The 115,343-nt window shown below is 52.3% G+C and carries 87 protein-coding genes, 1 rRNA gene and 1 pseudogene (1 of these 89 running past the window's edge); 82 read left to right on the top strand and 7 right to left on the bottom strand.

The window, feature by feature from the left end; genetic code table 11:
• The 15 genes from NQZ67_RS23025 to NQZ67_RS22955 form a co-directional block, all read left to right on the top strand.
• Window positions 1-392: the 3' end of a DUF5693 family protein gene (locus NQZ67_RS23025; RefSeq protein ID WP_257450610.1), read on the top strand. The gene continues 1,720 nt to the left of window position 1, outside the view; the window shows 392 of its 2,112 coding nt (coding positions 1,721-2,112); the start codon falls outside the window, past its left edge; the stop codon is at window positions 390-392.
• Window positions 356-1,501 (top strand): polysaccharide pyruvyl transferase CsaB, encoded by a 1,146-nt coding sequence (gene csaB / locus NQZ67_RS23020; RefSeq protein WP_257450541.1) that lies wholly within the window; start codon window positions 356-358, stop codon window positions 1,499-1,501. Before NQZ67_RS23025 ends, csaB begins: the two co-directional genes overlap by 37 nt.
• A 7-nt stretch (window positions 1,502-1,508) precedes the next feature.
• Window positions 1,509-2,267 (top strand): WecB/TagA/CpsF family glycosyltransferase, encoded by a 759-nt coding sequence (locus NQZ67_RS23015; protein ID WP_257450539.1) that lies wholly within the window; start codon window positions 1,509-1,511, stop codon window positions 2,265-2,267.
• A 218-nt stretch (window positions 2,268-2,485) separates the two neighbouring features.
• Window positions 2,486-3,637, top strand: a complete 1,152-nt coding sequence (locus NQZ67_RS23010) for a glycosyltransferase family 4 protein (protein ID WP_257450537.1) — start codon at window positions 2,486-2,488, stop codon at window positions 3,635-3,637.
• Between the two features lie 314 nt (window positions 3,638-3,951).
• Window positions 3,952-7,761, top strand: a complete 3,810-nt coding sequence (locus NQZ67_RS23005) for an S-layer homology domain-containing protein (protein ID WP_257450534.1) — start codon at window positions 3,952-3,954, stop codon at window positions 7,759-7,761.
• Between the two features lie 494 nt (window positions 7,762-8,255).
• Entirely contained in the window at window positions 8,256-11,279 is a 3,024-nt protein-coding gene (locus NQZ67_RS23000) for an S-layer homology domain-containing protein (RefSeq protein ID WP_257450532.1), read from the top strand.
• Window positions 11,280-11,475: 196 nt separating this feature from the next.
• A complete protein-coding gene (locus NQZ67_RS22995; RefSeq protein ID WP_257450530.1) occupies window positions 11,476-13,959 on the top strand; it encodes a hypothetical protein in 2,484 nt (827 codons plus the stop codon).
• A 67-nt stretch (window positions 13,960-14,026) separates the two neighbouring features.
• Window positions 14,027-14,548, top strand: a complete 522-nt coding sequence (locus tag NQZ67_RS22990) for a hypothetical protein (protein ID WP_257450527.1) — start codon at window positions 14,027-14,029, stop codon at window positions 14,546-14,548.
• Between the two features lie 198 nt (window positions 14,549-14,746).
• Entirely contained in the window at window positions 14,747-15,028 is a 282-nt protein-coding gene (locus NQZ67_RS22985) for an alpha/beta-type small acid-soluble spore protein (protein ID WP_257450526.1), read from the top strand.
• Between the two features lie 159 nt (window positions 15,029-15,187).
• Complete coding sequence (gene metK, locus NQZ67_RS22980) at window positions 15,188-16,390, top strand: methionine adenosyltransferase (protein WP_257450524.1); 1,203 nt, start codon at window positions 15,188-15,190, stop codon at window positions 16,388-16,390.
• 202 nt (window positions 16,391-16,592) lie between these two features.
• On the top strand, window positions 16,593-21,023 hold the full coding sequence (locus NQZ67_RS22975; RefSeq protein ID WP_257450522.1) for an Ig-like domain-containing protein: 4,431 nt from the start codon (window positions 16,593-16,595) through the stop codon (window positions 21,021-21,023).
• 138 nt (window positions 21,024-21,161) lie between these two features.
• Window positions 21,162-21,539: a YciI family protein gene (locus tag NQZ67_RS22970; protein WP_257450520.1), complete on the top strand. Its 378-nt coding sequence runs from the start codon at window positions 21,162-21,164 to the stop codon at window positions 21,537-21,539.
• A gap of 171 nt (window positions 21,540-21,710) precedes the next feature.
• The gene (locus NQZ67_RS22965; RefSeq protein WP_257450519.1) at window positions 21,711-24,422 is read left to right on the top strand and encodes a stalk domain-containing protein; all 2,712 of its coding nucleotides are present in this window, start codon (window positions 21,711-21,713) and stop codon (window positions 24,420-24,422) included.
• Between the two features lie 73 nt (window positions 24,423-24,495).
• The gene (locus NQZ67_RS22960) at window positions 24,496-25,683 is read left to right on the top strand and encodes a sensor histidine kinase (RefSeq protein WP_257450517.1); all 1,188 of its coding nucleotides are present in this window, start codon (window positions 24,496-24,498) and stop codon (window positions 25,681-25,683) included.
• Window positions 25,664-26,392, top strand: coding sequence for a response regulator (locus NQZ67_RS22955; RefSeq protein ID WP_257450514.1), 729 nt, complete (start codon window positions 25,664-25,666; stop codon window positions 26,390-26,392). The genes NQZ67_RS22960 and NQZ67_RS22955 overlap by 20 nt, the downstream gene beginning before the upstream one ends.
• Before the next feature lie 202 nt (window positions 26,393-26,594).
• Here NQZ67_RS22955 and NQZ67_RS30725 read toward each other — a convergent pair whose 3' ends face one another.
• Both NQZ67_RS30725 and NQZ67_RS22945 read right to left on the bottom strand, forming a co-directional pair.
• Window positions 26,595-26,792, bottom strand: a complete 198-nt coding sequence (locus NQZ67_RS30725; protein ID WP_257450512.1) for an LPXTG cell wall anchor domain-containing protein — start codon at window positions 26,790-26,792, stop codon at window positions 26,595-26,597.
• Between the two features lie 145 nt (window positions 26,793-26,937).
• A complete protein-coding gene (locus NQZ67_RS22945) occupies window positions 26,938-27,162 on the bottom strand; it encodes a hypothetical protein (RefSeq protein ID WP_257450510.1) in 225 nt (74 codons plus the stop codon).
• A gap of 1,073 nt (window positions 27,163-28,235) precedes the next feature.
• On the opposite strand from NQZ67_RS22945, the gene NQZ67_RS22940 reads away from it, so the two are divergent.
• From NQZ67_RS22940 to argH, 46 genes and pseudogenes are all read left to right on the top strand, one after another.
• The gene (locus NQZ67_RS22940) at window positions 28,236-28,697 is read left to right on the top strand and encodes a hypothetical protein (RefSeq protein ID WP_257450508.1); all 462 of its coding nucleotides are present in this window, start codon (window positions 28,236-28,238) and stop codon (window positions 28,695-28,697) included.
• A 128-nt stretch (window positions 28,698-28,825) separates the two neighbouring features.
• Entirely contained in the window at window positions 28,826-30,928 is a 2,103-nt protein-coding gene (locus NQZ67_RS22935; protein WP_257450506.1) for a helicase-related protein, read from the top strand.
• Window positions 30,925-31,854: a ComFC family protein gene (locus NQZ67_RS22930; RefSeq protein ID WP_257450503.1), complete on the top strand. Its 930-nt coding sequence runs from the start codon at window positions 30,925-30,927 to the stop codon at window positions 31,852-31,854. The genes NQZ67_RS22935 and NQZ67_RS22930 overlap by 4 nt, the downstream gene beginning before the upstream one ends.
• Window positions 31,855-31,962: 108 nt before the next feature.
• A complete protein-coding gene (locus tag NQZ67_RS22925; protein WP_257450501.1) occupies window positions 31,963-32,385 on the top strand; it encodes a TIGR03826 family flagellar region protein in 423 nt (140 codons plus the stop codon).
• Window positions 32,386-32,482: 97 nt separating this feature from the next.
• Window positions 32,483-32,749: a flagellar biosynthesis anti-sigma factor FlgM gene (flgM, locus tag NQZ67_RS22920; RefSeq protein WP_257450499.1), complete on the top strand. Its 267-nt coding sequence runs from the start codon at window positions 32,483-32,485 to the stop codon at window positions 32,747-32,749.
• A 4-nt stretch (window positions 32,750-32,753) separates the two neighbouring features.
• Complete coding sequence (locus NQZ67_RS22915; RefSeq protein WP_257450497.1) at window positions 32,754-33,260, top strand: flagellar protein FlgN; 507 nt, start codon at window positions 32,754-32,756, stop codon at window positions 33,258-33,260.
• A gap of 23 nt (window positions 33,261-33,283) precedes the next feature.
• A complete protein-coding gene (gene flgK / locus NQZ67_RS22910) occupies window positions 33,284-34,843 on the top strand; it encodes a flagellar hook-associated protein FlgK (RefSeq protein ID WP_257450495.1) in 1,560 nt (519 codons plus the stop codon).
• 31 nt (window positions 34,844-34,874) lie between these two features.
• Window positions 34,875-35,822 (top strand): flagellar hook-associated protein FlgL, encoded by a 948-nt coding sequence (gene flgL / locus NQZ67_RS22905; RefSeq protein ID WP_257450491.1) that lies wholly within the window; start codon window positions 34,875-34,877, stop codon window positions 35,820-35,822.
• 14 nt (window positions 35,823-35,836) lie between these two features.
• Window positions 35,837-36,403 carry a DUF6470 family protein gene (locus NQZ67_RS22900; protein ID WP_257450488.1) on the top strand — a complete coding sequence of 189 codons (567 nt, stop codon included), beginning with the start codon at window positions 35,837-35,839 and terminating at the stop codon, window positions 36,401-36,403.
• 90 nt (window positions 36,404-36,493) lie between these two features.
• Window positions 36,494-36,907, top strand: coding sequence for a flagellar assembly protein FliW (locus NQZ67_RS22895; protein WP_306813026.1), 414 nt, complete (start codon window positions 36,494-36,496; stop codon window positions 36,905-36,907).
• Between the two features lie 12 nt (window positions 36,908-36,919).
• On the top strand, window positions 36,920-37,147 hold the full coding sequence (csrA, locus tag NQZ67_RS22890) for a carbon storage regulator CsrA (protein WP_257450485.1): 228 nt from the start codon (window positions 36,920-36,922) through the stop codon (window positions 37,145-37,147).
• Window positions 37,148-37,289: 142 nt separating this feature from the next.
• Entirely contained in the window at window positions 37,290-38,144 is an 855-nt protein-coding gene (gene hag / locus NQZ67_RS22885) for a flagellin Hag (protein ID WP_257450483.1), read from the top strand.
• Window positions 38,145-38,239: 95 nt separating this feature from the next.
• A complete protein-coding gene (locus NQZ67_RS22880) occupies window positions 38,240-40,174 on the top strand; it encodes a tetratricopeptide repeat-containing glycosyltransferase family 2 protein (RefSeq protein ID WP_257450482.1) in 1,935 nt (644 codons plus the stop codon).
• A 62-nt stretch (window positions 40,175-40,236) separates the two neighbouring features.
• Window positions 40,237-40,632: a flagellar protein FlaG gene (locus tag NQZ67_RS22875; RefSeq protein ID WP_257450481.1), complete on the top strand. Its 396-nt coding sequence runs from the start codon at window positions 40,237-40,239 to the stop codon at window positions 40,630-40,632.
• A 30-nt stretch (window positions 40,633-40,662) separates the two neighbouring features.
• The gene (gene fliD, locus NQZ67_RS22870; RefSeq protein ID WP_257450480.1) at window positions 40,663-42,219 is read left to right on the top strand and encodes a flagellar filament capping protein FliD; all 1,557 of its coding nucleotides are present in this window, start codon (window positions 40,663-40,665) and stop codon (window positions 42,217-42,219) included.
• A 21-nt stretch (window positions 42,220-42,240) separates the two neighbouring features.
• Window positions 42,241-42,669 (top strand): flagellar export chaperone FliS, encoded by a 429-nt coding sequence (gene fliS / locus NQZ67_RS22865; protein ID WP_257450478.1) that lies wholly within the window; start codon window positions 42,241-42,243, stop codon window positions 42,667-42,669.
• Window positions 42,629-42,970, top strand: a complete 342-nt coding sequence (locus NQZ67_RS22860) for a flagellar protein FliT (RefSeq protein WP_257450615.1) — start codon at window positions 42,629-42,631, stop codon at window positions 42,968-42,970. The genes fliS and NQZ67_RS22860 overlap by 41 nt, the downstream gene beginning before the upstream one ends.
• 328 nt (window positions 42,971-43,298) lie before the next feature.
• A complete protein-coding gene (locus NQZ67_RS22855; protein WP_257450477.1) occupies window positions 43,299-45,896 on the top strand; it encodes a hypothetical protein in 2,598 nt (865 codons plus the stop codon).
• Complete coding sequence (gene glf / locus NQZ67_RS22850; protein ID WP_371825349.1) at window positions 45,893-46,993, top strand: UDP-galactopyranose mutase; 1,101 nt, start codon at window positions 45,893-45,895, stop codon at window positions 46,991-46,993. Before NQZ67_RS22855 ends, glf begins: the two co-directional genes overlap by 4 nt.
• Before the next feature lie 32 nt (window positions 46,994-47,025).
• On the top strand, window positions 47,026-48,339 hold the full coding sequence (locus NQZ67_RS22845; RefSeq protein ID WP_257450476.1) for a metallophosphoesterase family protein: 1,314 nt from the start codon (window positions 47,026-47,028) through the stop codon (window positions 48,337-48,339).
• Entirely contained in the window at window positions 48,339-49,067 is a 729-nt protein-coding gene (locus NQZ67_RS22840; RefSeq protein WP_257450474.1) for a glycerophosphodiester phosphodiesterase, read from the top strand. The genes NQZ67_RS22845 and NQZ67_RS22840 overlap by 1 nt, the downstream gene beginning before the upstream one ends.
• Window positions 49,057-49,905 (top strand): LicD family protein, encoded by an 849-nt coding sequence (locus NQZ67_RS22835; RefSeq protein WP_257450472.1) that lies wholly within the window; start codon window positions 49,057-49,059, stop codon window positions 49,903-49,905. Before NQZ67_RS22840 ends, NQZ67_RS22835 begins: the two co-directional genes overlap by 11 nt.
• 40 nt (window positions 49,906-49,945) lie before the next feature.
• Window positions 49,946-51,499, top strand: coding sequence for a hypothetical protein (locus NQZ67_RS22830; RefSeq protein WP_257450470.1), 1,554 nt, complete (start codon window positions 49,946-49,948; stop codon window positions 51,497-51,499).
• Window positions 51,483-52,649 (top strand): LicD family protein, encoded by a 1,167-nt coding sequence (locus NQZ67_RS22825; RefSeq protein ID WP_371825348.1) that lies wholly within the window; start codon window positions 51,483-51,485, stop codon window positions 52,647-52,649. The genes NQZ67_RS22830 and NQZ67_RS22825 overlap by 17 nt, the downstream gene beginning before the upstream one ends.
• Window positions 52,639-54,012, top strand: a complete 1,374-nt coding sequence (locus NQZ67_RS22820; RefSeq protein ID WP_257450469.1) for a glycosyltransferase family 2 protein — start codon at window positions 52,639-52,641, stop codon at window positions 54,010-54,012. Before NQZ67_RS22825 ends, NQZ67_RS22820 begins: the two co-directional genes overlap by 11 nt.
• A gap of 32 nt (window positions 54,013-54,044) precedes the next feature.
• A complete protein-coding gene (locus tag NQZ67_RS22815) occupies window positions 54,045-54,830 on the top strand; it encodes an adenylyltransferase/cytidyltransferase family protein (protein WP_257450467.1) in 786 nt (261 codons plus the stop codon).
• A pseudogene (locus NQZ67_RS30720) lies at window positions 54,827-55,216 on the top strand (adenylyltransferase/cytidyltransferase family protein); the annotation flags it as partial. The gene NQZ67_RS22815 and the pseudogene NQZ67_RS30720, both read left to right, overlap by 4 nt.
• Window positions 55,199-56,173 (top strand): Gfo/Idh/MocA family protein, encoded by a 975-nt coding sequence (locus tag NQZ67_RS22805; protein WP_442951245.1) that lies wholly within the window; start codon window positions 55,199-55,201, stop codon window positions 56,171-56,173. The pseudogene NQZ67_RS30720 and the gene NQZ67_RS22805, both read left to right, overlap by 18 nt.
• 41 nt (window positions 56,174-56,214) lie before the next feature.
• Complete coding sequence (locus NQZ67_RS22800) at window positions 56,215-57,570, top strand: glycosyltransferase family 2 protein (protein ID WP_257450465.1); 1,356 nt, start codon at window positions 56,215-56,217, stop codon at window positions 57,568-57,570.
• A 28-nt stretch (window positions 57,571-57,598) separates the two neighbouring features.
• Entirely contained in the window at window positions 57,599-58,927 is a 1,329-nt protein-coding gene (locus NQZ67_RS22795; protein ID WP_257450463.1) for a glycosyltransferase family 2 protein, read from the top strand.
• Between the two features lie 86 nt (window positions 58,928-59,013).
• Entirely contained in the window at window positions 59,014-60,369 is a 1,356-nt protein-coding gene (locus NQZ67_RS22790; protein ID WP_257450461.1) for a glycosyltransferase family 2 protein, read from the top strand.
• 30 nt (window positions 60,370-60,399) lie between these two features.
• Window positions 60,400-61,761: a CDP-glycerol glycerophosphotransferase family protein gene (locus tag NQZ67_RS22785; protein WP_257450459.1), complete on the top strand. Its 1,362-nt coding sequence runs from the start codon at window positions 60,400-60,402 to the stop codon at window positions 61,759-61,761.
• Window positions 61,758-62,708 carry a glycosyltransferase family 2 protein gene (locus NQZ67_RS22780; protein ID WP_257450457.1) on the top strand — a complete coding sequence of 317 codons (951 nt, stop codon included), beginning with the start codon at window positions 61,758-61,760 and terminating at the stop codon, window positions 62,706-62,708. The genes NQZ67_RS22785 and NQZ67_RS22780 overlap by 4 nt, the downstream gene beginning before the upstream one ends.
• A gap of 43 nt (window positions 62,709-62,751) precedes the next feature.
• Entirely contained in the window at window positions 62,752-63,837 is a 1,086-nt protein-coding gene (locus NQZ67_RS22775; protein ID WP_257450455.1) for an FkbM family methyltransferase, read from the top strand.
• Window positions 63,838-64,135: 298 nt separating this feature from the next.
• On the top strand, window positions 64,136-64,333 hold the full coding sequence (locus NQZ67_RS22770) for a cold shock domain-containing protein (RefSeq protein WP_087569424.1): 198 nt from the start codon (window positions 64,136-64,138) through the stop codon (window positions 64,331-64,333).
• Window positions 64,334-64,554: 221 nt separating this feature from the next.
• Window positions 64,555-65,100 carry a ribosome hibernation-promoting factor, HPF/YfiA family gene (hpf, locus tag NQZ67_RS22765; RefSeq protein WP_257450446.1) on the top strand — a complete coding sequence of 182 codons (546 nt, stop codon included), beginning with the start codon at window positions 64,555-64,557 and terminating at the stop codon, window positions 65,098-65,100.
• A gap of 164 nt (window positions 65,101-65,264) precedes the next feature.
• Window positions 65,265-67,778 (top strand): preprotein translocase subunit SecA, encoded by a 2,514-nt coding sequence (secA, locus tag NQZ67_RS22760; RefSeq protein WP_257450444.1) that lies wholly within the window; start codon window positions 65,265-65,267, stop codon window positions 67,776-67,778.
• Between the two features lie 29 nt (window positions 67,779-67,807).
• Window positions 67,808-68,915 (top strand): peptide chain release factor 2 gene (prfB, locus tag NQZ67_RS22755; RefSeq protein ID WP_257450442.1). Its coding sequence is split into 2 segments (ribosomal slippage): window positions 67,808-67,879 and window positions 67,881-68,915, totalling 1,107 coding nucleotides; the frame shifts between segments, so codons are not numbered across the junction.
• 103 nt (window positions 68,916-69,018) lie between these two features.
• On the top strand, window positions 69,019-69,903 hold the full coding sequence (locus NQZ67_RS22750; RefSeq protein ID WP_257450440.1) for a YitT family protein: 885 nt from the start codon (window positions 69,019-69,021) through the stop codon (window positions 69,901-69,903).
• 249 nt (window positions 69,904-70,152) lie between these two features.
• Window positions 70,153-71,202, top strand: coding sequence for an N-acetyl-gamma-glutamyl-phosphate reductase (gene argC, locus NQZ67_RS22745; protein WP_257450438.1), 1,050 nt, complete (start codon window positions 70,153-70,155; stop codon window positions 71,200-71,202).
• 34 nt (window positions 71,203-71,236) lie between these two features.
• A complete protein-coding gene (gene argJ / locus NQZ67_RS22740; RefSeq protein ID WP_257450435.1) occupies window positions 71,237-72,478 on the top strand; it encodes a bifunctional ornithine acetyltransferase/N-acetylglutamate synthase in 1,242 nt (413 codons plus the stop codon).
• Window positions 72,479-72,514: 36 nt separating this feature from the next.
• Window positions 72,515-73,306, top strand: coding sequence for an acetylglutamate kinase (gene argB / locus NQZ67_RS22735; protein WP_257450432.1), 792 nt, complete (start codon window positions 72,515-72,517; stop codon window positions 73,304-73,306).
• A 22-nt stretch (window positions 73,307-73,328) separates the two neighbouring features.
• Window positions 73,329-74,525: an acetylornithine transaminase gene (gene argD / locus NQZ67_RS22730; protein WP_257450429.1), complete on the top strand. Its 1,197-nt coding sequence runs from the start codon at window positions 73,329-73,331 to the stop codon at window positions 74,523-74,525.
• Window positions 74,526-74,698: 173 nt separating this feature from the next.
• Entirely contained in the window at window positions 74,699-75,634 is a 936-nt protein-coding gene (gene argF, locus NQZ67_RS22725) for an ornithine carbamoyltransferase (RefSeq protein ID WP_257450601.1), read from the top strand.
• 51 nt (window positions 75,635-75,685) lie between these two features.
• Complete coding sequence (locus tag NQZ67_RS22720; protein ID WP_257450427.1) at window positions 75,686-76,921, top strand: argininosuccinate synthase; 1,236 nt, start codon at window positions 75,686-75,688, stop codon at window positions 76,919-76,921.
• A gap of 83 nt (window positions 76,922-77,004) precedes the next feature.
• Window positions 77,005-78,420, top strand: coding sequence for an argininosuccinate lyase (gene argH, locus NQZ67_RS22715; protein WP_257450423.1), 1,416 nt, complete (start codon window positions 77,005-77,007; stop codon window positions 78,418-78,420).
• Between the two features lie 74 nt (window positions 78,421-78,494).
• Here the strand turns inward: argH and NQZ67_RS22710 are convergent, their stop codons facing one another.
• The gene (locus NQZ67_RS22710) at window positions 78,495-78,935 is read right to left on the bottom strand and encodes a hypothetical protein (RefSeq protein ID WP_257450420.1); all 441 of its coding nucleotides are present in this window, start codon (window positions 78,933-78,935) and stop codon (window positions 78,495-78,497) included.
• 144 nt (window positions 78,936-79,079) lie between these two features.
• Between NQZ67_RS22710 and NQZ67_RS22705 the strand changes: the two genes are divergently transcribed.
• Window positions 79,080-79,493: an Lrp/AsnC family transcriptional regulator gene (locus NQZ67_RS22705; RefSeq protein ID WP_257450417.1), complete on the top strand. Its 414-nt coding sequence runs from the start codon at window positions 79,080-79,082 to the stop codon at window positions 79,491-79,493.
• Window positions 79,494-79,496: 3 nt separating this feature from the next.
• Here the strand turns inward: NQZ67_RS22705 and NQZ67_RS22700 are convergent, their stop codons facing one another.
• A complete protein-coding gene (locus NQZ67_RS22700) occupies window positions 79,497-80,942 on the bottom strand; it encodes a VanW family protein (protein WP_257450414.1) in 1,446 nt (481 codons plus the stop codon).
• 225 nt (window positions 80,943-81,167) lie between these two features.
• Between NQZ67_RS22700 and ftsE the strand changes: the two genes are divergently transcribed.
• The 5 genes from ftsE (at window position 81,168) to NQZ67_RS22675 (ending at window position 87,078) form a co-directional block, all read left to right on the top strand.
• A complete protein-coding gene (ftsE, locus tag NQZ67_RS22695) occupies window positions 81,168-81,854 on the top strand; it encodes a cell division ATP-binding protein FtsE (RefSeq protein WP_257450411.1) in 687 nt (228 codons plus the stop codon).
• Entirely contained in the window at window positions 81,844-82,761 is a 918-nt protein-coding gene (ftsX, locus tag NQZ67_RS22690; protein WP_257450408.1) for a permease-like cell division protein FtsX, read from the top strand. The genes ftsE and ftsX overlap by 11 nt, the downstream gene beginning before the upstream one ends.
• A gap of 21 nt (window positions 82,762-82,782) precedes the next feature.
• On the top strand, window positions 82,783-84,015 hold the full coding sequence (locus NQZ67_RS22685; RefSeq protein WP_442951244.1) for a murein hydrolase activator EnvC family protein: 1,233 nt from the start codon (window positions 82,783-82,785) through the stop codon (window positions 84,013-84,015).
• A gap of 174 nt (window positions 84,016-84,189) precedes the next feature.
• Window positions 84,190-85,650: a S41 family peptidase gene (locus NQZ67_RS22680; RefSeq protein WP_257450404.1), complete on the top strand. Its 1,461-nt coding sequence runs from the start codon at window positions 84,190-84,192 to the stop codon at window positions 85,648-85,650.
• A gap of 114 nt (window positions 85,651-85,764) precedes the next feature.
• Window positions 85,765-87,078, top strand: coding sequence for a PDZ domain-containing protein (locus tag NQZ67_RS22675; RefSeq protein ID WP_257450599.1), 1,314 nt, complete (start codon window positions 85,765-85,767; stop codon window positions 87,076-87,078).
• Between the two features lie 93 nt (window positions 87,079-87,171).
• On the opposite strand, the gene NQZ67_RS22670 is transcribed toward NQZ67_RS22675, so the two are convergent.
• A complete protein-coding gene (locus tag NQZ67_RS22670) occupies window positions 87,172-91,113 on the bottom strand; it encodes a collagen binding domain-containing protein (protein WP_257450402.1) in 3,942 nt (1,313 codons plus the stop codon).
• Between the two features lie 291 nt (window positions 91,114-91,404).
• Here NQZ67_RS22670 and NQZ67_RS22665 point away from each other — a divergent pair, with 291 nt between their 5' ends.
• The 4 genes from NQZ67_RS22665 (at window position 91,405) to NQZ67_RS22650 (ending at window position 98,274) form a co-directional block, all read left to right on the top strand.
• Window positions 91,405-92,562, top strand: coding sequence for a response regulator (locus tag NQZ67_RS22665; protein ID WP_257450400.1), 1,158 nt, complete (start codon window positions 91,405-91,407; stop codon window positions 92,560-92,562).
• Between the two features lie 222 nt (window positions 92,563-92,784).
• Window positions 92,785-94,794, top strand: a complete 2,010-nt coding sequence (gene uvrB, locus NQZ67_RS22660; protein ID WP_371825347.1) for an excinuclease ABC subunit UvrB — start codon at window positions 92,785-92,787, stop codon at window positions 94,792-94,794.
• Window positions 94,795-94,809: 15 nt separating this feature from the next.
• Window positions 94,810-97,695, top strand: a complete 2,886-nt coding sequence (uvrA, locus tag NQZ67_RS22655) for an excinuclease ABC subunit UvrA (RefSeq protein ID WP_257450397.1) — start codon at window positions 94,810-94,812, stop codon at window positions 97,693-97,695.
• 351 nt (window positions 97,696-98,046) lie between these two features.
• A complete protein-coding gene (locus NQZ67_RS22650; protein ID WP_257450395.1) occupies window positions 98,047-98,274 on the top strand; it encodes a hypothetical protein in 228 nt (75 codons plus the stop codon).
• Window positions 98,275-98,332: 58 nt separating this feature from the next.
• Here NQZ67_RS22650 and NQZ67_RS22645 read toward each other — a convergent pair whose 3' ends face one another.
• Window positions 98,333-99,301: a sugar phosphate isomerase/epimerase family protein gene (locus tag NQZ67_RS22645; RefSeq protein WP_257450393.1), complete on the bottom strand. Its 969-nt coding sequence runs from the start codon at window positions 99,299-99,301 to the stop codon at window positions 98,333-98,335.
• A gap of 255 nt (window positions 99,302-99,556) precedes the next feature.
• Here NQZ67_RS22645 and NQZ67_RS22640 point away from each other — a divergent pair, with 255 nt between their 5' ends.
• The 4 genes from NQZ67_RS22640 (at window position 99,557) to NQZ67_RS22625 (ending at window position 104,639) form a co-directional block, all read left to right on the top strand.
• The gene (locus NQZ67_RS22640) at window positions 99,557-102,088 is read left to right on the top strand and encodes a U32 family peptidase (RefSeq protein WP_257450391.1); all 2,532 of its coding nucleotides are present in this window, start codon (window positions 99,557-99,559) and stop codon (window positions 102,086-102,088) included.
• Window positions 102,089-102,245: 157 nt separating this feature from the next.
• Window positions 102,246-102,827 carry an RNA polymerase sigma factor gene (locus tag NQZ67_RS22635; RefSeq protein WP_257450389.1) on the top strand — a complete coding sequence of 194 codons (582 nt, stop codon included), beginning with the start codon at window positions 102,246-102,248 and terminating at the stop codon, window positions 102,825-102,827.
• Window positions 102,802-103,131: a hypothetical protein gene (locus tag NQZ67_RS22630; RefSeq protein WP_257450386.1), complete on the top strand. Its 330-nt coding sequence runs from the start codon at window positions 102,802-102,804 to the stop codon at window positions 103,129-103,131. The genes NQZ67_RS22635 and NQZ67_RS22630 overlap by 26 nt, the downstream gene beginning before the upstream one ends.
• On the top strand, window positions 103,131-104,639 hold the full coding sequence (locus NQZ67_RS22625; protein WP_257450384.1) for a tetratricopeptide repeat protein: 1,509 nt from the start codon (window positions 103,131-103,133) through the stop codon (window positions 104,637-104,639). The genes NQZ67_RS22630 and NQZ67_RS22625 overlap by 1 nt, the downstream gene beginning before the upstream one ends.
• A 52-nt stretch (window positions 104,640-104,691) precedes the next feature.
• On the opposite strand, the gene NQZ67_RS22620 is transcribed toward NQZ67_RS22625, so the two are convergent.
• The gene (locus tag NQZ67_RS22620; protein ID WP_257450383.1) at window positions 104,692-105,495 is read right to left on the bottom strand and encodes an AAC(3) family N-acetyltransferase; all 804 of its coding nucleotides are present in this window, start codon (window positions 105,493-105,495) and stop codon (window positions 104,692-104,694) included.
• A gap of 463 nt (window positions 105,496-105,958) precedes the next feature.
• On the opposite strand from NQZ67_RS22620, the gene NQZ67_RS22615 reads away from it, so the two are divergent.
• The 7 genes from NQZ67_RS22615 to NQZ67_RS22585 all read left to right on the top strand — a co-directional run.
• Window positions 105,959-107,254, top strand: coding sequence for a sugar ABC transporter substrate-binding protein (locus NQZ67_RS22615; protein ID WP_257450381.1), 1,296 nt, complete (start codon window positions 105,959-105,961; stop codon window positions 107,252-107,254).
• Window positions 107,251-108,561: a carbohydrate ABC transporter permease gene (locus tag NQZ67_RS22610; protein WP_257450379.1), complete on the top strand. Its 1,311-nt coding sequence runs from the start codon at window positions 107,251-107,253 to the stop codon at window positions 108,559-108,561. Before NQZ67_RS22615 ends, NQZ67_RS22610 begins: the two co-directional genes overlap by 4 nt.
• Entirely contained in the window at window positions 108,558-109,391 is an 834-nt protein-coding gene (locus tag NQZ67_RS22605) for a sugar ABC transporter permease (protein ID WP_257450376.1), read from the top strand. The genes NQZ67_RS22610 and NQZ67_RS22605 overlap by 4 nt, the downstream gene beginning before the upstream one ends.
• A 120-nt stretch (window positions 109,392-109,511) precedes the next feature.
• The gene (gene pcrB, locus NQZ67_RS22600; protein ID WP_257450373.1) at window positions 109,512-110,222 is read left to right on the top strand and encodes a heptaprenylglyceryl phosphate synthase; all 711 of its coding nucleotides are present in this window, start codon (window positions 109,512-109,514) and stop codon (window positions 110,220-110,222) included.
• A 159-nt stretch (window positions 110,223-110,381) separates the two neighbouring features.
• A complete protein-coding gene (pcrA, locus tag NQZ67_RS22595; RefSeq protein ID WP_257450371.1) occupies window positions 110,382-112,769 on the top strand; it encodes a DNA helicase PcrA in 2,388 nt (795 codons plus the stop codon).
• An 84-nt stretch (window positions 112,770-112,853) separates the two neighbouring features.
• Window positions 112,854-114,854, top strand: a complete 2,001-nt coding sequence (gene ligA, locus NQZ67_RS22590) for an NAD-dependent DNA ligase LigA (protein WP_257450595.1) — start codon at window positions 112,854-112,856, stop codon at window positions 114,852-114,854.
• Between the two features lie 364 nt (window positions 114,855-115,218).
• Window positions 115,219-115,343: ribosomal RNA gene (locus NQZ67_RS22585) — 16S ribosomal RNA — on the top strand; the annotation flags it as partial.

Genomic DNA, 115,343 nt, shown 5'->3' with positions numbered 1-115,343 from the left:
CCGTCGGCTTCTACTATCTGTCCAGAACGGGCAATGCCGGCGAAGTGTCGGGGATCGAGATGCTCGTCCGCGGCTGGCTGGAATCGACGTTCGGCGTTCGTCCACGCTTTAAGGAGTTTATGCTGGGGCATCCGCCTCTGCTGCTCGGCCTGTTCCTCGCGATTCGTTATCGCGCGGCGTGGGTACTTATTATCGTAGGTGCGCTCGGACAGCTGACGATGGTCAGCACGTTCACGCATATTCATACGCCTCTGTACATTTCGATCGTACGCACGCTGCTCGGTCTGGGCGCGGGCATCATCATCGGCGGCATTCTGATTGCCGCATGGCTTGTCGTGGAAGGAGTCTATCGCAAATGGCTGGCACCAACGATTCGCAAATATTCCGCATAGCTATCTCCGGCTTCTACGGCTTCCACAACAGCGGCGATGAAGCGGTGCTCCGCTCCATCCTGCTGGCGCTGGAGGAAGAAGCGGCCGCCGGGGGCATTCGCGTTCAGCCGGTCGTGCTGTCGGCCGATCCGGAGTGGACAAGCCGCATGTACGGCGTGGAAGCGGCCCACCGCATGCGTCCTGGCGATCTGTTGAGAACGCTGCGCTCGTGCGACGGGCTGATCAGCGGCGGCGGAAGCTTGCTGCAGGACGTCACGGGCGCGTTGACGATCCCGTATTACGTCGGCGTGATGAAGCTCGCCCAGTGGCTGGGCAAGCCGACGTTCGCTTACGCGCAAGGCATCGGCCCGGTGAGCCGGCGCGCGATGTTCCCCTTGATCCGGAGCGCGATGCGCCGGAGCAAGTACGTGTCCGTGCGGGACGCCGAGTCCGCTGCCCTGCTGGGGCGGATGGGCGTGCCGCTGGACCGGATCGAGGTCGTGCCCGATCCGGTAATGGGTTTGCCGCTGCCGGCGGGGACTGTTGAGCCGGCGGTAGGTGTTGCGGAGACGCCGCCGGTCATCGGCGTCTCGCTGCGCCGTTGGCGCGAGGACGGCGCCGATATGGCGCGCGCCGCCGAGGCGCTGGTCGCGCTGTCGAAGCGCAGGCCGGTTCGGCTGCGCTTCCTGCCGTTCCACACCCCCGCCGACAAGGTTACGTCGGAGCAGGTGATGGAACGGCTGAGCGGCCTGCTCGGCGATGGAAGCTCCGCCGAGCTGGCCGACCCGGGCGACGACCCCCAGGCGATGCTTCTGGAGGTCAGCAACTGCGACGCGCTGCTGGGCATGCGCCTGCACGCGCTCATCTACGCCGCCAATCAGCAGATTCCGCTGCTTGGCTTGTCGTACGACCCGAAGATCGACCAGTTCCTGGGTCGATTGGGGCTGAAGCCGATCGGCACCACGGATTCGCTGGACGCCGAAGCTTTTGCCGATGCGGCCTGCGCGCTGCTCGATTCCCCGGAGGAATGGCGCGTCCGTTACGGCCCTGCCATTCTGGATCTGAAGAACCAAGCGAAGAAACCCGCGCAACAAATCGTCAGATATTTGCGTCATAATAGATCGAGGTGATTTCCTCATGTCGAAACAATTGCCAACCGTGCCGATATTCGGCATACCGTTCTCGAAACTAAGCATGGACGAGACGGTCAGTTATCTTACACAAGCCATTGAGGAAAAGCGTTTGACGCACGTCATTACGGCTAATCCGATTATGGTGATGGCGGCTCTCGAGAACCCCGCGTTTGCCAGGGTTATGCGCAGAGCCGACATGATCGTACCGGACGGTGCGGGAGTCGTATGGGCGGCGAAGGTAGGCGGCAATCCCGTGACCGAACGCGTGACGGGCTTCGACCTGATGCACCGCCTGCTGGCGGAGGGCGAGAAGCGCCGCTGGACGGCGTATCTGCTCGGCACCACGCAGGAAATTATCGAGGCGGCGGCGGAGAAGCTGCAGCTTCAATACCCTCAGGTGCGGATCGTCGGATACCGCAACGGATTTTTCGGTCCGGCGGACGACGAGGCGATCGTGGAGGAAATCCGCGAATTGAAGCCTCATCTGCTGTTCGTGGCACGGGGCATGGAGAAGGAAGAGTGGAACGCGGATTATAAGGAACGTCTCGGCGTGCCGTTCATCATGGGCGTCGGCGGCAGCTTCGACGTCGTGTCGGGCAAGCTGAAGCGCGCTCCGGTGGCGTTCCAGAAGCTCAAGCTGGAGTGGCTATACCGTCTTCTGCAGGAGCCGGCCCGGTACCGGAGAATGCTCGCGCTGCCGAAATTCGTCGTGAAAGTGCTTCGGAACAAAGAAAACGTAACAAAACCTCGTCCAGAGGCGTAAAAATGTCGCTTTTTACTTGAAAATTGGGTAAAAACGGAGTTGGTATTTCTTTATCGAACGGAGTATAATTCACTTCGGAGCAAACGTTACGCCCATAATGCGTCCGCAAGGCCGCATAAGCTACCGTTTCCCGGTGAAATATAAGCAGAGTATAGCTCTAAAAGGATGTTCAAAAAGGCGTGACCTGCTTATGTTTTCAGAAAAGGAGAGTTGTACGCATGCCTGTAGGCTTCTTGTACGCAACCGGATTTATTATCGCACTTGTTCTTGCCTTACTAATGACACCAGTAGTGAAGGCGTTCGCTTTCAAAATCGGCGCCATCGATAAACCGAACCATCGGAAAGTACATACGCGCATCATGCCGCGTCTTGGCGGTCTTGCCATCTATGTCGCGTTCGTAGGTGCTTTCCTGGCCGTATCGCCATTCATTCCGGACGGCTTGCTCCGCCCGAGAGACGTGAACATGATCAACGCGCTGCTTGTCGGCGGCACGATCATCATTATTCTCGGCGCGCTGGACGACCGGTTCGAGCTATCCGCCAAAGTGAAGCTCGTCGGCCAAATCGCCGCGGCCTGCGTCGTCGTCTTCGGCTTCGACGTCAGCATCGATCTCGTCAACGTGCCGTTCGGCGAAACGATGCAGCCAATCGCCGAGTGGATCGGCAAGCCGCTGACGATTCTGTGGATTGTCGGCGTGACGAACGCCATCAACTTGATCGACGGTCTTGACGGACTCGCCGCCGGCGTATCCGGCATCTCGATCGCCACGATCGTTGTGATGGCATCGCTCATGGGCTTCCAGCCTGTTATTCTTCTGAGTACTCTGCTGCTGGGCGGCATCGTTGGATTCTTAGTGTTCAACTTCCACCCCGCCAAGATATTCATGGGGGATTCCGGCTCGTTGTTCCTTGGGTTCAGCTTGGCCACCCTGTCCATGCTTGGCTTCAAGCAGGTTACGATCGTATCGTTCGTGACGCCGCTGCTCATCATTGGCGTACCGCTCTCGGATACCTTCTTCGCGATCGTTCGCCGCTGGGTGAACAAGCAGCCGATCTTCGCGCCGGACAGAGGCCATCTGCATCACCGCCTGCGCGATCTGGGCTTCAGCCATCGCCGCACGGTCTTGATCATCTGGGGCGTGGCCGCTATCTTCGGCGTGCTGGCCGTTATCCAATCCGCCGTCGTGCAATCGAGTGTAGCGAACTGGATTACGTTCGCCGTTATCTGCTTGCTGATGTTCTTGCTGCAGATCGGCGCCGAGCTCACCGGCATCGTCGACAAGACGCGCCGTCCGCTCATCAACTTCCTGGTCCGCATCGGCGTTCTCCGTCTGGCCAAGGCGGAAGCGCAGCAATCCCGCGGCAAATAACGCACTTATCATACCTTCAAGCCTCGTATCCGGATGCGGATACGAGGCTTTTTCTGTTGCATTTTAACTCGATCTAGGAGATTCAGCCTATTTCAGTCAGCAATCCGTTCAATCGTCTAAACATCTGCCGCCCGTCAGCCGATATTACAAATACGCAAAACTTTTTCCATGCCAGCTCGTCTATTCATGTGGAGAGACAATCTGGTTAACGAGGCAAAGGGAGGATTGTTTATAAGCCAGTTACTTTCAGAAACTGCCACTTGTGACTATAGCCCTATAACGATTTTTAAACTACATGAAGGAGGAACAACATCTTGAGGAAGATTATATCTTTCATCCTGACCCTTGCTTTACTGGTGACGATCGCACCGGTGTATCCTGGCGCTAAGGTTGCGCAGGCCGCATCGCAGTTCTTCACCTTCTCGGATTTCAGTACCGTGGCCACCGAGCCTACGATGGTGAACTCCAACCGTATTAATCTGTCGGGTACGTTCTCCAGCGTATCTTCAACATCCATCACGTACTCCGTACAGCGCATCGTTAACGGCGTGCCTGCGGGCGAGCCTTCGAACGGTTCCGCTACGCCGCTGATTACGGGACAGAACTTCGTCTTCACCCAGATCGAGCTGTTCGAGGGTCTGAATGAGATTACCGTCAGCGGCGTCAGCAATGCCAACAATGGCAACGGCGGCGTCGTAACGGCGAAGAGCTACGTACAGTTCAGCAACGTACCTGTCATTACGGATATCGAAGTAGCAGGCGGCACGAAGCTGGTGGACGGCGTTGACGCCGTCGTATCGACTCCTAACCCGACGATAATGATCAAGGCGACGAACGCTGCCGAAGTCGTTATTAATGGGACCGTTGCCTTCAACGGAGCCGGCGGCACGTACATTCATTCCGGCCTCACCCTGACGCCAGGGCTGAACAAGCTGGAATTCGTCGCGAGAAACGGCAGCAAATCGTTTGCCGTCACTCGTAATGTGGTGTATTTCCCGGCGGGAACCGCTACGATCTTTAATGTAACGGCTACTGAGTCCGGAACGGGCGGAAAAGTGGTACAGCTGGATGGACAAGAGGTCGTGCAGCCATTTACAAACGCAACGATTAAGGGCAGAATCTTGGTGCGAATTCCAACAAGCACGGAAACAGCAACCGCCCCATCCATTACATTAGAGATGAAGAAGGATACAACTACTGTATTCACAGCCGTTATAGATCCGAACGATGTCGACGATGTCAGACAAACGACAACTTACAAAGAATATGAATTTACTGCACCAGCAGCAACTACGGGTGCGATCTCTACAAATGGCAATGGGTTGTATACGTTGCGCGCAACAACAACTTATTTGGGTGCCAATTACAGCCCGGCGATTGCCTTTACCGTCCGGGACAATACATCGCCATATATTAGCGACATCCGTCAATTGTATGGCGTAGTAGGCGGGAATCAGACTGCAGGATCAACGCTAACCTATGCATCGGACACCAAGCTTTCTAATAATACCAGCATTTTTCAAATGCCGGTTTATGTTGCGATCGATGCAAACAACTTTGCGGTTGGAGCAACCAATACGGAGACTGTACTAACCGCCAAAGTGAACGGAAATACGGTAGCTCCGGGGACGACGTTCCGATATTCAGAATACGTTGCGGGATCTAATGCCGCGCCTACGAACGGCGGCACTACACGCCGAGTGTTCCGCATTGAAGCATTGCCTGAGGGCGAAGTCCAATTAGAATTCATTATTAGGACGAAAAATGGTTCCGGAGTCGTCATCAACGAATATACGGAAACGCGCACCATTATTAACTCGCCGATCTCATCCATTCAAATTAAAAACGTGTACGACGGTCAGACCTTCAATAGCGACTCTCCTGACGTATTGACTCAATTGTCAGGAAGGTTAATTAACTTCAACACGGCGAACGCGAGTGATTTAGCCAAAGCTAATTTGAAGTTTACTTTGAATGGTCAAACCCGTGATATCGTTCTTGCACCGGTTACAGGTACTCCAGCAGCTGGCCAAATCAACACGCTTACCGGCGAATTCGTTTACGAGTTCCCTACTAACTGGAGGCTATCGTTCGGCTCGAATGAAATCATGTTGTCGGGTAATGCTAACGGTATTCAAGTTACGACACGTCTGACGGTTTATCTGTTCTCGACGACTCAACCGTCAGTCACGAATGTGCAGCCAGTCCCATTCGTAAGGGATCCGAGAACGGACTCTGCCACAGAACGTCATTTTGATGATTCTTCTACCCAGAAGTTTAACAAGCAAACCAATACGACCTTTACAACAACGGAAAAGAAGTTCGATCTTCTCTTCACCGTTTCTAAGCTTCAGAATTTGGTCATTAAGGTCGATGGCAAGGATTATGCTTATGCTTCTGTAGACTCTAATGGGGCCTTGAATATCGTGGGGGATAGTCAAAACAAGCTGTTCCTTGAGAGAAGCACCCCGGCCACCAAAACGTATGAGCTTCGCCTATTTAACTTAGAGTGGGTAGAACCGAAATCGGGTCCAAAAAGCGTTACGATCACCGCAATGGTGGGCTCGGAAAGCTACTCGCAGACCATTACCGTAACAAGGGAGCTTGCTCCGTTCGAGATCTTGTCTCCGATGCTGCCTCAAGAGAAGGTTGTGAACCAGAACTTCCTTAAGGTAAGTATTCGCGCGGAAGGCGCGGATCGAATCACAATCGGCAAGGAAGATATGACGAAGAAAGCGACGGAGGACCTGTTCCGTCTTGAAGTGAAGAATTTGAAGGCCGGCAATAATACGATCAAATTTACGGTTTACCGCGGCGAAGAAAAGCTTAACGGCCAATTCACCGTAAATTACGCTGCAGATAACACAGTTGGCGCTATGTACAAGACGTCATTGTCTGGCAGCGGCAAAATTTCGGCGTTCAAAGGCGAACTGACGATGACGTTCCCGAAAAATACGTTCCTCCGTCAAGCGAATACAAATCCAGGCTCGCCTATAGAAAGCCCGGATCTGTTCGACTCGCAAGAGATTCTGTTCGGTATCGCCGACCGCAAGGATGGCAGAACCGTTAAGATCTACAACGATGTGAGCGACAACGCTTCGGGTATTGCGCAGGACGGCACATTCAAGACCGTCAGCTACGATGAGATCGGAGCCGCGGTTATAGCGCCTCTGCTTCACTTCGGCTTCGCTTCGAACTTGTTCTGGATTGATCCAGGCTACAAGACTGGGGCCTACACCGACGGCTATCAGTTCGAGCAAGGTACACATCCATACGTAACAGGCAACAGCTTCTTCTCGAGACCTCTCTCCAAGTGGCTGGAGCCATCGAACAAAGGTACGATTACGATCAAATACGACTCTTCGGTCCGCGATGTATTGGCCAACAATCTGAGCATCTGGCGTTATTACAACGGCAGCTGGCAGAATATTGGCGGCGTCGTTAATCCGAAGAATAAAACCGTGACAGCGCCTGTCGACGGATTCGGCTTCTATGCCGTGAAGCTCATGCGTTTCAGCTATCCGGACGTAATCGGCCATGAGTATGCCCGTAACTCCGTGGAATTGATGTACGCCAGAGGTCTGATGTCGAATAAAGACTTTAACGAGTTCGGCGTATATGACAACATTACACGCGGCGAGTTCGCGCAATTGCTTGTGAAGATGTTTCAGATTCCGCTCGACTACGACAGCAATATGACGTTCTCCGACGTACCGGCCATCCCGGGTCTAAGCAACCTGTGGGATTACCGCTATATCGAGACGGCCGCTAGGAAGGGTATTATCCGCGGCAGCGGTGCTCAGGTATTCCAGCCGAACGAGTACCTCTCGCGCGAGGATGCGGCCGTGATGATCGCCCGTGCCGGCAATCTGCTGAAGAATACCGGCGATAACTTCGCGAAGGACCGTCAGAGCCTTCAGAAGCTGTTCACGGACTCGAACCTGATCGAGAACTATTCTTTGGCGTCCGTGCTTGCTATTCAGAAGGCGAAGTTTATTGAAGGATTGCCGAATACATCGGTATCGGGCAAGCCTACCTATCGCTTCGATCCGGATTCCCCGCTGAAGCGATCCGATGCTGCCATTATTGCAGAGCGCGTCATGCGCAAATACAAGTACGTCTAAACAGCTGAAACCCGCATGAATAAAGGGCCGCCGCGCGCGGCCCTTTATCATGCCACTGCATGCCAGTGCAAACTTAACCATGGAAAATAGTTAGTATATACTTCGTGCATGATTCCGCGCTATACTAACAACGTGCTCGAGACGAGGCACACGAAACAAAAGAGAAACGAACGAGGCATGAAAGAGTAACGAAAGAAGCACAAAAGAAAAAAGTGAAAAACTTTTTTCGAAGAAGCGCAACTTTTAAACGCCACTTACGTTTAAGTACATGACGTTATCACAACGGGCGGTAACCTAGTAGCTGGAATGAATTCTCAAGTTCCTCTTTACGGTTGCAAAAGCCCATTGTATAATGTTAAAGTGGTGCGCGAAGTCTAGCATCTCTTGTCGGAAGGTTTACAAGTTTCTACATCATGCTTTCATAGGGTTGAACATGATCGTAGACATCATTTTATAATTTAACTGCTCAACTCTGGGAAGGGGGTGAATCGGCTATGAGAAAGGGCAATATATTTTCCTTAGATGTATCATCCAAACAAAACTCTCAAAAACCGAAAGATATTCGAGGAGGAGAAAAAAAGGTTATGAAAAAAGGTTTATCTCTGTTTGTTGCTAGCTCCATGGTAGTTTCCATGTTCGCAGGTGCTGCTTACGCAGCTGACGAAAAACAATCCGCTGGTGAATACCTTAACGAGCTTGGCGTTATCCAAGGTAACGGTACTGACCTGAAAGAAGATCAAAGCTGGAAGCGTCAAGACGTAGTTGTTCTTCTGTCCCGCCTTCTGGGTGAAGAAGAAGTTGCTGAAGACACTGAGAAGTCCCATGAGTTTACTGACGTAACTAACGCATTCTACGACGGCTTCATCTCCTGGGCAGTTGAAGAAGGTCTGGTTGAAGGTAAAGGCAATGGCAAATTCGGCTTCAACGCTGAACTGAAAAACCAAGAGTTCTTCGCAATCGTTCTTCGCGCATTTGGTCATGACACTACAGGCGAAGGTTATGCAGAAGTTCCTGCACTGGCTGTAGAATATGGCTTCGCAACTGAAGAAACTGATATGACAGCAGTTCCTACACGCGGCGAAACTTACGAAACAATCGTAACTGCTCTGGAAACTGAAGTTCCTGGTACTGGCAAGACTCTGGGCGAGCTTCTTGGTCTGGTAGAAGTTGAAGCTCCTGCAGCAAAAGCTACTGCAGCTGGCGCTAAGAAAATCGAAGTGAAGTTCAACAAAGCTGTTGATGACACTAAGGTTGCTTTCACAGTTAAGAAGGGTACAGTTACTCTGAATGTTTCCGCTAAATCTTTCAGCGAAGACAAGAAAACTGCTACTCTTGAACTGTCCAGCAAAATCAGCGAAGGTGAGTACACTGTATCCGTAACTGGCGTTGAAGAAGAAGCTTTGACTTCCACTTTCACTGCTGAGAACGAAAAAGTTGCTAAAGTCGAGTTCACTTCTGAAAATGCTCCACTGGTAGACGGTGCTGACCTTGATACGGATAAAGACGATCTGTCGATCCCTTACCAAGTTTTGAACCAATACGGTGAGAACATCACAAAGTTCACTACTTTGAGCAATAACATCGGCACGCTGAACCCAACTACTGGTACAATTGAAATCGATGGCACTTACAGAATCAACGATGTAGTTGCTGTGACACTTGTACACGCTGAAACAGCTACATCGGCTGTTAAAACGTTCACAGTTGTAGCAGAAGCTCGTGTAGCTGAAGTGGAAATCGCTGGTCTGTACAACAAAGACAACAAGGCTCTTGATGAAGATACGAACCTTACAACGGATGCATTCTACCTCTTGGTAAATGCAAAAGACCAGTACGGTAATGCTGTAAACAACGCAACAAAGTTGACTAATGATCTGATCATCAATGAAACGAACACAACAATCGTTGACGCTGCAGCTGCTTTCACAACTGTTGACGTAAACGGTACTACTAAAACTGCATTGCGTCTCAACAACCCTGCTGCTCCTGCAACAAATGCAGGTCAAGGTCAATCTGTAATCACATTGATCTCGAACACTTCCGGTAAAAATGCTTCTTTCACTGTAACAGCAGCAGAAGCACTTCGTTCCGACACAATTAACCTGAACAACCCAGGTGTAGTTTATGTTGATGAAGATGCATATGTACCAGTTGAGGTGTTCGACAAAGCTGGAACAGTTATCACAAGCATCAGCTCTTTGAACAGCGCTGATAAAGGTGTTAAAATCACTGTTAACGGTTCTGCAATTAGCAACCCGTTCGTACTGAAAGACGGAGTTGTTCAAATCAAGGTTCCAGCTGGCCAACTTTCTACTACTGGTCTGAAACCGATTATTGCAATGACAGCTACTAACCAAATCAAAACTATGAACCTGAACGTAGCAGCTAAAGCTGTACCTACAGTAGTTCGTGGACTTGATAGCGATTTTGCAACAGCACGTTTAATCAACGCTGCAAATGCAACAATCAACCATACTAATTTGGTGATTGAGGACCAATATGGTCGTGTAATGAGCGATGCAAACGTTGCTGCATGGTTGCTTGCTAACCCAGCTCGTAAAATCACTGTAACAGAAGACCAAGCAAACGCTACGGTTAATATTCCAGACGTTGCCGGACCTCCTGTTGTAGCTGTTGCATCCTTTGAAATTAAGTCTAATGGTGCAGCTACTCCTGCAGTAGTTGGTGGTTCGATCGATTTCGGTGCTGCTAAAGGTTCTGAAAAACTGTCGTTCACAATTGCAACTGAAAATGGGACTCTAGTTTCGAGCACTGGTGAAACTACTATCACTGTAACTGACGGTACTGAGTATGCTTCCTACTCTGTAGATGCAATTGGTACTGTATACGATGAAGTAGCAGCTGGTAAAACGGATGCAGCTGCATACGACAAAGTAGTTAAAGTATTTGGTGTACTTGCAAATGGTTCGAAAGTACAATTGGCAGGCTCTGAATACAAAGTTTCGGCTGACTCGAATGGCGCAGTAAATTCTGACATTGCTGATGGAACGCTTGATGTGTCCGCTGCTCTAACTGCTTACGGCGACAAAACTGAGTTTGTAGTACCGGTAACAGTTCTGATCAACAAAACTGGTCAAAAACTGACTCAAGACGTTACTTTCTCGAAAGTTGCTCCTAAAGTTGCTTCCGTGAAATTTGTAGCTGGATCTGCAACTCCAGATGTAAATGGTGAAGCGAAAACAACTTACGACTTTACTGTTGGCGCAACATTCAATGTAGCTGACCTGATTGATTCCACTGTATACAACGTTGTTGTAACAGATCAATACGGTGCTAAAGTTGTTGCAAGCACTACAGATGCTTCCGTAGCGTTTGCTGATACTACTGCTGTAAACATTGCATCGCTGACTGTAACTCCAGTTGCTGGCACAATCAGCATCACTGGTAACGGTACAGTAGCTGCAACAGTAGCAGACGTTCAAGCTTACGACGAGTTCGACGTTGAAATCCTGTACGTTGGTGGCGCTAAAGCTACTGTACGTGTAAGAGGCGTTTAATTCAAAATTAAGAGCAATCATGTAAAAAGAGAACCCGGGTTTTCCGGGTTCTTTTTTTTATTCATATGGTGTTCATAATGTTGATTTATTATACATATTGAAATCGAACGAAAGAGATCAATAAATTTCTTGCATTTAAGAAACAAAAAGTAGTTTAAAAACGTTTAAGGTTATATATGGTGAAGGGGGTAATGGTGTGAACAGCAAGTTGTGGAAAAAAGTAGCGATAACGGGGATAACATCAGCAATGTTTATTACTGCGGTCCCGATTTCGAATTCTTTAATTATTGAGGCAGCAAGTGTTCAAGAAACATTAGCCAAGCAGCAAGTGAAGCTTGAGCAGAATGTATACTTAACTATTAGAGATGCTCAGATATTAGTTCAAGAAGAAGGAAAGCTTTTGGCCTTTACAGTAGCCATCAAAAACTCGGGAACAAGTCCCATCGATTTGCTCGATTATTGGGTTCGAGTTAAAAATAAATCGGGTAAAAACTACAAGATTAAGTTATTAGAATCGGATAAAAATAAAGGAACGGTAGTACCTGGCTCCACTTCGTATTTAACCTATTATGCTTATGTAGATACACAAACAAAAATAAGTGATATAAAGTATGACATTGTGAAGTGGGATTTTAACGTTGCGAATTATGAGCGTTTATTGGGTTCGATCACAACTCCAGCAACAATGACCGGAGCTACAGATGTAAATAAAGCAGGTTCATTTTTACTAAGCAACTCCATTTTGAGTGGAACATTGAAGTCTTATGTTGCAACTAAGGACCAAGTGAATACGAATGCAACTCTTCGTTTTGAAATCAATAACACAAGTGCAAAAGCCGTTGATCTTAGTAAACTCAGTTTCTATGTCCAGACATCCGATTGGTCTGTTTATAAAGCGTCGGCATCCTCACTACAAACAAACTTAGCTTCAAAAGGTAAAGTGATTATATTCTTAAACGTAACTGTGCCTAACTCAGCGATTACGAAAGGATTGACTTTAGTTCCGGCAGTTGCTGATGAGACAAGTAAATTGGATATTCCACTTGGGGTGTTTACGGTACCGAATTTAACTGCAACAAAACCAACTGCTGTCGATAAGTCTCAAACTGTAGTAATTAATGAACAAAACGTTGAGACTCTTGTAGTTAGTTCTGATTTGACAAGCAGTGATAACCGACAAGAAGCCGTCATTGCTTTTCAACTTAAAAACATAGGTAGTAAGTCCGTAGATACATCAAATTATCAATTTCTTATTGAAACAGCTAATGGAACACAGTATCCATTAGAATACATTAAAGAGGAAACAACTAAGTTGTTACCGAATATCGAATCTGAGCTTCAACTCAAGGGATATGTACCAAATGATTTAGATTTAAATAAAAGTAAGTTGGTTATGAAACAAAGCGACTCGGAAGGAAAGAATAGTAATATTATCGGATTGTATGCGCTTAGTAGTGCTGATCTTCCAGACAATACGGATAATATATATCGTACAAAAGATTATCAAGTAGATCTTATTTCAGTTAACCGGATACCTGATGACACGGATGATATCCTAGTTGCGCAATTATCCATTACCAACAATACCGACAAAGCCATTAAAATCCCATCATTGTCGGGTTATTACCTGGCAGATGGAGTGCAAGTTGAGACAACAACAAGTGAAGTTTCGCTAGACAATTCAATAAATTTAGCTCCTAAGTCGAAGCACCAAATAGCAGTTTATACTAAAATTCCATACACCGCTCAAATTAATGATGTTGCCTTTGTATTAACACAGAAATTAACCGACCAAAGTAAAAAACTGTATCAGTATAAAGGACGGCTCCCTGAAACAGTTGGTCAATCTGTATCATCTCCATATGTGGTTGATAATGTAGGTAGAAGAGCAAGTATACATGTAAAAAAAGCCAGTATCAGTGAGACACAAGGTAATACTTATTTCTACGGTGAATTCGATTTGGTGAATAAAGAAATTCGTACATCAAATGTAACTCAACTCGGTGGGTATTTAGAGGATTCAGAGGGTATCCTGGTTCCTGTTACATTCACTGCTATTGCAGACAAGGTTTTACCGAATGGCAAAGTATTGTACGCGGCATATGGCTTGCTTCCAACGGGATTTAACGCAGCAAATTACAAGATGTATGTAGGTCAGGCCTTACCAATAGGAACTGGAGAACAAACGGATCAGCTGCTGGTGAGTCCTGTAGCGTATAATATGAAAACACAGACACAAGTATTAGACGATAAGATGCAGGGTATAGAATTTGGTGGTTATACATTAGACATAACCGAGATTAATTCTGATATAGAGATAGAAAATGATTTTCTCTATAAAGGAATAAAATTAAACCTTAAGTATAGCTTAGCTAAGGATACTAGTTATCAGTTTGTTCCAAAAGATCAAAAGGTATTAGTGGAATTTGTAGATCAAGGTTCAGCTAAAGCGACATATTCGAAAGAATTTACACTCGGAGCGACAGGAGACGGAAATCTTTCTGAAGGTGCTGACATTAGGTTGCCGATATTCTATGCAGACGATAAGATGATGACAAAGATCAACAGCTTCCAGACTTATAAAGTAAATATATACGTTGCTTTTGGTACTAATAAAATGTTACTTGCTTCAAGAGAAGTGAAATGGTTTTATGCCGATCGCCCATTAGAAGATAAGTAAATGACTACACATCCTCCCTCAAATCTAGTATCCTATCTAATAGGATACTAGAGAGGAGAGCACTGCATTGAAACAAAAAGCACTAAAGGTTCTTGGCGCGGCTGTGATCGTGACGGCTGGCGTGTGGGTGGGCATGACAATGGCGCAGCCGCTTGAGGCAGATTCGGCGATTACGCCTGGTACGATAGAGGATCCTGTTGTGACGAAGAGCTACGTCGATGAGCAGATCGCGAAGCTGAGCGGTGGAGTAACGGCACCTGGCGGCTCGACCGGCGGCAGTACGGGGGGATCGACGGGATCCGGTGGTACCGAGGCTTCGGCGCTGGAGATCGTGGAGCTGCCTGTCGGCAAGACGCTGATGGTGTCGGCCGGCGGAGAGGCAGTCGTGCGAGTGGGCAAGGCGGTCGCGTACAGCTCCGATTCGAACGGCATCTCCGACTTGACGGGTGGTATCGACATCAAGAGCGGCAAGGACGTGCCGACCAACCATTTGATCTGGTTCCCTCGCGACGGTCGCGGCATCAAGGGCCATCCGGACGAAACCGTTCCGCTCACCCTGATGGTGAGAGGCACTTATACCATCAAATAATGATTCTTTTCAAAGCAAGCTGCTGCATGCCTTACCTGGCTGTGGCAGCTTGCTTTGTTTTACCTTAATTGGCAGCGATCTACGGCAGGTGGGAAAGGTGCTACTTTTTGCTCGGAATGACAACAGAAAGCACGCTTGAGCGAGGCGATGAGGATACACAATAGGGATGTAATCATCATATCCCGGAGGTGTCTCAACATGAGTCGTTCGAATAAAGTGGTTGTGCCTACTTGTAAAGCTGCCCTGGATCAAATGAAGTATGAAATTGCGGCGGAATTTGGTTTGATGCAGCCAAGCTTCGCAACCGGATCGGAGGATACGGAATTCGCCGGAGAGCTTGGCGCGGCGCCAAGCGGCGGAGCAGGCCGTGTGCATTGGTCTGAGATTTCGACACGTCAAGCGGGCTCGGTCGGCGGCGAGATTACGAAGCGTCTGATCGCTCAGGCGGAATCCGTGCTGGGTGGGGGTTTCACGCTCTAAACAACCGTGTGGCGTCCATTGACACTATGCGACATTTTCGGTATTATAACTTTTTAGAAGAAGAGTTGTGTGACAACCTTTTCCTTCGCGGAAAAGGTTCGTTTTTTGTGTAGAACCAACGCACTTATTCAATACTAAGGTTGTAGGAGGTTGATACGAATGTCGGTAAAAGGACGCCACTTATTCACATCGGAATCAGTAACGGAAGGACATCCGGATAAGATCTGCGACCAGATCTCGGACGCCGTACTGGACGCATTCCTGGAAGCAGACCCTAATGCGCGCGTAGCGTGCGAAGTTTCGGTAGCAACGGGCCTTGTGCTTGTTATTGGCGAAATCAGCAGCCGCGCGGATTTCATCGATATTTCTTCCATTGCCCGCCGCACGATCAAGGAAATCGGCTACACGCGCGCGAAGTTCGGCTTCGACCACAGCACTTGCGCCGTTCTGACATCCCTGAACGAGCAATCCGCGGATATCGCGCAAGGCGTTAACGCAGCGCTTGAGACGCGCGACGGCAAAGACATGAAGCAAGAGAACGAAGACATCGGCGCAGGCGACCAAGGCCTGATGTTCGGTTTCGCGACGAACGAGACGCCGGAGCTTATGCCTCTGCCAATCGCCCTGTCGCACCGCATCGCTCGCCGCTTGTCCGAAGTGCGTAAGAACGATACGCTCGGTTACCTCCGTCCGGATGGTAAGACGCAAGTAACGATCGAATACGTGGACGGCAAGCCGGTACGCGTCGACACGATCGTCGTTTCCACGCAGCATGCAGAAGAAATTACGCTGGAGCAAATCCAACGCGACGTCATGGAGCATGTAATCAAGCCTGTTGTTCCTGAAGAGTGGCTGGATTCCGAAACCAAATATTTCATCAACCCGACTGGCCGTTTCGTTATCGGTGGTCCTCAAGGCGATGCCGGTCTGACTGGCCGCAAAATCATCGTCGATACTTACGGCGGCTACGCTCGCCATGGCGGCGGCGCGTTCTCCGGCAAGGATCCAACGAAGGTTGACCGTTCCGCGGCTTACGCGGCTCGTTACGTGGCGAAGAACATCGTTGCGGCAGGCCTTGCCGACAAATGCGAAATTCAGCTTGCTTACGCGATCGGCGTAGCGAAGCCAGTTTCCATCAATGTCGACACTTACGGCACGGGCAAAGTATCCGAAGAGAAGCTCGTTGAGCTGATTACGGAGAACTTCGACCTACGCCCTGCGGGCATCATCAAGATGCTGGACCTTCGCCGTCCGATCTACGCGAAGACAGCGGCATACGGCCACTTCGGCCGTACCGACATCGATCTCCCTTGGGAGCGCGTAGACAAAGCCGAGCTGCTGAAAACCGGCGCTGGCCTGTAATCCAATAATTGGCGCTGTACTCAGCGCAACCGCAACGCCGTTTCATCCGTCTTGGTACAAGAGGGTGAAGCGGCGTTTTTTGGCATGTCTTCCATGGGTCTAATGACATAAAACGGATCAATAAACCACTTGCCCTAAATTTTCCTTCACTTTAAGCCGACAAATATGGTACGAGTGTTAAATTTTGAGGAGTGAACATGAAATGAATCGTACCCGCAAGCTGTCCTTGTTACTGGCCGTCGCGATGCTCCTGCAGCTTGGCCTGCCAGGCTGGTCCGCTCCAAAGATCGCGGAAGCGGCTATAGGAGGACCCGTCGCCCAAAGCTTCTATCCAGCCGATAATCTGACGAGCGTGCCGCTCGGGACGGATCTTCGGATCCTGTTCGACGAGAACGTGAAGCTGGGAGCTTCGACGGCATCAATCGACATCTATCGTTCCACGGACAATGTGCTGGTCGAGTCGATCGGCATGGGCTCCGGCAAAGTGACCATCAGCGGTCAACGCGAAGCTATTATCAATCCTGCTCTATCCTTAACCTCCAATAAGTTTGCCCTGAATACGGAGTATTACGTGCTTGTGGATGCGGGAGCTTTCCTGAATGTGTCCAATAACGCGCCATACGCGGGAATTCAGAGCGCCACCAGATGGAATTTCCGAACGGTCGAAGCGGAGGACGCCATTCGGCCAACGCTTGCAAGGCCGAATTCCTACTCCCCGAGCGGGCCAGGTCCGTATTCAATCACGAGCCCGATTACGATTGAATTCAGCGAAGACGTCTATGCGTCGAGCGGATACATAACGCTGGAGTCGACGGACGATACCCGGCACATTCCGGTCACATCGTCCAGTCTGACGGGCAGCGGCTCGGAATGGATTACCATAACGCCTGAGGGCGCTTTATTGCCTCTTACAACCTATACGGTCAGGATCACAGGCAGCAACTTCGAGGATGCGTCCGGCAATGCATTTAATGGCGTATCCTGGACGTTTACGACGGCGGCTGCTCCGGTCAACCTAGCATCGGGTAGTCCGTTCTATCCGGCGGATAACGCGAATCTGGTGCCGATCGAATCAGATCTGCGTATCGTGTTTGACCAGGATGTACAGGCGAACGGAGGCAAGCTGGTCGAAATTCGCCGCGTCAGCGACAATGTCGCCGTGTACTCCGAACAAGCCAACCATGCAACTATTATCGTCAATAATGCGACGGACACCGTTACGATTAATCCGTCCGCGAATTTAACGGCCAATACGGCTTATTATGTGTATATCGAGCCGGGCGCTTTCTCCCAGCTGAACAATGCCAGCCAGTGGTTCTACGGCATAACGGCGGCTACGATCTGGAACTTCACGACGGGCTATGGGGATGATAACTCGCCGCCAAGCGTGACAGGCCATTCGCCGGCTAGATATGGCACTTCGGCCAACGCGAATACGAATCTGGTGTTGACGTTCAACGAACCGGTGTATCCTTACAGCGGGAATATCGAGATTCGGCAATCGGTCGGCAACGGGCTGTTCCGCTCCATCCCGATCACATCGGCCCGGGTGACAGGCGGAGGAACGACCCAGCTAACGATTAACGCGACCGGTCGTATCTCTTCCTCCGATCCCGAGAAGCCGTTCCTGAGCAATACGAAGTATTACGTGACGATGGGGAATCGCGCGATCCATGACGGCAAGGGGAATTTCTTTACAGGCTTAACCGGCACGTCTGATTGGGAGTTTACGATTACGCAAGACGGCGTGCGTCCGATGCTTGTCAGCGTAAGTCCGGCCAGCGGATCCACCGCGGTGGACGTAACGACCAGCACGGAGTTTATCGCGACGTTCGATAAACCGGTTATGAAGGGGACGGATCCTACCAAAAGGATTCTGATCAACCCGACAACTTCCTTCGGCAGCGGGGCGGTGGGTACATACACCGTCGATCCGACCAACAGCAGACGAATCATCATTAAACCGGACACGACGCTGACGAGGGACGCGAACTACCACATCACGATCGATGAAGGAGCGATTACCGACCTGGTCGGCAATGCGTTCATCGGCATCCAGAATCAGTATCAGTGGTCATTCCTGACCAAAGGCGGGGACACTACGGCTCCGACCGTATCGAAATCGGAGGTTAGCGGCTCCATCATCCGACTTATTTATAACGAGCCGCTGAATAGCGCCTTGACGCCGTCTCCGGCAAGCTATTATGTGACGGTGGCAGGCGCTCCGCGCAACGTAACGTCCGTTAAGGTCGAGGGCAACATGGTGCTGCTCACGTTGTCCGGCTCGGTCGGCTACAACCAGAAAGTAGAGCTTTCTTATACCAGGCCGAGCACGGGATTGGTTCAGGACTTGACGGGCAACGAAGCTGCAAGCCTCTCGAAGATCGAGATCTCGAACGGGTTCACCAGCACGAATCCCGTCGTGTCCAGCGGTTCGTCCTCCGGCAACACGGTCGTGCTGAATTTCAGCGAATCGCTGATGTCGCCAAGCGCCTATGCGTACACGCAGTTCACTGTACAAGTCGGCGGGACGAACTACAATACGACGGCGATCTGGCATAGCGGCAGCACGATTCAATTATCGCTGAGCGGCACGATTCCGAGCGGCCAGTCCGTACGTGTTACCTATAGCCCGAGCAGCTACCCGCTATATGGGACGTCGGGCAACGCCGTGTCGGCATTCAGCAGCTATAGCGTCACGAGCGGTAGCGGCGGTACGGGAGACATTGGCGCGCCAAACGTGCAGTACATTACGGCAGTCGGCAGCGTGGTGACGATCAAGTACAACGAGACGCTGATCCCAACCTCGACTCCGAACGCTTATCAATATTCGATCACTGCAGACGGACAGACTCGCGCGGTGAGCGGCGTTACGCTCTCGGGCGACACGGTTATCCTTACGCTCAACTCGAGTGTATCGAGCGGCCAATCCATCCTGGTGTCGTATGTCTCGGTTCCGAATACCCTGATGGACTACAGCGGTAATGCCGCGGCGTCCTTCACGCAGATTTCCGCCAATAGCGGAACGGGGACGGGCGGAAGCTTGGCGCTTCAGAGCACGGTTGTGAAGGGCACAGCCCTAACTCTTACTTATAATTCGCCATTAAATACAACTTATGTACCGACTGCGAGCAGCTACCTGGTTCGCGTGCAGGGCTCGATCCGGCTGGTAACAAACGTGCAGGTCGTCGGCAGCACCGTCGTGCTCACGTTAAACCCCATCGTGAATGTTGGGGAGCAGGTCGACGTGACCTATCTGAACGCGACGGATGGCATCCGCTCGGCCAGCGGCCAGCTTGCAACGACGTTCACCTCGATGACGGCACTGAATCAAACCACCGTTCTGGATGGGCTGACGGGCGATTTCGAATCGGCAGAGGGCGGTGTGGGGATCAAAACAACCGGAGCGACGATGTCCTCCGATACGACGTCGACAGGTACAGCGGTTAACCGTTATACGGTGAAAAGCGATAAGTTCCTTGCAGCGGTCAGCACGGCGAGAGGCGCTGGTCTCAAGGAGCCTCGCATCGTGTTCACGGTGCCGGAAGCCGAACGGGCAGCTACCGTCGCGATTCCGGTGATCGCGCTCGAGAGCGCGGCGAAGCAAGGCAACGCCATCTTCGCCGTGAAGCACGGCGACGCTACGTACGAATTGCCGTTAACCGCGGTGAACTATTCGGAGCTGTCCAGAGCGCTAGGCGGGTCTGCGATTACGAATCACGTTCTGATCAGCATGGAGAGAGGTTCGACCTCCAAGACGTCGGCGCTTACGACCATGCTTGTGAGCTCCAGGGCGACGTTGGTTGCCGGACCGATTCATTATGAAGTGAACGTCGTGAATGGCACGAACAGACAGGAGATTAAAAACTACGGCGAATATGTGAGCCGCACGATCTCGACATCGGCTAGCATCGATCCGAGAGAAACGGCGGTCGTATGGCTCGACCCGGTGACGAACACGTTATCCTATGTTCCAACCACGTTTAAGACGGTTAACGGGGTGACGACAGCGACGTTCCAGCGCAAAGGAAACAGCGCTTACGCGCTGGTGAAGGGTGGATCCAGCTTCACGGATACGGCCAGTCACTGGGCGAATGCGATCGTTCAGATGATGGCACGCAAGTACATCGTGGAAGGCCGTACCGCATCTCAGTACGAGCCGGATAAATCGATCACCCGCGGGGAGTTCGCAAGCTACATCGCCAAAGGCCTCGGGTTAACCGGGAACCGCGCGGAGGCGGCAAAGTTCAAGGATGTCAACGCCAATACAGCTATGGGCGCCTATATTGGAGCGGCGGCTTCAGCCGGGATCGTAAACGGCGTGGACAGCAGCAATTTCAAGCCGAACAGCTACATTACGCGCCAGGATATGGCCACCATGATGATGAGGGCTTGGGCCTTCGCAGGCAGGTCGATCAGTCTGCCGAGCTCGCAGGACTCTTACCTGGCAAGCTTCACGGACCGCGGCAAGATCGGCTCGTACGCCAAGACGAGCATGGCGCAAGCGATCTACCTCGGCATCATCAACGGCAAGACGGCGTCGACGCTTAGTCCGACGACGAATGCTTCCCGAGCGGAGGGCGCGGTTATGATCATGCGTCTTCTGGAGAAGGCGGAGCTGCTCTCGCAATAAGCACTGATTGAATACATCGTCCGAGGACCCTGCCATCGCGAACGCGTGATGACAGGGTCTTTTTTTTCGCGAGATGTCGATTTCCCCGTTTCCCATTCGTTGTTATAGTAAAGGCAAGATATTAGAGGAGGATGCGCGATGCAATTTCTGTGCTTAGGATATCTCGAGCCGGCCAAGATGGATGACCGGCCGAAGGCGGAGATCGAATCGATTATGAGTGGATGTGGAGCTCATCTGGAGGAGCTGTACCAAACCGGGAAGGTAAGGATGGATACCGGGCTCGACACCAAAGTGGTTTCCTTGCGCCGAGCGGATGGAAAGCTGAGGGTGATCGACGGGCCCTTCACCGAGGCGAAGGAGATGATCGGTAGCGCGTTCCTTATCGAAGCGCAGGACTTGGAGGAGGCGGTCCGGATCGCTTCGATGCATCCCGCGGTTCAAATCGCCGAAGGGGAGGTATTCGGCTGGGGGATCGAGATCCGGCCGATCCATTATTTTAAGGCGGATGCAAATTGAGTTGGCATCCCGCTGGAATAAAATTTCGCCGCTGCGTATGCAGCGGCTTTTTCATTAGCAATATTTTTCAGAGGAAAAAATGTGATAGCAGTCCTTTATAGACGTAACTTTTCGAATACTCTTGTAGTCTATTACTAGTAGATACATAGAGATGGGAGAGTTGCTGAGGATATGAGCAAGGGTAAGGACAACATTGGCCGGCAGAAGCGGAAGGGGACGTTGAAGAGCAAAGTCGTAGTGGTCGCAGTGAGCGGCGCGCTGTTGGCGCAGCCGCTCGGAACCGTGCTGCCGGACAATTGGCAATCGATCATGATCGCGGAGGCGGATGCGGCGACGGCGCCGATTCTGAAGCTGACGAAATCCCAGATTATTACGTCCGGGGCGAAGCGTCTGGATTATGTATGGAGCACAACGCGGAATAATAAATCGGTGCAGACCGATGTTCATGTCATTGAAATCGATCTATCGAACCCTCACGTATCGCTGAATGCGATGAGCGGGAAAAACAATAGCGTGGGACAGCGGAACAACATCCTGAACATGACCAAAGAAAACGGGGCCGTCGCGGGCATCAACGCGGACGTCTTCGTCATGTCGAACGAAGGAGCGCCGCTTGGCGCCCAGGTGACGAGCGGCCAGCTGATCGTCAGCCCTTCCGAGCTGAAGGGTATGTACGCCTTCGCGGTTACGCAGGACCGCAAGCCGGTCATCGACGCCTACACGTTCAGCGGCACGGTAACGGCCGAGAACGGGGAGACGTTCCCGATCGAAGGGATGAACCAATCCTCCTACGCGCCGGAAGGTCAGGGCATCTATTACAGCACCGTCGATAACCTGTTCATCTATACGAGCGCATGGGGCGGCGCGGAGCGTCCGACCAATTCGGCGACGCAGACGATGGCGATCGAAGTGCTGGTCCGGAACGGGATCATCGAGCAAATGTCGGACGGCACGCCGATCCCGGGCAGCGTACCGGCTGACGGCTACATCCTAAGAGCACACGGCAAAGCGGCGCAATTCATCAAGACGAATATGCAGGTCGGACAAGCCGTAGCGGCGGATTATACGCTCGTCTCGCAAACGACGAAGCAGCCGGTGGACGCGGCTTCTTTCCAGATGCTCGTAGGCGGCCATACGCTGCTGGTGGACAACGGCGCGGCATCGGCGTTCTCCCGCGACGTAACCGGCGTCAGCGGCGCTTCCTACACGTCTCGCTCCGGAGTCGGCTATTCGAAGGACGGTACGAAGGTGTACATGATCACCAGCGAGAAGTCGGGCAGCAACACGGGACTCAGCTTGAAGGAGCTGCAGCAGGTCATGGTGCAGCTGGGCGTATATAAGGGCGTGAACCTAGACGGCGGCGGCTCCACGACGATGACCGAGCGTCCTCTCGGCAGCACGAACGTGCAGCTCGCGCATCCGACGCAGGAGAGCTCCCAGCGGGCGGTCGCGAATGGCATCGGCGTCTTCACGACGGCACCGCAGGGCACTCTGAAAGGAATCATTGCCGGCGGGCCTAATGTTATGCTGCTGGGCCAAAGCGCCACCTTCACGGTGAACGGCTACGATACGTACTACAATCCGATTGCTGTCGATCCGGCGTCGCTGAAGTGGAGCACATCCGCGGATGTCGGCAAGTTCGAGAACGGCCAATTCACGGCGACCAAAATCGGCAAAACCAAGCTGACGGTGAAGTCCGGCGAAGCGAGCGCATCGTACGACGTCGAAGTGATCGGCCAAGATCAGATCGCCTCGATCAAAATAAACGCGGGAGCGGGTCAGCTCAGCAAGGGCGCTACTGTCAACGTGCCGATCACGATCAAGCTGAAGAACGGCAAAACCTATTACATGACGGGCGATTCCCTGAAGTGGGAGTTCGTCGGATTCACGGGCGAATACGCGAACGGCGCGGTGACGGTGAAGGATGTCGACAGCAAAACGAAGACAGGCTACGCCATTGCGCGCTACGACGGCTTCGGCGCCATGATTCCGTTCGTGGAAGGCCAGCAGACGAAGACGCTCGAGGACTTCGAGGTATCCCGTTACGCGATCACGAACGCCGTTACGCCGGCCGATGTGACGAAAGGGACGGTGAAGCTGGTCAGCGATTTGCCGGAGCAGAAAAGCCGCGGATTGCAGCTTACGTACGATTTCTCCGCGGGGACGGGGACGAGAGCTTCGTATGCCGTGTTCGGCGATGGCCTGACCCTGTCGGGTTCGCCATCCTCCATGTCGCTGGATCTGTACAGCGACAACAGCAAGAACTGGGTACGGGCCGAAATTTTGGACGCCAACGGCAAGGCGCATCTCTTGGACATCGCTAAGGAGCTGAACTGGACCGGCTGGAAAAATGTAAAGGTGGACCTGGCCTCCGCGGGAATCGAGTACCCGGCTAAGCTGAAGCGCATCTATGTCGTGACCATCGACCAAGACAGCGACAAGAAGACGCCGAGCGGCGCGATCGCGATGGATAACCTTGTCCTTCATACGGCTGCAGAGGTGAAGGAGCCAGCCCGCGCGACGATCGTCATGAACGTCGACAAATCGAGCGCGACGGTAGGCGGCAAGGGCGTGAGGCTGGAGGCGGCTCCGTTCATTCAGAAAGGGTCGACTTACGTGCCGCTCCGGTTCGTGACGGAAGCGATGGGCGCGGAAGTGTTTTACGAGGAGAAGACCAGACGGATCACGGTGCTGCGCGGCGGGCAGATGCTCGAGATGACGATCGGGCAGAAGGATTACATGCTGAACGGCGTCCGTTATACGGCCGATGTCGCCCCGTTCACGAAGAATAACCGCACGGTCATTCCGATCCGATTATTCTCCGAAAAGCTGGGATTCAAGGTCAATTATGAGGAGAAATTAAAAAAGATTACCATCGAATAGCTAGACGCGGCACGGCTACAATATGTTATGATAGTATGGAATATCCTACTTCGATGGGGAGTGCCTAGCTGCAGTGGATCACCTAACGGTCGACTTAGACAAAGTCATCTCGAATGCGATAAAAGTCATGGAAGACAGCAAATATCAGATCTACGAGATATGCGAATCGGCGCGCTCGGAACTGGAGGCGCTTGAGCTGGAGCTTGGGCAAGTGCTCGAGGAGACGGTCAAGACGATCGACAAGGTGGATAAACTAGAGCAGGACTACAAGCGCGCCCGCATTCGCTTGACCGAGGTCAGCCGCGACTTCGTGCGGTACAGGGAAGAGGATATTAAGCAGGCTTACGAGAAAGCGACTCAGATCCAGCTGGATCTCATGATATACCGCGAGAAGGAGACTTATCTCCGCGCCCGCAGGGACGATCTCCAAAAGCGCGTTCGGAACGTCGAGCAATCGATCGAACGCGCCGAGGTGATCGGCTCGCAGATGAACGTCGTGCTGGAGTATTTGTCCGGCGACCTGAATCAAGTGACCCGCATTGTCGAATCCGCGAAGAACAGGCAGCTTCTCGGCCTGAAGATCATTCTCGCGCAGGAGGAGGAGCGCAAGCGCATCGCACGGGAGATCCATGACGGTCCCGCGCAATCGCTGGCGAACATCGTCTTGCGGACCGAGATCGCGGAACGCATGCTGATCAAGAAACAATTCGAGATGGTACAGGACGAACTCGTGGACCTGAAGGGCCAAGTGCGCACGGGACTCGAGGAAATCCGTAAAATCATATTCAACCTGCGGCCGATGGCGCTGGACGACCTAGGTCTGGTGCCGACGCTGCGCAAATTCGTGCAGGACTTCGAGGAGAAGTCGAAGGTGCACGCCACCTTCGAGCTGACGGGCAAAGAAATACGCCTGCCATCCGCGATGGAGGCCGCGATCTACCGCATGATGCAGGAGGCGTTCTCGAACGTGCTGAAGCACGCGAACGCTTCCCATGTATCTTTGGACCTGAATTACACACCGCAGCTCATTAAGATCACGATCCAGGACAACGGTACTGGGTTCCAGGTAGGCGCAGTCGAGAAGCCCTCGAGCGGAAATTCCCACTTTGGTCTGATTGGCATGCGAGAACGCGTGGAATTGATCCAAGGAAGGATGATTATAGACTCAAATCCCGGCCAGGGCACGAAAATTGTAATAGAGATCCCTACTACTCCAGATCACAGAAAGGAGAATGAGTATAATGAACCAGATCACGCCTAACCAATCGAGCAAGATCAAAATTTTGTTGGCGGATGACCATCAGCTGTTCCGTGAAGGCTTGAAGCGCATTCTTAATATGGAAAGCGATATCGAAGTAATTGGGGAGTGCGGAGACGGCATTCAGGTGCTGGAGTTCTGCAACCATACCGTTCCGGAAATCGTGCTTATGGATATCAACATGCCGATCGAGACGGGCGTCGTCACAACCGAGAGGTTGAAAGCGATGTTCCCGGACGTGAAGGTCATCATCTTGTCCATTCACGATGATGAGAGCTATGTATTCGAAACCCTGCGCAAGGGAGCAACGGGTTACCTGCTTAAAGACATGGAGGCGGAGTCGCTCATTAACGCGATTCGTTCCGTCCACCAAGGCCATTCGTATATCCATCCGAAGGTAACGGGCAAGCTGATCAACCAGCTGCGCCGCATGACGTATCTCGACGAGATGGGCGTTGCCTCGGGCGCCGCCGCGGCCAAGGAGCCGGGCGTTAAGTACATCGCGACCGAAGAGAGCCCGCTGACCCGCCGCGAAGCGGAAGTGCTTCGCCTGATGGCTGAGGGCAAGAGCAACAAGATGATCGGCGAATTCCTGTTCATCAGCGAGAAGACGGTCAAAAACCATGTCAGCAGCATCCTGCAGAAGATGGAAGTCGACGACCGCACGCAAGCCGTCATCAACTCGATCAAATTCGGCTGGGTCACGCTGTAAGCGGAAGAGCGCTTTAAGCGAAAGAAGAACTTATTTTTATATAAAGTATTTTTCGTAATTTGAATCCGGTTTATGAACCGGATATTGCTTCCATCCATGAATAGAGGTTGCGGACTATGTGCACAACCTTATATATGGGAACAAAGCCCTTGAGGCAAGCGATCGCTTGCTCCAAGGGCTTTGCTCGTTTAACGGGGCTTATTTAGTTTTGCCGGCGGCGCTTGCGCAGGGCGACAAGACCCGTTACAGCCATGAAAGAGCCCAACAAGTAATACGGTACGGGGCTGCTATCCCCTGTCTGCGGCAGCTCGTCGATCGGCGGCTGGTTCTCGTCCGTGGACTGGTCGATCTCCGTCTCATCATCCGGATCGTCGCCTCTCGGCACCTCCTCCTCCTCCACAATGATGATGACCTCCGAAGGCGTTGGCGATGGCTCCGTAGACTCGGATGGTGTTGGAGTTGGCGTTGTTTCGAGACTTGGCGTTGGTGTTGGCGACTCCGATGGCGGGTTCGTAGGTGGATCTGTAGGCGGATTCGTAGGTGGGTCAGATGGCTGCGTTGGTGTCGGCGTTGGTGTCGGCGTTGGCGTCGGAGTTGGAGTAGGTGTTGGTGTTGGTGTTGGCGTCGGAGTTGGAGTAGGTGTCGGTGTCGGTGTTGGCGTTGGTGTTGGCGTTGATGTTGGTGTTGGTGTTGGTGTTGGTGTTGGCGTCGGTGTTGGTGTTGGTGTCGGTGTCGGTGTTGGTGTTGGCGTTGGCGTTGGCGTTGGACATGCGGCGCTTTTTATATAGAGATAGCTTCTATAGGTGTTGGGTTTATGGCCGTCCGGCCCCAGTGTAGTCTGGATCGGGCCCGTGTATAGATCCACCTGGCTGTTACCGCAAGGAGGCATATTAATGGTTAGCTCGTAGTTTCCCGCTTTATCATAGGTCCCCGTTACGCCATGGTAATACACTTGGTTTTCGTAAGGGGTGGGTGATTCTCCGTAGGTATAGACCGAAAAGCTGGCCTGAACGCAATCCCGTACGGTCTTGAACTTTGCGGTAGCCGTTCCGTCGCCGTTTATCGTGATGTATTTAATCGACGAATCCTGTTGTTCGATCATTAAGGCTGTGCCGAGATAAGACGTGCAGGCAGCTTGTGTCTGCTCATCGGATTGTATCGTAACCGCTGCGGCTAAAGCGGCGTCCTGTAGGCGGACGGTTACATGTGTGTCGGTCTTCTGTCCTTCTGCGTAAACGAAGGAACCCATTGTCAGGGATAGGATCAGCAGCAAAGATAATACGATTGAGAATTGCTTTTTGGTCGTTTTCCTCATTATTCACTCTCCTCTTGCTTGAATGGTATGAACGCCCTGGCGGGCCGGATTTGGGCTCCACCTTCCCCCGTCGTTATGTAGGCCATCAGAATAACTATATGTTTGTCGACGTACCCAAATGATAGCATAAACTGGTAATTCGGCAAGGGTGTAATTTTGGTGAGAAGGCGCGGTTTTCTGTCGAATTTTAAACGTTTTTCCTCCAAAATGCTTCCCTTGTCCAAATGCCCGTAACCGATGGGCGCGGAGCGGCATATAGTGTGGCATAAGTAATCTTTTGCGAATGCTTACCCCGAACAGCCCATGCTTACGCAGGATTTTGCTTCGCAAAACGGTTGATGCTTACGAAGTGTTTTTCTTCGAAAAACTGAGCGAATGCTTACGAAGCGTTTTGCTCCGCAAAACAGCCCATGCTTACGAAGTGTTTTTCTTCGAAAAACTGAGCGAATGCTTACGAAGCGTTTTGCTCCGCAAAACAGCCCATGCTTACGAAGTGTTTTTCTACGAAAAACTTGAGGAGGTGCCGACATGCTGAATGTTCTGCTGATTATCATAGGCTGTTACGCCGCTGCGGCGCTGCTCGTTCATCTTGCCCATTGGATCGGCCGAGGGAAATCGCGCAAGAGCAAGCATTACGTGCTGATTGCCGATAAAGGTCAGGCGGAGCAGATGGAGTGGTACTTGAGAATGCTTCATGCTTTCTCCCGCTGGATAGGCAAGGATGTGCGGCTGACGGTGGTGGATCGAGGGGCTTCCGACGAGACGCTTGCCATCGTTGAGCGCTGGAGAAGAAGCGGCAAGCAAGTTCATGTGCATGCGCAGAAGCCGCAAGCGGATACGGAGACCGAAGATGGAAAGCGCTTGCAGGGAAATGAGGGTGCCGTCCACATGATGTGGATGCTGCAAGCCGAGGGGGTCGTGTCGGAATCGGAGCACGCCGTGCTCGTCGATCTGCAGAATCCGGCCGACTTGTCGAAGATGCCGTTTTGACCTATAATGCAGACATAGTGAAGCACACTTGATTCGCCCATGCGGCGGGTCAGGTGTGCTTTTTTTGGTTTGGGCCGGTGATGGTGTCCGGTAGCGGCATTCGAATCGGAATTATGGGGGAGTAACGGATGAGGGCTTACTTGTATGCGTTAAGAAGAAACGGCAAGTGGGAGGGAAGAGTGACGATTGCGCCGGAGGTGGATCGCGCCTATTGGTTCGGCGGCAGTCATGCGGCACAGGAGCACGTAGAGGCGGCGTGGTTCTGGAAGGAGCAGCTGCCGCTTGGACAGGCTTGTCAGATTGCGGAATGGTGGAGGATGGGGGAGCGTGGCGGGAAGTACATAAGGGGAAGTGATCGACGGGGAAGAGCAAAGAAGAAAGCAGAGAAGAGAGCAGTTTCGCTGTTAGAACAAGGGGCTTCGAGCGATAAGGTGTGGGTCGATGGCTTAATAGAGCTTGAGTGCATGATTCGGCTGACGGGTGATGATGCGGCTACAAGTGCGAAGCGAGGGCGCAGTTGGCGGCTATGGTTCAAGCGGAAGAAGCGCCGGGAGTCAGGGATCACTGAGGCTGAGCTGGCGAGGCTGCTTGCCTGCGCGGAGCTCTGGCGGCGCGAGCCTAACGGGGCGGCGCGCGGCGGGGTTGACGCGGCGGCGGCCGAGCGCGCCGCGTCGCTGCTCTCTGGCCGCGCGCTGCTAAGCGGCGAAGCGCGCGAGCTCTTGGGCGCCGGCGGTCCCGGGGCCGCCGCCAGCTGGCGCGAAGCGATTCAGCTGGCGGCGCTGCTCGGGCGCGTGCGCCTCCGCGGAGCGGTCGCCGCCGTTGAGGGCGGGCGGCCGGACGCCCGGCGCCGGCTGCGCTGCCGGCGCTGCGGCAGCGGGGAGGCTCGGCTGCGGCGCTCGCGGTGCCTGGCCTGCGGGCGCTTGTGCAGTTATTGCGAAGCCTGCCTCACGATGGGGCGGAGCCGCGAATGCGAGCTGCTGGTAGAGGGCGTGTACGAGCCTCTAGCGCAGCAAGGGTTGGGTGGCGGCCGCGGTGCCTGGCCCGCGGCCCGGGAAGCCGAGACGGCCCCGGTTGCGGGCCGGCTGGCGCATTGGGGCCTCAGTCCGGCGCAGCTTGCGGCGACGGAAGAGGCCCTGCACTTTATAGAGGGGAGGGCTGTCCAAGGCCGTCCTAAGCTGCGAGTGAGCCGGCAGCCGACCGGCGAGCGCTCGGATATTCGCAACTTCCTGCTCTGGGCCGTGACCGGAGCGGGCAAGACGGAGATGGTATTCCCGCTCGTCGAGTCGGTGCTGCGCCGCGGCGGAAGAGCGCTCATCGCATCGCCCAGGCGCGACGTCGTGCTGGAGCTGGACCCTCGTATTCGGCGCGCCTTCCCCGAAGCTGCCGTCGTCACCCTGTATGGCGGAAGCGAGCAGCGCTGGGAGCGCGGAGATATTACCTTATCGACGACGCATCAGCTGTTCCGGTTCCATCATGCGTTTGATCTTGTCATATTAGATGAAATAGATGCCTATCCTTATCATGGCGATCCGCTGCTGAAATATGCGGCGGACAAGAGCTGCCTGCCCGGAGCGCCGCGTCTGCTTCTATCTGCAACGCCGCCGATTGAGCTGCAGCGGGCGGCGAAGCGGGGGGAGCTGGCGCATGCGCGCGTGCCTGTCCGCTACCATCGGCATCCGCTTCCGGTTCCGATACTAAGGCGCTCGCCCCCCGTCCATGCGATGTTGTCTTCCGGCAAGCTGCCTGCATCGCTGCAGAAGGTTATTCAAGCCTCGCTCGATCGAGGGGCCCAATTGTTCCTGTTCGTTCAGCGGATCGCGCAATCCGAGCCTTTCGCCGCGCTCCTCCGGGATAAGCTGCGGCTGCCCTCAGCTCTTGTAGCGGCCACTTCCTCGCAGGATCCGGAGCGTTCTTCTAAGGTCGCCGCTTTCCGCACCGCGGATATCCGCGTCTTGGTGACGACGACGATTCTGGAGAGGGGCGTGACCATCCCAAAGAGCGATGTAATCATCATGGACGCGGACGGCAAGCTGTTCGACGAGGCTTCGCTCGTGCAGATGGCGGGAAGGGCGGGGCGGAATGCGGCCGATCCGAACGGGAGCGTCTCCTTTTTTGCGCCGGAGAGGAATCAGTCCCAGCTTCGCGCCGTCCGTCACATTCGAACGATGAATCGGTTCGCCAGGGCGAGAGGGTTCCTGCTGGAGTCTGGCAAGAGGGGGAGTCGCTCATGAGCATTATACGAACCATCACACGCCTGTTGTCCGGCTTGCGTACCGCGGGCAACCGGTCCGTTACATGGATGGCGCCTCACCAAGAAGGCTGCGTCGTATGCGGCAAAGCCTTCGGTCAAGCGCAGCCTGCCGAAGTCCGATCCGGCGGCGCCCCCGCAGCGGCTCGCTTGTTGAACCATTCACTATGCATAAGCTGCCGTTCCTCCATCCCGTGGCTCGAGCGAATCCTCTGTCCGATATGCGGGAGAGGCATTCACTGCGAGGATTGCGGCCGCCGTCCGAATCGTCACTTTGTCTTGAATCGCAGCGCCGTAACGTACGATCCCGTCATGCGCAGCTGGCTGGCCTTGTACAAATATAGGGGCCTCGAGCGTCTGGCCCCGCTGCTTGCGGAGATGCTGGTGCCGCCTTTCCTTAAGCTGACCGAAGAGCTGGCCAAAGCCGCGCCTGCCGCCCCAAGTCTGCCAAGAAATGCAGGCATTCATCCGTTTCGGATCGCCCTCCATAACCGCAGCTTGAAGAACCAGCCCGCCAACGGCATTTGGGACGCTGTCGCCTTCGTGCCCATCAGCGCGGAGCGGGCGGAAGAGCGCGGCTTCAATCAGGCGGCTGAGCTGGCGCGGTATCTATCGAGGCGATACGGTATTCCGTCGTACGATCTGCTCGTCCGGGCGCATCACTCGGAGAAGATGAGCTTCAAATCGCGGGCGGAGCGCATGCGGGTGGCGAAGTCGCTTTTCGAAGTGAACGAATCGTCGCTGAAGGAGCTGGAGGCATTGCATGCGGACGCGTCCAGAGAGCTCCGAGTTCTCCTTATCGACGATATTTACACGACGGGAAGCACGGTCGAGGCCTGCTCCGAAGTTTTGCTGCGCCATGCTTGTCAGCCCCTTAAGGTATACGTCCTCACGTGGTCGCGTTCATAGAAAAGCTGTCATTTCCTGCACGTATCCGTAATTTTTCCTAATGAAAATACTGTCGGAATCCGTTAATATGAAAGTAGGATTATTTAGGACAAGAGGGGGCTTCAAGCGATGAACGTGGATAACTGTCCTCGCTGCGGGAAGATTTTTGCCAAAAATTTTAGAGATGTGTGCCCGGCATGCATGAAGGATATCGATAGAGAGTATCAGCTTTGCGCCGACTACCTTCGCGAGAACAAGGGTGCTATCATCCATGAGCTTTCGGACGCCACGGGCGTCGCCATTAGACAAATTACGAAATTCATTCGCGAAGGCCGGATCTCCATTGTGAACGCGCCTAATATGTCTTTCCCATGCGAATCATGCGGGACATTGATCCGCGAGAACCATCTGTGCGAGGATTGCCGCTCCCGCCTGACGAAGGATACGCGCAGGATGATGGAGGATGAAAGCGCTAAAGCTGCCCAGCTTGAGAAACAGAAGCAAGCGGAGAAAACCGCATATCGCGGAATCAGCGAGTATAAAGGCAGATAATTTCTGGATACTATTCATTAAAATATGACGAGAGCCGATAATACTTGTATAAGGTTAATCGGCTTTTTTAGTTGCTGATCACAATGAGGTGAGAACATTGAAGATAAACGAAACCAAACGTGTTGGAGCAACCAATCCCTACGCGAAACAGAATGAGCCGCGCGCGGACAACACGAAGAAAGCGAAGCAGAAGGACGAAGTGCAAATTTCCGCTGCCGCGATGGAGATGCTGTCGACAAGCAAGCTGAACGAGACGGAACGCAGCGCGAGAATCAACGAGCTGAAGCAAGCAGTCTCATCGGGCACGTATCATGTCGATGCCGGCAAGATCGCCGAGAAGCTTCTGCCGTTCATAAGGGAGTAGCGGGATGAACGAGACCATTCAGCAAATTGCCGCAACGCTTGAGGAACTGATCCACGAGCACAAGCAGCTGATCGAATACGGGAAGGCGAAGACGGAGGCGCTCAGACAGAACAGCATCGATTCGCTTTCCTATATCGCGAACAAGGAGAAGAAGATCCTTGACCAGATCCTGAAGCTCGAGCAGAGCCGGATCTTCCTGGTGGGCAAATATATGACGTCGCAGAAGATTAGCGGCCATCAGCGTTCGTTCAAGCTGGAGAAGCTCATCCAGATGGTTTACCACGCGGGTGAGAAGCAGCTGCTGCAACGGTTGTGGGACGAGCTGAACGCGGTCGTGACGGAGCTGCAGGAAATTAACGAATTCAACCAACAATTAGTGAAGATGACGCTTGAATACTTGCATTTCTCGCAGGATTTGCTGCTGGGACCCGAGGAAGACGACGTCACTTATCATCGGCATATACAGGACGCCGCCCGCAGGCGCGCGAGCCAATTCAATATTAAGACTTAAGCTTAGAGGAGTGAGAGACGGACATGGCTTCCACTTTCCATGGACTAGAGACGGCTAGACGCAGCTTGTTCACCACGCAATCGGCGTTGAATACAACGGGACATAATATCGCTAACGCGAATACGGTGGGATATTCCCGGCAGGTCGTGAACATGACGGCGACCAGGCCGATCGACGCGCTGGGTTATTCAAAGTCCGCAGCGGCAGGCCAGTTGGGAACGGGCGTGGAGGCCAGCTCCATCACGCGCATCCGGGAGAAGTTCCTGGACAATCAATTCCGGAACGAATACAAATCGCAGGGGAATTACGACGTCCAGATGGACACGTTGTCGAAGCTGGAAGGAATCGTGAACGAACCAAGCGATACGGGCATCCGCAGCGTGATCTCGAATTTCTGGAACGCATGGTCGGATTTAAGCAAAAACCCCGAGAATGCCGATGGCCGCAAGGTTGTTAAGGAGCAAACGCTCGCCATGGTCGACGCGTTTAATTATACCGCCAAACAGCTGAGCGATTTGAAGGCGGACCTCACGGAAAATGTCGAGATTAACATGAACACGGCGAATTCGATCGCCACCAGCATCGCTCAGCTAAACGATGAGATTCGAAGAATCGAAGGCCTGGGCGACAATGCAAACGATTTAAGAGACCAGAGAGATTTGCTAACGGATCAATTGTCCGGGCTCGTCAATATTCGCGTCGAAGAGCTCGACTCCGGTTATCGGGTGACGATGGGCGATATGGAGCTCGTGGCCGGAGGGACGGCGACGCCTCTAACAGTCGATTCCATTAACGACGCGGTGGAATCAGGCGATTTGAACAGCGGGGCTATTTATGGAACTATCTACTCGCGCGATCATTTTGTCCAAGGATACATGGATGAGTTGGATACAATGGTTCAAACCATGGCGAACGGAGAATTCCAGGTCACGCTGCCTAAGGGCGCCGTTCTCCCCATCGGAACGGTTATTAACGGGACGGCGGTAACCAGTCTGAATCGGACGCTGGAAGAGGATACGGTCGTAACGGTGAATGGTCTGAACGGATTGCATCAGCTCGGGTACAGTCTTGCAGGAGACGAGCCGGGTCTGCCATTCTTCACCGATGCGTCCGGAGGCACGACCGGACTAACAGCCGCTAACATTACTTTGAATCCGGAGATTGCGGCCAATTCCAACTTGATCGCGACTTCCATGCGCGTGACGACCGATGCCGGCGGCACGGATACCGTCGTTAGCGGCAACAACTCGCTCGCGGTGCTGTTCTCGCAAATGCGCGATGCAAGGTTCGACTTCGATGCCGGAACCGGAGAGAACAAGAACACCATCGACGCGTATTTCCGTTCGGTGGTCGGGCAATTAGGCGTGCAAGCGTCCGAAGCGTCCCGCATGCAGAGCAATCAGCAGATTATCGTCGAGCAGGTCGACGCGCGCAGGCAGTCGGTAAGCGGCGTCTCACTGGACGAAGAAATGTCGAATTTGATCAAGTTCCAGCATGCCTATAACGCCGCAGCGCGTAACATGACCATGATAGACGAGCTGCTGAATAAAGTGATTAACGGCATGGGCCGTGTAGGTCTCTAATATAAATTGAACAATGCAGAGGTGACCAAGCATGTCCTTACGCGTAACGCAAACCATGATGAACTCGCAATTGCTGCGTAACATCACGAATAATCTTGGCAGAATGAACACCTTGCAGGATCAGCTTTCGACGGGGATGAAGATTAACAAACCATCCGACGATCCGGTAGGCATTACGTTCTCGCTGCGTTATAGAAGCGAATTGCAGGCGAACGACCAATATATCAAAAACGTAGATACCAGCCTGTCGATTCTGCAATATACGGATACGACGATCGGTCAAGCCGGCGACATCATGCAGCGTTTCCGTGAACTCCTTGTTCAAGGCTCTAACGGAGCGTTGGAGCAAACTAGCCTGGATTCCATTAACACCGAAATTTCGCAGCTTTATAATCAAATGGTTGAGATCGGGAACAGCCAGTTTAACGGGAAGCAAGTCTTCAATGGCGAGCAAACGGGCGAGAAGCCCTATCCGACAATGGGATTGACGGAAGCAGCCGTACCGCCTGCCGTTAAGGCGTATAATATTACGACGGATCAAGCCACGGTCAAATACGAATTGTCCGCCGGGATGACCATGTCGGCCAATATTACCGGCAACGAAGTGTTCGGCGAGGCTATCGCTTCCGATGCCGATACCGCGAGCGATAATGTGTTCCAGCTCATGCGCAGGGCGCATGAAATGTTCGCGGCCGGCAACCAGGAAGGCGTTTCCGAGCTAATAGAGCAGGTAGATACGCGCATGAACAAAATGCTCACCAAACGGGCGGAGATCGGCGCTAGAATCAACAGGGTCGAGATTATCCAGGCTCGCTTGGAAGACATTGACGTGAACCTCCAGACGGTGAAGTCCAAAACCGAGGATGCGGATATGGCAGAGGTCATTACCAACTTGAAGATGGAGGAGAACGTTTATCAGGCTTCTCTATCCGTAGGGGCGCAGCTTATTCGTCCAAGCTTGGTTGACTTCCTGAGATAAGGACGGTCGTTCAGATGCAGATACCTACGCTCGATATTCGGCTCCAGCATGCTAAGTTAAGTATAGATGCCGATCCCGGCATTCAAGATCTGCAGCAGCCTCGAGCAAGCGTGAATATGCGCCAGGTCAGGCCCGAGCAGCATTTCTCGACGACAAGAGGCACGCTTGAGATCGATCAAGAGAAAGCTTGGGATGCGTTGGCACTTGGCAACAATTTGGAGACGATGTCCAAAATCTATTCGCAAGCTTCGAATATCGCATTACAAGGGCTTGGCCGGATCGTAGAGAAGGGTAATCAGATGGCCGCCATCCATACGGGCGGCAAACCGATCGCATCCATGGCGAAGGAATGGAAGAGAACGTTCCCGGAGATGGACTTTCGAGGACCGGCTTCCATTGATAATGTTGATGTCTATTATACTCCGGGGAACTTGAACATCGAGACGACTCCCGGCCGCGTAGAACTGGATGTCCGGGTGAATGCGCCAATTCATCACTATGAACGAGGCAAGCTTGATATTTATATGAGTCAGCCTCCGAGCGTTATCATCACCCCTCCTCAAATTGACAGTCGCATTTGACCTCATAATATGTTTACATTAAGCTATAGGTTTGTCGTTTGCGGAAGCTAGCGGACGAGCCTATAGCTTTTGTTTTGAATAACAAGGAGGATGCCATCCGTGACGAATGACTCCGCAAAAAAATATGTTTTCGACCAAGGAATTCCCGGTTTTGAGCATTTGAGGGTTTTTATCTTTGAAGATATTGAAGATATCGGAGAGGAGCTTCCGCTTAAAGTCATGCGCTCCGAGGAGGACGAGCACGTTTCTTTCATAGTGGCCAATCCTTTCATTTATTATCCCGAGTATGAATGGGATCTATCGGAATCGGCAAAGCTTGAGATGGAAATAGAGACGGAATCGGAGCTCGAGGTGTGGGCGATTATGACGCTGCGAGAATCGATACAAGACTCTACGATCAATCTGCAGGCGCCTGTGCTATTAAATAATGCGAATCACCGCGGCAGACAGCTTATCCTGCAGAATTCGCCATTCGGGACGCGGGCCCCCGTCATTCGACCATAAGGAGGAATCGAGATGCTTGTATTGTCCCGCCGGACCGGCGAGTCTATTGTCATTGATCATAATATCGAGATTGTGGTCGTGGGGGTGGAGGGCGACCAAGTGAGGCTTGGCATCCGCGCTCCCAGAGAGATAGACATTTACCGCAAAGAGATTTACGAGGTAATTCAAGAGGAGAACAAGAAGGCGGCGGCTGGCTCAGTCACTGCGGAGGATCTCAAAAAACTTTTCAAAAAAAATTGAGATTTGCCTCTATCAGCTATAAAGATTCGGGACGAGATGTCGATATATATAATATGAAGGCGAGAGGGCGGCCGACCTACTAGCCGGATCAAAATCAACCGCAAGGATGCGGACATTTACCCAATTCAAGGAGGAAATTACAATGCGTATTAACCACAACATTCAAGCAATCAACACTCACCGTCAACTGGGCGTAAACACTGGCGCTGCTGGTAAAAACCTTGAGAAGCTTTCTTCCGGTCTTCGTATTAACCGTGCTGGCGACGACGCTGCTGGTCTTGCGATCTCCGAGAAAATGCGCGGCCAAATCCGCGGTCTGGAAATGGCTTCGAAGAACTCCCAAGACGCGATCTCCCTTATCCAAACAGCTGAGGGCGCTCTGACTGAGACTCACTCCATCCTGCAACGTATGCGCGAGCTGACTGTACAGGCTGGTAACACTGGTACTCAAGAGACTGAAGATCTGGAAGCAATCCAAGAAGAAATCGGCGCATTGATCAAGGAGCTTGGCGGCGAAGCAGGCGAGTCCGGTATCTCCGACCGTACGCAATTCAACGGCAAGGACCTGCTTTCTGGCGACTATTCCGCAACTGGCGGTTCTTCGCTGACATTCCAAATCGGCGCGAACGCTTCCCAAACATTGGAGCTTAACATCGACGACATGTCCGCTTCTGCACTGGGCGTTAGCGGCATCGACGTTACTGACTTCGCTACAACTGATTTCGACAGCCAGCTTTCCTCGATCGACGCAGCTATCAAGACTGTATCGACACAACGTTCCGAGCTGGGTGCGGCTCAAAACCGTCTTGAGCACACTATCAACAACCTGGGTGCTGCAAGCGAGAACCTGACAGCTGCTGAATCCCGTATCCGTGACGTTGACATGGCGAAGGAAATGATGGAGTTCACGAAGAACAACATCCTTAACCAAGCTGCTCAAGCTATGTTGGCTCAAGCTAACCAACAGCCGCAAGGCGTACTGCAACTGCTCCGTTAATTTTTATGAATTAATACTGGCTTTAATAAAAATATCGTACCGGTCATCTGGTACGATATTTTTATTAACCAAGACATTATTTTATGAGGTGCGCGATGAGTGTATTTACATCCTTATGTTTGATTGTCAAAGATGAAGAAAAGGTTCTGAGAAGATGCTTGGAGTCCGTCTCAGGGATCGTAGATGAGATCATACTAGTAGATACAGGCTCATCGGACAACACGAAAGAAATAGCCGCCGAATTTACCGATCACATATATCATTACGATTGGACCAATAACTTTGCGGAAGCTCGGAACTTTGCCGCCTCGAAGGCGAACGGGCAATGGATTCTTGTGTTGGACGCGGACGAGTACGTAGACCGGGATAACCTCCAGGCCAGTATCGACGAATTGAAAAAGGATGCGGGAGCATACGATGTGTATGCAACGAACATCTTGAACTTCTTGGGCGAGGATGGCACGAATATCGCTCAGAACCGTCATGCCCGGGTTTACAAAAACAATGGCGAGATTCAGTATTTCCGCGCGATCCATGAACAGCTTGAATCGACTAATCCGTCGGGGATCAACATGGGGGTCTCCTCCTTATTGATCTATCATACGGGTTATATGAAGAGCGTGGTTAGAGAAAAAGGCAAAAGCGGCAGGAATCTTCAAATTATCGATAAAGAAATGAACGCGAAGTCGGATGAGGCTTTCGATTTATATAACTACGGCAATGAAATGTCCGTATTGGGTCATCCCGAGAAGGCTTTGGATGCGTATATTAAGGCCTATCAGAAGAAAACAAGCTTCCATCATGATTGGGTGCCTGTTTGTTTGCTAAGTATTGTCGAGAAGCTGATCGCTTTGGAGAGATACAACGATGCGTTGACCGTCATTCAAGATGCGGGAGCTATGTTTTCCGATGCGGCGGATTTCCAATACTACAGAGGACTTATTTATTTTAGACAGAAGCGGTATGACGAGGCCAAGGCGGTTTTTAGCCACATCGTTTTGAACGCTAAACATTTTACAAGAGTCATTAAAAGCCCAGATTTCAAGGATTATATACCAAGCAAGGCCCTTGCTTTTATTTATGAAGAAGAAAATAATTTTCAAAGCGCGGTGAAGTATCATACGAGCGCTTTGAATCACAATAGATATTGCTTGGAAACTTTGTATCGCTTAATAAAAATATTAACGAAGTTCCATACGGAAGCTGAAATTTTCACCTTCTTATCGGAGAAGGTGCTATCCACTCCTAATACCGAGGTATTGCGGAAATTGGTTGCGTTCGCCTTGAATATCGGCAAACCGGCGTTGGCTCAGAGATTGGTTAAACGTTATTTTGCCGCGGACCTGCTCATGAATAGAGCCGTCGATCTAAAAGCAGGCTTGTCCGCGCAGTCGAATACTCCTATTACTGCCGAGCTTTACGATGCGCCTGTGTTGGTGTATGGCCTGAAGCTTTCTATGTTGGACTATGCGGATCTATTCCTGTTGTACTTCGCCACAGAGGATGCGGGTTTGAGATCCGATCTTAAGAAACTGTTGAGCAACGAAAGCCTCATTTCCTTGCTGGAAGCCGTAGAGAACAACGAAAGCTTGAAAGGCAAAAATGTAAATGCTGCTCATTATGTCAATATCCTTGAGAAGTGCATCGTTTTTAACCAATTTGAACTATTCAATAAGCTGGTGCCGCTCCGAACAGAATTAACCGATTCAGTAGGCGGGAAGATTGCGGGTTTGCTATACAGAAGCGGTTATGTAGACGAATCGATTGAGTTCTACTCGGAAGCGGATGAAAATGATCTGGACGAACAGGATTTCGAGAATGTGATCAAATGGCTGATCTCGAAGGATAACGGTTCGGAAGCTCAGAGAATTTCCATGGTCGCATTGAAGAAATATAAATTTAATTTTTATTTCCATAAACAAGCTATAAATTTGAGCGTGAAACGTTCTCTTATCAACCAGAAGCTTGTCAAAAAAGCGAAAGAGATTTTTGGGGAAACGGAATGGCTGGCGGCTTATTCAAAGAGCTAATGTAAACCGTATAGGATGCCGATATATAGATAAAGGATCTTATACGAAGGGAAGGATGAGGAATGAAGATTCCTACATCGATTAGCGGCTCTCCAGACAGAACGAACTCAGCAGGACAAACGAGTGAGGTATCAAGTCCGGAGCTTGATCATGCCTCCAAAGCGAATGGCTCCACTTTCACAACCGTCGAGGAAATGAAGAAGGCGGAACGTCAGGGAGAAGCATTCACATTAAGCGATGAGCAGGTTGTAAAAGCCATTGAGCGGGCATTAAAAGCCATGCAGGGGAAATCGACGAGTCTTGAATTTTCCATTCATGAGGAAACAAAATTGATATCGGTCAAGGTTCTTAACAACGAGTCGGGTGAAGTGATAAGAGAAATTCCTCCTGAGAAGTCGCTGGATTTTGTGGCGAAGCTGTGGGAGATGGCCGGCATATTCGTTGATAAGAAGGCTTAAATCCAAATACGGAAGGAGAGTGAGGTTGCTATGCGCGTAAGCGGTCTTTCTTCTGGGATTGATTATGAATCGATTATTACGAAGATGATGGATGCACAACGAGTGCCTGTCGATCGTCTGAAGCAACAGCAGCAGCTGTTGGAATGGAAACGCGATGATTATCGCGCGTTAAACAGCAAGATTTTGGAATTCAAAAATTTATCCTTCGATATGAAGCTCCCATCGGTGTATGGGTCAAAGAAAGCTACTTCATCTGACGAGAACAGCGTCGCGGCTACAGGCTCCTCGACATCGGGAGTCGGACAGTATTCCATCGAGGTAAAAAAGCTGGCGAAGGCTGCTTCCTTTAATACAGGGCAATTAGGAGCAACGACCGGCGGTACAACTAAACTATCCGATATAGGCTGGGATCTTGGAGACGATGAAGTAGCAACGATCGAAATAAATGGAGCGGCTTCGTCCGTTACGATAACGAAGGATACGACAATAAACGATTTGGTATCCGCGATAAATAAAAAGTCGACAACGTCCGGTGTAAAAGTAACTTATGATGCAACTATGGACCGCATGTTCTTTAATTCCACTAAAGTCGGTGCAAACTCCGAAATTAAGCTGGAAATTAAAAATGCTGACGGAGCGGCAGCTAGCCAGGATTTAACGAATCTCCTGAAGATGACCGGAGGAACCGCTGATGGAGTGATGTCATCGGGGGCTGTTACACCTACAACGGGCGGCTTCAGCGTAAAAGGCGTAAATGCGGAAGTTGTCTTCAATGGCGGAATCACGCAGCAGTATGAATCCAATACGTTTACAATCGCAGGGATCAACTTTACCGCTAAGAATGAGACGACGGGCGCTGTTCAAATTAATGTTTCGCAAGACATTGATTCCGTCGTTGACAAAATTAAAAATTATGTGGAAAAGTATAATGCCCTTATTGATGAAGTAAATAAAGAAACTTCCGAGAAGGTGCAGCGGAACTACAAGCCTCTCACGGACGCGCAGCGTGAAGAGATGAGCGACGAAGACATTAAGCGCTGGGAAGAGAAAGCTAGAAGTGGTATGCTGTCGAGGGATTCTCTGCTCAATGACGGCCTTACGAAGTTCCGCCGAGCTTTCTCGGATACGGTAGGCGGCTTGCCGGCTGATCAGCTTAAGACTTTATCGGAGATTGGGATATCCAGCACCAACATTGTAGGTTCCTCCATTTCGGGCTCTTATCTGGATAAAGGTAAGCTGTACATTGATGAAGATAAGCTCAGAAAAGCGATTACGGAAAATCCGGATCAAGTCGCGGCCCTATTCACAAAGGATGATGCAGCCACTTCCGGCGATGGAGTTGCCGTCAAGCTATATGATCAGGCATCGGCTCTTGTCAAACAGATTACGGATAAGGCCGGAACCGTCGGGTCTGCCGACAGCAGTCACCTGATTGGTAAAGACAATCAAAGATTGTCGGAGCAGATTGCCCTATTGGAAATCAGAATGATCGAAATGGAAAATCGCTATTATAAGCAGTTCACCGCAATGGAGAATTACATTAACAAAATGAATTCTCAAGGGTCCTGGCTGTCTCAGCAGCTCTAGCGCATAGGGGGTTAATGTTTGATGCAATTACAACAACAACGGAATAAGTATCTGGAGACGACCATGCAAACGGCCACTCCGGCTCAGCTGCTGATCATGCTCTATGACGGGGCCATCCGTTTTTGCAAGCAAGCCATTGAGGCGATCAAAGCGCGTAATTACATGGATGCCAACGTTAATTTGGTGAAAGTGCAGCAAATCATTAATGAGTTTATTATTACGATCGATCGGTCATTGCCTATTTCGGCAAACTTGCTGAGCTTGTATGACTATTTTAATACGCGTTTAATCGAGGCTAACATTAAGAAAAAAGCGGAGCCTGCCGAGGAAGTTTTGAGTTACTTGGTTGATCTCAAAGAAACATGGATTCAAGCGTCGAAAAAACAAAATCAACTTACGGGACAAGCATATGGAAATGCTTTTAAACCAGCTCAATCAACTGTCTACTAGGCTAATTGAGCGCCTCCCTTATTGCACGCTTGAAGAAATGGACGAATATATGATGTCGAGAGACTCTATATTCGAAGAGCTTCAGCAGCAGAAGCCAACACCTCATGAGGTAAGCAAGTACAAGGAGTTGGTTCAGCATCTGCTCGGCCAAGACGCTTTAATAATCGAGCGAATGATGAAATTAAGGGATGAAGCCCAGAAGGATATCTCACAGGTTAATACGGGAAAACGATCCAAATCGCTTTACGACAATGATTCGTACGGCGGAGATGACAGCCGGTTTTTTGATGCGAAGAGATAAGCAAGCTTCCTTATAGTAAAACACCTTCAAGGAATTGATTCCATGTTAAGAGACATGGGCGAGGCCTCGAGGGTGTTTTTTTGCGTTTGGCGGCAAAGGTCAGGCTGCCTCGTGAAATAAAGAGGCGTTTGATGGAGCAATTCACCGTTAACACTTCATTATTAGATGTTTTTAACCGAAATAAACTATATAACTTTAAAAAACGCCCAAATTTCCCCAACAAACAAATAACCCGATTGAAAATTTTTGCAATTCTCAAGTATATAAGAGTAAATTCCGTATATGCTAACCATAATCCATTACATTCATAATAGGGGCGATCGCTGTCATGAGGCGTTACCAACAAAGCCAACTCTTAGATTTAATAACAACGCTGTATGAGGCGACTGACGAAATTCAACGGCAATTTTCCAATCAAAATATTCAGGTGGTCATCAACCTTCTGGGCGACTTCCAAGATGCGGCGACCCATATAAGCCAGTTTATTGAGAATGTAGAAGGCGATGACACGAGAACCGTCAAATTGCTGACCGAGTTTCACCAGAACCTATACAACATCGCTATGGAAATTGAGAATGCCGATGGGGGCTTCGTTAAGCAAATAAAAAAAGAACTCCGCATGATTGAAAGCGGGATTCGGAACGAGCTGAAGCCGAGTAAAATCGAGGTTGCGTTTTTTCCTTATAAGGCCTCCATGTGGGATGCTCTTGAATCGATCTGGTTAGCTGCGAAAGAGGACCCGCAATGCGATGCTTATGTGGTCCCGATCCCTTATTATGACAGGCTTCGCAATCTTGGATTAGGACAAATGCATTATGAAGGGGATCAATATCCCGACTATGTACCGATCGTGGATTGGCAAACCTATAGCTTGGAAGAGCATCGCCCGGATATAAGCTTCATTCATACCGGCTATGACGATAGTAACATCGTTACATCGGTACATCCCGATTATTATAGTAGAAATCTTAAAAAACATACGGAACTGCTATGTTATTCCCCCTATTTCGTGGCGGCGAATGATGTGGAGGAGCATCTCTGCACCATGCCGGGCGTAGTTCACTCGGACCGAGTATTCGTACAGTCGGATAAGGCGCGCAACGATTACATTCATGCCATTCAAGCGTATGAAAAGAAAAACAATTGCATAGGCCGATTTGGGAAAGTGAAGGAGAAGATCGTGGCATCCGGCTCCCCCAAGTTCGATAAGGTCATAAACTCCACGCCGGACGATTTCGATCTCCCTGCTGAATGGAAGAAGCGGATCGAGAATTCGGATGGTTCGCGCAAAAGTATAGTGCTTTACAATACATCAATTGGTCCCATTCTAAAAGAAAATGAAAAGTATATCGCGAAGCTGCGGTCTGTCTTCCAAACCTTCCGCAACCGTGATGATGTCGTACTGTGGTGGCGGCCGCATCCTCTGAGCGAGGCGACTTACAGCACGATGCGCCCATTGCTTTTCGAGGAATATACTCAGCTTATTAAGGAGTTCAAGCTTGAGGGATATGGCATTTACGATGATACGGCAGATTTGCATAGAGCTTTGCGTTTAAGCTCGGCCTTCTATGGAGACGGTACTTCGATATTGCAATTGTATCAATGCATGAAGAAACCGGTTATGGTTCAGAACGAGCAATCGAACGAGCTCCTGGCGATTGGAAGTCTATATGATACAGAGGAACACTTATGGTTTCTCACGCTGCATATGAATGGGCTCTTCCGATTAAACAAGAAGACACGGAGCGTGGAGTTTATTGGAGGGTTTGCGAATGAGAAACCGCTCGATTGGAGGGTTTATCATACCATCCATCAAAGCGGGACTAAACTTTATTTCTCCCCGCATTCTGCTTCGGCCATAGCCATATACGATTTAGTGGAAGCAACCTTTGAATATGTGGAGCTACCATTGCCAAAAGAGAAAAAATATAACGATCAGAGTAAGTTCGGCAAAATCATCGAATGCGACGGCGCGTTATATTTTATTCCGCTGCATTTTCCCGGTATTGTCAAATTGAGTTTGGAGGATAACCGTACGGAGATCATAGATGAGTGGGTGAAGCCCATTAAAAAGATGATCTGTGATCCCGAGCGCGGTTACTTCTCTAATGGATTTTATAACGAGGGAACGGGCTCATTAGTTTTGGCATCTGCTAACGCAAATGCCGTGATGGAGTTTAATTTAAAAGATAGAATGACCAAATTAATTGCCTTAAACGGCGATATATCCGGTTACTCGGACATTTTGTTAATTGACGAGGTTTATTGGTTGTTAGCATTGGATAAGCCAGTTTTAATTAGCTTTAGTATAGATGATCGTAAGGTTACGGAATTTGAAATAAACCTAAAAGGAATACAATCAGATGGAGTTTGGCCATTTCAAAAGTTAGTTCATTATAATAATGATCTATACCTAGTGCCTGCCGATTCGAAACAGATGGTTCAATTCGACTTAACGAACCATTCGTTTTCTTATGTGGATCATTTTTGCCCCGCAAGCTTGCAAGAAGGTACCCCATCCGAAAGTATTCATACGGGATACTTTTTTGTGTCTTCAAACGCTACAGATAAAATCTATATCACAGAAAAGCAAAGCAATCAGTTTATTGAGTATGATCTAATTAGTGGGAGTCTGCTTCAAGAGAGCCTTAAGGTTACGGATGGTCTAAGGGATTTACAGAATTTCCTAATAGAAAGACAAGGTATTAAATGTGATAAAGCAAATAGTTGTGCCTTTTTGGAACATCCCTATGCCGCACCGCTTGAGAACTTGCTTGACCTGATTTCACAGCCCGTTCCGGAGCCGTGGTTTGACAGCCTATTGGAGAAGCAAGTCGAACTCCGTTATGCGGAGATCTCACACCCTGATGGGAAGGCCGGAATGGAGATCTATGAGAAAGCTAAAAAGGCGGTGTTGAAGTCTTGAAGTACGATTACTTGATCGTCGGAGCGGGGCCTTTTGGGGCAATCTTTGCACATGAAGCAATGAAGAGCAATAAAAAGTGTTTAGTCATTGATAAGCGCGGCCATGTCGGCGGAAATATTTATACGGAGCAAGTGGAAGGGATAAATGTACACAAATACGGAGCTCATATTTTCCACACGAATGACAAGGAAGTATGGGACTATGTGAACCGTTTTGCGACGTTTAATCGCTATACGAATTCGCCGATCGCGAATTATAAAGGCGAGATCTACAACTTGCCTTTTAATATGAATACGTTCTATAGGTTATGGGGCGTATCCGATCCGACAGAAGCAGAGAGGATAATTGAGTCCCAGCGTTTGAAATGCGCAGAGCCGCAAAGTCTAGAAGAACAAGCTCTTTCTTTGGTCGGGCACGATATCTATGAAAAACTGATTAAAGGCTACACGGAAAAGCAATGGGGGCGTGACTGCAAGGACATCCCTGCTTTTATTATCAAGCGTCTGCCCGTGCGGTTCACTTGGGATAACAATTATTTTAATGATCAGTATCAAGGGATTCCCGTTGGAGGCTATACGCCGATTGTAGAAAAGCTGTTAGAAGGCTGCGAGGTCAGACTGAATACAGACTATTTCGCGCAAAGGGATTACTTTGATGGCATAGCCCAGAAGATTGTTTATACAGGCATGCTGGATGAGTTTTACGATTTTCAATTCGGACCGCTTGAATATCGCACGCTGCGATTCGATACCGAAATCTTGGACAAGCCCAACTTCCAGGGGAATGCTGTCGTGAATTACACCGAAAAGGAAATTCCTTTTACGCGCATTATCGAACATAAACACTTTGAATTTGGCACGCAGCCCAAAACCGTCATCACGCGCGAGTATTCAAAAGAGTATGAAGACGGAGATGAGCCCTATTATCCGATTAATGACCAGAAGAACAACGAGCGTTATTTAAGCTACAAGGAGCTTGCCGATCGGGAAGAAAACGTCATTTTTGGCGGCAGGTTAGCCGAATACAAATATTACGATATGTGGCAAATCGTCAGAAATTCGCTGGATATCGTAAGAAAAGAACTGAAAGAAGCTTAAGGAAAATCGTATGGGGGAGAGGAGGGAAAAGCTTGAATACGTCATTAACGGGTGTAACGGGGTTGAAAATTCGCGCAGGCGACGGCCTTCAAGAGCTAGGACATCCTGAGATGCTAAGTACCCCTCTTTTTTATTTGGCAGAGCCTGGCGACAGACTATGCCTCATGGATACGGCGTATAAGTTCAATGTTGCAACCTATGCGCCGGAGGTGCAGGATCGCTGGATCTATACCTATGATTATGCCCCCGACGAAAGCTGGACGGTGTATCGACAGGATTTAAACGGCAACAGCTACAGGCAGGATGACTATCTGTTTAAGGAGCGGGTTTACTTTCGTGTATGCCTGAGGAAAATGAATGGAACAGAATTTGAAGGCTCCGAAGACATCAACCGGATTCTTTCCTTTGAAAAGGTTGCGACCCCCACGCCTGAGTTAAAAACTTGGTTGAGGAAGGAAGTAGAGCGGGTTAAGAAGCGCGTTTTGGAGGTGCGGGGGCAGGATGAACTTGCTTTTGCGCTGTTAACCGATTCCCACTATACGGTAAACGGTACTTGGGAAGACACGTCTGCTTCCATCCAGCAGCTGCATAAAGAAATAGGCTTGGATGGTATTATCCATCTCGGCGATTTCACGGACGGAATGGTCACGCGCGAGGTGTGCCGTTATTATGTCGAACAAGTGCTAAGCGATTTGAAAAAATGCGGGGTTCCCGTTTGGGCGACAATCGGCAATCATGACACCAACTATTTCAGGAATAGTCCGGATGATCGGTTTTCCATACAAGAGCAATGCGAGCTTTATTTGGGAAGAGATGAACCGAGATACTCCATAACGTTCGACGCGCAAAAACTACGCTTCCTATTCCTCGACTCCTTCGATCCCGAGGAGACGTTGCGCTATGGGTACAACGCGGCATGCATCCAGTGGTTAAAGGAACAGCTTGAACATACGCCAGACGGTTGGCAAGTCGTGCTCTATTCCCACCTTCCGCCTACCAGCCGCTTACAGTATTGGGCCAAGGAAATGCGTGGCGTGGAGGAGATCATGGGGTTGTTAAATCAACATGCAGATAAGATCCTTGCCTTTATGAATGGTCATAATCATGCGGATTTATTGGACAATGAGGAAGGATTTCCGATTATCTCCCTAGTCAATTCGAAGTGCGAGGCCTTTACGGAATACAAGGCGGAAGGGTTTATTACGCCTCACAGAAAGCTTGGCGAGTCCTCGCAGGAAGCGTTTGACGTTATGCTCGTTAACGCGGAGAAAAGACAGATTCGTTTTGTCAGATTTGGCGCGGGCAAAGATAAGATCGTCGCGCATGGAAGGGCGGAGTGGCTTTAATGAACATATGGGGTCATCGCGGGGCCTATTCGTCCGCTCCGGAAAATACTCTCGTAGGCTTTCAAATGGCCGTCCAAATGGGCGCTGACGGGGTAGAGCTTGATATCCAGCTAACAAAGGACGGAGAAGTTGTCGTCATTCACGACGAAACCGTCGACCGAACGAGCAATGGCCAAGGGTGGATCAAAGACTTTACGCTTGCTGAAATCAAAAAGCTCAACTTCAATAAAATGGGCCGCACGGAGCCGCTGTTTATGGAAGTGCCAACCTTGGCAGAAGTATTGGAGTTATTGAACCCGACAGGCCTAAGTATCAATATAGAGCTAAAAACCGGCGTCATCCCTTACGAAGGGATTGAACATATGGCTTTACAGCTAGTGGGAAAGTACGGCATGGCCGACAGAGTAATATGGTCGTCCTTCAACCACTATTCGGTTCAGAAGATCAAACAGCTTGAGCCGTCATCAAGAACAGCGCTGCTATGCGGCGGAGGTATATGGGTCACCGGGGAGCAATGCGAGAAGGTAGGAGCAGAAGCGCTGCATCCTAGCGTTCATATGCTGCGCTACCCGCCGCTCGTGGAGGATTGTCGCAAGCGGGGCATATTGGTACGCCCATGGACGGTGACTAGCGAGGATGATCTTAAGCTTGCTAGAGACCTTGGCGTAGATACGGTGATGGTTAACAGAATTGATTGGGCTAAGGGTGTTTTGGCGCATGGGAATTGAACAGCAAGTCGACAAATTGAAGAAAGGTCCGCTTTCTCCGGAGGATTTAAGAGCCGTTCAGCTCATTCAGATCGAAATGTTAGCGGAAGTGGATCGCATTTGCCGCTTACATCACATCAATTACGCCATGATCGGCGGTACCATGCTTGGCGCTATCCGTCATAAAGGCTACATACCGTGGGACGATGACGCGGATATTGGACTGCTTCGGGAAGAGTATGAAAAGTTCCGCAAAGCATGTGAAACGGATTTGGACCATAACCGATTTTATTTTCAAGATATGAGGGCAACCCCCGGTTATCGTTGGGGATATGGGAAGATTAGACGGAAAAATACCTACTTCCTTAGGGAAGGGCAGGCTCATATGCCTTATGAGTCGGGGATATTCATCGATATTTTCCCTTTCGACAATGTGCCTGACGGGAAGCTGGCCGAGAAGCTCCATAATCTTCACTGTACGATCATCCGGAAAATTTTATGGTCAGAGGTTGGCAAAAAAACGGATAAAAATCCTCTGCTGCGGTTTGTGTTCTTCGTGCTAAGCAAGATCCCGCTTAAGATGGTGTCCAATCATTTGCAGCGTTTCGCTGAAGAGGGTAACCACAAGAAAAGCCGGCGCGTAAGGACGATTACGTTTCCGGCTCCCGATAAGTACAGCGAAGGCAACAGGGAATGGTTTGAGCAAACCGCTGAATATCCATTCGAGAATCTTATTTTATCAGGACATCGTGATTATGAGGCTTACTTAATTCATAAGTTTGGCGACTATATGACGCTACCGCCTGAAGGTCAGAGAAAATCGCATCCCGTTGCTTATTATAAGCTACTGGATGAATAGCATGAGCCAGCATGACAAATAAGCAAAAGGCGTGTGTTCCATGTTAAACGATTCATTAAGACAATACTATGAGAGCTCTCCATGGAAGGATTCCGTTTTCTGTTGGTATCCCTTTGAAGACGGGATTCCGTACGAATTGGTCATGGATGCGAAGGACTTCTCTGTGGAAGCTTTGGCAGCTTACAAAAACAAGCTGGGCTCTCACGGTCGCTTGCTCTTCGTGTACGAGAACCCTTTTGCATTACGATATTGGGCAGGACAACGAACCTCGAATACAGGTTATCCTTATGACACCCTGTTGGGGCTGGGCAATTATCCACTCCCAAGCAAGGCGGAGCTGCAAAGTCGATTAAGACTTGCTGGCTTTGAAGGACAGAAGTGGTATTATCCGTTGACCGATCATTACTTTACACGGGAGGTATACTCGGAAAACTACCTGCCCGACGAATTTTTGAACCAACGATTTGTTCCGTATGTAAGAAACGATATCTCCTTACAATTCGACGAACGTTCCCTTTACCGCGAGGTTATTCGCGGCGGCGCATTCGAGTTTATGTGTGGCTCGTACTTTGTTGAAGCTCGGGTCTGCGCCGATGATCCGCCTTGCATTGTGGATTATGCGGCCATCACGATTTATCGTGAACCGGCTAAACGCTTTGCCACAACGGTTCGCAGTGACGGTACGGTGCGTAAGACTCCCCTTCATCCCGACGGGAGAGCAAGCCTAGCTAGAATCTTGCGTAATCATGAGGAACTTGCGAGTCTGGGCGTCAATGTCATTGAACTGAAGCTGGAAGACGATTCGCTGGTCATGCCGCGTTTGAATGTGCCCACACTGTGGGATTATTGGGCAAAGAAGCTATCGGAGGGAACATTCGATGTTCAAGAGATGGTTGCCCAGTTCGATCGCATTCGGGAAGCCATCATGAAGGCGGCGAAGACCGGCAAATGCTTTTGGGAGCTGGTCCCCGCGAATTGCTTTTATGACAAAGAAAACGATGAACTGATCTTTATTGATCAGGAATACTATTGGGAAAATGCTTCGCCTGATATAGCTCTGACAAGGGCGTTGTGGGCGCTTCTCTATTCACCAGCGTTCGGTATGGATTTTCGAAGAGATTCTTGGCTCGAGTTGTTAAAAGCACGTTATGGGCTTTCGGAGCGGTTTGATGTTTTATCCGAACAAGCAGAGCTCAAAACGCGCGCCGAAGTATTCGGGGACATGACGCTGCTACTTGAACAAGAGACGGAGTTGGCAATGAAGCAAGTGGCAGAATCGCGCCGATATTACAAAGTTATCCCAGCGGCTCTTTGGTTACAGGAGAGGGGTTATAAATGCCCGGCTATTTATGGATTCGGCTTACGTGGAAAGACGCTGAAGCGCGTTTTGGATGATCATGGAACCGGCGTGACCGCCGTTATTGACCAAACGTTGCATAATATCGGAAATATGGAAGAAATCTTATCGGTATGCAATAGTGATGTCTTGATTGTAACCATCTATAATGGCGATGCCATTAGGGAAGACTTAAGTGGGAAAATAACCATACCTGTATTTACCTTGGGAGAATTAATCGGTGAACAAACGAAATGAGTTGCAAGCCGTTGAGCTTGATATTCTAAAAGAATTTGCAGGGATCGCAAAGCGTGAAGGAATAGTTTGGTTCGCCATGTTTGGGACTCTTCTTGGCGCTGTGCGCCATAAAGGGTTTATTCCGTGGGATGACGACATTGATATTGCCTTGCCGCGCCAAGATTATGATCGCCTTCGGCGTTCAGATCACTGGTTTCGTGAGCCTTATTTCCTGCAAACGCCGCAAAACGATCCAGCCGCTGCTCCCCGTTTTTTAAGGCTGAGGAGAAGCGATACGACGTTTCTCATGAACTTTCCGAATGGGCATACGCGGGGCGGCCATATGGGGGTCTATATCGACATCCTTCCTCTTGACGATATGCCGAGCGGTGAAGCCGCGAAATGTGTTCAAGAAACAGCCTTGAAGATGCAGATGCAAATGTATGCAACGGCTGCCCTCGACGAATGCGAAGGGGAGGAAATCCCCGAGTGCAAAGAGGAGTTTTGTTACGGTGCTGGAGGCATATCGGGTCAATATGCCTTTCTTGCTGAACGTTATGAACGTTTCTGCTCGAAATATTCCAACCAGTTCTATTACGCTATACCCGTACTTAGGGGCGAGAACGGCAGACGAGTGTTTGACAAGAAGTGGTTTTCGGAAAGCATGGAAATGGACTTTGAAGATTTAAAAATTCCTGTCCCGATTGGTTATAAGGAAACGCTCATTACTTCCTACCCAGGGGGACTTTACGAACCCGATCCCAAAAAGCGCAAGCCAAAGCATAGGGATCAATGCTTGGTGGATTTGAGCCGGTCATATAAAGAATATGTCCGTCCTTATACAGACATGCTTTGTGATATTGAAGGTAAAAAAGTGTTTATCTTCGGCGCTGGCGACAGCCTTCGGATTTGGATGGAGCGGTATAGTCAAGGCTTGAATGTCGTTTGCGCATTCGATAATCGAAAAGACGCATGGGGGAGTTTGGCGTATGGCGTGCCCGTACGTTCTCCTTCAGAATTGCCCGCACTAATGGATGAGCATTCAAGGCTCATTATCGCAAGCATTTATTATGAAGAAATAGCGAAGCAGCTTGAGGGAATGAATATTTTCGATTACTACTTTTTTATTGATGGTCTAAAGTATGAGAGGTGTTCGAAAAATGCAGAGTAAAGTGAGCATGGTTGTACCTTGTTACAACAAAGTGAAGGATATCGGAGCCATGCTGGAAAGCGTCATTGCACAGGTATGGGATAACATTGAGCTTATTCTGGTCAATGACGGCTCAACCGACGGTACTCGCGAGGTGATCTCTGAATACGAGCCCAAACTCCGCGCTCGGGGGTATGAGGTTGTTATTATCGATCAAGCAAACGCAGGATGTTGTGCGGCCGTATACGCAGGCTTGATAAAGATAACAGGCGATTACTTCTGCCTGGTTGACTGCGATGACAGCATTGAGCCGGAGTATGTATCCACTATGGCTGGCTGGCTGGACGAACATGGGGATTATGAATGGACGGCGTGCTCATTTCGACCCTATTTGGTTCAAGACGGTAAAGTTGAACCGCAGGATGTAGTTACATGTGCAGATATGGCGGATAACGAGCAGCTGCTGGTTCGCCATCTGCTGCGAAAGATTATTACTACATCATGGGTGTATATGTCCAGAATGAGCTATGTGAGACGTTGCCGGCTTATTGAGAACTTTTGCTATGAACGGAGAAAAACGTATGAGCCTCTATTTGCTGTTCCCTTAATGCTCGGAGGCGGAAAGCTGAAATGCTTTGAGGAGGATCTATATAGGTATAATCGGTTTGCGAGCGATTTGTACTCCTTCGATTCATTTGAAAAACTTGAAAAATTTTACGATGACTATTCATATTTGTATAACTGGAGTATTGAACGTGCGGATATAAGTCGAACTGAAAAGGATACGCTTTTAGCGCTAGATAAATATGGCAAGACGAAGGATTACTTGAAGCAACTTAATAATTTAGACCCCAACCATCAGTCGATGAGTAATAGAGAGAATTATTTGGAACAATTTGCTGATAAGGCGACTTCGTTAATAGACGAATTGTTTGATCCCAAGCCCCATCTTCATCCTGATCTATTCAAGTCGATTCAGTACATGGATTACATGAATATCCTCGATGAAATTATTTTAAAGCCTGAACATCAGAAATTTAAACCATCGGCCCAATCAAGAGTTATCGCTTACGGAGTGTTGGGGAGAAACGCGGAACACTTTTTGCCAAAGCTCAAGGGGACAAGTTTAGAGCCCGAATTATTGTGGGATATATCGGCTGAAACGGAAACGACGATTTCGGGTAAACAGGTAACAAAGCCTAAGTTCAATGAACTTAAAGAAGATGATGTCATCCTGGTATTCCCCAAGTCATTCGAGGTCTTACAACTTGTACAACAGAGCGCTCGCGGTGCAAAGACCCTGGATATAGGAAGAATACGCTGGTTTATTTTCAGAAACAGCCACCCTGAAATTCCGTTACATTGCGGATTTATTTATGGGTAGGATTCGCTCTTGGAGGATTGGAGGGTTATAAGATGCTATCAACCGAAACAGATAAGAAATGGAGTGTTGGATATATCTCAGGTGTATTCGATATGTTCCACATCGGGCATCTTCATTTAATCCGTCGGTCGAAGGAACGATGCGACAAGCTGATAGTAGGTGTACTAACCGATGAGCTGGTGTTCATGCTCAAAAGTAAATGGCCGACTATATCGCTTAACGAGCGTATTGAAATTGTAAAAGCCATCAAATACGTGGATGAAGTGGATGTAACAACAGAGCCGCTGTTAAATAAACTTAACGCTTTAGAAAAGTACAAGTTCAACGCAATGTTCAGTGGGGACGACCATGTCGCCGATGGTTGGGCACACGAGGAGGATGCGCTAAAAGCATTAGGCGTTGACCTAGTTTTCTTTCCCTATACGAAGGAAATATCCACTAGTACCTTGCAGGCAATCACGTTGCCTTCCAGAGCCGATCACGCAGATAAAGCAAGAAGACTGGATGCAGGAGTCGAATATGTATTCCCCTTCGATAAGGTAAATAAGAATGAGCGGATCATCATCTATGGAATTGGCAAAGTCGGGGAACAATATGTCCGCCAGCTTGCGGCATTACATTTCTGCGACGTCATCGCTTTTGCGGATACATACGCCAAGCCTGGTGATTTGTTCGAAGGGAAACGCTGCCTGACTCCAGAGGAAATATTGCTTAATGACAAGGACTATGATCGTATCGTGGTTGCTTCTACAACGTACCACTCACAGATTTTATCGCGTTTACGGTCATTAGGAATCGAACCGGGGAGAATCATATGAAAAAAGTAATTACTTACGGAACTTTTGATTTATTCCATGAAGGTCACCGCCGGCTGCTCGAGCGTGCAAAGGCCCTTGGCGACTATCTCATCGTAGGCGTAACAACGGAGCAATTCGACATTCAACGGGGTAAAATGAACGTCGTTGATTCCCTCATGCGACGAATTGACAATGTGCGAAGCTGTGGCTATGCCGATGAGATTATCATTGAGAATCATGAGGGTCAAAAAATTGAGGACGTTCAAAAATTCAATATAGATATTTTTGTTGTCGGGTCCGATTGGCGCGGCACTTTCGACTATCTGAACGAATATTGCGAGGTTATTTATCTCGAACGAACTAAGGATATTTCAAGCACGGATTTACGTATCGAACGGAACAGCAGCATTAGGTTAGGCATCGTTGGCAGTGGTCGAATTGCGGAGAGAACGTTGTCAGAAGTGAAATTCGTAAGCGGTATCTCCGCGACATCGGTATTTAATCCTCGTCTAAGCAGTGCCAAAGCCTTCGCGGATCGTTTTGAACTCGCTATGGCTTTTGATCAATATGACGTCTTTCTTGAGCATGTTGATGGTGTGTATATTGCCTCGCCTCACGAAACCCATTACGAATATGCCCGCCAGGCCTTACTTACTGGGAAGCATGTACTTTGCGAGAAGCCGATGGTTCTAAACGAGAATGAAGCGCGTGAGCTGTATGAATTGGCAAAGCAAACGGGTCTTGTTTTGATGGAAGCCATCAAAACAGCCTATGCGCCTAGCTTTCTTAATCTCCTTGCGATTGCCAAGAGCGGACGAATCGGCAAAATATACGATGTGGAAGCCACATTCACAAAACTTATTCCGTATGACAGCCATGCTCGAGAATATCTTCCTGTTGCAGGAGGCAGCTTTACGGAGCTTGCGAGCTATAATTTGTTGCCCATCGTGAAGCTGCTTGGAACCAAATTTAATGATCTGCGGTTTGAAATATTTAAGGACAATAACGGTGTGGATATCTATACGAAAGCATACTTCCGCTTCGAAGACGCGATCGCCACCGTGAAAACCGGTATAGGCGTTAAAAGCGAGGGACAGCTGCTTGTATCCGGAACGAAAGGTTATATTCAAGTGAAATCGCCATGGTGGTTGACTAAAACCTTCGAGGTTTGTTATGAAAATCCAGATAACAATGAAAGCTTCTCCGCGCCGTTTCCCGGTTATGGAATGCGCCTGGAAATCGCTGATTTTGTTCGTAATATCAACGAACCGGCAAGGCGCAACTATAAGCTGACTCCTGAAGAGTCTATATCCATGGCGAGGGTTATAGAGCAGTTTTTGCAATTGAGGACTGGAGAATCCTAATTGCATCGCGTGTTGAATTTAATTCTAAGGTGGTAGTTAAAATGCAAAGTAAAGTAAGTATGGTCATGCCTTGTTACAATAAAGTGAAATACATCGGCGATATGTTTGAGTCCATTTTAGGACAGAAATGGGACAATATTGAGCTTATTCTAGTCAACGACGGATCCACTGACGGTACCCGTGATGTTATATCCGAATATGAGTCTAAGTTCCGAAATCGCGGCTTCGATGTAATTGTAATAGATCAAAAAAATGCCGGAGTATGTGCCGCTGCCAAAGCAGGTCTTGCCCTGGCTTCCGGCGATTATGTTTGTATGGTCGATAGTGACGATGAGTTAGATCCCCAATATGTCTCCATCATGGCTGAATGGCTGGATGAGAACGCCGAATATGACTATTGTATTTGTGGGGGAGTGCATTACACCGGAAGCGGCAGCAGTAAAAAAATTGAGCCAGTTAAGTTAAGCAAAATAAAAAGTGAAGAGCCATTCTATACCGAGCGATATCTTCTGACGGACGTTCGTCCGACAGTGTGGGTTTACTTAGTGAGAGCGGAATATATAAAAAAGTGTAACATTATAGAAAATTATTATACAGACACCAAAGGCTCTCATGAGCCGGGTTATATCATTCCTCTGACCATGAACAATGGCAAATATAAATACTTTGAATTACCGCTCTATCATTTTAATGCAGCTGATTTAGGACATTCGCGTCATGATGAATACGAAAAGCAGAAAAAATTTTATGACGAATATTACGAGCTATGTGAAATTGCCATAAATCGATTGCCGGATGATATTGCCGATTCAAACAGGAAAAAACATCTTATTCATACCGCGCTGATTTCTAGAAGCATTAATGTTTATCGATGTGCAAAGAACCTATCCGACGGATCTAAGTACCTGGAACAATCCCTTCAACAATTTATCGAGCTTGTTAACGGTATCGGCCTGTTACCGTATAAACTAACATCAAAAATCGTTGAGGATTTCGGAATTAACGTAGTGAGCCGTTTTATTAGCAACTGTTTAACTCATTCCATCCCTGAAAGAAATGGCCATCTGTCTGATATCCGGGGAGTTAAAGGACGATTGATTGGCTATGGGGCCGGAAGGGTAGCGGCGAGGGTGCTGCCCGATTTTGTGAAATTTAATTTACCACCAAATGAAATATGGGATATAAAGGCTGGCGAGAGTGACCGCCTTTATGAGATTCCGTTAAAGCAGCCTGATTTTGATTCGCTTACGAAACACGATTCAATTATTATCCTTTTAAATCATCATAAAGATATTGAAGATGAACTGCGTAAGTCGGGATCAAACGTATTTTATTATCAAGATATTCTCGATGAATTAGCCTCTGAACGCTTTTTAGAGCTTGTCGTTAAGCAATAATGACTATAAGTAAGAGGAGCTAACGGATATGCAGTCAAAAGTAAGCATGGTTATTCCATGTTACAACAAAGTGAATTATATTTCTGACATGCTCGATTCTGTCCTAGCACAAAAATGGGATCATATCGAAATCATTTTGGTAAACGACGGAAGTAACGATGGGACAAGGGAAGTCATTAACAAGTATGAAGAAAAACTAAAAAACCGCGGTTTCGATGTGAAAATTGTTGATCAAGAAAACCAAGGCGTAGCATCAGCCATTAAGAATGGCCTACAGCATGTTTCGGGTGAATTTGTTTGTATGCCTGATTGCGACGATATATTAGACGAGGAATATGTTTCAGCTATGGTACATGCTCTAAAGGAGTATCCAAATGTTAATTGCGTCGTTTGTGATGTGGTGGGGAGTGGAAGGGTATCCTGGTCGGCTACGAAATACGACAGCCCCGAAATTTCCCTGTTATCGAATGACGGACATATTCTGTTGAAGAAGTTTATCTTGGCTTCTTTTTTTCAATCCGCATGTTTGATGATGATGCGTGTTTCATTGCTTAACAAATTGAACATGATTGATCATTTTATAACCAATGTAAGAACGACTCAAGAACAGCAGATTTGGCTTCCGATATTGATTTCGGAGGTTGCTGTCCTGCACCTTAATAAGCAGTTATATACCTATGTTGTACGCGAAAACTCAATCGAAACTTCAGTAACAGATATTCAAAAAATTTACGAATATGCAGAAGACAGATACGTGCTAACACAGGAGATTTTGGAAAAGTATATAGATTCAACGGACGATTTTGAGTTTTTATGTAAACTGGCCAACATAGTAAAATGCCATATGATCATTGCGCGAATAAACCTTTACGGATTGGAAGAGTATAAAACTGCCGGTATCAAGCAGTTTGTAGAGGTTGTGAATGATAGCGGCCTGCTGCCATTTATGCTTACAACGAATATCGTTGAAGATTTCGGTTTTAAAGTCATTTGTCCACTTGTTAATTATTATTTAACGGATTACACGCCTGGGAGAATACTGCCTTATAAACGAGGTGCTCAAAGTCGCTTGATAGCATATGGGGCTGGAAGGGTAGCGAAAAGAGTATTTCCGGCTTTTGTAAAGTGCAATGTAGTTCCAGATGAAGTATGGGATATGAAGGCGTGCGAGGGTGATCGTTTTTTTGAGATTCCTTTAAAACAGCCGAATTATGATTCGCTTACGAAGGAAGATCTGATTATTATATTTTTGAATAATAATAAAGAAGTGGAATATAACTTGCGTAAGACTGAAGCGAGCGTATTCTATTATCAAGATATACTTTACGATTTAATTATCGAGCATTTAGTTGATTGATGATATTGATAATTGGTGGAATATTTTGGTTGAGCCAAGGACATAATGCTGGTAACAGATGGTAACCTTTGCAAGGGGGCAGAATGATGCAACCTAAAGTAAGCTTGGTTGTTTCATGCTATAACAAAGTTAACTATATCTCTGGAATGCTTGATTCTGTCGTTGCGCAGAAGTGGGACAACCTTGAAATCATATTGGTGAATGATGGGAGTACAGACGGAACCAGGGTTGTTATCGGCCAATATGAGGAGAAGCTCAAAGCCCGAGGTTATGAGGTCACTATCTTAGATCAGGGAAATCAAGGTGTAGCAGCGGCGGTTAGAAATGGTTTAATGCTTGTAACAGGCGAATTTGTCTGTATACCGGACTGCGATGATTTGTTGCATGAGGAATATGTTTCAGCAATGGTAAAGGCGCTGAATCAATTCTCTAGTGTAAATTGCGTTGTCTGCGATGATTTAAGAAATCGATGGGATCTTGGATATGCTCCAGAAATAAGTACTGAAACTAGTCTAGTTTCAAATTATAATCGTAATTTATTAACAAAATTTTTTATGGGTAAGCTTCTAACAAGTGTTGCAGTGCTCATGTTCCGAGCATCATTAATATATAAATTGCATTTAATTGAAACTTTTATTACAAATTTAAGTGCTACTCAAGAGCCTCAAATATGGTTACCTATACTAGCTTCGGAGGATGCTATTATTCACCTGCGAAGACCTTTATACTCATACATTGTGCGCGAGAACTCTATCGTTACATCTCAAACCGACATTCATAAGCTCTACCAGTATGCGGAGAGTAGATGCATATTGTCCCAAAATACTTTGGAAAGTTGTATAGGGTCTAAAACTCAATTCAATTTTTATAGTAAGTTAGCAACTATAAGCAAATACGCATTCATGGTAAGACGGGTAAGCAGGAGCCCTCACTTGATAAGCTATAAAGAATACTATACGAATCAATTTGTTCGAGTTGTAAATGATACTGGATTACTGCCTCTTTCCTTGGACGGGAGACTGGTCGAAGAGATTTGTTTTTCTGCTTTTTTCTATGCAGTTAGCAATTTTCTGACGAATTGCTCCACTGAGAAAAAAGATACCCTTTCAATAATTCGAAGCAGAAAAGGCCGCCTGATCGCATATGGTGCCGGTTTCGTGGCGAAGAGTACATTAGAGGATTTTATTAAGTGCAATATCGTTCCTAATGAAGTATGGGATATTAAAGCACAGCAAGGTGATCGTTTATTTGGTATTCCTCTTATGTTCCCTGACTTTGGCTTACTCAGTAAAGATGATACGGTTATCCTATTCCTGAATGGCAATCAGGATGTAGAAAGAAAAGTGCGTAAAACGGAAGCGAACGTGTTTTATTTTCATGATGTGTTGAATGACCTAGGCACTGAGTATTTTCCCGAATTGATTGTGAATCATAAGGAATAATAGGAAATAGGCATAAGGAGGGATGATTGCATGAAATTTGTCATATTCGGAGCGGGCTTACTTGGTAAATCATATTATACTCTGTTGAAGGATAAATATAATATTGCTTGCTTCGCTGATAGCGATCCTAAAAAACAAGGATCAACAATTCACGATCTAACAATCATTAACCCAGTTGAAATTGTTGATAAGGATCTGCAAGTCATCATAACTAGTAATTTTCATCTTGATATAGCGCAGCAACTTTATGCTATGGGGATTAAGGAGTTTTATATTCCCATGAAATATGGGGTTGCTGATCTGACACGTGTCGATCTGAGAAAATACGGTGAAATTAAGGAAATCCCTAATAAAATTTGTATTATTGGGCATTACAACGCTGGGGCAGTATCGAAAGCATTAAGCAATAACCCTTATGATGACATTGAGGTAGTACTTGTTAAGGATTCAAATAGAGACAGCGAGTACTATTATCATTTTCTTTCCAGTAGTCTTGTCGTCACACATAGTGGTGAGCGGTGTGGCAATAAAAAATCAATAGAACTATGGCATGGGTTTACAATTAAAACTCTTTTCTTTATGACCAAAGAAGAAAACGATAAAAGCTTATCTGTTAGTAGACACGAAACGTTTCAGAAAAAGACAGCGATCTGCTCAATGTCGCATTTATATAGTGTTTTTATGGGGTATTGCCTCAGACTAGAATTTCAGAAATTCATCATCACTGGTTATCCGCGGAACGATATGTTATTCAAATCTGATGGTAAAAAAATGTTGGAAAAGCTCATCGGACCGATTAACCAGCAAAAAATCGTCTTTTACGCGCCAACCCACAGAGATTCTTTTATTGCAAATAACGGAAATAGCGCGGCCTTTATCAATGATATGGCTGGATTTGAAGAACAAGCCTTCAATGATTTTTTGAAAGAAAATCAGATACTCTTCCTATATAAAAAACACACTGTTCAGCTAAGTCGAAAAATGTTTAGTGATTCAGAGAATATTGTAGAAATAACAGACGAGATGCTGCACGCAAATGATATAGATCTTTACGAAATATTAAATGGAGTGGATTGTCTCATATCCGATTATTCCTCCATCATTATTGATTTCTTACTTACGGACAAGCCAATTATCCTAACGCCGTTAGATCTTGAGGATTACCGTGAGACGAGAGGCTTAATGATGGAGCCTTACGATGCCTGGATGCCCGGTGAAATAGCTGTAGAATATAAACAGTTTCAACAAGCTGTTTTTGCATCGCTATATGGTGAAGATAGATTCGTCAAAGACAGAGAGCGTTTAAGACGGATCACACATACATATGCCGATGGGAATTCATCGGAGCGTGTTTTAGCACTCGCGCGTGAGCTATTAGGGGTTATCGGATGAAGAAGATTTCGATCATTATACCTGTATTTAATGTCGAACCCTATATCCGAAGGTGTCTTGATAGCGTGGTGCATCAAACCTTCCGTAATCTCGAAATTATTTGTGTTAATGATGGGTCTACCGACCTGTCTGGTGTAATATGCGATGAATATGCAAGGATAGATGCACGTGTTGCTGTAATACATCAAGCGAATGCTGGAGTTGCAGCTGCGCTAAATGCAGGATTGGACAAGGCCACAGGTGTATATATTGGAATTGTTGACCCTGATGACTGGGTTGAGCCAAACTTCTATGAGCTAATGTACGACGCAATCGAATACAACGATGTTGATTTCGTTTGTTCAGGATGGCGTAAAGAATTCGATTACGGAGGAATCGATGTAGACAATAAAATAAAGCTCAATTCTCCAATTCTCAATCGTAATCAAGCACTGACAATGACGTTTATACGTGATATGTATCCTGCATTCGGTGCTTATTATTGGAACAAATTATTCCGTGCTGATCGATTTATGGGCAGTTCGGGACTTCGGTTTCGTGAAGATATTCGTGTAGGTAACGACGTCCTCTTATTCACGGAATATTTATTGCATTCCAAACAAGCGTACTATATGGAGTTGCCTTTGTATCATTATTACCAGCGAGAGCAATCGTTGTTTCATTCCAAAGATATTGAGCAGCGCAGAGGCAGCTTGATCGCTTATGCGCAAATTATTGAATTGCTTAAAGAGAATGGTATCCCAACGGACATTATTATCTGGGTAAAGCGATTCTATGTCTATCATGCAAGCTTGTTAGCCGAAATAGCGATCGAAACCAATGACGGAAAAAATTTAGAAAATATGCAACAGGAAATAAAACGTTACCTGAATGATTATATGGATACGAATAGGGATTATCCGGAACGTATCGCTAGGCTCAATCGTCTCTTGATGAGCGAGCTTTAAAAAATCAGACCTATGATTTGCGGCCGCTGAGGAGGATATTGTAATGGTAGAGACAAAGGACTTGAATCGGATTTTCACGTTATCAAAGAACGTTTACGAAAATCTGGCAGACTCAATGTCGAAAGAGATTTTTGCGGCTCGAATGAGCTACAATTTAACAAACGATAAAAAGCATGTGCTTGATTTGGTTGGAATGAATCCTAGGTTCGATCCCAAAAAGGATTCAAAACTGAGAGCATTAAGCGATCGGTTGCAGCGAATAAACGAACAGAGCGACGCCCGACTTATAATATATGGCGCAGGTTGGTATGGACAGTATTTGCACACTCACCTTAGTGAATTTGATTGGTATGCCTTTTGTGACAGGGACCGCAACAAGCAGGGGGGCACATTTTGCGATTTGCCCATCATTTCTCCTGAGGAATTGATGACCAATTATAAGAGTGATTATGTTGTCATCAGTTCTTGGCTTATATATGAGGAAATCTACAAAGAACTACAGAGCTTTGGGTTTACTGAGGATCAAATTATTTATGAAAATATACGTTTCGAAGATGTTAACCACCAGTATTTTGAAGAGTCTATTATGACTCCTCAATTGAATGAAGTATTTATTGATGCGGGCTGTTTTGATTGTGGGACTTCCTTGCTTTTTAGAGAGTGGTGCGGGGGGAATTACGACAAAATTTATGCTTTCGAACCTGACCCGAAGTGCTATGATAAGTGCCAAGCAGTCATTCATCAAGAACAGCTCCAAAATATTGAACTTCTGAATGCGGGAGTATGGAGCGGTGATGATCAAATGAATTTTAATCCTATAGGAAATGGATCGTCTTCGATAGATTCTGAAGGTATAGTTTCGATTAAATTACGAAGCATAGATAATGTATTGCAAGGATCACGTGCTACGTTTATTAAAATGGACATTGAAGGCGCGGAGTTGGAAGCATTGCGTGGCGCACGTGAAACAATTGTCAAACATCGTCCTAGATTGGCGATTTGTGTATATCACAAGCCGGAAGACATGTTAACCATACAGCTCTATCTGCAAAGCTGCGTGCCAGATTACAAGTTTTACTTGAGACATTACAGTAATTCCGTGACTGAAACCGTACTATATGCGATTTAAGAGGTCATCGTTTCAACTGGACCTTCATTGTCAGGGAGTGATCTGACAATGAAGGTCCAGTTTTTATATGGCTTATATTGATGATCCGATTTAGGCAGATGGCTAATAACACGCACAAATCTGTTCGCAGTCAGCTACGGTTAATTTAATAAAAATGAGTGAAAACATTTGCACAGACTCAATGTATCCGCTTCCAAGAAATTGTTTGACAATTCCATGATTTCGGTGGTATAGTCGATTTGTGGGCCAGACCTTAACGATGCCTCACAGTATTTGAAGATGAAGGGAATGTTTGCGAATGCAAGGTAAAGTAAAATGGTTTAACGCAGAGAAAGGTTATGGATTCATCGAGACTGAGCAAGGCGGCGACGTATTTGTTCATTTCTCCGCAATCCAATCCGAAGGCTTCAAAACTCTCGAAGAAGGCCAAGCGGTTGAATTCGATATCGTTGAAGGCGCACGCGGTCCACAAGCTGCAAACGTAGTCAAACTGTAATCATCCGGCTATCATTAGCCACTGTATAGATGGTTCAATTGACAGTGCCTACACAGGGCTCCGGGAAACCGGAGCTTTTTTCTTTCTATTATATATCGTCACAGCCTCGCATCGTCACAACCACGACATAAATTATCTGAAAATTCCCAAAAAACTAAAAACTCTTTTGATCTGGGCACTAGCATATGCTATAATAAGAGCATGTAAAGGAGGAGTGCCCCATGATATACAACATTCGAGGTCAACGCTTTCAGGTGACAGAAGCTTTGAGAGATTATGCCGAGAAGAAACTAAGCCGGTTGGAGAAGTATTTTGACGCTCCAATCGCCTCCGAAATCACAGTAACTCTATCCGTTACGAAAGGGCAGCACACGGTAGAGGTCACGATCCCGCTCGTTGGCGTAATGCTCAGAGCCGAGGAGAAGAGCGAGGACATGTACGCCTCCATCGATCTCGTGGTCGATAAGCTGGAGCGCCAGATCCGCAAGCACAAAACGAAGGTCAATCGCAAATTCAGACAGGGCAGCGGAGTGAGAGCCTTGTTCCGAGAAGAAGGCTCCGCAGTAAGCGTGCTGGAGGAAGAAGATGAGCTGGAGCTCGTCCGCACGAAACGTTTTACCCTGAAGCCAATGGACGTGGAGGAAGCGATCCTCCAGATGAACATGGTCGGACATAACTTCTTCGTGTTCGCGAACGCCGAAAGCAAAGAAGTGAACGTGGTGTATAAGCGAAGCGACGGGAAGTACGGCTTAATCGAGCAAAGCTAATCCATACGGGACTACTATAGAAGACAGACACGCAGCCCTGCTCCTTGACGGAGCGGGGCTTTTTTTTGCGCATCCCTCCGCACAGTTCTCCATACATTGCGACAGGGTCTACAAACTGTTACAATCTTAAACAAATAGACCTACTACCGAAAGAGGGGAATACCATGCTCGGATTAGTGAAGAAGATATTCGGCGATCAGAACGAGCGCGAAGTGAAGCGTCTGCAGCGCATTGTGGACGAGATCAATGGCATGGAATCGAAATTTACGCCGCTTACGGACGAGCAGCTGCGCGCGAAGACGGATGAATTCAAAGCGCGCCTGGAGAAGGGCGAAGAGGTCGACGCGCTCCTGCCGGAAGCATTCGCGACTTGCCGCGAAGCATCCAAGCGAGTGCTCGGCATGCGCCATTTCGACGTTCAGCTGATGGGCGGCATCACGCTGCACGAAGGCAAGATCGCGGAGATGAAGACAGGCGAAGGTAAAACGCTCGTGGCAACCCTGCCGGTATACCTGAACGCGCTGCTTGGACGCGGCGTGCACGTCGTCACGGTCAACGGCTACCTGGCTCAGCGCGACAGCCAAATCATGGGTCAGCTGTATAACTTCCTCGGCATGACGGTCGGCTGTAACCTGCACGGCTTGTCCCATGCAGAGAAGCAAGCCGCTTATGCATGCGATATTACGTACGGAACGAACAACGAGTTCGGCTTCGACTATTTGCGCGACAATATGGTGCTGTACAAGGAGCAGATGGTTCAGCGTCCGCTCTATTTCTCCATTATTGACGAGGTGGACTCCATCTTGGTCGACGAAGCGAGAACGCCGCTTATCATTTCCGGACAAGCCGCGAAGTCGACGGAGCTGTATCACGCCGCGGACCGTTTCGTCAGCCGTCTGAAGGAAGAAGAAGACTACACGGTGGACGTGAAGCTTCGCAACGTGCTGATGACGGAAGCGGGCGTGGAGAAGGCGGAGCGCGCCTTCGGCATCGAGAACTTGTACGACCATGCCAACGTGCTCATTAACCATCACATCCAGCAGGCGTTGAAGGCAAACGTCATTATGCGCCGCGACGTCGATTACGTCGTACAGGAAGACGAAGTCGTTATCGTCGACGAATTCACGGGCCGTCTCATGTCCGGCCGCCGCTACAGCGACGGCTTGCACCAAGCGATCGAAGCGAAGGAGCAGCTCAAGGTTCAGAACGAGAGCATGACGCTCGCGACGATTACGTTCCAGAACTACTTCCGTATGTATCGCAAGCTGGGCGGCATGACGGGTACGGCGAAGACCGAGGAAGAAGAGTTCCGCCGGATCTACGGCCTGGACGTTATCCAAATCCCGACGAACCGTCCGAATATCCGGAAGGACATTCCGGATGTCGTCTACAAGACGGAGAACGGCAAGTTCAAAGCGGTCGTGGAGGAAATTGTCAAGCGCCACGCGAACAAGCAGCCGGTACTGGTCGGCACCATCTCGATCGAGAACTCCGAGAAGCTGTCCGAGATGCTGAAGCGTAAGGGCGTGCAGCACAAGGTGCTGAACGCGAAGTTCCACGCGGAGGAAGCGGAGATCATCTCGCGCGCGGGGCAAGCGGGCGCCGTGACGATCGCGACGAACATGGCCGGCCGCGGTACGGATATTTTGCTGGGCGAGGGGGTTGCCGAGCTTGGCGGCCTTCACATTATCGGTACGGAACGCCACGAGAGCAGACGGATCGACAACCAGCTGCGCGGACGCGCGGGACGTCAAGGCGACCCGGGCTCGTCGCAGTTCTACCTGTCGCTGCAGGATGAGCTGATGCGCCGCTTCGGCTCCGACAACATCATGGCGATGATGGACCGTCTCGGTCTGGACGAAGACCAGCCGATCGAAAGCCGCATGATCTCGAGAGCCGTCGAGTCCGCGCAGAAGCGCGTAGAGGGCAGCAACTTCGACACGCGGAAGGTCGTCCTGCAATATGATGACGTGATGAACCAGCAGCGTGAAGTCATCTACAAGCAGCGCCGCGACATCCTGGAGTCCGCGGACATCCGCGGCGAGGTCATGGAGATGATCAAGCCGGTCGTGGAGCGCATCGTCGAGGCTCATTGTCCGGAGGACATTCCGGAAGAGTGGGAACACCAGGCGATCGTGGACTACGCGCATGCGAACCTGCTTGAGGAAGGCACGATTTCCAAGGACGATATCTGGGGCAAAGAGAAGGAAGAAATCGTCGAGTTCCTCTTGGGCAAAGTTACCGAGCTGTACGACAGACGCGAAGAAGCGCTCGGCAACGAGACGATGCGCGAATTCGAGAAGGTCGTCGTGCTTCGCGCGGTCGACAGCAAGTGGATGGACCACATCGACGCGATGGACCAGCTGCGCCAGGGTATCCACCTGCGCGCGTACGGCGGCACGGATCCGCTTCGCGAGTACCAGTTCGAAGGCTTCGAGATGTTCAAGGAAATGATCGAGACGATCCAAGAGGAAGTCGCGAAATATATTATGAAAGCTCGCGTCGAGAGCAACCTGGAGCGCCAAGAGGTGGTCAAAGGCCAGACGACGTCGACGAGCGGCGGCGGAGAAGCGGCGGAGAAGCGCCCTGTGAAGCGCCAGGTCTTAACCGGCCGCAACGACATGTGCCCATGCGGCAGCGGCAAGAAATTCAAGCAGTGTCATGGCGTCGGCCAATAAGCGATATAGATTGAGGGGAAGCGAAAGCCATGTTGGACATTACGGTCAAACAAGATTTGCGCGAGATGGCGAAGCGGCTCCAAGAACTCAGGGGGTCTCTTTGACTTAGATCTCAAAAACGAGATGATCGCCAACTTCGAAGAGAAGATGTCGATGCCGGATTTCTGGGACGACAACGAGAAGGCGCAAGGCATCATCTCCGAGCTGAACGCGGTCAAGTCGGTCGTCGAGCAGTATCAGAAGCTGAACGACGATCAGGAGGAGCTCCAGATGATGCTGGAGCTCGCCGAGGAAGAGAACGATGAAGCGATGCAGGCGGAAGTAGTAGACGGCGTGTCCAAGCTGACCGAGAAGGTTAGCGCGTTCGAGCTGCAGCTGCTGCTGAACCAGCCTTACGACAAGTTAAACGCGATCGTCGAGCTTCATCCGGGAGCCGGCGGCACGGAGTCGCAGGACTGGGGCATGATGCTGTACCGCATGTACACGCGCTGGGCCGAGAAGTCCGGCTTCAAGGTCGAGGTGCTCGACTATCAGGACGGGGACGAGGCCGGCATCAAGAGCGTGACGATCTCGGTCAAGGGCTACAACGCCTACGGATATCTGAAAGCCGAGAAGGGCGTGCACCGTCTGGTCCGCATCTCGCCGTTCGATTCCGCGGGACGCCGCCATACGTCGTTCGTTTCCTGCGACGTTATGCCGGAGATCGACGACAACATCGAGATCGAGGTTCGCACCGAGGATTTGAAGGTGGATACGTACCGGGCGAGCGGCGCGGGCGGGCAGCACGTCAACAAGACGGAGTCCGCGATCCGGATCACGCATATCCCGACGGGCATTATCGTGGCGTGCCAGCAGGAGCGATCGCAGATTGCGAACCGCGACCGCGCGATGAAGATGCTGAAGTCGAAGCTCTACGAACGCAAGATCGAAGAGCAGAAGAAGCAGCTGGACGAGATCCGCGGCGTCCAATCGGATATCGCGTGGGGCAGCCAGATCCGCTCGTACGTCTTCCATCCGTACAGCATGGTCAAGGACCATCGCACCGGCGTGGAGACGGGCAACGTCGGCGCCGTCATGGACGGCGATCTGGACGCTTTCATCGACGGGTATCTGCGAAGCCAGATCCGTCACGATTAACAGGGCGAGTGACCGCCCAGAATATGTTTGCATAGCCTATAGGAAGAGTTCCAACACTGTAATGGTGTGGAACTCTTCTTTTTGGAATAAGGGGATGATACGAATGGAAGTGGGAAAGATGAAACGCGGTGACATGCTAAAGCAGAAGAATCCGCAGGCGCAAATGGTATGGAATTTGATGCAATTATTAGTGGGAACGCTGATCGTGGCGCTCAGCTTTAATTTGTTCCTCGTGCCGAACGGCATCGCGTCGGGCGGGGTGTCCGGTATTTCGATTCTGGTGCAGGAGCTGACGGGGCTGATGCCGGCTCTCACGCAGTGGGCGATCAACATTCCGCTGTTCATCGGCGGGCTTGCGCTGCTCGGGCGGAAGTTCGGAGCGAAGACGCTGCTCGGCACGCTCATCCTGCCGCTATTCGTTCTGCTGACGGCGAACGTGCCGTCTCCGACGGACAATCCGATTCTGGCGGCCATCTACGGCGGTATCGGCGTAGGACTCGGGCTTGGCCTGGTGTTCCGCGGCGGCGGTTCGACGGGAGGCTTGGATTTGGCCGCGCAAATTTTGCATCGGTTGACTGGCCTGCCGTATAGCCTGGCTATCGTGTTGTTCGACGGCTGCGTCATTATTGCGGCTGGGTTTATTTTTTCGCCGGAGGTGTCGTTGTACGCCTTGATCGGATTGTTCGTGACGAGCAAAACGATCGACTTCGTGCAGAACGGGCTTCAGCTCTCGAAGGTCGCTTTCATTATTAGCGAGAAGACGGAGGAGGTCGCGCAGGCGATTCTGCATGATCTGGACCGCGGCTTGACGCGTCTGGACGGACATGGGGGTTACACGGGAGCGGGGCGGACGGTGCTGATGGTCGTTGTCGGTCAGAACGAGGTGCCGAAGCTGAAGCAGCTGGTACGGGCCATCGACTCCGGAGCGTTCGTCATTATTAGCAATACGGCCGAAGTGCTGGGGCAGGGCTTTAAGCTCGAGACCTGAATGGCGCGTTAAATCACCCCGAAAAAAGAGGCGAAAATGCGTTGTATTAATATTAGTCCGGATGTATAATAATACACGACGATCTTATATTTCCATGTCCTACCGAATGATGTACAATAAGAAGTTGTACGAAAAATTCAAGCTTTTCTGTCAATCCGAGTGAATGCTTATTCATCATGAGGGTTCGGGAACGGTATACATAGAGCGCATAAGCGGAAGACGAAGAGAAGTGACGGGGAGAGATGCAGCATGAGCAAAAAGTTAGGAGTGGCCATCGTCGGTTCGACCGGATATGGCGGCGTGGAATTAATTCGGCTATTGGCTTCGCATCCGCAAGCGGAGGTGACGTCGGTCATCTCGTCCTCCAGCGCGGGCACGCCGATCACGGAAGGGTATCCGCATTTGACGGGCATCCGCGAGGAGCTGCTGGACGATGTGGACGCGGCGACGATTAAGAGCAAAGCGGACGTAGTGTTCCTGGCAACTCCGCCGGGAGTGGCTTCGAAGCTGGCTCCCGAGCTGCTGGCGGCAGGGCTGAAGGTCATCGATTTATCAGGCGATTTCCGGCTGAAGTCGCCTGCTCTGTATGAGCAGTGGTATAAGAAGCCGGCGGCGGACGAGGAGCATCTGGGCAAGGCGGTATTCGGACTGTCCGAAATCTATGCAGAGAACGTGCGCGGAGCGGACTTCATCTCCAACCCGGGCTGCTATCCGACGGCGACGACGCTTGGACTGTTTCCGGCCGTGAAGGCGGGCTTCATCGATCCTGCGACGATCATTATCGATGCGAAGTCCGGAGTCTCCGGAGCGGGAAGAGGCGCTTCGCTGGGAACGCACTACTCTGAGCTCAACGAAAACCTCAGGGCATACAAGGTCAACCAGCACCAGCACATCCCGGAGATCGAGATGATTCTGTCCGACGCGGCGGGAGCCGAGGTCGTGACGACGTTCACGACGCATCTCGTGCCGATGACGCGCGGCATTATGTCGACGATGTACGCGAGCGTTCGCGGCGACCGTTCCTTGAACGATTTCCTGGAGCTGTACAGAAGCTTCTACGAAGGCAGGCCGTTCGTGCGTATCCGTCCGGAAGGACAATGGCCGGCGACGAAGGAAGTGTGGGGCTCCAACTATTGCGATATCGGCTTCGCGCTGGATTCGCGCACGAACCGGATCACCATCGTGTCGGTTATCGACAACCTGGTGAAGGGCGCTGCAGGCCAAGCGGTGCAAAACCTGAATTTGATGATGGGCTGGGACGAGACGCTGGGTCTGCAGTTCGTGCCTGCTTATCCGTAAGTATTCACTTAAGGCAGAGGAGAATGAACGCATAATGGGACAGGATAACATCTCGCAGCCGTTCAAGGTTGTGGAAGAAGGCTCGATCACAACGCCGCAGGGCTTCCGCGCAGGCGGCCTTCATTGCGGACTGAAGAAAACAACCCGTCACGACCTCGGAGCGATCGTATGCGAAGTGCCGGCTGCGGCGGCGGGCGTTTATACGACGAATATTTTTCAGGCAGCGCCTCTCAAAGTGACGCGCGAGAGCATCGGCGCGGAAGGCGTGCTGCGCGCTGTCATCGTGAACAGCGGCAACGCCAACGCGTGCACGGGCGAGCAGGGCGAAGCGGATGCGTATGAGATGCGCTCGCGCTTTGCGGAGTCGATCGGCGTATCGGCGGATCATGTGGCGGTGGCGTCGACTGGTGTCATCGGGGAAAATTTGAAAATGGATAAAGTACGCTCCGGCATCGACGGTCTTCCCGCTCAGCTGAGCGGCGATCTGGAGGGCGCGGAGGGCTTCTGCCAAGCGATCCTGACAACGGATCTCGTGCAGAAGATGGTGTGCGTCGAGCTGGAGCTGGACGGCAAGAAGGTCACGGTAGCCGGCGCGGCCAAAGGCTCCGGCATGATTCATCCGAACATGGCGACGATGCTCGGCTTCGTGACGACGGACGCGAAGATCGGCAGCGAGGCGCTGCAGACGCTGCTGCGCCAGGCGACGAACCTGACGTTCAACATGATTACGGTGGACGGCGACACGAGCACGAACGACATGCTGGTGGCCATGGCGAGCGGTCTTGCGGGCAACAGTGAATTGACGCCTCGGCATGAAGGCTGGGCGGCATTCGCGGCGGCGCTTCGTTACGTGTGCGAATATTTGGCGAAGGCGATCGCCCGTGACGGCGAGGGCGCAACGAAGCTGGTCGAGGTACAGGTGCGCGGAGCAGAGAACGACGAATCCGCCGCGGCCATCGCGAAGACGGTCATCGGCTCGTCGCTGGTGAAGTCGGCGGTATTCGGCGCGGACGCGAACTGGGGCCGGATCATCGCGGCGGTCGGCCGCGCGGGACAGCCGGTCAATCCGGCAACGGTCGATATCCGTATCGGCGAAATCGTGACGCTGCAGCAATCCCGTCCGGTCGCGTTCGACGAGGAGCTGGCTCTGGAATATCTCAAGGGCGACACGGTCGTCATCGGAGTCGACCTGCACATGGGCGACGGAGCAGCGACGGCTTGGGGCTGCGATCTGACCTACGATTACGTCCGCATCAACGCGGCATACCGCACGTAAGCGGATTTTTTTCCGAGGGTGGAGGCTAACACAGCAATGGCAAATGAACGGTTTGTAATGAAATGCGGCGGCAGCACGCTCGCTGCGCTGCCTGACGCGTTCTTCGGCGAGCTGCGGGAGCTGCAGCAGTCCGGCGTGAAGCCGGTTATCGTGCACGGGGGCGGACCGGCGATCTCGGAGACGCTGACGAAGCTCGGCATCGAGACCGAATTCGTGAACGGCCTCCGCAAGACGAACGACGACGTGCTCGACGTCGTGGAGATGGTGCTCGCGGGGCGCATCAACAAGGAGATCGTGCGCAAGATCGGCTTGAACGGCGCGCAGGCGCTGGGCTTGTCCGGCGTGGACGGCGGCCTCATTCAGGCGCGGCCGGTGGCGAACGCAGCGGAGATCGGCTTCGTCGGGGACGTGACGGACGTGAAGGCGGACATTATCGAAGGCATCATGGGTATGGATTATATTCCGGTTATCGCGCCGATCGGCATCGACGCGTCTGGACAGCGATACAACATTAACGCCGATACGGCAGCGGGCGCGGTGGCGTCCCATCTCGGCGTGGAGCGAATGATCGTCGTGACGGACGTGCCGGGTATTCTGAAGACGGTGGACGGCGAGAAGAAGGTTCTTCCTACGGTAACCGTGGAAGAGATCGAGGCCATGATCGTTAGCGGCGAAATATACGGCGGCATGATTCCGAAGGTGCGCGCGGCGATCCAGTGCATCCAGGGCCGCGTGCGCGAGGTCGTCATCGTGAGCGGACAGGAGAACGGCGTGCTCACGAAGGCGGTTCGCGAAGGCGGAGTCGGCACCAGCATCGTGCAAAGCTAAGAAGGGCAGGTGTAACGAGTAGATGAGCAATAATCAAACGCAAACGGCATCCGCAGGCGCGGGCGCTTCGCTTTTCCCTACATACGCGCGTTATCCCATTACATTGGTGAAGGGCGAAGGCAGCTGGCTCTGGGATGACGCGGGCAACAAATATTTGGACTTCATGAGCGGCATTGCCGTTACGAACCTGGGCCATGCTCCGGCAAGGATCAAGGAAGCGCTCGTGCAGCAGCTGGATCAGCTGTGGCATGTGTCGAACCTGTTCCATATTCCGAACCAGGCGGAAGCGGCGAAGCTGCTGACGGACAACAGCTGCGGCGACGCGGTATTCTTCTGCAACTCCGGCGCGGAAGCGAACGAAGCGGCGATTAAACTCGCTCGCCGATATCAACAGCTGGTACAGAAGAACGGCCGCTACGAGATCATTACGTTCGATCAATCGTTCCACGGCCGTACGCTTGCGACGCTGACGGCAACCGGCCAAGCGAAGGTGAAGGAAGGCTTCGCACCGCTGCCGGAAGGCTTTAAATACATTCCGCTGAATGATTTTGCGGCGCTTGAAGCGGCAGTCAGCGACAAGACGGCGGCGATCATGCTTGAGACGGTGCAGGCGGAGGGTGGCATTCATCCCGTTGATCGGGATTATATTCAGAAGGTTGCGCAGCTTTGCGAGGAGCAGGGCATACTTCTTATCGTTGACGAAATCCAGACGGGCATGGGCCGCACGGGCAAGCTGTTCGCTTACGAGCATTTCGGCATCGAACCGGACATCTTCACGCTGGCGAAGGGTCTCGGAAGCGGCTTCCCGGTCGGGGCGATGGTTGCGAAGGAGAAGCTTCGCGAAGGCTTCACAGCGGGCAGCCACGGCTCGACCTTCGGCGGCACGCCGATCGCGACGGCCGTCGTGAAAGCGACGCTCGAGACGATCGTCGGAGACGATCTCTCCGTGAGAGCGGCGGCGCAGGGCGATTATTTGATGGCGCAGCTTCGGGAGAAGCTGGCTGCCTCGAGCTTCGTTCAAGAGGTGCGCGGGCTGGGCTTGCTCGTCGGCATCGAATGTGCAGGTCCGGTCGCGGATGTCGTGACGGAAGCGCAGAAGCGCGGACTGCTTGTCATTACGGCAGGACCGAACGTGGTCCGGTTGCTGCCTAACTTGTTAGTGACGAATGAAGAGATAGATGAGGCTGTTACCATTTTGGCGGAGCTGCTGACGAAGTAGGTTTGCTTGCGGCAAACCAAGCTTATGCTTACGATGTGGGTTTGACTTCGTCAAACCCTGAGCCAATGCTTACGAAGTAGGTTTGCTACGCAAACCTTGAGCTTATGCTTACGATGTGGGTTTTCTACGAAAACCCTGGAGGAGGAATCACATTGCAACTTGTTAACGAGGAAATGGCGCACAGCTTGAAGGGGCGCGACTTTCTGATGCTGGTCGATTTCAAGAAGGAAGAGCTTCAATACCTGATCGACCTGGCCATCGAGCTGAAGAGACAACAGAAGGCGGGCGAAACCCATCATATCTTGAAGGGCAAGACGCTCGGCATGATTTTCGAAAAATCGTCCACCCGTACTCGCGTATCGTTCGAAGTCGGCATGTACCAGCTGGGCGGACACGCGCTCTTCCTGAGCGGCAACGACCTGCAGATCGGCCGCGGCGAGACGATCTGGGATACGGCGCAGACGCTGTCGCGTTACCTGGACGGCATCATGATCCGCACGTTCGCGCACCGCAAGGTGGTCGAGCTGGCTCGCGGAGCGACAATCCCGGTCGTCAACGGCCTCACGGATCTTTCGCATCCTTGCCAAGCGCTGTGCGACTTCCAGACCATCTACGAGAAGAAGGGCACGCTGGACGGCCTGAAGATCGCCTACATCGGCGACGGCAACAACATGGTGCATTCGCTCATGATGGGCGCGGCGAAGCTGGGTATGAACATGTCCATCGCGACGCCGGAAGGCTACGAGCCGGATGCGGACATCGTGCGCCAGACGCAAGACAACGCGGCCGAGACCGGCTCGCGCGTCGTCGTCTGCCATGATCCGAAGGAAGCGATTGCGGACGCCGACATTATCTACACCGACGTGTGGGCGAGCATGGGCCAGGAAGCGGAGCAGAAGGAACGCGAGATCGCGTTTGCCAACTACCAGGTTAACGATGCGCTCGTGAAGTACGCGAAGAAGGATTATCTGTTCATGCACTGCCTCCCGGCGCACCGCGGAGAAGAAGTGAGCGAGAGCGTCATCGACGGCGCGCAATCCATTATTTTCGATCAGGCGGAGAACCGTCTCCATGCGCAGAAGGCGATCCTGGCGGCGATCATGTCCTAATTCATAGACCAACGCAGATCAAATCCAATCATGAAGGGGAGCAAGAGGAGAATGGCGAAGGAAAAAATCGTGCTGGCCTATTCCGGCGGCTTGGATACATCCGTTATTTTGAAATGGCTCAAGGAAACGTACGACGCGGAAATTATTGCGTTCACGGCGGACATCGGACAGAAGGACGAGCTGGATGGTCTCGAAGCGAAAGCGCTGGCGACCGGCGCGTCCAAAGTCTACATCGACGACCTGCGCGCGGAGTTCGCGAAGGACTTCATCTACCCGATGTTCCAAGCGGGTACGATGTATGAAGGACAATACCTGCTCGGCACGTCCATTGCGCGTCCGCTCATCGCGAAGCGCATGGTCGACATCGCCCGCGCGGAAGGCGCGACGGCGATCGCGCACGGCGCAACGGGCAAAGGCAACGACCAAGTGCGCTTCGAGCTGACGGCGGCGGCGCTGGCTCCGGAGATCAGCGTAATCGCCCCTTGGCGTCTGGAAGCGTTCCGCGAGCAGTTCCCGGGCCGCGCCGAGATGATCGCCTATGCCGAGAAGCATGGCATTCCGGTAACGGCATCCGCGGCGAAGCCGTATTCGACGGACCGCAACCTGCTGCACATCAGCTTCGAGAGCGGCATGCTCGAGGATCCTTGGTTCGATCCGAGCGCCGAAGAGAACGAAGACATGTACGTGCTGTCCGTATCGCCTGAGCGCGCGCCGGACCAGGCGGAATACGTCGAGCTGACGTTCGAGCAAGGCGATTGCGTAGCCCTTAACGGAGAGTCGCTGAGCCCGCTGGAAGTGATGGAACGCCTGAACGAGCTGGGCGGCAAGCACGGCATCGGCCGCGTCGACATGGTCGAGAACCGCTTCGTCGGCATGAAGAGCCGCGGCGTGTACGAGACGCCGGGCGGCACGATCTTGTTCACGGCCCACCGCAAGATGGAGTCGCTGACGATGGACCGCGAAGTGATGCATCTGCGCGATTCCTTGATCGCGAAATACAGCCAGCTCGTGTACAACGGCTTCTGGTTCGCGCCGGAGCGTCTGGCTCTGCAGGCTCTTGTCACCGAGTCGCAGAAAAACGTAACAGGCGTTGTACGCCTCAAGCTCTACAAAGGCAACGTCATCGGAGCCGGCGTGAAGAGCCCGGTCAGCCTGTATAATCCGGACATCGCCACGATGGAAGCGGATCCTTCCCAGGCGTACGATCAAGGCGACGCGACGGGCTTCATCCGCTTGAACGCGCTTCGTCTGAAGGTTTCCTCTGGCGTCGAGCAAAGCAAAAACTAATAGCCGGATAAGGGCGGGAGCCTGCTGAACAAGAAGCAGCGGGCTTCCGTTCCCTTGCGTCCGGAAGGGAGTGCTGGTATACGGTGAGCAAATTATGGGGCGGACGATTTACGAAAAAAACGGACCAACTGGTTGAAGAATATACGGCATCGATCATGTTCGACAAGGAGCTGGCCGAGGAGGACATTCAAGGCAGCTTGGCGCACGTGACAATGCTGGGCAAGCAGGGCATCCTGCCGGCCGACGACGTGGACAAAATCAAGGATGGCCTGCATCGCGTGCTGCAGCGCGTGAAGCGCGGCGACATCGAGTTCTCGATCGGCGACGAGGACATTCACATGAACATCGAAAAAACGCTGATCGACGACGTCGGTTCCGTAGGGGGCAAGCTCCACACGGGCCGCAGCCGGAACGACCAAGTCGCGACCGACATGCATTTGTGGCTTCGCAAGCGCGTCGTCGAGTTCATCGACATGCTGCACAAGCTGCAGGCCGCTCTCGTCGAGCAGGCGAAAGCGAACACGGATACGATCGTGCCGGGCTACACGCATCTGCAGCGGGCGCAGCCGATTCTGTTCGCGCATCATCTGATGGCCTACGTGTCTATGTTCGGCCGCGATATCGAGCGCCTGCAGGACAGCTACAAGCGCATTAACGTGCTGCCTCTCGGCGCGGGTGCGCTGGCGGGAACGACGTTCCCGATCGACCGCCATTTCGTGGCGAGCCAGCTGAAATTCGACCGCGTCTACGAGAACAGCTTGGATGCGGTGAGCGACCGCGATTTTATTCTGGAATTCCTGTCCCATGCTTCGATCATCATGATGCACCTGTCGCGCCTGAGCGAGGAGCTGATCCTTTGGTCCAGCACGGAGTTCCGTTTCGTGGAGCTCGACGACGCGTTCTGCACGGGCAGCAGCATCATGCCGCAGAAGAAGAACCCGGACGTTCCGGAGCTCGTGCGCGGCAAGACGGGCCGCGTCTACGGTAACCTCGTTGGCCTGCTGACGGTGCTGAAGTCGCTGCCGCTTGCCTACAACAAGGACATGCAAGAGGACAAGGAAGGCATGTTCGACACGGTGAAGACGCTCCAGGGCGCGCTTCAATTGTTCGCTCCGATGATTGCCACGATGAAGGTGAACAAGGAGCAGATGCGCCAAGCGGTCAACCAAGACTTCTCGAACGCGACGGATATCGCCGACTTCCTCGTGAACAAAGGCCTGCCGTTCCGTCAGGCGCATGAAGTCATCGGCAAAACGGTGCTGTACTGCATCCAGCAGAACAAGTATCTGCTTGACCTGACGCTTGACGAGTTCAAGCAATTCTCCAGCTTGTTCGACGACCGCATCTACGCGGTGCTGCAGCCGGAGCAAGTCGTGAACGCCCGCAACGTGTACGGCGGCACGGCGAAGGTGCAGGTCGAGGCAGCCATCGGCCGCGCCGACGCCCAACTGGCGGAGACGGCCGCTTGGGTCGCGGAGTATATCGAACGCAGCAGGTAACGACCAAGAGCCGCGAACCGCAACATGACGTTGCTGATTCGCGGCTCTTTTTTTCGTATCGCGGCCCATAATCCCTATTTCTTCTCGAACGTCAATTCCTTCGTCACTCCGAACGTGGAGTGGTCGTGGTTGGCGAGCTCCAGCTTAATGATGTTCGCGCCATCCTTCGGGTTTTTGATCTCGAACGGATCCAAGCTGGTAATCGGGCCGACCAGCGAGCCGTTCAGGTAGAAATGGACATGCCCCTGGCCTTCGACGGGAGAGCCGCCGTAGTTGTCTTCGGTTAGTTTCCAATCGGTGTCGACCGTTACGTAATAGACGCCGTTCTCCTCCGAGATCGCTCCGTCGACCGTATACGTGGGCTCGGTAGTCGTCTCCTGCGCTGCCGCTTGGTGGTTTCCGCTGTGCCCGGTATTTCCGCCAGCTTCGTTCCCGCCTTGAGCGCCGCCGCCCGAGCAGCCGGATGCCGCTATCAGGATCAATGCCGTGCAAGCTAGGCCTATCCATTTTTTCATCGTATACATCTCCTTCCGCCTTTCGCGTCATTTCTTTTTTCCGATTTTCAGTGTAGACGATTGCGGAGGAGGCTTACATAGCGCGAGTAAACCGTTTGGCCCCCTTTGCTTTATCCATGAAAGAGATGAAAGGAACGTGAAGCTTTGATCGACCATATCGACCTGGCCATCATCCGCCTGCTTAGGGAGAACGCGAGAGCGCAATGGAAGCAGATCGGGGAAAGCATCCACATGACGGGTGCGGCCGTCGCCAACCGCATTCAGAGGCTGGAGGAGCTTGGCATTATCGAAGGGTATACGGTACGGGTGAACGAAGGGAGAATCGGGAACGGGCTGTGCGTCTTCGTCACCGTCATGATGAAGGATTACAAGCATACGAAGTTTCAGGAGTTCATCAAAGGCGCGGAGGAAATCAAAGAAGCCCACCGCGTTAGCGGCGAGCCTTGTTTTCTACTGAAGGTGCAGGTAGTAGATCATCATGCGTTGTCCGTGCTGCTCGATAAAATTTTGGAGTACGGGCATTATAAAATCAACATATCGATCGGGCAAGTCGTTTAACCGTTAAACTCCATCCTCAACGATCCCCTCGCCTGGAGAGGGCGTGGCGGAAGGGGACGGCGTTGCGTCCAGCGAAGCGGGGCCGACCTCGATGATCGTCGGCTGCGCACGATAGGTGTCTTTGGACACGCGCTCGCGCGATACCTCTTTGCCATCACGCTTCAGCACGCGGAACGTCTCCACAACGTATCCGGGCTTTCCTTCCTGCACGACGACGCTTTTGCCGACCGGGAGAGCCCGGTTTACGACCTGCTGCGTGCCGGCTTGGATCGTATCCAGCGTCTTCGACTCGATCTCGTAGCTTTCATTCTCCGGCATGGTGCCGAACAGCTTGATCGTCACCTTCCTGTCCCTGACCTCGGTCCGGATGAGCAGCGACTTGCCCGTCGAATTGCGGAATTTGAAATCAATCGCGTCCGTCGCGTAGGTGGCGTCGTGACCTAGAGGCAAGTAGGCGACGGGCAAGGAGTGGTTGCGCCGTTCGACGATCTCGAGGCCCGCGCGCAGGACGGTCTGATAGAGAGTGCTCGACACCTGGCAAATGCCGCCCCCGATACCGGTCACGAACTTGCCGTTCAGAATAACCGAGGCTTCCCGGTACTCATGCTCCTTCTCCACCTTAGCGATTAGGTCGGCGTACGAGAAAATCTCTCCCGGCTTTAGCAGCCAGTCATTCAGCTCTTCCGCCGTAACGCTGACGTTATATGCTCGGCCCTCCGCGCTCGTCGCGAAATCGGTCGTGAACGACATGATGAGACGATCGAGGCCTTCCTCCTTCAGCTGCTCGAGCGTGATAGCGGGGTGGACCACTTGAACCGGAAGCTCCGCCGAGAAAACGCGCAGATTCCCCTGAATGTCCGCCAGGTTCAAATCGCCCGTCACGATCGCCCAGCTGCCTGCCTTCGTAACCAGCTCCTCCAGATTGAGCCTATACGCATCCGTGTGCGGCGTATAGATGACCTCGTCATCCTCCGTAATGGTTCTCGTCGCGTCCTTTGACTCGTTTTGTTCGATCCAGCTCCACTGCTTGCGGACAGCCGATTCGAAGGCGTCGCGGTCCCAGGTCTGGCTCAGCTCGAAATCCCCGTTGAACGTATACCGGTATTTGGCTCGATCCCATATGTTTCCTTGGCGAAGCTTCAGCAGCGCTTCCCGCGCGCCTGCGAACTCGGCCTTATAGCCAAGCTCCTCCATTCCCCACGTCCGGCTGTCGTTCGCGGCCTGGTTCGCTTGCACCGTGATGCTCCTCGCCTGCAGCGCTTCCTCGTACTGGTTCAGCAGCGCGATCGCCTCGTCGATCCCCATGCCGCCGATGGACAGATTGCCCGCCATGACCCCCTTTGGAACGACATCCTGCTCCGCATACTTCCATACCGCGATCAGTCCGGCGGCCGCCAGCAGAAGCACCAGCCCCGCAAGCGATATGCCGGCAATTTTCAGCTTCCTCATCTCCATGAACACCCTTCCCGCATCGTAAAACTGCATAAAAAAACACAGTGTTCCATATATATGCGGTCGCAAAGCGTCCCATGCAGAGTGTATGATAGTAGGCGGTGCATTTATATTTTTCGACAAATCGTAAGATAATGAGAATCATGAAAAAAGTGGATTGTTGAAGGAATTAGCCGCACGCTGTCGAAATAGTACAACTGACTATATACAGGATGTGATAACGTGATAGAAATGCACGACATATGGAAGACTTACGCCGATGGCACGCACGCGCTTCGCGGCGTTTCGGTTCGCATAGATCGGAATGAGTTTGTTTATGTCGTTGGCCCTTCGGGTGCCGGCAAATCAACGTTCATGAAGCTGATTTACCGCGAGGAAGTGCCGACCAAAGGCCAAATCTCGGTAAACGGATTTAATATCGGCAAGCTGAAGCCTCGCAAGATCCCGTACGTGAGACGGAATATCGGGGTCATTTTCCAGGATTTCAGACTGCTTCCCAAGCTTACGGTGTATGAAAATGTCGCTTTCGCGATGGAGGTTATCGAGGCTCCAAAGCGGATCATCAAGAAACGGACGATGGAAGTGCTCGAGCTTGTCGGATTGAAGCATAAGCACGCCTCTCTGCCGTCCCAGCTGTCGGGCGGAGAGCAGCAGCGCGTGTCGATTGCCCGGGCAATAGTCAATAATCCGTCGGTCATTGTCGCGGACGAGCCTACGGGCAACCTCGACCCGGAGACGTCGATGGGCATTATGAATCTGCTCGAGGAGATCAACTTCCGCGGTTCGACAATTATTATGGCGACGCATAACCGCGACATCGTGAACAACATGCGCAAGCGCGTCATCGCCATCGAGAACGGCAACATCGTTCGGGACGAGGCGAGAGGGGAGTACGGCTATGAAGTTTAGCACGCTGCTCCGGCACATGCGCGAAGGCGCCAAAAATATTATCCGGAACGGATGGATGTCGTTTGCCTCGATGAGCTCGATCTTCATTTCGTTGTTTATATTGGGCATATTCGTTCTGCTCGCGATGAACGTCAACCATATGGCCGACCAGATCGAAAGCAAGGTCCAGATCAAAGTGTACTTGCAGACGAACGTGGAAGAAGCCAAGGTAACGGAAATCCAGAACAAGATCGGCAATATAACAGAGGTCAGCAAAGTGACGGTCGTCTCCAAGGAAGAGGGCCTCCAGCAGCTGAAGGAAGCGATGGGCGAAGAGAACAGCGATTGGCTCGAAGGCTACAACAACGAGAACAATCCGCTGCCGATCTCTTACGTCGTGGAGGTCTATGACCCGCAGACGGTCGAGGCGGTCGCCGCCCAAATTCAAAGCATCAACCAAGCTGACGAGACGCTCCCGATCACCAAGGTGAAATACGGCGAAGGCTACGTCCAGCAGCTATTCAAAATCACGAATGCCGTACGCAACATCGGGTTCGTCATCGTCATCGGCCTAGGCGTCACGGCGATGTTCCTCATCTCCAACACCATCAAGATGACCATCATCAATAGACGCAGGGAGATCGGCATCATGAAGCTGGTCGGCGCGACCAACGCGTTCATCCGCTGGCCGTTCTTTATCGAAGGCGCGTTGATTGGTTTTATCAGCTCCGTCATCACGACCGTTCTTGTGCTCGTCTGCTACGGACAAGTCATTGAACTGACGCAGCTGGATTTGTCGCTCATGATGTTTTCTTTGGTTCCCATGAAGGAAGCGGGCATGATGACCGCGCTCTTGATCATCGTGATCGGGACGCTGATCGGTATTTGGGGAAGCACCATTTCGGTACGTAAGTATTTGAAAGTGTAGGTGAGGAGTTCAGAGATGAAGATGAAGAAGCTAAGCGCGTTGATGATTGCCGCGGCGCTCGTCGTCGGGGCCGTGTCCCTGCAGCCTTCGAGCAGAGGCGGGGAGGTAGTAGAGGCTGCGACGCTCTCTCAGATCGAGAAGGAAATCGCCGCAGCCAACAAGCAGATCAGAGAGGCCGAGCGCCGGGCCGCCGAAGCGGCCAGACAGATGCAGAACGCGGAGCAGCAACAGCAGACGATCACCCGTAAGAAGGAAGACGTGGCCGCAGAGATTAACTCGCTCATGAAGGAGATCGACAAGGTCTCGATCGAGCAGGCGAAGAAGCAGGCCGAGAAGGACGCCAAGCAAGAGGAGCTGGTTCAGACCGGCAAGGATCTCGAAGAAGCCGAGAAGCGCGTCGTGGAACGCGAAGCGCTGATGGAAGAACGCATGAGAATGATGTACACGAACGGCTTCGTTTCGTATATGGACGTGCTGTTCAGCGCGACGAGCTTCTCGGACTTCCTAGACCGGTTCGACGCGCTGCAGACGATCCTCGACTCTGACCGTGACATGGTGGCGAAGCTTAAGGAAGACAAAGAAGTTGTCGCCCTGAAGAAGGTGCAAGTCGAAGCGCAGTTCGCCGAGCTGGAAGCGATCAATCAAGAGCTTATGCTGAAGCATGCGGACCTCGTGAAGAAAGAGTCGGAGAAGGAAGTGCTGATTGCCAGCTATAACGCGCAGGTAGAGGAGCTGTCCGAGGCGATCGAAGAGAGCGAAGTCATCAGCGAGGAGCAGGAGAAGCTGCTCGTGGCCTTGGCGGCGAAGGTGTCCAAGCTTCAAGCGGAGAAGAACCGGATCAAAAATCCGTACACCGGCGGCAAGCTCGCCATGCCGATTAAAGATAGCTACCGGGTTTCTTCAAACTTCGGCACGCGCGTTCACCCCATTACGGGCAAGAAGCATACGCATACCGGAATCGATTTCGCGGCGCCGCAAGGAACGGCGATTTACGCGGCGGAGTCGGGCGTCGTCATCGTGTCTCAGAACTGGAGCGGATACGGCAATTGTATTATTATCGACCACGGCAACGGACTTTGGACCTTGTACGGACATATCCGTAACGGCGGCTTGCTCGTCGATGTAGGGGACCAAGTGGATAGAGGAGATAAAATCGCGGAAGTCGGCAGTACCGGTAATTCCACAGGGCCTCATTTACATTTTGAAGTTCGTAAAAACGAAGTTCCCGTCAATCCAGGCGGATATTTGAAATAAAAATTGGATATCGCTAGAGAGAGAGGCAGCCCGGGCAATATAGGGCTGCCCTTATTGTCCGGCGGTAAGCCGGCTTCTTCCGGGATTAACGCCAGCAGGCAAATAATTGCTGCCTGCTTGTCATATACTAGAGGGGTCGTGCAAGCTGGATATTCGTAAGGGTGGTGTACTGGGGTGTATTTCAAAGGACGTACTGTACTGGCTTTCGTAATGCTGACGATGCTCGCCTCCGTACTGGTCACGATGACCATGGCCGACCGGTGGATGGAGCCGGACGAGAGGGGAAGCACGGCCGTGGCGGCCGCGGCTTCGGACGATAAGGGCGCTTATCGTCTCAATCAGAGCGAGCTGGACAAGCTGAATGCGGTTATCGAGCTTATCGAAACCAAATATTACGAGGACGTCGACCGCGAGGAGCTGGTAGACGGTGCGGTCAGCGGCATGATGGAAGCGCTCGACGATCCTTATTCCGTCTATATGGAGAAAGAAGTGGCGCAGCACTTCTCGGAATCGATCGAGGGCTCGTTCACTGGCATCGGCGCTGAAGTAACATCGGAGAATGGCAAGATTATCGTCGTATCGCCGATCAAAGGCTCGCCGGCGGAGCGCTCCGGGCTGCTCGCCAAGGACGTTCTCGTCTCCGTCAACGGCGAAGCGCTGGAAGGGCTAAGCTTGCAGGAAGCGGTGGCGAAAATTCGCGGACCGAAAGGCACAAAAGCAAAAATCATCGTGCAGCGCACCGGCTTTGCCGAACCCATTCAGCTGGTGCTCATCCGCGACGATATTGACGTGGAGACGGTGTACGGCACGATACGGCCGGATGGCGTCGGCGTCATCGAGATTCGCCAGTTCTCGCTTAACACGGCGAAGCGGTTCAAGGAGGAGCTCGAGAAGCTTGAAGGCCAAGGGATGAAGGGCCTTGTGCTAGACGTGCGCAACAATCCCGGCGGCGTGCTGCCTGTCGTCGTTGAAATTTCGCAGCTGATGATGAAGGAAGGCACAACGGTCGTCCAAGTCGAGGACCGGAATGGCAACCGCGAGAAGACGCTCGCGAAGGGCGGAGAGCAGAAGAAATACCCGATTGCCGTGCTTACGAACAAAGGAAGCGCAAGCGCGTCGGAAATCTTGGCCGGAGCTTTGCAGGAAGCGGCCGGGGCTACCGTTATCGGAGAGCAGTCGTTCGGCAAAGGAACCGTGCAGGTCAGCTATAACAAGGCGCTCGGAGACGGCAGCCTGGTGAAGATGACGATCGCGAAGTGGCTGACGCCGGACGGCAATTGGATCCACGAGAAGGGCATTACGCCGAACAAAATCGTAGCGCCGCCGGATCTGTATACCGTCGCCCGCATGAATTTGAAGGAGACGCTGAAGCTCGACAGCTTAAGCGAGCAGGTGCGGAGCGCTCAAATCATGCTGCACGGGCTAGGCTATGAACCGAAGCGCGAAGACGGCTACTTCGGCGCGGAGACGGCGGATGCCGTCAAGAAGTTCCAGCAGGAGCACGGCGTGCCCGTGACCGGCGAGATCGACGCCGCAACGGCTGGAACGCTGGAGCAGGCGGTAATCAAGTGGATTCAGAACAAGGAGAACGACGCGCAGCTGCTAGAAGCGGTAAAAGCTGTAAGCAGGAAATAACATGTCGGTGTCGAATGTTAAAAGGGTTGGCTTCGCGAGTCGAGGCCAGCCCTTTCTTTTTTTAACTTCTCTGATGGTTAATCGGGACAGACGGGGGGATTGTACGCCTTGGAGATGGCTCAGGCGATGCTGGAGCAGCTCGGACATGCTGTATTACAGTTGTTCATGCAACCTTTTTATTATATTTCGGTCTTCATTATCCTTCTGCAATACAGCAGGCAGATGCGCATGGAGAGGCAGCTGTTCGCCGTAAAGCTGCGTAATTGGCTACCGTTGACACTGAAAGCGGTGCTGACCGGCCTGCTGGTGGGCGTGGCAATGTCGCTCGCAGGCGTCTTTATCGGCGCGTCTTTGACGCCAACAGCCGTTCTGTGGTTATGGGCGGTGGCGGCGGTATTAATGCTTCTCCGTATCCGGTACCTCTGTTTTGCTTATAGCGCCGGCATTATTGTTATTTTACAGTGGGTCATGGGCTTTACTTCCCTTGATGAAAGCACGGGTTGGCTGGGGTCGACCGCAGCCTCCCTTGCAAATATTGATGCGGCCGGGCTTCTGCTGCTCGTTGCCCTGCTTCACCTCGCGGAGGCTCTCCTCGTCAGATGGCAGGGGGACGGGCTGTCCACGCCTCTGTTCCTGGAAGGCAAGCGAGGCAAGCTGGTCGGCGGGTATATGCTCCAGGGCTTCTGGCCAGTACCGCTTTTCCTGCTAGTACCTGCGACAGGAGGCGCCGCCTCCGAAACCCAGCTGCCGTGGTCGCCGCTATTTGGCGCCGATTGGTCGCAGGGCTGGACGTTCGTTGCGCTTCCCATGATGATCGGCTTTACGGAGATGACGCGCACCATGCTTCCGAAGGCCAAGACTAAGCATGCATCGAACAGCCTGGTGATTTATGGCGTCGTTCTAGCCGGTGCGGCGCTAGCGGCGTGGAAGGTGCCGGCATTGCTCCCGCTCGCGGCGCTCCTGTCTATCGGGCTCCATGAAGCGATGGTGTGGCGCAGCAAGCTCGCGGAATCCAAGGGCACGCCGCTCTTCGTACACGACTCCCGCGGTCTTCGCGTATTGGGCGTTGTGCCTGGAACCCCTGCCGAGGCGATGGGGCTGCTTCCGGGTGAAATTCTGCACAAGGTGAATGGCGCGCGAGTATCGACGAAGGAAGAGCTTTACGCGGCTCTGGCACTGAATTCCGCCTTCTGCAGGCTTGAGGTGTTCAACAATGCAGGAGAACTCAAATTTGCGGGACGCGCGCGTTACGCGGGCGAGCATCATCAGCTCGGCGTGATCCTTGCGCCGGACGAACAAGCGAATTATTATGCGGCAGAAGAACCTGCTTCCCTTATAGGGTTGATCCGGGGACTCCGCGCATCGAACCGACGGGGGATGCCAGCGGCCTCGGAGACGGCAGCCGCATTGGACATGAATGAGAAGTAGTTAGCGGAAGAGCTTTGCGAATATAAGAAAGAAGGGCTGCTCGCCACGGCAACGTGGCAGGCAGCCCTTCCTTTTGTCTTCTTCAGCTTGATGTTAAGAGGATTTGCGTTTGCCGCTCCAACGGAGCAGAAGTCCCCCGCCGACCAGCGCCGCACCGAGGAGGTACAGCATGGTGTAGTCGGTTTGGCCCGTTTTCGGAAGCTCATTCACATCCGGAATGCCTCCCACTACGGTGCCTTCCGGAATCGGTTCAACGTCGATCTCGAACCAGATTTCTTCCTCCACTCCATCCTCGTTCACGACGATGACCGAGAAACGATCCTTGCCGGTGAAGCCCGGCTTCGGCGTATATTCCCACTTGCCGTCCGGCGTCAGAGTAATATGGCCGTTCGAAGGCGGCGTTCCAACCTCGGTGACGCCGCCCTTCGGCACGTCAACCTCGCCTACGACAGGCGTATCTTCCGTCGTTTTCTCTCCTGCAGGCGTAGGAGTCGGCTTCGGTTTTTCGGAAGCTCCCGGCGTTGGAGTTGGCTTCGGAGTTGGTGTCGGAGTCGGCGATGGCGTCGCGGACTCTTCCGGCTCTTCCGTCGGCTCTGGCGTCGGAGTTGGCGTTGGTGTCGGTACTCCTGGAATGTAGACGAATTTGATGTTTTGAATCGTTATAGCCGTATCTTCGCCCGGTTTAATCTCGATCGGGTATTCGCCTTTCCCGTCCAGCAAGTAGCCGGAAGGCGTTTGCGTTTCCTTCAAGACGTAGCTGCCGAACGGCAGATCGTTAAAGGAAGCTTTGCCGAAGGTTGCGGCGTCGGTCTCATCCGCTCCGGTCGTCACTTCGCCGACAACCGTTTTGTCAGCTCTGTACAGCACAAACTTTGCCCCAGGCAGAAGCTTCGTATTGTCGCCTTTGTCGACCTTCGTAATGTCGAGGTCGCCGGTTTGGCGTTCGTTGGGCACAGAAATTGTTGTCTCTGCTTTTTCAATAGTAATCGCGATTGGTGCCGTAAGAGCCTTATACCCTGTCGGAGGCGTTTTTTCATGAAGCACATATTTGCCATGAGCGAGATTTTCTACGACGATAGTTCCGTTCTCGTCTGTGGTCAAATCGCCTTTGAGCGACACCGCGCTGTTCGGGCGACGAAGCTCAAATACGGCATCCTTTAAGAATAGATCGGCGTGTTCAGCATCCGATTTGATAATCGTCAGCTTTCCTTTTGGTCTTGTCGCGAAACCGCCGGCCCCTTCCAGGTTGACCGCTTCTTCATAATCGTCATTCGTGGAGCCGTCCAAAGGCTTATTATCTTTGCCGAATCCGGTAAAATCAATGTCATTGGATATGGTTGTATTAGTCGTTCCGTCATTGACATCGAGCAACGTGGAATATTCAAGCACATAGGGACGGCTGATTTCTGCCATTCGAAGCTCGAACGTTCCGTTCTCCTTGAATTCCAGCTCGAACTCTTTTGACGCGGAATTCAGCTCAACGAGATCGCTGTCATCATAGCTGATGCTGCCGTTGGCTGCTACTTTTGCTTGATACAATTTAAAGCTGTCTTTCAGCAGTAGCTGATTTTCGCTCGGCGTATCCAGAATCGTAATATCGAAAATATTGGACTGGCTTAGGTTAATGGTAACTTTCCAATCCGTAGTAAATGTATCTTTATCAAACGTACCTGTCTTGTCAATGTAGCTGCCCGCATTATAAATCGGAACGTCTACCGGCGCCTTAAGCGTTTTGGAACCAAATCCATCCGCGGAGAAAATCGCGGTATTCGGAATTTGCTTTTGGCCTTCGCCAAGCAATTCGTCCTCAACATCTGTTTTGAATTGGATGAAATGCGGCTTCGTAATTTCCTTTATGAAATCGATGGTTAAAGTTTTGGTCAAAGCATCATAGCTGAACGTATAGTCCGTTCCATAATCCAACTCATTCATTACGCTAGCTTCTCGTGTGCCATCCGACTTAATGGCGGTTTCATATACCTTTACCGAGGTAGGGTCGAGCTTTTGAACGGATTGAAGCTCGTCTACTATTTTAGCGTTGGCCATCTTTTTGCTGTTGTAATTGACCAGGAGGCTCCAAGTGATTTGTTTCGTCGAAGCGTCATAATTGCCATCTTTGTAACCGTTAGATTGCGCGCCTCGTGCATTTAGAGTCTGAGTGTTATTGTTGTCTGTTAAGCTCTCGGCATTGCCATCTGGTCCCGTCCAAGTCAGAACGCCGCTGTTATTGTAGCCTGGCAGCAGGGTACCGTAGGAGGTCACATCGTAGTCAAAGCTTGTGTCGTATTTGACTGTGTAAGTCGTTGTTCCGGCAGGAAGCTTGAGCGTGAAGCCGGTAATGATGCCTGCGGCAGCCTGTGCTGGATCGACTTCTACAATTGGTTTCGTTAGGTCAGTGGTGTTATTGGGATTAACGGGAACCCCATTGACCATCAATGTATCTAGCAGCAACCGTTGTCCGGCCGAAAGAGTATCCTTATAAACGGTGTTGCTAATGTCGTACCCCGCTTGGTTAACCTGAACGGTCCAAGATATCGTGCGATCTTTGTAATTCGGCGTACTTCCGTTTTTGTGGAAGAAACGTTGAGCGATCGTGTAGGTTTCATTAGATGATTCAACGTTGACATTAGAGCTTATTACATTATTAACTGGCGTATTTTTATAAATATAATAATTGCTCTTCAGCTTTGTTTGATATTCGAGTTCGTATGCCGAATTCGTAGATGCTCCGCCATTGTAAGTTAAGGAGAAGCCGTTTTTCTTTTCGGTTGGATTTGTAAGAGTGCTGTCCAGCGTCCAATTCGCTATATCATCGGTCAAACCCGTGTAGCTATCATTGGCTGTAATCGTGCCGATTTTTGATATTTTTACGCTGTTGGTCACTAGTTCATGTATGTCGTCGAACCAATCAATGAACACGGGCCCGTTCATTTGCTTTTGACCAAGGTTGATTTTTACTTTCCATGTAATCGTCTCAGAAGCTGCATCATAGTCATCCTGCCATTTATCAATGAAAATACCGCGATTCACAGGGACCGTGGTCGTTGCAGCCTTCGGCAAGCCTGTCTCATTGCCGCCCAGTGAAGCGGTGTTATCGAATTGGCTAAGACTATTATCATTGATCGGAGTAGCAAACTCGATGCGATAAGCCGTACTAATATCTCCCAATGGAATGGACAGAGTCCTCGAGCCTGCATCGTAGCTGACGCCAATGGCCACTGGATCGACAGCGCTATTGCCGCCGGCTTCTATTTTTGTAATAGAAATCGAACTAATATCGGCTGCGCTGAACGTAAGCCCGTTCGGGATAACATCCGTTACTACCGCATTCGTGATGATCTCTGCATCCGAATTGGCGTTTATTGTCCAATTAATAGAAGTAGGGTTAAATGACTTATCAGCTTGTCCGCTCTTCGTGATCACATATGACGGAGGATCGGGAACGATGATTTCCGCTTTGAGCTTAAGCTTGATAGGGTCGGCGCCCGGAATCAGAATAATATCTCCCTCACCCCCAGGGAACTTGCTCTCGTCTATGAGCACCCAGAAGAACAAGCTGCCTTTTGTTTCAACGCCGTAATCCGTCTCCTCAACGTTTTCGTTAAAGGTCATGGTTACGACATCGGAAGCAGGATCGGCGTGAAAACCGCCATAATTAGTACTAGTCTCAGGATCGATGAACGATCCCGTCTTCGATTCTCTCAGATTAAACGCATCCGGTAAGGAGAAGGTGAAGGTTTTGTTGTCTTCCCCAACAAAACCATGTCCATCGGCTATGTTCCAGTGATATTCCAGCACCATCGCATCTTTGGGGTCAATTTCATAGCCGGGTGTAACCGTCGAGGCGGTCTCTGTAACCGAAGCGATGGCATCCTTATTGCTCGTATCGGTGCCCAAAGTGACTTTGGTGAAATTAACGACTTTAGGCGGGTCATCCGCTGCCTCCGCCTGCTTCAAGACGCCCGCATAGTTGAAGTACTGGAATACGAGCATAAGCGAGAGAACGAGCGCCAATATTCTTGCTTTCTTCTTCATCTGTCTTAATCCTCCGTTCTAAGTATTGCGCTAAAGCGTGTTGCTATGTAACAAGATGCTGCTCATAGTTGTGAACATGTCGATCTTTGCGCAGAGTAGGTCATTTACCTTATCCTAAATGGAAGTCCTGAACAATTTCTGAACATCTACCCAAATCTTTTTGGGTTAAAGGTTGCAACTTGTGCTGCTAAAGTCACAAATCATGCGATGGCCATAGAACTTTTTACGATAAGTTATCGTTAATAGAGTAGGATTAAAAATAAGAGACGGATCGCAGTTGAGGTGCGTGACATGAAACTAATGATTATTGATGACGAGGCCTTGGCTCTCGCGCATTTAGAAAATATGCTGCATGCAGCGTCCGAGCACTTTTCCTTGCCTATAGAAGTGAGTCCATTTCAATTGGCCGAGGATGCTTTGAGGGAAGCGCCTGCAATTAAGCCTGACGTTGTTTTCCTGGATATTCATATGCCGGGGAAATCCGGACTGCAAACCGCGATCGACATGCAAGAGGGGTTACCGCAGACGGATATCGTGTTCGTGACGGCTTATGACGAATATGCGGTTCAAGCGTTCGACATCAACGCCATGGATTATATACTTAAGCCCTATACGCTGGAGAGAGTCGTCAAAACGCTGGAGCGGATCGTATCGAGGCGAGTAATGGCTTCCAAGAAGCCGGCGGAAGCGCAGGGAGAAATGCCTTTTAAGCAGCGCATCCATAGCTTTCGCACGATCCGGTTCGAGAAGGCAGGCCTCGAGCCCGAGCTTCCGAAATGGCGGACGTCCAAGGCTCAGGAGCTGTTCTCCTATTTGCTCCACAGACGGGGGGAAGTTGTACTTAAATCGACGATTATGGAGCTGCTTACCCCTGAGCTTGAACCGAAGAAAGCCACCACGCAGCTATATACGGTCGTCTACCAAATACGGCAATGCTTGCGCCAGTTCGGGTTGGACGTCACGATCAATAACTCGAGCATTCAGGAAGGCTACGTGCTGAACACGGGCGCCACGATCGTCGCCTCGGAGGAATGGGAGCAGCGGCTTGAACAGCTGCAAATGCGAAGCTCGGAGACGGCTGCCGAGGCTGAACGGCTGCTGGAGCAATACGATGGCGATTACTTGGAGGATCACGACTACGTGTGGGCGGAGAACGAACGGGAGAGGCTTCGCCAAGTTTGGCTAACCCACGCTAGAAGACTTGCCGCCTATTACATGCGGGAGAGCGACTGGAACGCTGCTTTGACGCTGTATGAGCGAATTCAGTCCTTCGAGCCTTATAATGAAGAAGAAGGGCTGATCACCTTGCAGCTGCTTGAACGGTGCAATCAACACGACAAGGTGGGCTTGCACTATCGCAAGCTTCAGGAGGTATTCGTGGATGACCTCGGCATTTCCATGCCGAGCGTGCTGGAGAAATGGTACGCGAACTGGCGTTTAAATCTATAGGTTGCTTGAGGTGGGAAAAATGGTTACGAAAGGCGTCTTCGAGTGTGGAGGACGTCTTTTTACATTTCTTTCCGATTGGCGGATTTCGCATTGCAACCCGTATCCGATAACGCTATAATGAATGGGAACACATATTCTTATATAACCTATTTCGAATGGATATATTTTAATAGAATCCGACCATACTGATTGAGAAGAGAGTGCGGACGAGGAGGTCAAGCCGTGAGTGAACCCCAAACAGGGACCAAGGACGACAATGTGTTCCAGCTGAAATCCGAATATAAGCCGCAGGGCGACCAACCGAAAGCGATTCGGGAGCTCGTGGATGGCGTGCTGGCAGGGAAGCGGCATCAGACTCTGCTCGGGGCGACGGGAACGGGCAAGACGTACACAATCGCGAACGCGATAGCGGAGTTGAACCGGCCCACGCTTGTCATTGCCCACAACAAGACGCTCGCCGCGCAGCTGTGCAGCGAGTTTAAGACCTTCTTCCCCGATAACGCGGTTGAGTATTTCGTCAGCTACTACGACTACTATCAGCCGGAAGCCTACATCCCATCCACCGACACATTCATCGAGAAGGATTCCAGTATTAACGACGAGATCGACAAGCTCCGGCACTCCGCCACGAGCGCGCTGTTCGACAGGCGCGATGTGATCATCGTAGCCAGCGTATCGTGTATTTACGGCTTGGGTTCGCCATCCGAATACGGCAGCATGGTGCTGTCCCTGCGGGTTGGCATGGAGAAGTCGCGCGACGCGATTCTGCACAAGCTGGTCGACATCCAGTACGCGAGGAACGATATCAGCTTCACGCGGGGGACGTTCCGGGTGCGCGGGGATATCGTGGAGATCTTCCCTGTCGCCAATAACGAACGGGCGATTCGGGTGGAATTGTTCGGCGACGAGATCGAGAGGATTTCGGAGATCGACGTCCTGACGGGAGAGATCGTCGGGGAACGGGAGCATGCCGCGATCTTCCCGGCGTCCCACTTCGTGACCCGCGAAGAGACCATGAAGCTCGCCCTCGTGAATATCGAACGGGAGCTGGAAGAACGCCTCGCCGAGCTGCGCGAAGCCGGCAAGCTTCTAGAAGCGCAACGGCTGGAGCAGAGAACCCGCTATGACCTAGAGATGATGGCCGAGATGGGCTTCTGCTCGGGCATCGAGAACTACTCCGGTCCGCTGACGTTCCGGGAGCGTGGAGCAACGCCATATACGCTGCTCGACTATTTTCCGGAAGATATGCTCGTCGTCATCGACGAGTCCCACGTGTCGCTGCCTCAGATCCGGGCGATGTTCAACGGCGACCGCGCGCGGAAGGAGATGCTCGTTAATCACGGCTTCCGCCTGCCGTCGGCGATGGACAACCGGCCGCTGCGATTCGAGGAGTTCGAGGAGAAGACGAAGCAGCTGATCTACGTATCCGCGACGCCAGGCCCGTACGAGCTGGAGCATTGTCCGACCATGACGGAGCAGATCATTCGTCCGACGGGATTGCTGGATCCGATTATCGATATCCGTCCGACCAAAGGACAGATCGACAATCTTCTCGAAGAAATCCGCGAACGGATCGCCAAGGACGAGCGCGTGCTGGTCACGACGCTGACGAAGAAGATGGCGGAAGACCTGACCGACTACTTGAAGGAAGTCGGCATTAAGGTCCGCTATTTGCACTCCGATATCAAGACGCTGGAGCGTCTGGCGATTCTGCGCGATTTGCGCCTCGGCGTCTTCCATGTGCTCGTGGGCATCAACCTGCTCCGGGAAGGTCTCGACTTGCCTGAGGTGTCGCTGGTGGCGATTCTGGACGCGGACAAAGAAGGCTTCCTGCGTTCGGACCGCTCGCTTATCCAGACGATAGGCCGGGCCGCGCGGAACTCCGAAGGCCGGGTTATTATGTTTGCCGACAAAATGACGGATTCGATGGACCGCGCGATCAAGGAGACGGAGCGCCGCCGCGCGATTCAGATAGCCTTCAACGAGAAGCACGGCATCCAACCGCAGACGATCCGCAAACGGGTTCACGATGTCATCGAAGCGACGAAGGTGGCGGAGCAGAAGGCGGATTACTTGACGGGCGCAAGTCCGGACAAGATGACGAAGAAGGAACGCCAGTCGCTTATCGAGCGGCTGGAGAGCGAAATGAAAGAAGCGGCGAAGAGTTTGCAGTTCGAACGCGCGGCCGAGCTGCGCGACGCTCTGCTCGAGCTTCGCGCCGAGATGGGATAGCAGGAGGAGAAACCAGTGGCTAGTGACAAGATCGTAGTGAAGGGCGCCCGCGCCCACAATTTAAAAAATATAGACGTGACGATCCCGCGCGACAAGTTCGTCGTATTGACGGGACTTAGCGGCTCCGGCAAGTCATCGCTTGCCTTCGACACGATCTACGCGGAGGGCCAGCGCCGCTACGTCGAGTCGCTCAGCGCCTACGCGCGCCAGTTCCTTGGCCAGATGGAGAAGCCCGATGTGGACTCGATCGACGGCTTGTCCCCGGCGATCTCCATCGACCAGAAGACGACCAGCCGCAATCCGCGTTCGACGGTCGGCACGGTTACGGAAATCTACGATTATCTGAGGCTATTGTTCGCGAGAATCGGCCGGCCGCATTGCCCGGATCACGGCATCGAGATCACTTCGCAGACCGTACAGCAGATGGTCGATCGAATTATGGAGTACCCGGAGCGTACGAAGCTTCAAATCCTGGCGCCCCTCGTCACCGGCCGCAAAGGCGAGCATGCGAAGCTGTTCACGGATATTCAGAAGCAAGGCTTCGTCCGCGTCCGCGTTAACGGGGAGCTGAGAGAGCTCAGCGAGAAGATCGAGCTTGAGAAGAACAAGAAGCATACCATCGAAGTAGTCGTGGACCGGATCGTCGTGAAGCCGGACATTCACGCGCGGCTGGCGGACTCTCTGGAGACGGCCCTTAAGCTTGCGGAAGGACGGGTGCTTGTCGACGTCATGGAGCAGGAGGAGCTGCTGTTCAGCTCCAATCTGGCATGTCCTGAGTGCGGCTTCAGCATCGACGAGCTTGCGCCGAGGATGTTCTCCTTCAACAGCCCGTACGGAGCTTGCCCGGAATGCGACGGACTGGGGGCGAAGATGATCGTCGATCCGGATCTGCTTGTGCCGGATGCAAGCAAGACGATCGAAGAAGGAGCATTCCTTGCATGGGCGGGTAGCACGTCGAATTACTATCCGCAATTTCTAAGCGCGGTTTGCGTTCATTATGGGATTCCGCAGAATGTCCCGGTATCGGATATTCCGGCGGAGCAGATGAAGAAGCTGCTGTACGGCACAGGCGGGGAGAAAGTACGGTTTATCTACGAGAATGATTTCGGCCATCGCAAGGAAGCCTTCGTGCCGTTCGAAGGCATCGTTAACAATCTCGAGCGCCGCTATCGCGATACGCCTTCCGAAGCAATGCGCGAGCATATCGAAGGATACATGAGCGCGAAGCCTTGCGCCAGCTGTAAGGGGCAGCGCCTGCGCAAGGAGACGCTGGCCGTTACGATCGGCACGCAGAACATCGCTCACGTCACGAACCTGTCCATCGGGGAAGCACAGCGTTATTTCGACAGCCTGTCGCTCACGGATAAGGAGCAGACGATCGCGCATTTGATTTTGAAGGAAATCAACAGCCGGCTCGGCTTCCTGGTTAATGTCGGACTCGAATATTTGACGCTGAGCCGCGCGGCCGGGACGTTGTCCGGCGGCGAAGCGCAGCGGATTCGCTTGGCAACGCAGATTGGCTCCAGCTTAATGGGCGTTCTCTACATCCTGGACGAACCGAGCATCGGGCTCCACCAACGGGATAACGACCGGCTCATACAGACGCTCGAGCATATGCGCAATCTGGGCAACACGCTTATCGTCGTCGAGCATGACGAAGATACGATGCTGGCAGCCGATTACATTATCGATATCGGTCCCGGAGCGGGCATCCACGGCGGACAGATCATTTCGCAGGGTACGCCGAAGGAGGTCATGGACGACGAGAATTCCCTGACCGGCCAGTACCTCAGCGGCCGCAAGTTCATCGAGGTTCCGCTCCAGCGCAGAGCAACGGGCGACAAGTGGATCGAGGTCCGCGGCGCGAAGGAGAACAACCTGCGCAATGTGAACGTGAAGATTCCGCTTGGCGTATTCACCGCCGTAACCGGCGTGTCCGGCTCCGGCAAGTCGACGTTCGTCAATGAGATTCTGTACAAGACGCTTGCGCGCGACTTGAACAAAGCGAAGGTCCGTCCCGGGCAGTACAAGGAATTCCGCGGGCTTGAGCATTTGGAGAAGGTCATCGATATCGACCAATCGCCGATCGGACGCACGCCGCGTTCCAACCCGGCAACGTATACGGGCGTCTTCGACGACATCCGCGATTTGTACGCCAGCACGAACGAATCCAAGGTGCGCGGCTACAAGAAAGGCCGCTTCAGCTTCAACGTGAAGGGCGGCCGCTGCGAAGCTTGCCGCGGAGACGGCATCATCAAGATCGAGATGCATTTCTTACCGGACGTATATGTCCCTTGCGAAATTTGCAAAGGCGCGCGTTACAACCGCGAGACGCTCGAGGTGAAATACAAGGGCAAAAATATTGCCGAAGTGCTGGAGATGACCATCGAGGACGGCTGCGTCTTCTTCGAGAATCATCCGCGCATCCACCGTAAGGTGAAGACGCTTCTGGATGTCGGTCTTGGTTACATGAAGCTTGGCCAGCCCGCAACGACCTTGTCCGGCGGCGAAGCGCAGCGCGTGAAGCTGGCGGCGGAGCTGTACAGACGCAGTACCGGCAAAACCTTGTATATTCTCGACGAACCGACAACGGGGCTTCATGTGCACGATATTGATCGCCTGCTGACGGTCCTCCATCGTCTGGTCGATTCGGGCGAATCGGTGCTGGTCATCGAGCATAACCTGGACGTCATCAAGACGGCGGATTATTTGATCGACCTAGGGCCTGAAGGCGGCAACGGGGGCGGAACGATCGTAGCGACCGGCACGCCGGAGCAAGTGGTGAAGGTGGAGCAGTCCTACACCGGCCGTTACCTAAAGCCTATTATGGACAGAGATCGCGAACGTACGGTCGAGCGCTACAAGAACAAGGAGCATGTAGGCGCGGGTGTCTCCGAATAGCTGAATCTCTTATATCTTGTTGTGTGAAATGCGTTAAAACATAAAACCTGCCTATTGCTGAAAATGGCGATAATAGGCAGGTTTTATGTTGTTCCATTCCCGGACATATATGTGAAAATGGACAAGACGGGTAAGACGCCTTGAAGGGAATGGAGACAAAGTTATAGTTCAGGGAAGAGTTGGACATTTTAAGGAATGCGGAAGAGAAGCGGGGATGAAGAGGCAAGCCCGAATAAGAGCCGCCAAAATCGTGACAAACTTGTTACGAAAACGGTTTGAGGCTTGCATCAAAAGCGTCTAAAAGCTAACATAGAGTAATATTAGGTTACGTGTGACTAAAGGAGGTCCCTTATGTTTTTGGCGGAAGAAGCGACAGAGGTTGTCAAAGGCTACGAACCGTTCGACTTTTTTATGCTGGCTCTGACGGTAATCATTGCGATCGGATTTGTCCGTCTGCTGATGGCTCGTCCTAGAAAAAACCTGTTCGCTATCGCCTTTACGGCTGTAGCGCTCGGATTGTTCCTGTTCATCGATTACGTGATGCTTTTCGAAGTAGGACTGTATCGCGTAAAAGGCTAAACAAAGCCCAATAAGAAGCACCGCCGGAGTCCGGCGGTGCTTTTATTTTACCCTTGGCTTATACCCACCACATCTCGCCGAGCGGCTCGCGGATCAGGACTTGCTGCAGGTTTTGTACGGCTTTGGTGAAGCCTTCGTCGACGGACATCAGACCGTCCTCGTGCTCGATGCTCACGACGTAGTCGTAGCCTACGAGGCGAAGAGCGCTGATGATGTCGGCCCATACTTTGAGGTCATGGCCGAATCCGACGGTTCGGAACTGCCAAGCGCGGTCCAGCATGAGCGAATACGATTGCATGTCGGTTACGCCGTGACGGTTGACGTTGATCGGATCGATCGTCGTGTCTTTGGCATGGAAGTGATGGATCGCTCCGGCGCGGCCCAGGATATGTACCGCTTGTACCGGATCGATGCCTTGCCACCACATGTGGCTTGGATCAAGATTCGCGCCGATCGCGTTGCCGGCTGCTTCGCGAAGACGGAGCAGAGTCGCCGGGCTGTGTACGGAGAAGCCGCCATGCAGCTCGAGGCCGATTTTCACGCCTGCTTTTTCGGCGATGCCGCCGATCTCGGACCAATATGGAATAACTTTTTGCTCCCATTGCCATTTCAGGATGTCTTGGAAATCGTTCGGCCAAGGAGCCACCGGCCAGTTCGGATATTTGGCGTCCTCATGATCGCCCGGGCAGCCGGAGAACGTGTTCACGACTTCGACTTCGAGACGATTCGCAAGCTCGATCGTCTTGCGGATGATCGCGTCGTCCGGAGCGGCAAGTGCCTTCTGCGGGTGCAGCGGGTTGGCGTGGCAGCTCAGTGCGCTGATAATCAGTCCGCGCGATTCTACCGCCTGCTTAAACGCTTTCAGTTTGCCGGCATCGGCAAGGAGAACGTCCGGGTCGCAATGCGCGTTGCCGGGATAGCCGCCTGTGCCGATTTCTACGGCTTCAAGGCCTTTGGAAGCGATATAGTCGAGTGCTTCCTCCAATGGTTTCTGCGAGAACAATACGCTGAATACGCCTAATTTCATAAACGCTTAACCTCCTGAATCCAAGTGTTTGGATTGAATTTTCAAAGTCAGCACTAGTATATCATTTCCCGCTGTGCAACAGATGTGTGCAACCTCATTTTGGCAAAATAACATAATAACTCGGCAAAACTGATAAGGACTTGCCGCTGCCAGTAATGTTTGGTGGATTCAGCCCGCCCCGTTTGATAAACTAGTAGAGGCAATACGGATATAGCGCGGGCGCCTTACGCCTCGCGATGAGAGGATAATTCATAGATGAATACAAACGAATTGACAAGATCGGATATTGAATTGCTGGCTCCGGCCGGCGATTGGGATTGCATGCGCGCTGCCGTTGCGAACGGCGCGGACGCGATATTTTTTGGCGTGGAGAAATTCAATGCGCGGGCCCGCGCGAACAATTTCCGCAGCGAAGAGCTGCCGGAAATTATGGCGTTCCTCCACACCTATGGCGTGAAGGGCTTTCTGACGTTCAACATTCTCGTATTCGAAGACGAATTGCGAGACGCGCAGAAGCTGATCGAGATGTGTATCGACGCCGGGGTGGATGCGGTGATCGTGCAGGATTTGGGTCTCGTGAAGCTGATTCGCGAGCTGTCGCCGGACTTCCCGATTCACGGCTCGACGCAGATGACGATCACGTCGCCCGAGGCTGTCGAGTTCACGAAGCCTTACGATATGGAACGAGTGGTGCTGGGCCGCGAAAACAATCTGAAGCAAATCAAGACGATCGGCGAACAAGCGAAGCTTCCGATGGAAGTGTTCGTGCATGGCGCGCTGTGCGTTTCCTACTCGGGCCAATGTCTCACCTCCGAGATGTGGGGCGGCCGCTCCGCCAACCGAGGCGAATGCGCGCAGGCCTGCAGGCTGCCCTACGACCTGATGGTGGACGGGGAGCATAAGCCGATGGGCGATATCGCGTATTTGCTGTCGCCGAAGGATCTGGCGGCCATCGATATCGTGCCGGAGCTGATCGAAGCGGGCGTCACTTCGTTCAAGATCGAGGGCCGGCTGAAGAGCCCGGAATACGTGGCGAACGTCGTGAGCAAATACCGTGCGGCGATCGACAAATATTTCGACGGCGACCGTTCGAAGCCTTCCAAGGAGGAAGTGCGGGAGCTGCAGCAAAGCTTCTCGCGCGGGTTTACGCATGGCTTCCTGCAAGGAACGAACAACAAAGAACTGGTCGAAGGCACCTTCCCGAAAAGCCGCGGCGTCTATCTGGGGCGAGTGGAGCGCGTCATGCGCGACGCGGTGACGGTGCGTCTCGATGCGCCGGTGAAACGCGGCGACGGCATCGTGTTCGACGCCGGCGATCCGACGAAGAAGGAAGAAGGCGGACGCGTCTATGACGTGCGTCGCCAAGGCGTGAAGCTCGAGGGCGAAGCGCCGGAGGGCGCTTTGATCGAGCTGGTGCCAGGCCGCAACGACGTCGATCTGCGCAAGGTGCATGTGGGCGACCGCGTCTGGAAGACCAGCGATCCGGCGCTTGATAAGCGACTGCGCGCGACGTTCGAGACGGAGAAGCCGTACCGCGTATTTCCGCTTCACGTTCGCGTGACGGGCGTCGTCGGCGAGCCGCTTCGTACCGTGTGGACGGATGTGCAGAAAGGCACGACGGTTGAAGTCGTTTCCGAGATGCCGCTCGAAGCGGCGCAGAAGCGTCCGATGGACGAAGCACTGTTGGCGGATCAGCTGGGCCGTCTCGGCGGCACGGTCTATCAGCTGGACAAGATCGACGTGCATCTGCAAGGCGACCTCATCGTGCCGGTTCGCGAGCTGAACCGGATGCGCCGCGAAGCGGTTGAGCAGCTGGCGGGCGAGCGTCCGAAGCCGCCGAAGTATATCAAGCATGAAGTCGACGCGTTCGCGGACGCGCATCAGAATAACCGGGCGGAGCTGATGGCGAAGCGCAGCGGCAAGGATGCCCAGCTGACGGCGCTCTGCCGGAGCCTCGAGCAGGTGGAAGCGGCGATTCGTTACGGCGGCGTGTCCTATATCTACGCCGACTTCGAATTCATCAAGCAGTTCCCGGCTGCCGTGGAGGCCTGCCGCAAAGCCGGCGTGCCGATCGCGCTGGCTACGCCTAGGATCCACATGCCGGGCGAGAACGGCTACCACGCGAACATTCTGAAGCTGAAGCCGGATGCCGTGCTTGTGCGGAACACGGGAGCGCTCTACTATTACCTGCGCGCCCGCGCCGCCAATCCGGGGCAGCCGTTCCCTAAGCTCATCGGCGACTTCTCGCTCAACGTGGCAAATCATAAAGCGGTCAAGCTGTTCTCCGAAGTGGGCGTCGACCTGATTACGCCGTCGTACGATCTGAACATCCAGCAGATGGTCGATCTGCTCGAGCGCTCGGACACGTCGAAGCTGGAGGTTGTTATCCATCAGCATCTGCCGATGTTCCATACGGAGCACTGCGTGTACTGCACGTTCATGAGCGAAGGCACCAACTATACGAACTGCGGGCGTCCGTGCGAGGAGTCCCGCGCGTCGCTGCAGGACCGGATCGGCATGTCCCATCCCGTACGAGTGGACGAAGGCTGCCGCAATACGGTCTATAACGCGATCGAGCAATCCGGCGCGGAATATATCAAAAACTTCATCGAGCTTGGCGTATCGCACTTCCGCGTCGAGTTCCTGGAGGAGTCCGGCGATAAGGTCGGCGAGGTGCTGTCGCTCTACCGCGACGCCCTGGACGGCCGGATCAGCGGCACGCAAGTCTGGCGCAGCCTGAAGGCGACGAACCAGCTGGGCGTCACGCGCGGCCAGCTGGTGAAGTAGCGCACCGCCCAGGCGGGTGCACTCAGCCCGGCGCAACGCGAACGAAGAGACTGTCTCATCTTGAGACGGTCTTTTTTTGCGTTGCTGCAACCAAACGTGCGGCTGGAGGCATCGTTATAGATAGAGAGCGTAATGGGAGCAAAAGGCAGGTGAAGGCATGGATGAGGAGTCGCGGATTTTGGAGGGACTTCGGCAAGGTGAAGCGGAGGCGGCCGGGTTGTTAATGGACCGTTACGGTAGCGATATTTTGCGGACGGCCGTCCTTCTGCTGAAGGACCGGCAATGGGCCGAGGATGTCGCGCAGGAGACGTTCCTCCTAGCGTGCCGGCGAATCCATCAGTTTCGCGGGGATGGCTCCTTGCGCGGGTGGCTGCTTCGGACGGCCATTCATCTGTGCAGGGGGAGGATGCGACGAGCGGCTTGGAAGCGGCTGTTGTTCAATCTGTCGGATGAAGCCGCGGAACATGAAGCGCTCCATCCGCTACCGGCAGTCAGTCCGGGCTCGACGGAGTGGGTCAACCGTATGACGCTTCGCGACGAGATCGGCAAGCTGCCTTACAAATACAGGGAGGTCATCGTGCTGCATTATTTTCAGGACATGCGGACCTCGGACATCGCCGGGTTGCTGGGAGAGCCGGAAGGCACGGTGAAGAGCAGGCTGAAGCGGGCCAGAGGCCAGCTGAAACAACATTTGGAGGATGGGGGTTGGGAGCATGAACGAACGATTCAAGGAGGATGAGCAAATTAGGAATGAGCTGCGGACGGAGCTGGAACACGTGGTGTTCAGCGGGAAGCTGAAACAGAACGTCCTCGAAAGCCTCGAACCTGGACGCTCCTTCTGGAAAAAAGAAATCGTCATACCCTTGCCGGTCATCGCCTTCGCCCTTATTCTCATCGCGGCCATCCCAGTCGCCGGCTGGCGGCACGCGGTGTCCCTGCAGGGGGAGACCGCTATCGCAGAACGGCCGAATGAAGAGAAAATCGTCGTCTCCGCGGCAGGGGTCTTCTACGAATCCCAGCTCAAGAGGGAGGGGGATCGCTAATGCGCATCACGGTGAGAGCTTTGGCCGGCATGATCGTGACGGCTATCCTGCTGTGCTGGTTCGGATATCAACAGCTGCCTTCGTTGCTTTATTACAACGGCTTCCCGGAAGCGGTGCTCCAGTGGTTCCCGAACAGCGAATATGCCAAGCCGGCGGCTAACGAGATGGCGTATGAGTATTTTGAGAATACGGGACTCGACAGCGAAAATTATTTTTTTATATCTCCTTCGGGGTGGGGGACTTCGAGCAGCGGCCAAACGGTGTCAGCCAAGCAGAAGGAAGCGGCCGCGGAGAAGCTGGAGCAATTGCTGGATCAATTCGGCTCCGGTGAGATGACAGCCGATGTGCGTTTTCGATTGGCTAAGCTGTACTTCTGGACCAAGCAATGGGACAAAGCGGAAGCACTGCTCCGGGATTTCGTCATATCGGAAGGAAGCGAGAGTAACTGGGCGGGAGAGCAAAAGGCCTTTCTTGCTGTCTTGGATTCGCGTTACAAGCGATCGGATTCGGTACCTTCTGTTGAAGGGGTGCTTCGGATCGGCGGCAAGCCGGTGCCCGATGCCTTCGTATTCCTGCACGAAGCGGACAGCTCTGGTTATCATTCGCAGCCGTTCAACGAGTATCCGATGGCGATTACGGACGCTGAAGGAACGTATCGCTTTTATGATCTGGAGCCTAACCGCTATGAAGCCGGAGCCGGCTTGCTACCAGAGCAGATTGCAGGCTACGTCCTGGCTGAGCAGCCGAGCAAAACCTTCGAGGTAAGGGACGGAACGACCGCATCCCACGATATCGACTTCCAGCCGCAGATTAAGGTCTTAGCTCCTACTCGGCATGAACTCATCGAAGGAGAAGAAATCACGTTCCGTTGGGAGCCTTACGAGGGCGCGGCTTATTACAAGCTGTCCGTTACGACGCCATTTCGCGACGAAAATGGAAAATACGCCGGCGGGGTAACCACTCAGCTGTCCGATCGGAAGTATGAAACCCCCACCGCAAGCTACTCCATAGGAGGACCGGTCGAATACAACGGGAGCTCGGACAAGTCCTACGAACAAGACGGATCCGTCATTCTCCTAACATCAGGACTCCTCGGCAAGCTGCATCCCGGCGGCGAATTCATCTGGTCGGTCGACGCGTATGACGCGGATGGCCGCAAGCTGTCCAGCTCCGCGGGCTACTATCTGAACGAGGACGCGGTCGCCCCCTTATTCCGCATCTCGGAGGAGGGCATGCTGGAGGGGGACCGCTTCATCTTGGAAAACAAATACGAGGAAGCGATCGTAGCCTACGAGAAGGAAGGCGGCAATGATCGAGCGCTAAGAGTGCTCGCGAGACTGGCCGAGCAGGGCATAACGCGGGAGGATGGCGATCCCTCCAAAGCGTTTGCCTATCTTAAACGCCTGAAGGAGCCGACGCAGAATGACCTGCAGGAAATGGTCAGACTGGAGCAAGCGGCGGAGAAAACCCAGGGGAGCAGTCCCCCGGCTCCGACCAACCAGCCATAAGGCCAACCGCAATACAGGGTGCCCCTCCCCCCATCAGGACGCAGCTCTACGGCTAATTCCGATGCCGCTCCATCCAATCGACGGCCCAGTCGACCAGCTGGCGCTGGCGCAAGAGCCGGACTTCCGCGCCGCCAACGAAGCAGGGCTGCAGACGGATCTCCCGCTCGAACGCTGCGCCAAGTGCCTTGAAATCGCCGTCGTCCACGGCTTGCGTCTCGTAGGAGACCCATTCGCGGACGCCGCCGCGCATAACGGCGCTGCTCTCGCGTTTATGCCGTTTCCCGGCGAAGCGGGCTCTCGTCTCGGCGAGGTGCAGCGACGTGTTTTTGTCATGGCCCACTCCGATCAGCAGCACGCGGGCATCGAGCTCGTACAGCTTCCCGAGCGGCGAGCTGTCGTCGAATATCCGGCTCAGGTCATGATGCGCCGTAATCTCCGCGGCATGCTTGCCTACGGCGGCGAAGGAACGGGCGGGATGGGCCGACCGGCAAGCGCCGGGCCAGGTGCGGAGCATCTCGGCGACGGCGCCCATGCCGATTGACGGCGTGACCCGAGGATCGTAAGCGGGCCAATGCTTGCGAAGCGCCGGCCACCATTCGACGGGCTCCTCCCAATGCACGCCTTCCGAGGGATCGAGATTTTTCCAGGTTTGGCTTGGCATGACGAGCGTGCCTTCTTCCCCTAGCACCTCAAGCAGCGCCCGCACCACCGTTTCCGCCCCGCCGACCACGAAGCCCAGCTTTCTCATGGCGCAATGCGCGATGACGGTCTGTCCTTCGGCCAGACCGGCTTCCCGGAAGCCGCGAATCAAATCTCCTTTTACGAGCAGTACTCTTCTTTCGGTTTTGGTTTCCATTGCGATTCCCCCATGTCAGAATTTGCAGGAACAAAAAATACCCCGCTACGCGAAGTAGCGGGGTTGTCATCCGGCGTTGCCGGAGAAGCAGTAGCCCTCGAATTGTTTGCTTGGCTGCATCATAGCAGACCTTCATTGAACCTGGCAAGAGGGTAAATTCGTCCGCACAGCAGCAGAACTAGAAAATTTTAGAATATTAGATGTTCCGTGAGCGAAATGGAGATAAATGGCCATTATTTCCGAAAATCGAACGAGAATCGCCCCAAATCGGAATTGCGAGCGCTTTAAACGGCGATCTATACTAAACCTGCGAAAGCGGCATCAGGGATTGTCACACGACAATTTGAAGGCCATGATACCCGAAGGGGTACAACCTCGAATAAGTCTAACGACTTGGAGGTTGTACCTCTTTTTTGTCGTGTCCGCATGTCGTTTTTAGCCTAGAGAAGAGGGGTGCGCAAGGATGAAAAAAAACAAAACGAAGGGGATCGCGCTGCTTACGCTGCTGCTGCTTCTGGCCGTCGTGGCCGGCGCTTGCAGCGGTACGGGCGCGTCGAATGCCGGGAACGCGGTTCCGGCCGATTCGGCGGGCGCGGAGAATGACGGATCCGAGGAGCTTGCTCCGGAGAAGGGCGCCAAGCTGGTCGTATGGGAGGCCCAGGAGCAGGTCGCGTACATGGAGAAGGTGGGCAAAGCGTTCGAGGAGGCTTACGGCGTTCCCGTCACGGTCGAGACGGTGGCGGGAGGCGACCAAGGAGCCCGTCTCGCCACGGACGGTCCGGCCAAGACGGCGGCCGACATTCTGACGCTGCCGCATGACCAGATCGGTTTGGCGGTGAAAGCGGGCTTGCTGCTCCCGAACGACGCCTATGAAGAAGAGACGAGGACGAGTGCCGTCGAGACCGCCGTTGCGGCTTCCAGCTACGAAGGCGTCCTGTATGGCTATCCGAAATCGGTGGAGACGTACGCCATGTTTTACAACAAGGATCTGTTCCCCGAGCCTCCGCAAACCTGGGAAGAGATCATCGCGTTCGCCAAGACGTATAACAAGCCGGACGAGTCGAAATACGCTATCATGTGGGAGTTTGTCGGCTATTATTCCTATCCGTTCATCGGGAGCTACGGCGGTTACATGTTCGGCGACAACAATACCAACCCGGACGACCTTGGCATCAACAAGGGGGACGTCGTGAAGGGCTTCGAATTTCTCCGCTCGCTGAAAGAGATTCTGCCGATGAACGCGGGAGACATCACCTACGACGTGAAGACGCAGCTGTTCCAGGACGGCAAGCTAGCTCTGAACGTAGACGGACCTTGGTCGGTATCGGCTTTCAAGGACCAAGTAAATTTCGGCGTGGCGCCGCTCCCCTCATTCCCGAACGGGCAGCCTGCAATCAGTCTGTCCGGGGTCAAATCGTATTACGTCAACGCGTATTCGGAATACCCGATCGCCGCGAGAATGTTCGCCCATTTCGCCAGCTCCAAGGAGAATCAGCTGCTGAACTACGAGATGACGGGCGCGATCCCGGCCAATATCGAAGCGGGAGAGGATCCGTCGATTCAGAACGATCCGATCACGAGCGGGTTCTTCCGCCAATTCGAGCAATCCGTTCCGATGTCGTCCGTTGCCGGCGTCGATCTGGTGTGGGACGGTCTTCAATCCGCGTTCGTCTCCCTCTGGAACGACCCGAGCTTGGACATTAAGCAGACGCTGGATCAAATCGCGCAAAATATTAAGGACGGCATGGCGGCCAAATGACGGCGCATCGCATAGCAGGCGCATGGCTATCCGTCCTGCTCCCCGGGCTCGGCCAGCTCTATCATCGGCAGCTTGGCAAAGGATTGTCGTTCGCGGCCGTCGCCGCGGCCGGATGGTACGCGATCGTCTTTCAATTGGCGGAACGCATCGAAGGGCTCCTGACGCTGGGCACGAATCCGAGCGGCTTCCGAAAAGTCGGCAAGCTGAGCGTGATGATGGAAGGGGATCACTCGATCTTCCTCATGGTGGAGGGACTGATCGCTTTGTTCCTTGCGTTCCTGTTCGCCGCGTTCTATCTCCTCTGCGTCCGCGACGCCTATCGGACCGGTATGCTGCGGGAACGGGGAGATGTGCCGCCCCGGCTCAAGGAGTCGCTGAAGCAGGCGGGCTATAAGCATTTTGCATACGTCGTGCTGTTTATTCCGTTGTCGGCGGTGTTGTTCCTTACGGTGCTGCCGCTCGTGTTCTCCATTTTGCTGGCTTTCACGAATTATGCCGACCCGGTGCTTCCGCCGGCTCATCTCCTGGACTGGGTCGGGCTGCAAAATTTCGTCAACATGCTTCGCATGGATATCTGGAGCGGCACGTTCACCGGCATCCTCTCGTGGACGATCGTGTGGGCGGTGCTGGCGACGGTTACGACTTATGTCGGAGGAGTGCTGGTCGCCATCCTGATCTCGCAGCCGAGGCTTCGCTGGAAGCGGTTTTGGCGGACGGCGCTCATCGTGCCGTTCGCCATCCCGAACATGGTGTCGCTGCTGGTCATGCGCAATATGTTCAACAACCAATTCGGCCCGGTCAACCGGTATTTGGCCTACTTCGGTATAGAGGGCATCCCGTGGCTGACGGACCCGTTCTGGGCCAAAGCGACGGTCATTCTGGTCAACATGTGGATCGGCATGCCAGTTACGATGATCCTGGCGTTCGGCGTCCTCACGACGATTCCGAAGGACTGGTACGAAGCAGCCGAAGTGGACGGAGCGGGGACGTTCCAGAAGCTGAGGCACATCACGTTCCCGATGGTGCTGTTCTCGACCGCTCCCCTTCTCATCATGCAATTCGCGGGCAATATGAACAACTTCAACGTGATCTACCTGCTGACGAACGGCGACCCGGTCAATATCGACTACCAGTTCGCGGGCCATACGGATCTGCTCGTTACGTGGCTGTATAAGCTCGCTCTGAATCAATCGCAGTTCAGCTACGCGTCGGTCATCGGAATCGCGATCTTCCTGATCGTCGCTTCCTTGTCGATATGGAGCTATACCCGCACGAAATCGTACCGGGAGGAGGATATGATCCAATGAATACGAGACTGGACCGCTTCAAGCTCGGGGGGAGCTACGTCGTGCTCGTTATCCTGACCGCGATAAGCCTCTTCCCAGCGTTATGGATTCTGATGTCGTCGTTCAAGACGGGCAACAGCTTGTACAGCGACTCCCTTATTCCGAGAGAGCTGACGCTAGAGCATTACCGGAACCTGTTCGAGAATACCCAGTACATCCGCTGGTTCGCGAACACCTTCAAGGTCGCCGTCGGCTCCACGCTGCTCGGCACCGCTCTACTGCTGCTCGGCTCGTATGCGATATCCAGGTTCCGGTTCGCCGGGCGGAAGACGACGCTCAAGCTATTTTTGGTGCTGCAGATGTTCCCCGGGTTCATGGCTATGATCGCGATCTATATTCTGCTGAACTCGCTGGGGATGCTGAATTCGCATGGCGCCCTTATTCTCGTCTACGGCTCCGGAGCGATTATTACGAACGTATTCGTGGCCAAAGGTTTTTTCGACACCATTCCGCAAAGCCTGGAGGACGCGGCCAGAATCGACGGCGCCCATCATTTGCGGGTATTCCTGTCGATCATCGTTCCCCTCTCTACGCCGATGCTGACCTACTCCAGCTTGATGATATTCAACGGGGCTTTCGTCGACTTCCTGTTCGCCGATCTGATTCTTCGGACGGAGGAGCAGCGAACGCTTGCCGTCGGCCTGTACCGGATGGTCAGCCAGCGCAACTCCACGGAGTTTACGATGTTCGCCGCGGGAGCGGTTCTCGTGGCGGTGCCGGTTACTCTGTTATTCCTGTTTCTTCAGCGCTTTCTGATCGAAGGCCTGACGGCCGGCGCGTCGAAAGGCTAGCCCGATTGCCGGATGGATTTGACACGCCGCACCGCCTGTCTTAGCATAGAAATGGCGAATACGGGCATGCGGGGCATGCTTCGCTTGAACGGCGACACAAAAAGTGAGGCGTGAAAAGAGATGAAGGAAGCTTGGTTCTCGGAATGGCGGCATGTATTCAAACTGGATCCCGACAAACCTATTTCCGACGAGGCGCTGGACGCGCTGTGCATGTCCGGCACGGACGCGATTCTAATCGGCGGCTCCAGCGGCGTCACGTTCGAGAATACGGTCGATCTGATGTCGAGGGTAAGGCGGTACGAGGTGGACTGCGCGCTCGAGGTGTCGACCTTGGATGGCGCGGTGCCGGGCTTCGACGGATATTTCGTGCCGCTTGTTCTGAACACGGACCGGGCGGAATGGATTATAGGCAAGCAGATCGAAGGGCTGAAGGAATACGGTACGTTCGTTCCTTGGGAAGAGACGGCCGCGCAAGGCTATATTATATTGAACGAAGACGCCACGGCAGCCCAGGTGACGGGGGCGAACGCGGCTTTGGACGAGGAGGGGCTCATCGCCTACGTCCGCATGGCGGATAGGCTGATGAGGCTGCCCGTCATCTATCTCGAATATAGCGGACGATTCGGCGATATGCCGCTCCTCGCCAGCGCCCGTCGTGCCGTGCGGAACGCCCGCCTGTTCTACGGCGGCGGGATCGACTCCGCGGACAAGGCGCGTCAGGCGGCCGAGCACGCGCACACCATCGTTGTCGGAAACGTCATCTACACGGACCTGGCTGCGGCGTTATCCACGGTGGAAGCGGTTCGCGGCGGCGGCCGGCAGGAATTTTGATGAAATGAAACGGAACACCTAACGGCATCATAAGCCGTTGGGTGTTTTGTTTTTTTTGGCACCGGCAAAGCAGGAAATCGTTTCCCCAAATTGACAGCTACAGGGCGCCCGTCTAAACTGGGAATAGGCGAACAAAATGGCGAACAAAGGAGTTAAAGCATGTTCAATCATATAGGAATCGAAGAGGCGGTTCAGAAGCTTAATCCGCCGCAGAGAGAGGCTGTTCAGGCGACCGACGGTCCCCTTCTGATCATGGCCGGAGCGGGCAGCGGCAAGACGCGCGTGCTGACGCACCGGATCGCGTATCTCATCGAGAAGAAGCGAGTGGCGCCTTGGAGCATCCTCGCGATCACGTTTACCAATAAAGCATCCCGCGAGATGCAGGACCGGGTCAGCGCGCTCGTCGGCCCGTCAGGTCGCGATATATGGGTATCGACCTTCCACTCCATGTGCGTGCGCATTCTGAGGAAGGACATCGACCGGATCGGCTTCACCTCCAACTTCTCCATCCTGGACTCGTCCGATCAGCTGTCCGTCATCCGCAACTGCATGAAGGATCTGAAGATCGACACGAAGAAGTTCGAGCCGAAGGCGGTTCAGGCGGCGATCAGCGGAGCGAAGAACGAGCTCATTACGCCGAAGAGCTTCGAACAGAAGGTCGGCGATTATTTCGACGAGCTCGTGGCGAAGGTGTACGAGATGTACCAGAAGCGGCTGAAGAGCAACAACTCGCTCGATTTCGACGACCTGATCATGAAGACGATTCAGCTGTTCAAGGAAGTGCCGGAGGTTCTCGAGTTTTATCAAAATAAATTCCGTTATATCCATGTCGACGAGTATCAGGATACGAACAGGGCCCAGTACATGATCTGCCGGATGCTGGCCGACAAGCATCATAATATATGCGTCGTCGGCGACAGCGACCAGTCGATCTACCGCTGGCGCGGCGCGGACATCACGAACATCCTGAACTTCGAGAGCGACTATCCCGAAGCCTGCGCCATTATGTTGGAGCAGAATTACCGCTCCACGTCGAACATTCTCGACGCGGCCAACGCCGTCATCAAGCGCAACACCGGACGCAAGCCGAAGAAGCTGTGGACGGAGCAGGGCGCCGGCGACATGATCAAGCTGTATCAGGCGGACTCGGAGCATGACGAGGGGTATTTCGTAACGGGGGAAATCCGCAAAAACGTAAACAAAGGCCGCCGTTACTCCGACCACGCGATCTTGTACCGGACGAACGCGCAGTCCCGGGTCATCGAGGAAATTTTGATCAAATCCGATATCCCTTATCAAATCGTAGGCGGCATCAAGTTCTACGACCGCAAAGAGATCAAGGATATCCTCGCCTATCTGCGCCTGATTTCCAATCCGGACGACGACATCAGCCTGGCCCGCATCATCAACGTGCCGAAGCGAGGCATCGGCGATACGACGGTCGCCAAGCTGGAGGAGGAGGCCGCTCGCAGGGGCACGTCCGTGTACCGCGTCCTCTCCGATCTTGGCGATGTGGAAGTGAATGGCCGCACGCGGACGCTGCTCGGCGAATTCTATACGCTCATTTATAACCTGACCTCGATGGTCGATTATTTGACCGTGACGGAGCTGACGGAGAAGGTGCTCGAGTTGTCCCAGTACCGGGTAGAGCTGCATCGCGAGAATACGCTCGAATCCAAAGCGCGCATCGAGAACATTGACGAGTTCCTGTCCGTGACGATGGATTTCGAGCAGCGCAACGAAGACAAGTCTCTTGTTGCGTTCTTGACGGACTTGGCTCTGATCGCGGATATCGACTCGATGAACAAAGACGAGGAAGAAGCGGACAAAGCGGGCGATGCGGTCGTCCTCATGACGATGCACAGCGCCAAAGGCCTCGAATTCCCGATCGTCTTCATCATCGGCATGGAGGAATCGGTCTTTCCGCATAGCCGGGCGCTCATGGACAACGAAGAGCTCGAAGAAGAGCGGAGGCTCGCTTACGTCGGCATCACGCGGGCGGAGGAGAAGCTTTATCTGACTTGCGCGCGCATGCGCACCTTGTTCGGCCGCACGAGCATGAACTCGCCGTCGCGCTTCCTGGAGGAAATTCCGGATGAGGTACGCGAAGGCGTGTCGACGAGCATCGGCGGAAGCGGGGGCAGCGGCGGCTTCGGCCGTTCGACGGGCTCGCGGTTTACCGGCGGTACCGGCGGAGCGCCGTCTTCGAGCGCGGCATCGCGCCAGACGGGCTTCGGAGCGGGGACGGGTCGCATCACGGGAAGCGGCTCGCCGTCAGGCGGCGGCGTCCGCGTCAGCACGCCGTTCGATGCTTCGCGCGGCGCGAAGCTGACAGGCGGAACGGCTGCCAGCGGCGCTGCTGCCGGGGCCCCGGGAGCGGGAGGCGATTACGCGGTCGGCGATCGCGTCGCGCACGGCAAGTGGGGCGAAGGCACAATCGTGGCCGTCAAGGGAGCGGGCAAGGACAAGGAGCTTCAGGTCGCTTTCCCGGCGCCGATCGGCATCAAGCGTCTTCTTTCCGAATTTGCTCCTCTCACGAAGCTGTAACTAGAGGAATGAGACGGGCTCGCGTTGAACATAATCGATAGGAAAGATCGACCAATTAAGGGAGGCTTGGCCGTGAACGCAAGCATGGATCGGATGAAGGAGCTTATCGCTCTAATTACGGAGCATAATTACTATTATTACACCATGGACCAGCCGCAGCTGAATGACGCCGACTACGATAAGCTTTACGACGAGCTCGTCGCGATGGAGCGGGAGACGGGCGTCACGCTGCCGGATTCGCCGACTCTTCGCGTTGGAGGCGATCTGCTGAAGGGCTTCGAGCCGCATCGTCACCGGGCCCGTCTATGGAGTCTCGACAAAGCGCAGGATCAAGAGGATCTGCTCGCTTGGCATGCGCGCGTGCTCCGGGCCATCGCCGATTATAACGCGAAGAATCCGAACCAGGAGCCCCTGCCGGACCCGAGCTACGTCATCGAGCTGAAGTTCGACGGATTAACCTTGAATTTGACGTACGAGAACGGAGTGCTCGTCCAGGCTTCTACGCGCGGCAACGGCACGGTCGGCGAAGGCATTCTCGCTCAGGTTCGCACGATCAAGTCGATTCCGCTGACGATTCCTTTTACGGGCGGAATTATTGAAGTGCAAGGCGAAGGCATCATGGGTTTGTCCGTCCTTGCCAAATACAACGAGACGGCGGTCGAGCCGCTCAAGAACGCCCGCAACGCGGCGGCCGGCGCTCTCCGCAACTTGAACCCGGCGGTGACGGCGGAGCGGAAGCTTGACGCTTTTATCTATAATATCGGCTATGCGGAAGGCGTAAGCTTCCGGGATCATCGCGAGCTCCAGCAATTCCTCAAGAATAATCGCTTCAAGGTCAATCCTTACGTCAAGTACGCGGATACGATCGAAGAAGTGCAGGCCGAGCTTGTGGAGATCGCGGCGCGCCGGGATTCGTTCGATTTCTTGATCGACGGCGCTGTCGTGAAGCTGACCGACATGAGGACGAGAGAAGCGCTGGGATATACCGACAAGTTCCCACGCTGGGCCGTGGCGTTCAAATTCGAAGCTGAAGAGACGACTACCGTGCTGGAGTCGGTTTCCTGGGAGGTAGGCCGTACGGGCAAAATAACGCCGGTCGCCCGCGTCGAAGCCGTCGAGCTGGCGGGCGTGACGGTGCAGAACTGTACGCTCAATAACATTGGCGACATCGAACGGAAAAACTTGAAGCACGCTCTCGGCACCTTGGTATCGATTCGCAGATCCAATGACGTTATTCCCGAAATATTGGGCAAAGCCGACGACGAGCCAGGACAGGAAATCGTTTACCCTAGGGTCTGTCCATCCTGCAGCACGGAGCTGGAGCAGCGCGGTGCCCATCTGTTCTGCAACAACAAGCTCGGCTGCCGTCCGCAGATCATTGGTCGGATCACGCACTTCGCATCCCGGGATGCGATGGATATCGAATCGTTCAGCGTGATGACCGCGGAGCAGCTGTATGCCGATTGCGAGGTGCGCGACCCTGCCGACCTCTATGCGCTGAGCTTCGACGATCTAATCAAGCTGGAGCGTTTCGGCGAGAAGAAGGCGCAGAAGCTTCTTGACGCGCTTGAGAAATCGAAGAGCCGCGATTTGGCGGCGTTCTTGTTCGCGCTCGGTATACCGAATACGGGCAAAGCCACGACCAAAATGCTAGCGGATCACTACAGGGACTTGGATGCGGTTATGCGCGCTACGGCCGAAGAGCTGGTCGGATTGCCGGATATCGGCGGCATCGTGGCGGAGAGCATTGTCGGTTTCTTCGCCGATCCGATCATGGCGGACAGCATCGCGCGCATGCGGGCTCTTGGCGTGAAAGCGGAGGCGGAGAGGGCGCCGGAAGTGCGGACCGACAGCGTGTTCAGCGGCAAGACCGTCGTTCTGACGGGAACGCTGCCTACTATGACTCGAGATGAAGCGGCTAAGCTGCTCGAGGCGCAGGGCGCGAAAATTTCGGGAAGTGTCTCCAAGAAGACGGACTTTGTTATCGCCGGCGAAAGCGCCGGCAGCAAGCTGACCAAAGCACGCGACCTCGGCGTAACCGTTATTGATGACGAAGCGGAGCTTCTGCGGTTGCTGGGGCAATAAATAGGTGGGACTGTTCTCTCTATAATAGGAGGGACAGTCCTTTTTCATGTAAGCCGCAATCGTCGATTAAATTGTAAAAAACTTCAAGTTGTTTTTTGTTTTCTGATGTGGTACATTATTTCTTGTCGCTTCTGAGACACGAATGAACAAGCCGAAACGGTTCGAAAAAATCGAAAACGAAAGCTTGACACTCGGAACGGAAGATGATAACATAACATCTTGTCACGACAAAACGTGACGAACAAGTTCTTTGAAAACTGAACAAATGGATCACGTCAAAATCCAAACAACAATTTGATGCTCGGACAGGCTTCGGCCAAGACGGCATCTTAGCTAGTAACGAATTGAGCAAGTCAAACTAACTTTTATGGAGAGTTTGATCCTGGCTCAGGACGAACGCTGGCGGCGTGCCTAATACATGCAAGTCGAGCGGATCTTACCCTTCGGGGTAAGGTTAGCGGCGGACGGGTGAGTAACACGTAGGTAACC

It is taken from the genome of Paenibacillus soyae (assembly GCF_024623455.1).
In the GTDB taxonomy this organism is placed as follows: Bacteria; Bacillota; Bacilli; order Paenibacillales; family Paenibacillaceae; genus Pristimantibacillus; species Pristimantibacillus soyae.
The sequence above is the reverse complement of the archived record's forward strand: the minus strand, read 5'-3'. Positions and strand labels throughout refer to the sequence as shown.

What these genes read in the sequence shown, in the direction of transcription:
- csaB (WP_257450541.1), top strand. Translation starts at nt 356, where the DNA reads ATGGCTGGCACCAACGATTCGCAAATATTCCGCATAGCTATCTCCGGC.
- NQZ67_RS23015 (WP_257450539.1), top strand. Translation starts at nt 1,509, where the DNA reads ATGTCGAAACAATTGCCAACCGTGCCGATATTCGGCATACCGTTCTCG.
- NQZ67_RS23010 (WP_257450537.1), top strand. Translation starts at nt 2,486, where the DNA reads ATGCCTGTAGGCTTCTTGTACGCAACCGGATTTATTATCGCACTTGTT.
- NQZ67_RS23000 (WP_257450532.1), top strand. Translation starts at nt 8,256, where the DNA reads ATGAGAAAGGGCAATATATTTTCCTTAGATGTATCATCCAAACAAAAC.
- NQZ67_RS22985 (WP_257450526.1), top strand. Translation starts at nt 14,747, where the DNA reads ATGAGTCGTTCGAATAAAGTGGTTGTGCCTACTTGTAAAGCTGCCCTG.
- metK (WP_257450524.1), top strand. Translation starts at nt 15,188, where the DNA reads ATGTCGGTAAAAGGACGCCACTTATTCACATCGGAATCAGTAACGGAA.
- NQZ67_RS22975 (WP_257450522.1), top strand. Translation starts at nt 16,593, where the DNA reads ATGAATCGTACCCGCAAGCTGTCCTTGTTACTGGCCGTCGCGATGCTC.
- NQZ67_RS22970 (WP_257450520.1), top strand. Translation starts at nt 21,162, where the DNA reads ATGCAATTTCTGTGCTTAGGATATCTCGAGCCGGCCAAGATGGATGAC.
- NQZ67_RS22965 (WP_257450519.1), top strand. Translation starts at nt 21,711, where the DNA reads ATGAGCAAGGGTAAGGACAACATTGGCCGGCAGAAGCGGAAGGGGACG.
- NQZ67_RS22955 (WP_257450514.1), top strand. Translation starts at nt 25,664, where the DNA reads ATGAACCAGATCACGCCTAACCAATCGAGCAAGATCAAAATTTTGTTG.
- NQZ67_RS22945 (WP_257450510.1), bottom strand. Translation starts at nt 27,162, where the DNA reads ATGTCCAACGCCAACGCCAACGCCAACACCAACACCGACACCGACACC.
- NQZ67_RS22940 (WP_257450508.1), top strand. Translation starts at nt 28,236, where the DNA reads ATGCTGAATGTTCTGCTGATTATCATAGGCTGTTACGCCGCTGCGGCG.
- NQZ67_RS22935 (WP_257450506.1), top strand. Translation starts at nt 28,826, where the DNA reads ATGAGGGCTTACTTGTATGCGTTAAGAAGAAACGGCAAGTGGGAGGGA.
- NQZ67_RS22930 (WP_257450503.1), top strand. Translation starts at nt 30,925, where the DNA reads ATGAGCATTATACGAACCATCACACGCCTGTTGTCCGGCTTGCGTACC.
- NQZ67_RS22925 (WP_257450501.1), top strand. Translation starts at nt 31,963, where the DNA reads ATGAACGTGGATAACTGTCCTCGCTGCGGGAAGATTTTTGCCAAAAAT.
- NQZ67_RS22915 (WP_257450497.1), top strand. Translation starts at nt 32,754, where the DNA reads ATGAACGAGACCATTCAGCAAATTGCCGCAACGCTTGAGGAACTGATC.
- flgK (WP_257450495.1), top strand. Translation starts at nt 33,284, where the DNA reads ATGGCTTCCACTTTCCATGGACTAGAGACGGCTAGACGCAGCTTGTTC.
- flgL (WP_257450491.1), top strand. Translation starts at nt 34,875, where the DNA reads ATGTCCTTACGCGTAACGCAAACCATGATGAACTCGCAATTGCTGCGT.
- NQZ67_RS22900 (WP_257450488.1), top strand. Translation starts at nt 35,837, where the DNA reads ATGCAGATACCTACGCTCGATATTCGGCTCCAGCATGCTAAGTTAAGT.
- NQZ67_RS22895 (WP_306813026.1), top strand. Translation starts at nt 36,494, where the DNA reads ATGCCATCCGTGACGAATGACTCCGCAAAAAAATATGTTTTCGACCAA.
- csrA (WP_257450485.1), top strand. Translation starts at nt 36,920, where the DNA reads ATGCTTGTATTGTCCCGCCGGACCGGCGAGTCTATTGTCATTGATCAT.
- hag (WP_257450483.1), top strand. Translation starts at nt 37,290, where the DNA reads ATGCGTATTAACCACAACATTCAAGCAATCAACACTCACCGTCAACTG.
- NQZ67_RS22880 (WP_257450482.1), top strand. Translation starts at nt 38,240, where the DNA reads ATGAGTGTATTTACATCCTTATGTTTGATTGTCAAAGATGAAGAAAAG.
- NQZ67_RS22875 (WP_257450481.1), top strand. Translation starts at nt 40,237, where the DNA reads ATGAAGATTCCTACATCGATTAGCGGCTCTCCAGACAGAACGAACTCA.
- fliD (WP_257450480.1), top strand. Translation starts at nt 40,663, where the DNA reads ATGCGCGTAAGCGGTCTTTCTTCTGGGATTGATTATGAATCGATTATT.
- fliS (WP_257450478.1), top strand. Translation starts at nt 42,241, where the DNA reads ATGCAATTACAACAACAACGGAATAAGTATCTGGAGACGACCATGCAA.
- NQZ67_RS22860 (WP_257450615.1), top strand. Translation starts at nt 42,629, where the DNA reads ATGGAAATGCTTTTAAACCAGCTCAATCAACTGTCTACTAGGCTAATT.
- NQZ67_RS22855 (WP_257450477.1), top strand. Translation starts at nt 43,299, where the DNA reads ATGAGGCGTTACCAACAAAGCCAACTCTTAGATTTAATAACAACGCTG.
- NQZ67_RS22840 (WP_257450474.1), top strand. Translation starts at nt 48,339, where the DNA reads ATGAACATATGGGGTCATCGCGGGGCCTATTCGTCCGCTCCGGAAAAT.
- NQZ67_RS22835 (WP_257450472.1), top strand. Translation starts at nt 49,057, where the DNA reads ATGGGAATTGAACAGCAAGTCGACAAATTGAAGAAAGGTCCGCTTTCT.
- NQZ67_RS22830 (WP_257450470.1), top strand. Translation starts at nt 49,946, where the DNA reads ATGTTAAACGATTCATTAAGACAATACTATGAGAGCTCTCCATGGAAG.
- NQZ67_RS22820 (WP_257450469.1), top strand. Translation starts at nt 52,639, where the DNA reads ATGCAGAGTAAAGTGAGCATGGTTGTACCTTGTTACAACAAAGTGAAG.
- NQZ67_RS22815 (WP_257450467.1), top strand. Translation starts at nt 54,045, where the DNA reads ATGCTATCAACCGAAACAGATAAGAAATGGAGTGTTGGATATATCTCA.
- NQZ67_RS22800 (WP_257450465.1), top strand. Translation starts at nt 56,215, where the DNA reads ATGCAAAGTAAAGTAAGTATGGTCATGCCTTGTTACAATAAAGTGAAA.
- NQZ67_RS22795 (WP_257450463.1), top strand. Translation starts at nt 57,599, where the DNA reads ATGCAGTCAAAAGTAAGCATGGTTATTCCATGTTACAACAAAGTGAAT.
- NQZ67_RS22790 (WP_257450461.1), top strand. Translation starts at nt 59,014, where the DNA reads ATGCAACCTAAAGTAAGCTTGGTTGTTTCATGCTATAACAAAGTTAAC.
- NQZ67_RS22785 (WP_257450459.1), top strand. Translation starts at nt 60,400, where the DNA reads ATGAAATTTGTCATATTCGGAGCGGGCTTACTTGGTAAATCATATTAT.
- NQZ67_RS22780 (WP_257450457.1), top strand. Translation starts at nt 61,758, where the DNA reads ATGAAGAAGATTTCGATCATTATACCTGTATTTAATGTCGAACCCTAT.
- NQZ67_RS22775 (WP_257450455.1), top strand. Translation starts at nt 62,752, where the DNA reads ATGGTAGAGACAAAGGACTTGAATCGGATTTTCACGTTATCAAAGAAC.
- NQZ67_RS22770 (WP_087569424.1), top strand. Translation starts at nt 64,136, where the DNA reads ATGCAAGGTAAAGTAAAATGGTTTAACGCAGAGAAAGGTTATGGATTC.
- hpf (WP_257450446.1), top strand. Translation starts at nt 64,555, where the DNA reads ATGATATACAACATTCGAGGTCAACGCTTTCAGGTGACAGAAGCTTTG.
- secA (WP_257450444.1), top strand. Translation starts at nt 65,265, where the DNA reads ATGCTCGGATTAGTGAAGAAGATATTCGGCGATCAGAACGAGCGCGAA.
- NQZ67_RS22750 (WP_257450440.1), top strand. Translation starts at nt 69,019, where the DNA reads ATGGAAGTGGGAAAGATGAAACGCGGTGACATGCTAAAGCAGAAGAAT.
- argC (WP_257450438.1), top strand. Translation starts at nt 70,153, where the DNA reads ATGAGCAAAAAGTTAGGAGTGGCCATCGTCGGTTCGACCGGATATGGC.
- argJ (WP_257450435.1), top strand. Translation starts at nt 71,237, where the DNA reads ATGGGACAGGATAACATCTCGCAGCCGTTCAAGGTTGTGGAAGAAGGC.
- argB (WP_257450432.1), top strand. Translation starts at nt 72,515, where the DNA reads ATGGCAAATGAACGGTTTGTAATGAAATGCGGCGGCAGCACGCTCGCT.
- argD (WP_257450429.1), top strand. Translation starts at nt 73,329, where the DNA reads ATGAGCAATAATCAAACGCAAACGGCATCCGCAGGCGCGGGCGCTTCG.
- argF (WP_257450601.1), top strand. Translation starts at nt 74,699, where the DNA reads ATGGCGCACAGCTTGAAGGGGCGCGACTTTCTGATGCTGGTCGATTTC.
- NQZ67_RS22720 (WP_257450427.1), top strand. Translation starts at nt 75,686, where the DNA reads ATGGCGAAGGAAAAAATCGTGCTGGCCTATTCCGGCGGCTTGGATACA.
- NQZ67_RS22710 (WP_257450420.1), bottom strand. Translation starts at nt 78,935, where the DNA reads ATGAAAAAATGGATAGGCCTAGCTTGCACGGCATTGATCCTGATAGCG.
- NQZ67_RS22700 (WP_257450414.1), bottom strand. Translation starts at nt 80,942, where the DNA reads ATGAGGAAGCTGAAAATTGCCGGCATATCGCTTGCGGGGCTGGTGCTT.
- ftsX (WP_257450408.1), top strand. Translation starts at nt 81,844, where the DNA reads ATGAAGTTTAGCACGCTGCTCCGGCACATGCGCGAAGGCGCCAAAAAT.
- NQZ67_RS22685 (WP_442951244.1), top strand. Translation starts at nt 82,783, where the DNA reads ATGAAGAAGCTAAGCGCGTTGATGATTGCCGCGGCGCTCGTCGTCGGG.
- NQZ67_RS22675 (WP_257450599.1), top strand. Translation starts at nt 85,765, where the DNA reads ATGGCTCAGGCGATGCTGGAGCAGCTCGGACATGCTGTATTACAGTTG.
- NQZ67_RS22670 (WP_257450402.1), bottom strand. Translation starts at nt 91,113, where the DNA reads ATGAAGAAGAAAGCAAGAATATTGGCGCTCGTTCTCTCGCTTATGCTC.
- NQZ67_RS22665 (WP_257450400.1), top strand. Translation starts at nt 91,405, where the DNA reads ATGAAACTAATGATTATTGATGACGAGGCCTTGGCTCTCGCGCATTTA.
- NQZ67_RS22650 (WP_257450395.1), top strand. Translation starts at nt 98,047, where the DNA reads ATGTTTTTGGCGGAAGAAGCGACAGAGGTTGTCAAAGGCTACGAACCG.
- NQZ67_RS22645 (WP_257450393.1), bottom strand. Translation starts at nt 99,301, where the DNA reads ATGAAATTAGGCGTATTCAGCGTATTGTTCTCGCAGAAACCATTGGAG.
- NQZ67_RS22640 (WP_257450391.1), top strand. Translation starts at nt 99,557, where the DNA reads ATGAATACAAACGAATTGACAAGATCGGATATTGAATTGCTGGCTCCG.
- NQZ67_RS22635 (WP_257450389.1), top strand. Translation starts at nt 102,246, where the DNA reads ATGGATGAGGAGTCGCGGATTTTGGAGGGACTTCGGCAAGGTGAAGCG.
- NQZ67_RS22630 (WP_257450386.1), top strand. Translation starts at nt 102,802, where the DNA reads ATGAACGAACGATTCAAGGAGGATGAGCAAATTAGGAATGAGCTGCGG.
- NQZ67_RS22625 (WP_257450384.1), top strand. Translation starts at nt 103,131, where the DNA reads ATGCGCATCACGGTGAGAGCTTTGGCCGGCATGATCGTGACGGCTATC.
- NQZ67_RS22620 (WP_257450383.1), bottom strand. Translation starts at nt 105,495, where the DNA reads ATGGAAACCAAAACCGAAAGAAGAGTACTGCTCGTAAAAGGAGATTTG.
- NQZ67_RS22615 (WP_257450381.1), top strand. Translation starts at nt 105,959, where the DNA reads ATGAAAAAAAACAAAACGAAGGGGATCGCGCTGCTTACGCTGCTGCTG.
- NQZ67_RS22610 (WP_257450379.1), top strand. Translation starts at nt 107,251, where the DNA reads ATGACGGCGCATCGCATAGCAGGCGCATGGCTATCCGTCCTGCTCCCC.
- NQZ67_RS22605 (WP_257450376.1), top strand. Translation starts at nt 108,558, where the DNA reads ATGAATACGAGACTGGACCGCTTCAAGCTCGGGGGGAGCTACGTCGTG.
- pcrB (WP_257450373.1), top strand. Translation starts at nt 109,512, where the DNA reads ATGAAGGAAGCTTGGTTCTCGGAATGGCGGCATGTATTCAAACTGGAT.
- pcrA (WP_257450371.1), top strand. Translation starts at nt 110,382, where the DNA reads ATGTTCAATCATATAGGAATCGAAGAGGCGGTTCAGAAGCTTAATCCG.
- ligA (WP_257450595.1), top strand. Translation starts at nt 112,854, where the DNA reads ATGGATCGGATGAAGGAGCTTATCGCTCTAATTACGGAGCATAATTAC.